The organism is Nevskia soli DSM 19509, from assembly GCF_000711955.1.
Classification (GTDB): Bacteria; Pseudomonadota; Gammaproteobacteria; order Nevskiales; family Nevskiaceae; genus Nevskia; species Nevskia soli.
On record NZ_JONR01000022.1, the window covers coordinates 1 to 104,508 of the forward strand.

Annotated in this window: 101 protein-coding genes, 1 tRNA gene and 2 pseudogenes; 26 read left to right on the forward strand and 78 right to left on the reverse strand. The window is 64.1% G+C overall.

Annotated elements, in window-relative coordinates; genetic code table 11:
- From BP26_RS0112400 to BP26_RS0112410, 3 genes and pseudogenes are all read right to left on the reverse strand, one after another.
- Nucleotides 1-215: pseudogene (locus BP26_RS0112400) on the reverse strand (IS110 family transposase); the annotation flags it as partial.
- Nucleotides 216-335: 120 nt separating this feature from the next.
- Nucleotides 336-866: an REP-associated tyrosine transposase gene (locus BP26_RS0112405; RefSeq protein WP_029920903.1), complete on the reverse strand. Its 531-nt coding sequence runs from the start codon at nt 864-866 to the stop codon at nt 336-338.
- A gap of 47 nt (nt 867-913) precedes the next feature.
- A complete protein-coding gene (locus tag BP26_RS0112410) occupies nt 914-2,527 on the reverse strand; it encodes an APC family permease (protein ID WP_029920904.1) in 1,614 nt (537 codons plus the stop codon).
- 197 nt (nt 2,528-2,724) lie between these two features.
- On the opposite strand from BP26_RS0112410, the gene BP26_RS0112415 reads away from it, so the two are divergent.
- The 7 genes from BP26_RS0112415 to BP26_RS0112450 all read left to right on the forward strand — a co-directional run bounded on the left by BP26_RS0112415 (nt 2,725) and on the right by BP26_RS0112450 (nt 11,096).
- A complete protein-coding gene (locus BP26_RS0112415; protein WP_029920905.1) occupies nt 2,725-3,207 on the forward strand; it encodes a MarR family winged helix-turn-helix transcriptional regulator in 483 nt (160 codons plus the stop codon).
- The gene (locus BP26_RS0112420; protein ID WP_029920906.1) at nt 3,204-4,640 is read left to right on the forward strand and encodes an efflux transporter outer membrane subunit; all 1,437 of its coding nucleotides are present in this window, start codon (nt 3,204-3,206) and stop codon (nt 4,638-4,640) included. Before BP26_RS0112415 ends, BP26_RS0112420 begins: the two co-directional genes overlap by 4 nt.
- Nucleotides 4,641-4,664: 24 nt before the next feature.
- Nucleotides 4,665-5,909 (forward strand): HlyD family secretion protein, encoded by a 1,245-nt coding sequence (locus BP26_RS0112425; protein WP_029920907.1) that lies wholly within the window; start codon nt 4,665-4,667, stop codon nt 5,907-5,909.
- Nucleotides 5,906-7,489, forward strand: coding sequence for a DHA2 family efflux MFS transporter permease subunit (locus tag BP26_RS0112430; protein WP_029920908.1), 1,584 nt, complete (start codon nt 5,906-5,908; stop codon nt 7,487-7,489). The genes BP26_RS0112425 and BP26_RS0112430 overlap by 4 nt, the downstream gene beginning before the upstream one ends.
- A gap of 320 nt (nt 7,490-7,809) precedes the next feature.
- The gene (locus tag BP26_RS0112440; protein ID WP_029920909.1) at nt 7,810-9,600 is read left to right on the forward strand and encodes an N-acyl-D-amino-acid deacylase family protein; all 1,791 of its coding nucleotides are present in this window, start codon (nt 7,810-7,812) and stop codon (nt 9,598-9,600) included.
- Between the two features lie 28 nt (nt 9,601-9,628).
- Nucleotides 9,629-10,261: a TetR/AcrR family transcriptional regulator gene (locus tag BP26_RS0112445; protein ID WP_029920910.1), complete on the forward strand. Its 633-nt coding sequence runs from the start codon at nt 9,629-9,631 to the stop codon at nt 10,259-10,261.
- A 25-nt stretch (nt 10,262-10,286) separates the two neighbouring features.
- A complete protein-coding gene (locus BP26_RS0112450) occupies nt 10,287-11,096 on the forward strand; it encodes an alpha/beta fold hydrolase (RefSeq protein WP_029920911.1) in 810 nt (269 codons plus the stop codon).
- Nucleotides 11,097-11,114: 18 nt separating this feature from the next.
- Here BP26_RS0112450 and BP26_RS0112455 read toward each other — a convergent pair whose 3' ends face one another.
- The 7 genes from BP26_RS0112455 to BP26_RS0112485 form a co-directional block, all read right to left on the reverse strand.
- Entirely contained in the window at nt 11,115-12,305 is a 1,191-nt protein-coding gene (locus BP26_RS0112455) for a cytochrome P450 (RefSeq protein ID WP_029920912.1), read from the reverse strand.
- Between the two features lie 44 nt (nt 12,306-12,349).
- A complete protein-coding gene (locus BP26_RS0112460) occupies nt 12,350-12,679 on the reverse strand; it encodes a 2Fe-2S iron-sulfur cluster-binding protein (protein WP_029920913.1) in 330 nt (109 codons plus the stop codon).
- Nucleotides 12,680-12,715: 36 nt separating this feature from the next.
- Entirely contained in the window at nt 12,716-13,867 is a 1,152-nt protein-coding gene (locus BP26_RS0112465) for a 3-ketosteroid-9-alpha-monooxygenase, oxygenase component (protein ID WP_029920914.1), read from the reverse strand.
- An 83-nt stretch (nt 13,868-13,950) separates the two neighbouring features.
- On the reverse strand, nt 13,951-14,817 hold the full coding sequence (locus tag BP26_RS0112470) for an NAD(P)-dependent oxidoreductase (RefSeq protein WP_029920915.1): 867 nt from the start codon (nt 14,815-14,817) through the stop codon (nt 13,951-13,953).
- On the reverse strand, nt 14,814-15,620 hold the full coding sequence (locus BP26_RS0112475; RefSeq protein WP_051748909.1) for an SDR family oxidoreductase: 807 nt from the start codon (nt 15,618-15,620) through the stop codon (nt 14,814-14,816). The genes BP26_RS0112470 and BP26_RS0112475 overlap by 4 nt, the downstream gene beginning before the upstream one ends.
- Before the next feature lie 278 nt (nt 15,621-15,898).
- Complete coding sequence (locus BP26_RS0112480) at nt 15,899-16,642, reverse strand: SDR family oxidoreductase (protein ID WP_029920917.1); 744 nt, start codon at nt 16,640-16,642, stop codon at nt 15,899-15,901.
- Between the two features lie 38 nt (nt 16,643-16,680).
- Nucleotides 16,681-18,180 (reverse strand): aldehyde dehydrogenase family protein, encoded by a 1,500-nt coding sequence (locus tag BP26_RS0112485; protein ID WP_029920918.1) that lies wholly within the window; start codon nt 18,178-18,180, stop codon nt 16,681-16,683.
- A 166-nt stretch (nt 18,181-18,346) separates the two neighbouring features.
- Here BP26_RS0112485 and BP26_RS0112490 point away from each other — a divergent pair, with 166 nt between their 5' ends.
- Together BP26_RS0112490 and BP26_RS0112495 are read left to right on the forward strand one after the other, a co-directional pair.
- Nucleotides 18,347-20,323 (forward strand): pyrroloquinoline quinone-dependent dehydrogenase, encoded by a 1,977-nt coding sequence (locus BP26_RS0112490; protein ID WP_051748910.1) that lies wholly within the window; start codon nt 18,347-18,349, stop codon nt 20,321-20,323.
- 103 nt (nt 20,324-20,426) lie between these two features.
- Entirely contained in the window at nt 20,427-21,113 is a 687-nt protein-coding gene (locus tag BP26_RS0112495) for a head GIN domain-containing protein (RefSeq protein WP_029920920.1), read from the forward strand.
- Between the two features lie 57 nt (nt 21,114-21,170).
- On the opposite strand, the gene BP26_RS0112500 is transcribed toward BP26_RS0112495, so the two are convergent.
- The gene (locus BP26_RS0112500; RefSeq protein ID WP_029920921.1) at nt 21,171-22,967 is read right to left on the reverse strand and encodes an acyl-CoA dehydrogenase; all 1,797 of its coding nucleotides are present in this window, start codon (nt 22,965-22,967) and stop codon (nt 21,171-21,173) included.
- Between the two features lie 120 nt (nt 22,968-23,087).
- Here BP26_RS0112500 and BP26_RS0112505 point away from each other — a divergent pair, with 120 nt between their 5' ends.
- Together BP26_RS0112505 and BP26_RS0112510 are read left to right on the forward strand one after the other, a co-directional pair.
- Entirely contained in the window at nt 23,088-24,266 is a 1,179-nt protein-coding gene (locus BP26_RS0112505) for an acyl-CoA dehydrogenase family protein (RefSeq protein WP_051748911.1), read from the forward strand.
- A gap of 78 nt (nt 24,267-24,344) precedes the next feature.
- Nucleotides 24,345-25,085, forward strand: a complete 741-nt coding sequence (locus BP26_RS0112510; protein ID WP_157572502.1) for a response regulator transcription factor — start codon at nt 24,345-24,347, stop codon at nt 25,083-25,085.
- Nucleotides 25,086-25,186: 101 nt separating this feature from the next.
- On the opposite strand, the gene BP26_RS30350 is transcribed toward BP26_RS0112510, so the two are convergent.
- The 21 genes from BP26_RS30350 to BP26_RS0112615 form a co-directional block, all read right to left on the reverse strand.
- Complete coding sequence (locus BP26_RS30350; RefSeq protein ID WP_211254906.1) at nt 25,187-25,483, reverse strand: hypothetical protein; 297 nt, start codon at nt 25,481-25,483, stop codon at nt 25,187-25,189.
- Nucleotides 25,484-25,747: 264 nt separating this feature from the next.
- A complete protein-coding gene (locus tag BP26_RS0112520) occupies nt 25,748-26,401 on the reverse strand; it encodes a response regulator transcription factor (RefSeq protein ID WP_029920925.1) in 654 nt (217 codons plus the stop codon).
- Between the two features lie 371 nt (nt 26,402-26,772).
- Nucleotides 26,773-27,507 carry a response regulator gene (locus BP26_RS0112525; protein ID WP_029920926.1) on the reverse strand — a complete coding sequence of 245 codons (735 nt, stop codon included), beginning with the start codon at nt 27,505-27,507 and terminating at the stop codon, nt 26,773-26,775.
- A 155-nt stretch (nt 27,508-27,662) separates the two neighbouring features.
- Nucleotides 27,663-29,045: a ribosome biogenesis GTPase Der gene (gene der / locus BP26_RS0112530; RefSeq protein ID WP_029920927.1), complete on the reverse strand. Its 1,383-nt coding sequence runs from the start codon at nt 29,043-29,045 to the stop codon at nt 27,663-27,665.
- Nucleotides 29,046-29,139: 94 nt separating this feature from the next.
- Nucleotides 29,140-30,306, reverse strand: coding sequence for an outer membrane protein assembly factor BamB (gene bamB / locus BP26_RS0112535; RefSeq protein WP_051748913.1), 1,167 nt, complete (start codon nt 30,304-30,306; stop codon nt 29,140-29,142).
- Nucleotides 30,306-31,007 carry a YfgM family protein gene (locus BP26_RS0112540; protein ID WP_029920929.1) on the reverse strand — a complete coding sequence of 234 codons (702 nt, stop codon included), beginning with the start codon at nt 31,005-31,007 and terminating at the stop codon, nt 30,306-30,308. Before BP26_RS0112540 ends, bamB begins: the two co-directional genes overlap by 1 nt.
- An 89-nt stretch (nt 31,008-31,096) precedes the next feature.
- Nucleotides 31,097-32,371 carry a histidine--tRNA ligase gene (gene hisS, locus BP26_RS0112545; protein ID WP_029920930.1) on the reverse strand — a complete coding sequence of 425 codons (1,275 nt, stop codon included), beginning with the start codon at nt 32,369-32,371 and terminating at the stop codon, nt 31,097-31,099.
- A gap of 31 nt (nt 32,372-32,402) precedes the next feature.
- Nucleotides 32,403-33,428 (reverse strand): RodZ domain-containing protein, encoded by a 1,026-nt coding sequence (locus BP26_RS0112550; protein WP_029920931.1) that lies wholly within the window; start codon nt 33,426-33,428, stop codon nt 32,403-32,405.
- Nucleotides 33,425-34,219 (reverse strand): type IV pilus biogenesis/stability protein PilW, encoded by a 795-nt coding sequence (gene pilW / locus BP26_RS0112555; RefSeq protein ID WP_036516770.1) that lies wholly within the window; start codon nt 34,217-34,219, stop codon nt 33,425-33,427. Before pilW ends, BP26_RS0112550 begins: the two co-directional genes overlap by 4 nt.
- Nucleotides 34,219-35,418, reverse strand: coding sequence for a dual-specificity RNA methyltransferase RlmN (gene rlmN, locus BP26_RS0112560; protein ID WP_084183043.1), 1,200 nt, complete (start codon nt 35,416-35,418; stop codon nt 34,219-34,221). Before rlmN ends, pilW begins: the two co-directional genes overlap by 1 nt.
- Before the next feature lie 13 nt (nt 35,419-35,431).
- Complete coding sequence (ndk, locus tag BP26_RS0112565; protein ID WP_029920934.1) at nt 35,432-35,863, reverse strand: nucleoside-diphosphate kinase; 432 nt, start codon at nt 35,861-35,863, stop codon at nt 35,432-35,434.
- A 143-nt stretch (nt 35,864-36,006) separates the two neighbouring features.
- The gene (locus BP26_RS0112570; protein ID WP_029920935.1) at nt 36,007-36,330 is read right to left on the reverse strand and encodes a HesB/IscA family protein; all 324 of its coding nucleotides are present in this window, start codon (nt 36,328-36,330) and stop codon (nt 36,007-36,009) included.
- Between the two features lie 16 nt (nt 36,331-36,346).
- Entirely contained in the window at nt 36,347-36,763 is a 417-nt protein-coding gene (locus BP26_RS0112575) for an iron-sulfur cluster assembly scaffold protein (protein WP_169740698.1), read from the reverse strand.
- Nucleotides 36,764-36,852: 89 nt separating this feature from the next.
- Nucleotides 36,853-38,031, reverse strand: coding sequence for an aminotransferase class V-fold PLP-dependent enzyme (locus tag BP26_RS0112580; RefSeq protein ID WP_245611788.1), 1,179 nt, complete (start codon nt 38,029-38,031; stop codon nt 36,853-36,855).
- A 6-nt stretch (nt 38,032-38,037) separates the two neighbouring features.
- Nucleotides 38,038-38,469 carry a VOC family protein gene (locus BP26_RS0112585; RefSeq protein ID WP_029920938.1) on the reverse strand — a complete coding sequence of 144 codons (432 nt, stop codon included), beginning with the start codon at nt 38,467-38,469 and terminating at the stop codon, nt 38,038-38,040.
- 3 nt (nt 38,470-38,472) lie between these two features.
- Nucleotides 38,473-39,084, reverse strand: a complete 612-nt coding sequence (locus BP26_RS0112590; RefSeq protein WP_029920939.1) for a hypothetical protein — start codon at nt 39,082-39,084, stop codon at nt 38,473-38,475.
- 35 nt (nt 39,085-39,119) lie between these two features.
- Entirely contained in the window at nt 39,120-40,256 is a 1,137-nt protein-coding gene (locus BP26_RS0112595; RefSeq protein ID WP_029920940.1) for a cysteine desulfurase family protein, read from the reverse strand.
- Nucleotides 40,256-40,534 carry a hypothetical protein gene (locus BP26_RS0112600; RefSeq protein ID WP_029920941.1) on the reverse strand — a complete coding sequence of 93 codons (279 nt, stop codon included), beginning with the start codon at nt 40,532-40,534 and terminating at the stop codon, nt 40,256-40,258. The genes BP26_RS0112595 and BP26_RS0112600 overlap by 1 nt, the downstream gene beginning before the upstream one ends.
- Nucleotides 40,535-40,542: 8 nt before the next feature.
- Nucleotides 40,543-41,355 (reverse strand): serine O-acetyltransferase, encoded by an 813-nt coding sequence (gene cysE / locus BP26_RS0112605; RefSeq protein ID WP_245611789.1) that lies wholly within the window; start codon nt 41,353-41,355, stop codon nt 40,543-40,545.
- Between the two features lie 76 nt (nt 41,356-41,431).
- The gene (locus tag BP26_RS0112610; RefSeq protein WP_029920943.1) at nt 41,432-41,725 is read right to left on the reverse strand and encodes a hypothetical protein; all 294 of its coding nucleotides are present in this window, start codon (nt 41,723-41,725) and stop codon (nt 41,432-41,434) included.
- A gap of 283 nt (nt 41,726-42,008) precedes the next feature.
- Entirely contained in the window at nt 42,009-42,758 is a 750-nt protein-coding gene (locus BP26_RS0112615) for an RNA methyltransferase (protein ID WP_036516779.1), read from the reverse strand.
- A gap of 117 nt (nt 42,759-42,875) precedes the next feature.
- Here BP26_RS0112615 and BP26_RS0112620 point away from each other — a divergent pair, with 117 nt between their 5' ends.
- The 3 genes from BP26_RS0112620 (at nt 42,876) to BP26_RS0112630 (ending at nt 44,307) form a co-directional block, all read left to right on the forward strand.
- Complete coding sequence (locus BP26_RS0112620) at nt 42,876-43,685, forward strand: inositol monophosphatase family protein (protein ID WP_051748915.1); 810 nt, start codon at nt 42,876-42,878, stop codon at nt 43,683-43,685.
- 51 nt (nt 43,686-43,736) lie between these two features.
- A complete protein-coding gene (locus tag BP26_RS0112625) occupies nt 43,737-43,955 on the forward strand; it encodes a hypothetical protein (RefSeq protein WP_029920946.1) in 219 nt (72 codons plus the stop codon).
- Nucleotides 43,956-44,085: 130 nt separating this feature from the next.
- Nucleotides 44,086-44,307 (forward strand): hypothetical protein, encoded by a 222-nt coding sequence (locus BP26_RS0112630; protein WP_029920947.1) that lies wholly within the window; start codon nt 44,086-44,088, stop codon nt 44,305-44,307.
- A 57-nt stretch (nt 44,308-44,364) separates the two neighbouring features.
- On the opposite strand, the gene secF is transcribed toward BP26_RS0112630, so the two are convergent.
- From secF to yajC, 3 genes are all read right to left on the reverse strand, one after another.
- Nucleotides 44,365-45,333 (reverse strand): protein translocase subunit SecF, encoded by a 969-nt coding sequence (secF, locus tag BP26_RS0112635; RefSeq protein ID WP_029920948.1) that lies wholly within the window; start codon nt 45,331-45,333, stop codon nt 44,365-44,367.
- Nucleotides 45,334-45,361: 28 nt separating this feature from the next.
- Nucleotides 45,362-47,221 carry a protein translocase subunit SecD gene (gene secD, locus BP26_RS0112640; RefSeq protein ID WP_029920949.1) on the reverse strand — a complete coding sequence of 620 codons (1,860 nt, stop codon included), beginning with the start codon at nt 47,219-47,221 and terminating at the stop codon, nt 45,362-45,364.
- A gap of 114 nt (nt 47,222-47,335) precedes the next feature.
- Nucleotides 47,336-47,674, reverse strand: coding sequence for a preprotein translocase subunit YajC (yajC, locus tag BP26_RS0112645; RefSeq protein WP_211254907.1), 339 nt, complete (start codon nt 47,672-47,674; stop codon nt 47,336-47,338).
- Nucleotides 47,675-47,834: 160 nt separating this feature from the next.
- Between yajC and BP26_RS0112650 the strand changes: the two genes are divergently transcribed.
- From BP26_RS0112650 to BP26_RS0112660, 3 genes are all read left to right on the forward strand, one after another.
- Nucleotides 47,835-49,580 (forward strand): acyl-CoA dehydrogenase family protein, encoded by a 1,746-nt coding sequence (locus BP26_RS0112650; RefSeq protein ID WP_029920951.1) that lies wholly within the window; start codon nt 47,835-47,837, stop codon nt 49,578-49,580.
- 320 nt (nt 49,581-49,900) lie between these two features.
- A complete protein-coding gene (locus BP26_RS0112655) occupies nt 49,901-50,383 on the forward strand; it encodes a glutathione peroxidase (protein WP_029920952.1) in 483 nt (160 codons plus the stop codon).
- Between the two features lie 58 nt (nt 50,384-50,441).
- The gene (locus tag BP26_RS0112660; protein WP_051748916.1) at nt 50,442-51,104 is read left to right on the forward strand and encodes a DUF6989 domain-containing protein; all 663 of its coding nucleotides are present in this window, start codon (nt 50,442-50,444) and stop codon (nt 51,102-51,104) included.
- Nucleotides 51,105-51,228: 124 nt separating this feature from the next.
- Here BP26_RS0112660 and ypfJ read toward each other — a convergent pair whose 3' ends face one another.
- Both ypfJ and tgt read right to left on the reverse strand, forming a co-directional pair.
- A complete protein-coding gene (ypfJ, locus tag BP26_RS0112665; protein ID WP_029920954.1) occupies nt 51,229-52,077 on the reverse strand; it encodes a KPN_02809 family neutral zinc metallopeptidase in 849 nt (282 codons plus the stop codon).
- Nucleotides 52,078-52,186: 109 nt separating this feature from the next.
- Nucleotides 52,187-53,332 carry a tRNA guanosine(34) transglycosylase Tgt gene (gene tgt / locus BP26_RS0112670; RefSeq protein ID WP_051748917.1) on the reverse strand — a complete coding sequence of 382 codons (1,146 nt, stop codon included), beginning with the start codon at nt 53,330-53,332 and terminating at the stop codon, nt 52,187-52,189.
- A gap of 133 nt (nt 53,333-53,465) precedes the next feature.
- Between tgt and BP26_RS0112675 the strand changes: the two genes are divergently transcribed.
- The 7 genes and pseudogenes from BP26_RS0112675 (at nt 53,466) to BP26_RS0112705 (ending at nt 58,989) form a co-directional block, all read left to right on the forward strand.
- Nucleotides 53,466-53,819: a DMT family transporter gene (locus BP26_RS0112675; protein WP_029920956.1), complete on the forward strand. Its 354-nt coding sequence runs from the start codon at nt 53,466-53,468 to the stop codon at nt 53,817-53,819.
- A gap of 64 nt (nt 53,820-53,883) precedes the next feature.
- Nucleotides 53,884-55,050 (forward strand): annotated as a pseudogene (locus tag BP26_RS0112680) (cation:proton antiporter domain-containing protein); the annotation flags it as partial.
- Between the two features lie 115 nt (nt 55,051-55,165).
- Entirely contained in the window at nt 55,166-55,501 is a 336-nt protein-coding gene (locus BP26_RS0112685) for a hypothetical protein (protein ID WP_029920958.1), read from the forward strand.
- A gap of 117 nt (nt 55,502-55,618) precedes the next feature.
- The gene (locus BP26_RS0112690) at nt 55,619-56,035 is read left to right on the forward strand and encodes a VOC family protein (protein WP_029920959.1); all 417 of its coding nucleotides are present in this window, start codon (nt 55,619-55,621) and stop codon (nt 56,033-56,035) included.
- A 174-nt stretch (nt 56,036-56,209) separates the two neighbouring features.
- Nucleotides 56,210-57,457: a TCR/Tet family MFS transporter gene (locus BP26_RS0112695; RefSeq protein ID WP_036516781.1), complete on the forward strand. Its 1,248-nt coding sequence runs from the start codon at nt 56,210-56,212 to the stop codon at nt 57,455-57,457.
- A gap of 2 nt (nt 57,458-57,459) precedes the next feature.
- The gene (locus BP26_RS0112700) at nt 57,460-57,843 is read left to right on the forward strand and encodes a thiol-disulfide oxidoreductase DCC family protein (protein ID WP_157572503.1); all 384 of its coding nucleotides are present in this window, start codon (nt 57,460-57,462) and stop codon (nt 57,841-57,843) included.
- A gap of 108 nt (nt 57,844-57,951) precedes the next feature.
- Nucleotides 57,952-58,989, forward strand: a complete 1,038-nt coding sequence (locus BP26_RS0112705) for a hydrolase (RefSeq protein WP_051748918.1) — start codon at nt 57,952-57,954, stop codon at nt 58,987-58,989.
- Nucleotides 58,990-59,289: 300 nt separating this feature from the next.
- Here the strand turns inward: BP26_RS0112705 and queA are convergent, their stop codons facing one another.
- Entirely contained in the window at nt 59,290-60,351 is a 1,062-nt protein-coding gene (gene queA, locus BP26_RS0112710; protein WP_029920963.1) for a tRNA preQ1(34) S-adenosylmethionine ribosyltransferase-isomerase QueA, read from the reverse strand.
- Between the two features lie 71 nt (nt 60,352-60,422).
- Here queA and BP26_RS0112715 point away from each other — a divergent pair.
- Nucleotides 60,423-60,510: transfer RNA gene (locus BP26_RS0112715), tRNA-Leu, on the forward strand.
- A 307-nt stretch (nt 60,511-60,817) separates the two neighbouring features.
- Here the strand turns inward: BP26_RS0112715 and BP26_RS31100 are convergent.
- The 3 genes from BP26_RS31100 to BP26_RS27605 form a co-directional block, all read right to left on the reverse strand.
- Nucleotides 60,818-61,165: a DUF4224 domain-containing protein gene (locus BP26_RS31100; protein WP_366518047.1), complete on the reverse strand. Its 348-nt coding sequence runs from the start codon at nt 61,163-61,165 to the stop codon at nt 60,818-60,820.
- A gap of 298 nt (nt 61,166-61,463) precedes the next feature.
- Nucleotides 61,464-61,649: a hypothetical protein gene (locus BP26_RS0112720; protein ID WP_029920964.1), complete on the reverse strand. Its 186-nt coding sequence runs from the start codon at nt 61,647-61,649 to the stop codon at nt 61,464-61,466.
- A 405-nt stretch (nt 61,650-62,054) separates the two neighbouring features.
- Nucleotides 62,055-62,627, reverse strand: coding sequence for a TetR/AcrR family transcriptional regulator (locus tag BP26_RS27605; RefSeq protein ID WP_169740700.1), 573 nt, complete (start codon nt 62,625-62,627; stop codon nt 62,055-62,057).
- 317 nt (nt 62,628-62,944) lie between these two features.
- Between BP26_RS27605 and BP26_RS0112730 the strand changes: the two genes are divergently transcribed.
- Nucleotides 62,945-64,744 (forward strand): sigma-54-dependent Fis family transcriptional regulator, encoded by a 1,800-nt coding sequence (locus tag BP26_RS0112730; RefSeq protein WP_084183048.1) that lies wholly within the window; start codon nt 62,945-62,947, stop codon nt 64,742-64,744.
- Between the two features lie 101 nt (nt 64,745-64,845).
- On the opposite strand, the gene BP26_RS0112735 is transcribed toward BP26_RS0112730, so the two are convergent.
- From BP26_RS0112735 to BP26_RS0112900, 37 genes are all read right to left on the reverse strand, one after another.
- A complete protein-coding gene (locus BP26_RS0112735) occupies nt 64,846-66,984 on the reverse strand; it encodes a hypothetical protein (RefSeq protein ID WP_157572504.1) in 2,139 nt (712 codons plus the stop codon).
- A gap of 97 nt (nt 66,985-67,081) precedes the next feature.
- Nucleotides 67,082-67,327 carry a Sec-independent protein translocase subunit TatA gene (tatA, locus tag BP26_RS0112740; protein ID WP_029920968.1) on the reverse strand — a complete coding sequence of 82 codons (246 nt, stop codon included), beginning with the start codon at nt 67,325-67,327 and terminating at the stop codon, nt 67,082-67,084.
- The gene (locus BP26_RS0112745) at nt 67,321-69,684 is read right to left on the reverse strand and encodes an efflux RND transporter permease subunit (RefSeq protein ID WP_245611791.1); all 2,364 of its coding nucleotides are present in this window, start codon (nt 69,682-69,684) and stop codon (nt 67,321-67,323) included. The genes tatA and BP26_RS0112745 overlap by 7 nt, the downstream gene beginning before the upstream one ends.
- Nucleotides 69,685-69,769: 85 nt before the next feature.
- On the reverse strand, nt 69,770-71,155 hold the full coding sequence (locus BP26_RS0112750) for a DUF1329 domain-containing protein (RefSeq protein WP_029920970.1): 1,386 nt from the start codon (nt 71,153-71,155) through the stop codon (nt 69,770-69,772).
- 186 nt (nt 71,156-71,341) lie between these two features.
- Entirely contained in the window at nt 71,342-73,024 is a 1,683-nt protein-coding gene (locus BP26_RS27610; protein WP_084183049.1) for an OmpA family protein, read from the reverse strand.
- 53 nt (nt 73,025-73,077) lie between these two features.
- Nucleotides 73,078-73,437: a helix-turn-helix domain-containing protein gene (locus BP26_RS31105; protein ID WP_084183050.1), complete on the reverse strand. Its 360-nt coding sequence runs from the start codon at nt 73,435-73,437 to the stop codon at nt 73,078-73,080.
- 27 nt (nt 73,438-73,464) lie between these two features.
- A complete protein-coding gene (locus BP26_RS0112760) occupies nt 73,465-75,603 on the reverse strand; it encodes a DUF1302 family protein (protein ID WP_245611792.1) in 2,139 nt (712 codons plus the stop codon).
- A gap of 41 nt (nt 75,604-75,644) precedes the next feature.
- A complete protein-coding gene (locus BP26_RS0112765; RefSeq protein WP_157572505.1) occupies nt 75,645-76,676 on the reverse strand; it encodes a WD40/YVTN/BNR-like repeat-containing protein in 1,032 nt (343 codons plus the stop codon).
- Between the two features lie 89 nt (nt 76,677-76,765).
- Nucleotides 76,766-78,163, reverse strand: coding sequence for a DUF1329 domain-containing protein (locus BP26_RS0112770; RefSeq protein WP_029920974.1), 1,398 nt, complete (start codon nt 78,161-78,163; stop codon nt 76,766-76,768).
- Between the two features lie 87 nt (nt 78,164-78,250).
- Entirely contained in the window at nt 78,251-80,734 is a 2,484-nt protein-coding gene (locus BP26_RS0112775; protein ID WP_036516783.1) for an efflux RND transporter permease subunit, read from the reverse strand.
- A 305-nt stretch (nt 80,735-81,039) separates the two neighbouring features.
- A complete protein-coding gene (locus BP26_RS31110) occupies nt 81,040-81,204 on the reverse strand; it encodes a phenol hydroxylase subunit (RefSeq protein ID WP_211254908.1) in 165 nt (54 codons plus the stop codon).
- A 392-nt stretch (nt 81,205-81,596) separates the two neighbouring features.
- Complete coding sequence (locus tag BP26_RS0112780; RefSeq protein ID WP_084183052.1) at nt 81,597-83,387, reverse strand: sigma-54-dependent Fis family transcriptional regulator; 1,791 nt, start codon at nt 83,385-83,387, stop codon at nt 81,597-81,599.
- 61 nt (nt 83,388-83,448) lie between these two features.
- On the reverse strand, nt 83,449-84,309 hold the full coding sequence (locus BP26_RS0112785) for an alpha/beta fold hydrolase (RefSeq protein WP_029920977.1): 861 nt from the start codon (nt 84,307-84,309) through the stop codon (nt 83,449-83,451).
- Nucleotides 84,310-84,447: 138 nt separating this feature from the next.
- On the reverse strand, nt 84,448-85,053 hold the full coding sequence (gene gstA / locus BP26_RS0112790) for a glutathione transferase GstA (RefSeq protein WP_029920978.1): 606 nt from the start codon (nt 85,051-85,053) through the stop codon (nt 84,448-84,450).
- A gap of 25 nt (nt 85,054-85,078) precedes the next feature.
- Nucleotides 85,079-86,107, reverse strand: a complete 1,029-nt coding sequence (locus BP26_RS0112795; protein ID WP_029920979.1) for a 2Fe-2S iron-sulfur cluster-binding protein — start codon at nt 86,105-86,107, stop codon at nt 85,079-85,081.
- An 88-nt stretch (nt 86,108-86,195) separates the two neighbouring features.
- Nucleotides 86,196-87,185 carry an aromatic/alkene monooxygenase hydroxylase subunit beta gene (locus BP26_RS0112800; RefSeq protein ID WP_029920980.1) on the reverse strand — a complete coding sequence of 330 codons (990 nt, stop codon included), beginning with the start codon at nt 87,183-87,185 and terminating at the stop codon, nt 86,196-86,198.
- Between the two features lie 29 nt (nt 87,186-87,214).
- On the reverse strand, nt 87,215-87,523 hold the full coding sequence (locus BP26_RS0112805; protein WP_029920981.1) for an MmoB/DmpM family protein: 309 nt from the start codon (nt 87,521-87,523) through the stop codon (nt 87,215-87,217).
- Between the two features lie 66 nt (nt 87,524-87,589).
- Nucleotides 87,590-87,925 carry a monooxygenase system ferredoxin subunit gene (locus BP26_RS0112810; RefSeq protein WP_029920982.1) on the reverse strand — a complete coding sequence of 112 codons (336 nt, stop codon included), beginning with the start codon at nt 87,923-87,925 and terminating at the stop codon, nt 87,590-87,592.
- A 21-nt stretch (nt 87,926-87,946) separates the two neighbouring features.
- The gene (locus tag BP26_RS0112815; protein ID WP_029920983.1) at nt 87,947-88,219 is read right to left on the reverse strand and encodes a toluene-4-monooxygenase system B family protein; all 273 of its coding nucleotides are present in this window, start codon (nt 88,217-88,219) and stop codon (nt 87,947-87,949) included.
- A 78-nt stretch (nt 88,220-88,297) separates the two neighbouring features.
- A complete protein-coding gene (locus BP26_RS0112820) occupies nt 88,298-89,800 on the reverse strand; it encodes an aromatic/alkene/methane monooxygenase hydroxylase/oxygenase subunit alpha (protein WP_029920984.1) in 1,503 nt (500 codons plus the stop codon).
- An 81-nt stretch (nt 89,801-89,881) separates the two neighbouring features.
- Complete coding sequence (gene thmT / locus BP26_RS0112825) at nt 89,882-90,073, reverse strand: 2-hydroxymuconate tautomerase (protein ID WP_029920985.1); 192 nt, start codon at nt 90,071-90,073, stop codon at nt 89,882-89,884.
- A gap of 13 nt (nt 90,074-90,086) precedes the next feature.
- Nucleotides 90,087-90,875, reverse strand: a complete 789-nt coding sequence (gene dmpH / locus BP26_RS0112830; RefSeq protein ID WP_029920986.1) for a 2-oxo-3-hexenedioate decarboxylase — start codon at nt 90,873-90,875, stop codon at nt 90,087-90,089.
- Nucleotides 90,876-90,882: 7 nt separating this feature from the next.
- Nucleotides 90,883-91,926 carry a 4-hydroxy-2-oxovalerate aldolase gene (gene dmpG, locus BP26_RS0112835; RefSeq protein ID WP_029920987.1) on the reverse strand — a complete coding sequence of 348 codons (1,044 nt, stop codon included), beginning with the start codon at nt 91,924-91,926 and terminating at the stop codon, nt 90,883-90,885.
- A gap of 11 nt (nt 91,927-91,937) precedes the next feature.
- Nucleotides 91,938-92,861 (reverse strand): acetaldehyde dehydrogenase (acetylating), encoded by a 924-nt coding sequence (locus BP26_RS0112840; RefSeq protein WP_029920988.1) that lies wholly within the window; start codon nt 92,859-92,861, stop codon nt 91,938-91,940.
- Between the two features lie 63 nt (nt 92,862-92,924).
- The gene (gene dmpE, locus BP26_RS0112845) at nt 92,925-93,707 is read right to left on the reverse strand and encodes a 2-oxopent-4-enoate hydratase (protein WP_029920989.1); all 783 of its coding nucleotides are present in this window, start codon (nt 93,705-93,707) and stop codon (nt 92,925-92,927) included.
- 8 nt (nt 93,708-93,715) lie between these two features.
- Complete coding sequence (locus BP26_RS0112850; RefSeq protein WP_029920990.1) at nt 93,716-95,170, reverse strand: 2-hydroxymuconic semialdehyde dehydrogenase; 1,455 nt, start codon at nt 95,168-95,170, stop codon at nt 93,716-93,718.
- A 37-nt stretch (nt 95,171-95,207) separates the two neighbouring features.
- On the reverse strand, nt 95,208-95,642 hold the full coding sequence (locus BP26_RS0112855; protein WP_029920991.1) for a GlcG/HbpS family heme-binding protein: 435 nt from the start codon (nt 95,640-95,642) through the stop codon (nt 95,208-95,210).
- Between the two features lie 40 nt (nt 95,643-95,682).
- Nucleotides 95,683-96,627 carry a catechol 2,3-dioxygenase gene (locus BP26_RS0112860; protein ID WP_029920992.1) on the reverse strand — a complete coding sequence of 315 codons (945 nt, stop codon included), beginning with the start codon at nt 96,625-96,627 and terminating at the stop codon, nt 95,683-95,685.
- A 45-nt stretch (nt 96,628-96,672) separates the two neighbouring features.
- Nucleotides 96,673-97,026: a 2Fe-2S iron-sulfur cluster-binding protein gene (locus BP26_RS0112865; protein WP_029920993.1), complete on the reverse strand. Its 354-nt coding sequence runs from the start codon at nt 97,024-97,026 to the stop codon at nt 96,673-96,675.
- A gap of 26 nt (nt 97,027-97,052) precedes the next feature.
- A complete protein-coding gene (locus BP26_RS0112870) occupies nt 97,053-98,105 on the reverse strand; it encodes an NADH:ubiquinone reductase (Na(+)-transporting) subunit F (protein WP_029920994.1) in 1,053 nt (350 codons plus the stop codon).
- Between the two features lie 53 nt (nt 98,106-98,158).
- Complete coding sequence (locus tag BP26_RS0112875) at nt 98,159-98,518, reverse strand: phenol hydroxylase subunit P4 (protein WP_029920995.1); 360 nt, start codon at nt 98,516-98,518, stop codon at nt 98,159-98,161.
- A gap of 75 nt (nt 98,519-98,593) precedes the next feature.
- Nucleotides 98,594-100,147 (reverse strand): aromatic/alkene/methane monooxygenase hydroxylase/oxygenase subunit alpha, encoded by a 1,554-nt coding sequence (locus tag BP26_RS0112880; protein ID WP_029920996.1) that lies wholly within the window; start codon nt 100,145-100,147, stop codon nt 98,594-98,596.
- 22 nt (nt 100,148-100,169) lie between these two features.
- Nucleotides 100,170-100,439, reverse strand: coding sequence for an MmoB/DmpM family protein (locus tag BP26_RS0112885; RefSeq protein WP_029920997.1), 270 nt, complete (start codon nt 100,437-100,439; stop codon nt 100,170-100,172).
- Nucleotides 100,440-100,447: 8 nt separating this feature from the next.
- Nucleotides 100,448-101,443, reverse strand: a complete 996-nt coding sequence (locus tag BP26_RS0112890; RefSeq protein WP_029920998.1) for an aromatic/alkene monooxygenase hydroxylase subunit beta — start codon at nt 101,441-101,443, stop codon at nt 100,448-100,450.
- Between the two features lie 480 nt (nt 101,444-101,923).
- Entirely contained in the window at nt 101,924-102,163 is a 240-nt protein-coding gene (locus BP26_RS29500; RefSeq protein ID WP_157572506.1) for a hypothetical protein, read from the reverse strand.
- A 129-nt stretch (nt 102,164-102,292) separates the two neighbouring features.
- Nucleotides 102,293-103,744, reverse strand: coding sequence for a bifunctional 2-methylcitrate dehydratase/aconitate hydratase (locus BP26_RS0112895; protein WP_029920999.1), 1,452 nt, complete (start codon nt 103,742-103,744; stop codon nt 102,293-102,295).
- Nucleotides 103,745-103,770: 26 nt separating this feature from the next.
- A partial coding sequence (locus tag BP26_RS0112900; RefSeq protein WP_029921000.1) for a citrate/2-methylcitrate synthase occupies nt 103,771-104,508 on the reverse strand: 738 nt, incomplete at its 5' end.

Below are 104,508 nucleotides of genomic sequence, written 5' to 3' on the forward strand. Positions count from 1 at the left end.
ACCCGGTAACCCAGTTCGATCAGCTGCCGGCCCCAATGGTGGGCGCCGCCGCAAGCCTCCATCAAGACCTGGGCGCCTCGCGTCTGGCCGCGGAAAAAGACCAGGAACTGGTCCCGTTTGAGCGTCTTGCCGAACCGCTTTTCGCCTCGGGCATCAAAGCCGTGCACTTGGAACTTGTTCTTGGCCAAATCCACCGAGAAAACGGTAATCTCCATGTCGGACTCCTCTCTCTTCGTTAGCCGGAACCTCAGCAATTCCAGCTTGGCACTTAGATGCCGTTACTTAGAAGGGGGAGGAGTCCATACCCATCGGATGAAGCGGAGCGGAATCCGGGACTACTCGCCAAACACCATACCATCAACGCTGGACAAGTCACCGGCCCAGTCCGTTGACAGCTCCCCTCGTTCAACAAATCCGTGAAACGAAGAGTGCGGCCAGTCAGCAGCTTTTGTGACTAAACCATGTTTGACGGGGTTGTAGTGGATATAGTCCACATGCCGCTTCAAGTCGTCATCGTCACGGATGGTGTGTTCCCAAAAACGGCTTTGCCACAAATCGTATCCGGCGGTGCCGGCACGACGCTCAGCTAATCCCGCCTTGGCAACCGATCGCGAAAAGCTGGCTTTTATAAGCCGCCAGCGGCCGGAATAGTCCGAATCCTCAGCAGGCAGAGCCCATATCGCATGCAAGTGATCCGGAAGGATCACGATAGCGACGGTTTCAAATGGCAACCTCTTCTGTGCCTGCGCATAGGCCGTGCGCAATTGCGATATACAATCGACTAATAGCCGCGAACTTCGATCTCGCAGCGTCACGGTGAAGAAATAGGTGCCACCTTCTACGCGATTGCGGCGGTAGAGGACCATACGGTGGCGCAGTCCCGGATTACGCTTCGCTTCATCCGGGCTACTTTCTACGGATGCTCGATTTCCGCCGGATTGCTCTCCGCCGCCTCCACCGCCGGCGTACGCCAGCCGCTGCGCACTCCCCAGAAGTAGAACAGCAGCGCCGCCACGGCAACGCACAACTGGTCCCAACCGTAGGGAATGTAGTCGTGCCCCTCGAATTCCTTGCTGCCGGCCCAGGACAGGGCCGCGACGGCGGCAAGATAGGCGATCAGCCACCAGGCGCCGCGCAGGTGCCGGCTGAAATCGCGCCATTGGCCCTGGGCCTGGTAGTAGAGGTACACCGGCAGCGGCAGGATCAGCAGCAGCATGATTTCGCCGGTGTGCGGCCAGCGCGCCCAGAACAGCATCAGGGTGGCGAGGATGAAGGCCATCGGCGCCAGGATTTCCAGGCCGGGCACGCGCAGCGGGCGATGCAGCTTCGGCGCGGTACGGCGCAGTACGATGACGCTGATCGGCACCACCAGGTAGGTGACGATGGTGGCGACCGAGATCACCGCCGCCAGCTTGCCCCAGCCGCGGAAGAAGAACAGGAAGATGAAGGACACCCCCAGGTTGAACCACATCGCCGGGCGCGGGATGCCGAAGCGCGGATGCACGTTGCCGAAGATCTTCGGCACGGTGCCGCTGCGCTCCATGGCGTAGATCATGCGCGCGGTGGTGGCGGTGTAGGTGGTGCCGGTGCCGCTGGGGCTGACGAAGGCATCGGCGTACAGCATGATGGCCAACCAGTTGAGGTTCAGTGCCAGCGCCAGCTGGGCGAACGGCGAGCTGTATTCCAGCGCGGCCCAACCCTCGTGCAGGTGCTCCGGCGCCACGGTGCCGAGGAAGGCGACCTGCAGCATCAGGTAGACCACGGTGCTCAATGCGATCGAGCCGAAGATGGCGAAGGGCACGCTGCGCCCCGGATTGCGCGCCTCGCCGGCGAGATTCACCGGGCTCTGGAAGCCGTTGTAGCTGAAGACGATGCCGCTGGTGGCCACCGCGGTGAGGATGGCTGCGACGTTGCCGACATGCTGGCCGCCGTGGATGCCGACCTGGAAATTCTCCCAGTGGAAGCCGGTGCAGACCAAGGCGACGGCGGTGACCGCGGGGATAACCAGCTTGAAGAAGGTGATGGCGCTGTTGGTGCTGGCGAAGACCTTCACGCTCCAGAAGTTGAGCAGGAAATAGACCACCACCAGCACCGCGGAGATGGACAGGCCGGCGACGGTCAGCTCGCCCTGGCCGTTGTTGGCGTGCACATATAAAGCCTGCGCCCAGGCCCAGGGCCAGGAGCTCATGTACTGCACCGAGGCTTCGGCCTCCACCGGGATCACCGAAACGATGGCGATCCACGCGGCCCAGCCGGCGACGAAGCCGACCAGGGAGCCGTGCGAATAGTGGCCGTAACGCACCGCGCCGCCGGACTCCGGGAACATGGCGCCGAGCTCGGCATAGGTGAAGGCGACGAACAGGATGACCACCGCGCCGATCAGCCAGGCGTAGACGGCCCCCGGGCCGGCGAGCTGGGCGGCGCGCCAGGCGCCGAACAGCCAGCCCGAGCCGATGATGGAGCCCAGGCCGGTGAACATCAGGGCGATGGCGCCGACGTCGCGGCGGATCGCGCTTTCATTGGACATGCAGGATTCCCCAGAAAATGAAAAAAGATCGCTACCGGGACGCAAATTCGGCGCCGCAAACAGACTGTTCAGGCCGCAACGGCCGGAATTTTTCCTTCCGATTCAGCGATCAACGAATAATCCGACTGTAACCCGCTTGACTCGGCTCGCGCCATCCCGATAATTCGCTGCCTAAGCAGTTAATGCCGGGGCAGAAGATGTCAAAGCAGTATTACCATCCCGATACCTACACCACCCGCAACAGCATCGGCTACCTGGTGAAGCGTGCCCACGGCCTGAGCCTGGACGCCCTGGAACCGGGCTTGGCCGAGCATGGGCTGACCTTCACCCAGTACGCCGTGCTGATGGCGCTGCGCGATGACCTCGCGCTCAATCCCAAGGACATCTGCATCAAGCTGCGCCACGACAGCGGCGCGCTGACGCGGGTGCTCGACCAGCTGGAAGCGCGCGGACTGGTGGAGCGGCATCGCAGCGCCGAGGACCGCCGCGCCATCGAGCTGCACCTGACCGCCCAGGGCCATGCCGCGCTGAAGACTGTCGTGCCGCTGGTGGTGGAGCGGATCAACAGCGCCATCAAGGACTTCAGCCCGGCCGAGACGGATGAACTGCTGCGCCTGCTCAACAAGCTGATTCTCGGCCTGCACGCCGAGATCGCGGACCAATCCGGAGCCTCCGCATGATTCGCACTTCCAGACTGGCGCTGGCGCTGGGCGCCGCGCTGCTCACTTCCTGCGTGCTGCCGCCCAAGGATGCGCCGCGCGAACAGGCCATCGGCGATACCGCGCTGGGCCTGAGCACGGCCGCCATGCCGGCGGTCGGCGACAGCTGGTGGCATGCCTACCAGGATCCGCAGCTCGACCGTCTGGTCGAAGCGACCCTGGCCAACAACCCGACGCTGGCCCAGGCCATGGCGCGGGTGCGCGAGGCGCAGGCCATGGCGGATACCGCGCACGCCGGCCTGCTGCCCTCGGTGTCGTACGACGCCAAGGATACGCGCCAGCGCTTCAGCAACAACGACATCATTCCGCCGCCCTATAACGGCGGCATCTACTGGGAAGGCCAGCAGGGCATCAACCTGTCCTGGGATCTCGACTTCTGGGGCAAGCAGGCGGCGCTGATCCGCCAGGCGCGCTCGCAAACCGCCGCCGCCAACCTGGATATCGCCAGCGCCCGCCTGGCCCTGGCCGGCGCGGTGGCGCAGGCCTATGTGGAGCTGTACCGCAACTTCGCCCTGGCCGAGGTGGCGCGCCGCACCGAGGAACAACGCCTGCACATCCTCGACATCACGCGCAGCCGCGTGAAGGCCGGCCTCGATACCAATGTCGAGCTGCGTGAGGCGGAAGGCGCGGTGCCGCAGGCCCACGTCGAGCTGACGCAGGCACAGGCCGCGGTGGCGTTGTCCATCCACCAGCTCGCCGCCCTCTCCGGCCGCGGCGCCGATGCCTATGCCGAGATCAAGCAGCCGCACCTGAACCTGGACGCGGCGCTGCCGCTGCCGCAGGCCCTGCCCGCCGATCTGCTCGGCCGCCGGCCGGACGTGCTGGCGGCGCGGCTGCGGGTCGAAGCGGCCACCGACGGCCGGGCCGCAGCCAAGGCGGCCTTCTATCCCGACGTCAGCCTCACCGCTTTCGCCGGCACCAGCGCCATCGGCTTCAAGACCCTGTTCGAGGCGGCCTCCGGCGCCTACGGCGTGGGCCCGGCGATCCACCTGCCGCTGTTCGATGCCGGCCGTCTCAAGGCGAACTTCCGCGGCGCCACCGCCGAGATCGACGACGCCGTGGCCGGCTACAACGAAACCGTGCTGCAGGCGGTGCGCCAGGCTTCCGACCAGCTCAGCACCATCGACGCCCTCAACTACGAACTGGGCGAGCAGCAGAAATCGCTCAACGCCGCCGAAGAGGCCTATCGCCTCGCCGGTGAGCGCTACAAGGCCGGGCTGTCCGGATACCTGTCGGTACTCAATGCCGAGACCCAGGTGCTCAGCGCGCGCCGCCAGCGCGTCGACCTTGTTTCGGCCCACGCCGTCTCCCGCGTGACCCTGCTGCTGGCCCTCGGCGGCAGCTTCGATGCGGAGGCGCCGGCGACGGCGCAGACCGCATCCACCACTCAATAACGCATTCCAGGTCAGAGAACTGCCATGAGCAATCCCAACCCTACCGCCCCCGCCCCCGCGGCTCCCGCCAACGGCTCGCGCCGCCGCGGCCTGCTGCTCCTGTCCCTGGTCGTGGTGCTCGGCGCCATCGGCTACGGCGCGTACTGGCTCCTGCTGGCCCGCTACTACCAGAGCACCGACGACGCCTACGTCAGCGGCGACGTGGTGCAGATCACCAGCGAGGTGCCCGGCACCGTGGTGGCCCTGCACGTCGACGACACGCAGAGCGTGCAGCGCGACCAGCCGCTGCTGGAGCTGGATCCGGCCGACGCCGAAGTGGCGACGGGCAATGCGGAGGCCAACCTGGCCCGCGCCGTGCGCCAGGTGCGCACCCTGTTCGCCCAAGGCGGCCAGCTGCGCGCGCAGATCAACGAGCGCCAGACCGAATTGAAGCGCGCGCAGGACGACTACAAGCGCCGCGCCGGACTGGTCAGCGACGGCGCGGTGTCGAGCGAGGAGCTGTCGCACATGAAGGACAGCGTCACGCAGATCCAGGCCAGCTTGGCCGCCGCGCGCGAACAGCTCAACGCCACCACCGCGCAGATCGACGGCACCACCATCGCCAACCATCCGCAGGTGCTGGCCGCCGCCGCCGCGGTGCGCGACGCCGCGCTGGCGCTGCACCGCGCCCACATCACCGCGCCGGTGGCCGGCGTGGTGGCGCGCCGCTCGGTGCAGGTGGGCCAGCGCGTCGCCGCCGGCACGCCGCTGATGGCGGTGGTGCCGCTGGACAACGTCTGGATCGACGCCAATTTCAAGGAAGTGCAGCTGGAAGACATGCGCGTAGGCCAGCCGGTGACGCTGCACGCCGACGTCTACGGCGGCGACACCGTGTACCACGGCAAGCTGGTCGGCCTCGCCGCGGGCAGCGGCAGCGCCTTCGCCCTGCTGCCGGCGCAGAACGCGTCCGGCAACTGGATCAAGATCGTGCAGCGCGTGCCGGTGCGCATCGCGCTCGACCCGCAGGAGCTGAAAAGCCACCCGCTGCGCATCGGCCTGTCGATGACGGTGAAGGTGGACATCCGCGATACCTCCGGCCCGCTGGTGGCGAGCCAGGTACGCACCCAGCCGATCCCGACCCAGGCCAGCCTGGGCAACGACCCGGCGGTGGAAGCGCGCATCGCGCAGATCATCGCCGAGAATGCCGGACAGGCCGGCGCCGCGGCCGATCGCGGCACCCCGGTGGCCAAGGCCGCCAATGACATCGCGGCGGGCGCAGGCCAGCCGTGAGCGCCGCGGCACCCACCGCCGGCGCCGCGCCCGCCAAGGCGCCCGCCGCCCCGCTGGCGCCCCTGGCCGGCGGCGCCAAGACCATCACCGCGCTGGCGCTGGCGCTCGGCACCTTCATGCAGGTGCTGGACACCACCATCGCCAACGTGTCGATCCCGACCATCGCCGGCGACCTCGGCGTGTCGGCCGACCAGGGCACCTGGATCATCACCTCCTTCGCCGTGGCCAACGGCGTGTCGGTGCCGCTGACCGGCTGGCTGATGCAGCGCTACGGCGTGGTGCGCACCTTCGTCTTCTCGGTGCTGATGTTCACCATCGCCTCGTTCCTCTGCGGCGTGGCCTGGAGCCTGCCTTCGCTGATTTTCTTCCGTGTGCTGCAGGGCGCGGTATCGGGCCCGATGATTCCGGGCTCGCAGGCCTTGCTGATTTCATTGTTCCCGCCGGAGAAGAAAGGCACGGCGCTGGCGATCTGGTCGATGACCACGCTGGTGGCGCCCATCGCCGGGCCGATACTCGGCGGCTACATCTCCGACAACTATCCCTGGCCCTGGATCTTCCTGATCAACCTGCCGGTGGGCCTGTTCTGCGCCGCCATCTGCTGGCGCTTCCTGAAAACGCGCGAGACGCCCACACGCAAGCTGGCCATCGACAAGGTTGGCCTGGCGCTGCTGTTCGTCTGGGTCGGCGCGTTGCAGATCATGCTGGACAAGGGCAAGGACCTGGACTGGTTCGAATCCACCCCGATCGTGGTGATGGCCATCGTCACCGCCATCAGCTTCGCCGCCTGGCTGATCTGGGAGCTGGGCGAGAAGCAGCCGATCGTCGACCTGTCGCTGTTCAAGTCGCGCAATTTCGCCATCGGCACGCTGGCCCTCTGCCTGGGCTACGCGGTGTTCTTCGGCAACGTGGTGTTGATGCCGCTGTGGCTGCAGACCCAGGTCAACTACACCGCCACCTGGGCCGGCCTGGTCGCCGCGCCCAGCGGCGTGGTGGCGGTGCTGATCTCGCCGTTGATCGGGCGCTTCATGGGCCGCTACGACGCGCGCTGGTTCGCCAGCGCCTCGTTCTTCTTCTTCGCCGTGTCCTACTTCATGCGCGCCGGCTACACCGCGGACTCCAGCTTCATGGCCTTCGTCATTCCCCTGCTGGTGCAGGGCGTGGCCATGGGCATGTTCTTCGTGGCCATGCTGACCATCTCGCTGGACCGTCTGCCGGCGCACCGGGTGCCGGCGGCATCCGGACTCAACAACTTCCTGCGCATCACCGGCGGCAGCTTCGCCACCTCGCTCACCACCACCTACTGGGACCGGCGCGAAGCCCTGCACCAGTCACGCCTGGTGGAATCGGTCACGCCTTACGATCCGGCCTTCCAGTCGGCGATGACGCAACTGCACAGCCTGGGCCTCAACGACCAGTCGGCGGCGGCGACGCTGATGCGCGGCGTGATCGGACAGGGTTACCTGCTATCCAGCCTGGACATTTTCTACTTCTCCGGCTGGGTGGCGCTGCTGCTGATCCCGCTGTGCTGGATCGTGCGCAAGCCGGCGGGCGGCGGCGGCGCGGTGGCAGCAGCGGACTAGGGCCTGTTAACGCTAATTTGATCGCTGAATCCTTTTACCGGCGGGCGCTGGTAAAGGTGGAGCGGCCGCGACGGTTGACCAGGCCCTGAAGACCCTGGCTGGCCGGCGCGGCCGTTTCCATTTCAGTTATTCCGCAGCAATACAAATCGATGTGGCACCGGGCTGATTCCGTTCGCCCGCAGTCGCACATTTCGGCAATGCCCGCATATGGGCGCCGCTTCGCATCCTCTCGCCGCGCAAATGCGCAACTTAGATTGCGTTCACTCTCTATGTTCCTTAAACTGATCCCACAAGGAATCAAGCTGGAGGAGCGCTGTACCATGACCTATGACCTGATCATCAAGAACGGGCTTCACTTCGACGGCACCGGCGCGCCGGCGGCTTTGCGCCATCTCGGCATCCGCGGCGGGAAGGTCGTGGCGGTGTCGGAGTCGATACTGGACGAAGCCGGCTGCCGTGAGGTGATCGACGCACAGGGCAAGTGGGTCATGCCCGGCTTCCTCGATACGCATACGCATTACGACGCCGAGTTGCTCGCCAGCCCCGGCCTGAAGGAGAGCGTGCGCCACGGCGTCACTACCGTGACCTTCGGCTCCTGCTCCATCGGCATGGTCTGCGCCGAGGCGGAGGACTGCTCGGACATGTTCACACGGGTGGAGTCGATCCCGCGCGAGCACGTACTGCCGCTGCTGCGCAAGACCAAGACCTGGAACACGCCGGCCGGCTACGTGGCGTACCTGGAAAGCATGCCGCTGGGCCCGAACACCACCGCATTCCTCGGCCATTCCGACCTGCGCGTCTCGGTGATGGGCCTGGGCCGCGCGGTCGACCGCGACGCCCGCCCCACCGCCGCCGAGATGCAGAAGATGGAACAGGTGCTGGAGGAAGGCCTCGACGCCGGTCTGCTCGGCCTCTCCACCATGACCACCAAGTGGGACAAGCTGGACGGCGACCGCTACCGTTCCGCCTCCCTGCCCACCACCTATGCGCGCTGGAGCGAATATGCCCAGCTCAACAAGATCCTGCGCCGCCGCGGCAAGATCCACCAAGGCGCGCCGAACATCGTCACCAAGGTCAACACGCTGCTGTTCCTCGGCGCCAGCCTCGGCTTGTTCCGCAAGAAGCTGAAGACCACCCTGATCACACTGATGGACGTGAAGTCCGACGGCATCATGCACCGCGTGGTCGGCAAGGTGGCGCACTTCTGCAACAAGTTCCTCAACGCCGACTTCCGCTGGCAGGCCCTGCCCTGCCCGTTCGAGGTCTACTCCGACGGCATCGACCTGGTGATCTTCGAGGAATTCGGCGCCGGCCAGGCGGCCCTCCACCTGCAGACCGAGATGGAGCGCAACCAGCTGATGCAGGATGCGAGCTACCGCCGCTGGTTCCGCCGGAACTACGAGAACAAGTTCGGCCCGCGCGTCTGGCACCGCGATTTCCACGACGCGCAGATCGTCGGCTGCCCGGATACCACGCTGGTCGGCAAGAGCTTCGGAGCCGTGGCAGACGAACGCGGCATCCACCCGGTCGACGCCTTCCTCGACCTCGTGGTGCTGCACGGCCGCAAGCTGCGCTGGCGCACCCTGATCGGCAACTACCGTCCGCATCGCCTGAAGAAGATCGTGCAGGACAAGGGCTCGGTGCTGAGCTTCTCCGACGCCGGCGCGCATATCCGCAACATGGCTTTCTACAACTTCCCCCTGCGCATGCTCAAGCTGGTGCAAGACGCCGAACTGGAAGGCCGGCCCTTCATGCCGATCGAAAAGGCCGTGTGGCGCCTCACCGGCGAGCTGGCCGACTGGTTCGACATCGACGCCGGCCACCTGCGCCTGGGCGACCGCGCCGACCTGGTGATTGTCGACCCGAAGGGACTGGACGATACGCTCGGCGCCTATGCCGAGGCGCCCATCGCCGAGTTCAACGGGCTGATGCGCATGGTCAACCGCAACGACGCGGCGGTGACGGCGACGGTGATCAATGGACGTGTGGCTTATCGTGCAGGCACCTATGCAGCGGACTTTGGACTGGCTCAGGGGTACGGACGCTTCCTGCGGGCTGGCGAGCATCCGGCGCGCGATGCCCAGGCATCGTCCCTCGCTCAAGCCGCCTAGCCCCCCCCGTTGCCGACCGGCATCCCGGATGAAAGCCGTCACTCCAACTCTTGTCCGCCGCACCCAGCAGGAACGCCGCGAAGCCACCGTGCGCAAACTGCTCGACGCCGCCACCGAGGCGCTGATCGAAGTCGGCTACACCAACACCAGCGTGCAGGAGATCTGCAAGCGGGCCGGCGTCTCGCACGGCGGCCTGTTCCGGCACTTCAGCTCGCGCATCGAACTGCTGATCCGCGTCGCCGATCACGTCGGCGACGGCCTGCTGGCGCTCTACCGTCGCGACTTCGAGCGCCTGCGCAAGTCCACGCCGGACGAACTGGTGCTGGCGCTGAAACTGCTGCGCACCAACACGCAATCGCACCTGCACCAGGCCTGGTTCGAACTGCTGATGGCGGCGCGCACCGACCGCGTGCTGCACGACGCGCTGGTGCCGATCTGGAAACGCCGCGACGAGGCCACCCAGCAATTGGCCGTGGCGCTGCTGCCGGAGACCGCACGCAAGCTGCCGGACTTTCCCATCATGGTGGACACCATGGTCACGCTGTTCCATGGCGAGGCGGTGGACCGCTTCCTGCGCATCGATCCGCAAAGCGAGAAACTGCGCATGGAATGGCTGCTGAAGCTGCTGGAACTGCTGCTGCCGAAAGGGAACCAAGCATGAATGCCGACGCCCGGGGATACGCCTGATGGAAGTCCTGGTCCAGAATCACAAGGTCTACTGCGAGCGCAGCGGCAAGGGGCCTCCGGCGCTGTTCGTGCACGGCGTGCCGGACAGCGCCGACGTCTGGCATGAGGTGATCGCCGGTGTGCAGGAGCGCTACACCTGCTACGCCGCGGATTTCATGGGCATCCACCGCTCGGCGGAGAATCCGGGATTCGACTATTCCTTCGACGGCTACGCCGACTGGATGGAGGCCCTGGTGCAGGCGCTCGGCATCACCGAGCCGGTGACCCTGGTGGTGCACGACTGGGGCCTGATGGGCCTGGCCTGGGCCAGCAAGTATCCGCAGCGCGTTGCCCGCATCGTCATCACCAACACCGTCTTCACCCACCTCTACAAATGGCATTTCTGGGCCCGGGTCTGGCGCACGCCGATCCTCGGCGAGATCTCCATGCTGGCGATGAACCGCTTCGTCATGCGCCGCGAGATGCACCGCGGCTCGCGCAAGCTGACGCTGCAGCAGATCGACCACACCTATGGCGGTTCCTTCTCCAAGCGCAGCTCGCGCTTCGTGGTGCTGAGGATGTACCGCTCCGCCGATCCCGCCAAGCTGATCGGCTGGGAGACACGCTTCGAGGCGGTGGCGCAGCGCGTGCCGGTGAAGGTGCTGTGGGGCGAGCACGACCCTTATCTGCCGCGCTGGGTCTCGACCTGCTTCTACACGCAGGATGTCGAACTCATTCCCGGCGTGGGGCATTGGGTTCCGCTGGAAGCGCCCGAGCGGGTGATTGCCGTGCTGCAGGCCTGGACCACGAACACAGCCGCCGCAGCCTGAGCCGCACTCGCGACCCTGCTAGGCGTCCGGCAAGGGCCTGAATCGCGCCGGCACGTGCGTGAATCCGCGCACATTCGGGTTGTGCGCCCGCGCCAGCCGCTCCTCGAGGATCTCATAATCCGGCATGCGCTTGAGGATCTCCTCGAACACCACGCGCACTTCCATGCGTGCCAGCGCGGCACCCAGGCAGGAATGGATGCCGTAGCCGAAGGCCATGTGGTCGCGTGAACCACGGCGGACATCGAAGACATCCGGGTCCGGGAATTTGTCCGCGTCGCGGTTGGCGGAGATGATGCACAGACCGACGCGGTCGCCCTTCCGCAGTGTCTTGCCGCGCATTTCCACGTCCTGGCCGATGCGGCGCACGATGATCTGCGAAGAGCCATCGAAGCGCAGCACTTCCTCCACGGCTTTCGCGATCAGCGCGGGATCCTCCACCAGCAAGCGGCGCTGCTCCGGGTGCTGCCATAGACGATAGGCCATGTTGCCGATCAGCTTGGTGGTGGTTTCATTGCCGGCAATGGCCAGCAGGATCAGCGTACCGATCACCTGGTCGCGGCGCAGCACGCCGTCCTTTTCGCTGCGCATCAGGATGCCGATGAGATCATCGCCGTAAGGGCCATCCGCGTGCTTGGCGGCATGCTCGCCGAAGTAGGTCGCCATGTTCATGTAGCCTGAGACGTTGCGCTCGGACAGGTCGTGCTGCTTGTCCTCCCGGGCGATCAGGTCGTCGGCCCAGCCGCGCACCTTGTCCTGGTCGGTTTTCGGTACGCTGGTCAAGCTGGAGATCACATCCATCGGCAGGAAACAGCCGAGGTCGGCGACGAAGTCGAACTTGCCGCCGCGCAGATGCGGCTCGATCAGCTCGACGGCCTTCCTGCGCGTGTAATCCTCCAGGCGCCTGATGCGATCCGGCGTCATCAGCGGCGCGAACAGGTTGCGCACCCGCGTGTGGTCCGGCGGATCGCTGAAGATGAACATGGGGAACGGCAGCTTCTCGCCGGAATCCGGTTCGAGCGACACCGCGCCGGTGTTGATGAAGGTCTTGAAATCGCGGAAGGCCCGGTTGACGTCCTCCCACTTGGTCAGCAGCCAGATGCCCAGCTCTTCGTTGTAGTACACCGGGTCCTGCTCCCGGAGCGCCTGGTACTGGGGATAGGGATCCCAGTGGAAGCGGTGATCGTAGGGATCGAGATGGGCCTGCTTCATGGGCTGTCGCCTGTATTTGTTGTTTGAATGGCGGCCGGGGCCGGTTAGGAGCCGACGCCCTGCGACTTGGGCAACCTGACTTCCATGCCGTCCAGGGCCGCGGTCACCACCACCTGGCAGCCCAGGCGGCTGTTGCCACGGCGCCCCTCCACCGCTTCGAGCATGGCGAGTTCACCGGAGCCCGCCTCGGGCAGGCTCCGCAGCCGCTCCTCCGGCAGGTAACAATGGCAGGTGGCACAGGAACAGATGCCGCCGCACATGCCTTCCACGCCGGGCACCATGTTGAGTGTGGCGCCCTCCATCAGGTTCATGCCTTCTTCCACGGTCACGGTGTGACTGGTGCCGTCGTGCTCGATGTACTTGAGTTGAATCATCTGTTCACCCTGATCCGCCGGACGTGGATTCCCGCCTCAGGCGGTTACCGTTTTTGCCGGCTTCGCGGCTTCCTGGGCAGCCAGCACCCTGGCCTGGCGGTCACGCAGGTCGTAAATGGTCCAGTCCTGGTTGTTGTTGCGGTACTGGCTGTTGTCCACTTCGGCGCGGTCGGTATAGAACTGGGCATACCAGCGACGCAGCTTGGCGATGGGGCCGTCGTTGGCGCAGAGCATCGGCGTGGGGCGGTACAGCTTGCGCTCCCAGATGTAGACGTCTTCCATGAAGGCGTCGTAGGACGCCTTGCAATAGCCTTGCGCCGCCGCGTCCAGCATTTCCGGGGTGAACTGCCGGGGATCGGCCTTGACGATGACGCCGAACCAGTATTCCAGCGTGTTCTCGTCCACCGGGCACCAGGCGGTGAGGATGATGCTGTCGAACTGGGCGCTGTCCTGCGTCTGCCAGGTGTATTGGTAGGCGGGGCCATGGCTGATCGAACGGACATAGAGCTTGTCGTCCTGCACGTCGGCCGCCAGGCGCGTATGCGTGCCCCACATCAACTCGCCGCACATATGGCCGTTCCACACCGGAAGCCAGGTCTCGACGTTGTAGCCGTGGATGGGCAGCAGATGGCCCTTGTCCACGGTGTTCTCCATCACTTCGCGAGGATGCGTCTTGATGGTGATCTTGAAACGATGCCAGGCCTTGGTCCAGCCGGCGGTGGCGTATTCCTCCAGCGGCAGGATGTCGAAGTCCGGCGGCCCCTGCTCATGATCGTGCCAGGCCAGGACGGTTTCATTGATCTCCTTGACCACGTAAGCGCGCGTCCGGGCCTTGGGTGGAATTTTCTCGCAATAGGGAATCTTCACGCACTGGCCGCTGCCGTCGTAGGTCCAGTTGTGGAAGGCGCACTGCAGCAGATTGCCCTTGACCGTGCCGGCGGAGAGATCCGCACCCAGGTGCGGACAGAACGCATCCATGCAACGCACCTGCCCATCCTCGCCGCGGTAGATCACCAGGCGCTGGCCGAAGTAATCGCGCGCCACCGGCTTGCCGGTCTCGAATTCATCGCTCCAGCCGAGCATGTGCCAGCCGCGCGCATAGCGCGGCGAGCCGTCCGGCAGCCGCGGAATGGTCAGCAGGTTGCGCTGCACTGTCGCGGCGCTGCTTTGTTTCAGATCGTCGGCCATGCTATCGCTCCGTCACCTCAAGGCTGCCTGAAATTCATGCTATGGATAAAAAACATTTTTGTCAAAATGTTTTTTATCCATTTTCAGCTTGACTGTCCCTCACTGCTGCGCGGGCGTGCATCGAGAAATACCGCCTCGATGATCTCGGCAACGCGCGCCGTCGCGGGCAGCTCCAGGCCAAGCTGTGCCGCACTGGACAAGGCCGCGGCGAGATCCTTGCGGCCGAGCGCCGCGAACGGCCCGAAAGCCTTGCGCACGGCTTCCGCCCCCGCCGCGGACAGCTTGCCGCGGTTGCCGATGAAGGCCTCCATCTGCGGCGTGACCACACCGTTGGCGCGCCCCACCTCGATCAGCAGCGCCGGATCGAGCCCGCCCACGCGGGCCAGCGCATCCGCCTCGTGCATGGCGGCGAAGGCGGCATAGGTCATCAGGTTGTTGCACAGCTTGAGCGCGATGCCGGTGCCGACCGGGCCGGCATGGATGACCTTCCGGCCGGAGGTGGCGAACACCGGGCGGCAACGTTCGACGATCTCCCCCGGGCCACCAACCATATACGCCAGCGTGGCCGCTTCGGCCCCCGAGGCGCCACCGGTAATCGGCGCATCGATGAGATGGATGCCGCTTTCCGCCGCCTGCCGCGACCAGCGCAACAGGGCGGCTTGCGTCACCGTGCTGTGCACGGCGATAACGCTATCGGCCGCCATGTTCCGCAGCAGGCCGTCGGCTCCCTGCAGCAGGGATTCGACATCTGCGTCGTCACGCACGCACAGGCCGATGATGCGGCATTCGCCAGCCATCGTCCGGGGCATCGCGATGCGGGCACCAAGGCCGCTCAGTTCATCCAGCGGCTCCTGCGCCACGTCGTACACATACAGCGGCTCGCCCAGCTTGAACAGGTGCCGGGCCATGGGCTTGCCGATGTTGCCCAGGCCGACGAATCCCAGGCTCATGGCGGAGCCTGATCCTGCTTCCAGTCCGATTCCAGCATCTTCGGCGTCAGCACGTTGGGGCGCACTTCCATGAACTCCACCGCCACGCCGGGCGGCAGCTCGAAGCAGGAGGCAATGGCTGCGCCGATGGTTCCGGCTTCAGCGGCGCCGTCGAACTTCGGCCCCTTGCCGAGCCAGTCCTGCATCGCCTCGCCCAGCGCGGCCGGATCGAAGTTGGCGACGCTGCCGGTGGCCACGGCGCCGGGGCTGAACACGGTGACCATGATGCCGTCCCGCTTCACTTCATGGCGCAACTCCTTCGAGAAATGTTCCAGCGCCGCCTTGGCCGAGGAGTACAGGCCAAGGTGGGAGAACTCGTTGTCGTTGCGCACGCTGGCCGAGGAGATGTTGACGATGCGACCGCCGCCGTTGGCGCGCAGGCGCGGAATCGCGCTCTGGCAGGTGAAGATGGCGGAGATGAAATTCAGCTCCAGCAGCTTGCGCACCTCCGCTTCCGGCATGATCTCGAGACGGCGGGCGAACTGGAAGCCGACGTTGTTGACCAGGCCGTCGAGCTTGCCCCACTTCCCGCCCACCGTGGCAAAGGCTTTCTCGACGGCCGACTTGTCGCAAACATCCACAGCGATGCCGATGACGCGATCGGTCTTGAGCGCCGTTACGGATTCGTCCAGGCGCGCCTTGTCGCGGGCCAGCAACGCCACCCGGGCGCCCCGCTCCAGCAATACCTGCGCGGTGGCCAGGCCGATACCCTTGGAAGCACCGGCGACGACGATGACCTGATCCCTGACCTGCCATGTGTTCATGCATCTCTCCTAAGAGCCTGTAACAGAATGAATCGCGCCTGCGACGGCGGTCATTTTTGCGCAGTGCAAGTCGGACAGAGTGCGGCATGGTGACTCCATGGTGCGCTCTGGCCGGCGCAGCACTGCGCAAAAATGGCCCCGTCCCGAAGGGTTGCGCCCAAAATCGCGCCAGACTGCGTTGTCAGCCCCAGCCATGGAATCACCATGGCTGGGGCCTCCGCCTTGCCTGACGCGGTTTTGGACTGCAACGCAGGTGCGATTCATTCTGTTACAGGCTCTTAGGGCCGCATCCACTGGCCGCCATCCACGTTCATGATCAGCCCGGTGACCCAGCCAGCATCGTCCGAGAGCAGGAACATCAGCGCCTTGAGCAGATCTTCCGGCGTGCCCAGCCGCGCCAGCGGCATCGCGGCGACCATGCCCTTGATGTAGTCCTCGGGCACCTTGTCGCGCAGCGCCTGGGTATCGGTGGGGCCCGGCGCAATGGCATTGACACGGATACCCCTGGGACCCAGCTCCCGCGCCAGCACGCAGGTGATGCCGTTGGTGGCAAGCTTGGTGAAGGAGTAGTAGTCGTAATTCATCCAGGCTGCGGTGGAGGACTGGTTGACGATGGCAGCGCCTGCGCCCATGCACGGTGCGCACGCACGGGTCATCACCACCGAGCCGAGCATGTTCACGCTCACCACCTTGTTGAGGTAGGCGAGGTCCACCGTCATCAATGGATTGAAATCAAGGGTGCCGAACATGGCGGCGTTGTTGACCAGGTAGTGGATGGCGCCGTACTTGTCCTTGACCTGCTTCGCCAGGGCGGCGGCGGAGCTTTCGCTCGACACGTCCACCTTGACGAACAGTACTTCGCCGCCGGCCTTGCGGATTTCGCCGGCCACGCGCTCGCCCTGGGCTTCGTTGATGTCCGCCACCACCACCTTGCAGCCGGCCTTGGCCAGGCCCTTGGCATAGCCTTCGCCGATGCCCTGTCCCGCCCCGGTCACCACCGCCACCTTGCCTGTCAGATTCACGCCTCTCTCCTCCTCATGATTTGTTGTTGTGCGGGCGCTCAGCCCGGCACCGCGACAGTCTTGGTCTGCAGGTACTCTTCGAAACCCTGCACGCCCATCTCGCGGCCGACGCCGCTCTGCTTGTAGCCGCCGAAAGGGGAATCGGGCGCATAGAAATTGGCGCCGTTGATGTTGAGCGTGCCGCTGCGGATGCGCCGCGCCATGCGCAAGGCGCGCTCCGGGCTGCCGAAGATGGAGCCGGACAGACCGTAGATCGAATCGTTGGCGATACGCACCGCGTCGTCGTCGTCGCGGTAGGGAATCGCCACCAGCACCGGCCCGAAGATTTCCTCCTGGGCGATGCGCATCTCGTTGCGCACGTCGGCGAACAACGTCGGTTCGACGTAATAGCCTCTCGACAGGTGCGCCGGCTTGCCGCCGCCGCAGACTAGCCGCGCACCCTCGCGCTTGCCGATCTCGATATAGTCCAGCACCCGCGCCTGCTGCCGTGCACTGATCAGGGGGCCCATGATCTGACCTTCGCCGAGAGGATCGCCATACGGCAGTTGTGCGAAGGCGTACTTGAGGAACTCCACCCCTTCCGCATAGCGCGACTGCGGCAGCAGCAACCGCGTCGGAATGGCGCAGCCCTGCCCGGCGTGGTAGCACACGGCAAAGCCGCTGAGCAGGGCGGTATTGAAATCGGCGTCGTCGAGCAGGATGTTGGCGGACTTGCCGCCGAGTTCCAGGAATACCCGTTTCACCGTGCCTGCCGCCTGCGCCATGATGCGGCGGCCGGTGGCGGTGGAACCGGTGAAGGACACCACGTCCACGCGCGGATCGGCGCTGAGCACTTCGCCCACGGCGGCAGGGTCCGCGGAGGTCAGCACGTTGAGCACGCCGGGCGGCAGGTCGGTCTGCTCCGCCGCGATCCTGCCGATGAGCGTTGCGGTCCACGGCGTCTCCGGCGCCGCCTTGAGCACCACGCTGCATCCTGCGGCCAGCGCCGGACAGATCTTGGCCATGTTGATCTGGAACGGGAAATTCCACGGCGAGATCGCGGCGACCACGCCGGCCGCCTCCTTCCAGATCAGGCGCTTGCTCGGCACGCCCATGGTATTGACCACCGGCAGTTCGCTGTCCCAGGCGTAGCGCTGCATCAGCTCCAGGTAGTAGTCGAGGATGGCGATGGGGCCATCGCCCTGCGGCCCCTGGCGGGTAATGGCCATGGGCGCGCCGGTTTCCGCCGACGCCTGCTCGCACAGGGCCGGCGTCGCGGCGCGCAGGCCGTCGCGCAATTGGGTCAGGCATTTCCGGCGCAGTTCGCGATTGGTGGACCAGTCGCTTTCGTCGAAGGCGCGGCGTGCGGCGGCGATGGCCGCTTCCGCATCCGCGGCGCCGGCATCCGCCACCATGCCGATGGTCTCCTGCGTCGCCGGATTGATGTTGGGATAGCGCTTGCCGGAGCGCGCCTCCACCAGCTTGCCGTCGATGAGCAGGCGCGCCTCGCCCTGCCCGGCGCTGGAATCGGTCTGTGTTGCGGCTGCCGCTGTGCTCATGCGTTCCTCCGGATACGGCGCGCCGCCGCGCCTGCACCGGGCGGGGCTGCCTTTGTAGTGAGCCGATGCTAGTCGCATAAAACATTTGTGTCAAAATGTTTTATGCCATAAAGTCGCGGCGACCATAACGACGACAGCCGTGGAATCGCGCACGGCGGGAGCGAGCATGCACAAATCCGGCGCAGGCGCGATTTATTCGCGGATAAGCTCCAAGGCGCTGCTGTTTGCGGCGCTGCTCGCCCCTGCTTGCCAGGCGGCAGGCGCCGAGGCCGCACAGTGGCCAAGCGTCGGCGGCAGCCTGGAGAGCCAGCACTATTCGCCCCTGGCCGATATCCGCAAGGACAATGTGGCGAAGCTCCAGGTGGCCTGGACCTATCACAGCGGCGATTTTTCCAAGGGCGATGCCAGCCACGGCGGCACGGCGCTGCAGGTCACCCCGTTGATGGTCGACGGCAGCCTGTATTTCTGCACGCCCTACAACCGCATCGTCGCGCTCGACGCCGAGAGCGGCCGCGAGAAGTGGACCTTCGACGCACACGCGAAGCTTGACGGCATCTACACGCCGGTATGCCGGGGCGTGGCTTACTGGCGCGACACACAGGCTGTCGCAGGCGCGCCCTGCCGCGAGCGCATCTTCATGAGCACGCTGAATGCGAAACTGTGGGCGGTGGATCCCGCCAACGGACATGCCTGCAAGGACTTCGGCGAGGCCGGAAATGTGGACCTGCTGCACGGCATCGGCGAAGCGCGGCTGGCCGAGTACTACCCCACCTCCGCACCGCTGGCGGTGAACGATGTGGTGGTGGTCGGCGCCTTCGTCAAGGACGGGCAGCGGCTGCATGCGCCGGGCGGGGCGGTGCGCGCCTTCGACGCGCGCAGCGGTGAATTGAAATGGGTGTTCGATCCGGTACCGCCGGGCACGCACGCGGTGAGCGCAGAAGAGGTCAAACACGGCGCCACCCTGACACGCGGCACGCCCAATGTATGGGCGCCGATGTCGGCCGATCCCGCGCACGGCCTGATCTACCTGCCCACCGGCAATCCTTCGCCCGATCACTACGCCGGCACCGAGCGCGGACAGATGGATTACTACGGCTCTTCGGTGGTCGCGGTGGATGCCACCAGCGGCGCGGTGCGCTGGCACTTCCAGACGGTGCACCACGACCTGTGGGACTACGACGTGGCGGCGCAGCCGGTGCTGTACCAGCAGCACGTCGACGGCAAGGAGGTGCCGGCGCTGATCCAGGCGACCAAGACCGGGCAGGTGTTCCTGCTCGACCGCCTCAGCGGCGTCCCCTTGTTCCCCGTGGAGGAGCGCCCGGTGCCGGCATCCACCGTGCCCGGCGAAACCGCTTCACCGACCCAGCCCTTCGCCACGCGGCCGGCGCCCCTGGCGCCGCTGAACATCACCCGCGAAGACTTGTGGGGTCTGACCAGCTACGACAAGCGCAAATGCCGGGAGCAGTTCGACGCCCTGGACTACAAGGGCATCTTCACCCCGCCTTCGCTCAGGGGCTCGCTGGAATACCCGGGCCTGGGTGGCGGCGTCAACTGGGGTTCGGTATCGGTGGACCCGGTGCACAACCGCATGGTGGTCAACCTGCAGACCGCCCCCTTCACCCTCAAGCTGGTCAAACGCGCCGACTACAAGGGCGGCACCGCGGGCAGCGACCTGGTCGGCCTCGGCCCGCAGGAGGAGACGCCCTACGTGGTCTTGCGTGGCCCTTACCTGTCGCCCTGGCAGACGCCCTGCGTGCGGCCGCCCTGGGGCAAGCTGGTGGCGATCGACCTGAATACCGGCAACAAGCTGTGGGAGCATGAACTCGGCACGCTGCACGGCCTCGCTCCGCTGGTCGGCGACCGCCTGCACTGGGGCACGCCGAACTCCGGCGGCTCGTTGCAGACCGGCGGCGGCCTGGTCTTCATCGCCGCCACCATGGACAAATATTTCCGCGCCTTCGACGCCGACAGCGGGGCGGAACTGTGGCGCACGGAGCTACCCTACGCCGGCAACGCCACCCCGCTCAGCTACCGGGCGCGGCCCGGCGGACGCCAGTTCCTGGTGATCGCCGCGGGGGGCCATGCGCCCCTGGGCACGGAACCGGGCGACGCCATCGTGGCCTTCACCCTGCCGGGGCAGTAGCGCCGCCGGCACGCCGCGGATGCCCTCGGTCGATCTCCAGGTAATCCATTTGGCCCTGTTGCAGCATCAAAGCTGCAACAACCATCTCCAGCCGAGACCGCCCATGTCAGCCCGAATTTCCTTCAGCCTCCTGTTTGCCGCCGCCCTGCTTGCCGCCCAGCCGGCCTCGGCCGGCACCCTGCACGACATCATCGGCGACATCACCGGGCCCGCGGTGCGCGGCTCCGGCACCATCAAGACCGAGACCCGCCAGCTCGGCGCCTTCGACGTGATCCAGTCCAAGGGCAGCGTCGATCTCGACATCAGGATCGGTCCGCAGTCGGTCACGGTGGAAGCGGACGACAACCTCTTCGACGTGATCCGCACCCAGGTTTCCGGCGGCGCGCTGGTGGTGGACAGCAAGGGCAGCTGGAGCAGCAGGCACAACACGGTGGTGCACATCACCGTGCCCAGCCTGGTCGCGCTGGGCATCCAGGGCAGCGGCGACGCGCGGATCAGCGGCCTCTCCGGCGACAAGCTGGGGGTGAAGATCGAGGGTTCCGGCGACGTCGTCGCCGAAGGCCAGGTGAAGAACCTGCACCTGGTGATCCAGGGCTCCGGCGACGCCGACATGGGCAGGCTCGCCGCCGACGAGGTGCAGGTGCGCATCGACGGCAGCGGCGATGCCACGGTCAAGGCCCTCAAGTCGATCGACACCACCATCCACGGCAGCGGCGACGTCACCTGGAGCGGCGACGCCACCCACGTCCTGTCGCAGGTCTACGGCAGCGGCGAGGTGCGGCACAAGTAAGCGCCGCCCTGCCGTCTTCCGCCACCGGCCGCTTTCACGCTCCGGTGGCGGACACGCCTAGAACGCGGTGTGCGGCACGCTCAGGGTCGTATCGTCCAGCTTCTGCAGCAGTTCCGCGCAACGCTTGGCCCGCGGCAGCTCGTAACGGAAAAAGTAACGGCAGGCGTACAGCTTGCCCTCGTAGAACTCGCGGCTCTCGCCCACCGCCGACTTCTCGCCCGCCCGCGCCACCTGCGCCTGCTGCAGCCAGATCCACGCCAGCACGATGTGGCCGAGCATGTCCAGGTAATAGGCCGCATTGGCCAGGAACAGGTCCACCTGCCCCTTGAGCGCCGCGTTGGCCAGCACCTGGGTGGTGGCGGCGACCAGCTCGACCGCCTTGCCCAGGGCCTCGGCGTACTCGCTCAGTTCGGTATCGTGCGCAGCCGCCTTGGCGGTGGCGCCGATCTTTCCCAGCAACAGGCGCAAGGCGGCGCCGTTCTGCATCATCGCCTTGCGGCCGAGCAGGTCCAGCGCCTGGATGCCGTTGGTGCCCTCGTGGATCGGATTGAGGCGGTTGTCGCGGTAATAGCGCTCCACCGGGTAGTCGCGGGTGTAGCCGTAGCCGCCGAGCACCTGGATCGCCAGCTTGTTCGCCTCCAGGCACCATTCGCTGGGCCAGGCCTTGGCGATGGGGGTGAGAATCTCCAGCAGCAGGCGCGTATCCTCCGCCTGCTGCGAGGCAGGCTCCGCCTCCAGCTCGTCCACCAGCCGGGCGCAGTACAGGCCCAGGGCCAGGGCGCCTTCCACATAGGCCTTCTGCGCCAGCAGCATGCGGCGCACGTCGGCGTGCTCGATGATCGCCACCGGCTTGGCTACAGGGTCCTTGTTGGAGGCCGGGCGGCCCTGCTGCCGTGTCCGGGCATAGTCCAGCGAATAGCGGTAGCCGGCGATGCCCAGGGCGGTGGCGCCGAGGCCGACGCCGATGCGCGCCTCGTTCATCATGTGGAACATGCAGGCCAGGCCCTGGTTCTCGTGACCGACCAGTTCGCCCAGCGCCGGCTCGGTTTCGCCGAAGTTGAGGGCGCAGTTGGTGGTGCCGCGATAGCCCATCTTGTGGTTGAGGCCGGCCAGGCGCACGCCGTTGCGCGCCCCCGGCCTGCCGTCCGCGTCGAGCCGGAACTTGGGCACGATGAACAGGGAGATGCCCTTGGTACCGGCCGGCGCGCCCTCGATCCGCGCCAGCACCAGGTGCACGATATTGTCCGACAGCTCGTGCTCGCCGCCGGAAATCCACATCTTGTTGCCGACGATGTGGTAACCGCCGTTGTCCTGCGGGATGGCCCGGGTCTTGATGTCGGCCAGGGACGAGCCGGCCTGCGGCTCCGACAGGCACATGGTGCCGAAGAAGCGCCCTTCCAGCATCGGCTGCATGTAGCGCGCCTTCTGCCGTGGACTGCCGTGGGCGCGCAGCAGGTTGGCCGCGGCGGCGGTGAGGAAGGAATAACCTGCGGTGCCCACATTGGCCGCGCTGAACTGCGAATTGGCCGCGGCGGCGATGGTATAGGGCAGGCCCAGGCCGCCATCCTCCTGCGGGAACGCGGCGGCAAGGAAACCGCCGGCGATATAGGCGTCGATGGCCTCTTTCACCTCCGGAATCATGTGCACCCGCGTACCGTCGAAATGCGGCTCGTTGGCATCCGCCTTGGCCGCGTGCGGCAGGAATTTCTCCCCGGCCAGCTTGGTGGCGGCGTCGAGCACCTGGTCGAAGGTGCCGCGATCATGGCCGGCGAAACGCTCGTGCCGGCACAGCGCCGGCAGGTCCAGCCATTCGTACAGCAGGAAATCGAGATCGCGGCGGGGAATCAGGGACACGGGGCCTCCAGAGATGGTTTTTATACGCTGCGGCGAAACTAAGGTACCCGGCCAATGCGCGCAAGCGGCCGGGCGCGCTATTCTCCGCAGTTCCACCGCTACCCGTAATCCGGAGCACCGATGTCCAACGCCGCCGCCCGCCCCCTCATCCCCGCCGCCGATCCCGCCGAACTGGAACTGTTCCGCGACAACGTGCGCCGCTTCTTCGCCGACGAGGTGGAGCCGAACATCGAGAAGTGGGAGAAGGACGGCCGCGTGCCGCGCGAGTTCTACTACAAGATGGGCGAAGCCGGCCTGCTGGCGGTGGACCTGCCGGAGGAATACGGCGGCATCGGCGCCGGCTTCGAGTTCTCCATGATCGTGCTGGAGGAGGCCGGGCGCATGGGCTTCCTGGCCCTGTCCTCCAACCTGACGGTGCACTCGGACATCGCCGCGCCCTACATCCTGCATCTCGGCACCGAGGAGCAGAAGCAGCACTGGCTGCCGAAGATGGCCAGCGGCGCCGCCATCGGCGCCATCGCCATGACCGAGCCGGGCGCCGGCTCCGACCTGCAGGGCATCAAGACCTCGGCCCTGCCCGACGGCGAGGGCGGTTACCTGATCAACGGCTCCAAGACCTTCATCACCAACGGCCAGAACGCCGACGTGATCGTGCTCGCCACCAAGACCGATCCCAGGGCCGGCGCCAAGGGCACCACCCTGTTCCTGGTCGACGCCACCCTGCCCGGCTTCAAGCGCGGCCGCAACCTGGAAAAGATCGGCCAGCACAGCGCCGATACCTCGGAACTGTTCTTCGACAACGTGCGCGTGCCGGCCAGCGCCGTGCTCGGTCGCGTCGGCAATGGCTTCGGCCACCTCGTGGACGAGCTGCCGCGCGAGCGCCTGGGCCTGGCCGTGACCGCCGTGGGCCATTCCCGCGGCGCGCTGGAAAAGACCATCGACTACGTCACCACGCGCAAGGCCTTCGGCGCCGCCATCGCCAGCTTCCAGAACACCCGCTTCAAGCTGGCCGAGATGAAGACCGAGATCGAGGTGCACCAGGCCTTCGTCGAAAAATGCATCCGCCTCTACGCCGAACACAAACTCGATGTGCCCACCGCGGCGATGGTGAAGCTGTCCACCACCGAACTGGAAGCGCGCGTCACCGACGGCTGCCTGCAGCTGTTCGGCGGTTACGGCTACATGGTGGAGTACCCGATCTCGCGCTACTACGTCGATGCGCGCATCCAGCGCATCTACGGCGGCACCTCGGAAATCATGAAGGAAGTGATCGCCCGCTCGCTCGTGGGACGCAGCTAGGAACTCATACTTTAGTACTAGTGCTTTGGTGCAATTCTTTTGCCCTGGCGCATCCCGCATAGTGTTTGCGAAAGCTGCTTGTCCGAAGCGGATTTCCCCCGGACATGGCGCGCGGCAGGCCTCCGGCCCGACCCACCCGGCCGGAGCCACCGCTGCCGGAGCCGGTGGATCAACAAACACAGACGGGGGACAGCTATGCCCAAAGCCGATCCGACGGTCATCATTGCCGATGATCACCCGTTGTTTCGCGTCACGCTGCGGCTGGTAGTGCGGGGTATCGCCCCGCAGGCGCGCGTCGTCGAAGCCGATTCCTTCGATTCGCTGAAAAACGCCGTGACGGCGAATCCCGATGCGGATCTGGTACTGCTGGACCTGGAGATGCCGGGCGTCGAAGACCTGTCTTCACTGCAGTTCCTGCGCAAGGATTTTCCTGGCCTGCGCGTCGCCGTCATTTCCTCACAGTCCCAACCCGCCGTCGTGAGCGCCGTGCAGGCGCTGGGGGCCGCCGCCTTCATCCACAAATCGGTGATGCCCGAGCAGCTGCAGAACGCCCTGCGCAGCCTCCTTGCCGGTCAGGACTGGCGGCCGCAGCCGGCACCGGCGCCTCCGCGCCTGCCGGAAGGAATTGAAATCGGGGGGCAACAGGAACGCCTGTCGCAGCAGGAGCTGCGGATCCTGCAATATCTCGAAAAGGGCTTTCTCAACGAGCGGATCGCCGAGGGCCTGAGCCTCAGCGAACCCGCCGTCAGAACCCATATCAGCGCAATCCTGCGCAAGCTCGATCCGGGCCATTCGGGCCAGACCGAACTCAATACCTAGCCAGCGTTTCCATTCTCGCGGCTCTCCCTGAATGCCGTAGTAAATTGAAATCTTCCAATCCGGGAGCGGCCCGGCAGCGGCCGCCCTCGCGATGCGAAGCTTCAATGCGTACTGGTGGTGCTGGTGGTCGCAGTGCTGTTCCCGCTCGAGGACGAAGAAGCGGCCACGATGGCGCCGATCACGGCGGCAGTGCCGACCCCGATGACGATCTTGGCAGCCACCGAGCCTTGTGCCGCGGAAGCCGCGCCCGAGGTGGAGCCGGCCGCCACGCCCGTGCCCCCATCATCCGGCACATAGGCCGCGCTCTTGCGCGAATCCTTGTCCTGCTCGTCGGCGAGCAGCACCGGCGCACTGAAAGCAGCTATGGCAAGCAAGGCCGCAGTCACGATTTTCTTCACGAGGTTCTCCCTTTCGGATTGGCTGTCCGGCGCAATCACCGGCGTCTTCCGGTGTCCATGCGCCTGCAAGGGATTTGGCCCGAGAACAGGAGGGCCCTCAATCGGTACTTGGTACTAGTCCTTAAGTACTAGTGCCGCCGGCGCAGGTGCCGGCACCGCTTCACGTTTCCCTACCGGAGAACGCGGCAAAGCGGTGCAAGACCGGCAAGGAACCCGCCGGCGCCTTGCACCGGAGCAGGTGAACCCGGCAACGGCCGCTGATGCTCAGGCGGCGCCCACATCCCCGGCCAGCAGCTGCTGTGCCAGCACCGCAGCCTGCGTGCGGCTGTTGAGCCCCAGCTTGTGCAACACCGAACTGACATGGGTCTTCACGGTGGACTCGCTGATGTGCAGGTCGCCGGCGATCTGCTTGTTGAGCCGGCCGCCCTTGAGATGCAGGAGAATCTGCAATTCCTGCCGCGACAGGCGCTCCAGCTTGTCTTCAAGCCCATCGCCACCGGTCGCCGGGGCACCCAGTACCGACTGCGGCCACCAGTTGTCTCCCGCCAGCAGGCTGCGCAGGGCTTCCTGCAACTGCGCGGGTGTGGCCGATTTGTGCACGAATGCCGCCGCTCCCAGGGCCTGCACCGAGCGCACCCAGCAGCGCTGCGACAGGCTGGAGATGACGGCCACGCGCAGGCCGGGAAAATCAGAGCGCAGGTATTGCAGCAAAGACAAACCCTCGACGCCCGGCATCAGCAGGTCGAGCAGCACCAGGTCCACATCCGGATTGGCCGCCAGCGCGGCCTTCATCGAATCGAGGGAATCCGCCTCGACGATCTCGGCCGCTGCGTCGATGTCGCGCACGATCAAGCGCAGCGCCACGCGGAAAAGCGGATGGTCGTCCGCGATGATCAACCTCGGTTTGTTCCCAGTCATCCCTGTCCTCGTTTGCGGCAGTCCGCGTTTGCTCCAGATGATTGACCTGGACGCGCGCCGCTATCAGTAATATCAGCCGCCCGCAGCCTGCGCGCACCGCCGCCACTGTGCCAGGCCGCCCACAAGTGCTTCATAGCGCGGACCGACCGACGGCAGCAACTCCCGGTGCCGTTCCGCACCGCTCCGGTGCCAAGATCCGGCAATAGGCGTTCGAAGCAAGAACGGTCCGCCGCCAGTCGTGACGCGCCCACCGTGGCGCAATTTGCCTTCATGATATGCGCCTGGCGTCACACCACCTTGCGGGTCTGCACCGCCCAGGCCTCGGGCAGCACCCGGCATGCAAGGGCTGCGCCATAGCCGATCCGGGCCGCTCAGGCGCCACCGGCTTCGCGGCTCAGGCGCGCCACCAGCATCGTATGCCGCTCGATCATGCTCGCCCCCATGGTCATGACGCGCCCGCTGTCGGTGCCGGTCTCGATTTCATTGCAGAGCCCGGCCAGCGCATCGGCGCCGAGCTGCAGGCTGGCGCCGCGCAGGGCATGCGCGATGCGCTTCAGCGCCGCCACATCATCCGCGGCGGCAGCGGCGGCAAAACGGCGCGCCTGTTCGGGCACATCGGCAACCAGGGCCGCCACCACCTCCTGCACGCCGGCGTGTTTGAACACGCGCAGCATTTCATTCCAGGCGACCGGATTGAAATCGTCCACCGCATCCTTTCCGTCACTGTCCGCCGCCTGGGTCCGCAGCAATTCGGCGAGGCGCTGCCGCGCGAGGGGTTTGACCAGGTAGGCGTCCATGCCCGCTTCGAGACAGCGCTCGCGGTCGGCATCGTCCTGGCGGCCGCTCATGGCGACGATGCGCGGCCGGCGCGGGCCCAGCCGCAGGCCGATCTCGCGGGCGGCTTCGATCCCGTCCAGAACCGGCATTTCGACGTCCATCAATACCAGGTCGTATGTGTGCGACAGCACCGCGTCGACCGCCGCGCGCCCATCCTCCGCCACGTCCACGGCGGTGCAGCCGAGCCGCTGCAGCATCAGGCCCGCCAGCTTGCGATTCACCGGATCGTCGTCGACGAGCAGAATCGCCGGTACGCCGTTAGGGCTCATCGATGTTTCTGAATACGTTCGGGAATCCCCGAATGGTGCAATAGAGCGGAAACGCTTGCAATTCCACTCCCGGCATCACCGCTCGAAACTGCCATTCCATTGACGATTCCCCAGCGGCGATCCAGGGCGCGCCGCGCGCCGGCCGGGATTCCGGCCTAGCGGTAGCGCTCGGTCAGCCGCCGGCGCTTCTTGATCTGGCGCCCGGTCAGCACGTTTTTCTTGTCCTTGAACGGATTGTCGCCGGTCTTGAATTCCAGCCGCAGCGGTACGCCCTTGAGCTTGAACGCCTGACGGAACACGTTGGTCAGGTAGCTCTTGTAGGAATCCTTGAGCTTGTCGGTCTGGTTGCCGTGAATCATGATCGACGGCGGATTGCGACCGGACTGGTGCGCATAGCGCAGCTTGATGTGACGGCCCAACACGGCGTGCGGCGCATGCCGCTCCACCGCCTGCTCCAGCACCCGGTTCAGCTCCGGCGTGGGCAGATCGCGGGTGGTCGCCTCGTAGGCCTCCACCACATCCTCCATCAATTCGCGCAGGGACGACCCGTGCAGCGCGGAAATGAAGTTCAACGAGACGAAATCGAGGAACGGCAGGCGGAAATCGACCTGGTCCTTGACGCTGCGCCGCTGGTCACCCGGCAGGCTGTCCCACTTGTTCACCGCCAGCACCAGGGCCCGGCCGTGATGGGCGATCAGGCCCATCAGCCGCGCATCCTGCATGCCGATCTCCTCGCGCGCATCGACCATGGCAATGACCACATGGGCGCGCTCGATCGCCTGCAGCGCCTTGACGATGGAGAATTTTTCGATCACTTCGCTGACGCGCGAACGGCGGCGGATGCCGGCCGTGTCGATCAGCTCGAAGCCACGTCCTTCCCACTCGAAGAACACGCTGATGGCGTCGCGGGTGGTGCCCGGCTGGTCCGAGGACAGCACCCGGTCTTCGCCCAGCAGGCGGTTGACCAGGGTCGACTTGCCGGCATTGGGACGTCCCACCACGGCAACGCGGATGCGGCCGTTGTCCTCCTCTTCCCGCGGGGTCGGCTCGGTATTCGCCAGCAACGAGCGCAGCAGGGGCGGCACGCCGTCGCCATGCTCGGCCGAGATCGGCAGCGGCTCGCCCAGCCCCAGGCCGAAGAAGTCGGCGACGGTGGCGCGGCCCATGCCCTCGGCCTTGTTGGCCAGCAGGCGCACTTTTTTGCCCAGCTTGCGCAGGTATTCGGCGATATCGCGGTCGGAGGGCATCACCCCGGCCTGGGCGTCGACGATGAACAGCACCTCGTCGGCCTCGTCGATGGCCATGCGCGCCTGCTGCTCGGCCAGCGCCGACAGGGCATCGGCCGACTCCGGGCTGAGACCGCCGGTATCGACCACGATGAAACGCTTTTCCTCGAACTCGCCGCGGCCGTACTGACGGTCGCGGGTCAGCCCCGGGAAATCGGCAACCAGCGCGTCACGGGTGCCCGTGAAGCGGTTGAACAGGGTCGATTTGCCGACATTCGGGCGACCGACAAGTGCGAAAACTGGGGTGGACATGGGGGGATTGTAGTCGTTACGGGCCAAAACGTACGTTTGGGCCAAAAAACAAAGCCCCCTTTCCCTACCGGGAAAGGGGGCTTTGGAGTGAAATTCAGCGCGGCGGCTTGACGTCGAAAGCGCGCAGCTTGCCCGCCATATCCATGATGTAGAGCAGGTCGGCACCGGCCACCGGCGGGGTGACGATGGGGCCACTGCCCAGACGGGTGCGGCCGACGATCTTGCCGTCCGCCGGCGACAGCCAGTGCAGGTAGCCCTTGTAGTCGCCCACCACCACATAGCCCTTGAAGTAGGCCGGCGGCGACAGGCGGCGGTATTTCAGGTCCTGCTGCTTCCAGGCGGCGGCGCCGGAAGCGGCGTCCAGCGCCCACACCGTACCGTCGTCGTCGGTGACGAACAGCTTGTCGCCGCCCTGCACCATGCCGGTGTAGCTCTTCACGCCACGGCGCCAGCGGCTGTCGCCGGTGTTGTAGTCGATCAGCGCCAGGTCGCCGCCATAGCTCACGACATACAGACCGTCGGTGCCGGCCAGCAGATCGGAATCGATATCGGTCAGCTGGTCCAGCACCGAGCGGCCGGTGGCGACCGAAATGGTCTGCTCCCAGACCGGGCTGCCATCGATGAGGTTGAGCACCGCCAGCTTGCCGTTGTCGAGGCCGGTGTAGACGCGGTTGCCGATGATCAGCGGCGCGGACACGCCGCGCAGCGTCAGGCTCGGCTCGTACCGGTCGAAGCTCCACTTGCGCTCGCCGGTGACGGCGTCGAGGCCGTATTCACGGCCGTCGGAAGACTTGGCCACGACCACATTGCCCGACCCGACGGGCGGCCCCAGCGCTTCACTGGGAGCCCGCGAACGCCAGACTTCCTTACCGTCGGCGCGCTTCAAGGCGATGATTTCGCCGTCGAGCGTGCCCACCAGCACCAGGTTGTCGCTGATGCCGGGGCCGGAAATGACGCGGGCCTTGGTGCGGACGCGCCAGATGATGTCGCCGGTCTTGGGATTGAGGGCGTAGACCTTGCCGTCGAGGGACGCCGCGAACAAGGCGTCCTCGCCCAGAGCCAGGCGGAAGCCGGAGTAATAGCCCTCGCTGCCGCCGCCGATGCTGCGCGTCCAGACATCGTCCGGGCGCACCTGCGCGTCCTTGATGGAAACCAGCTTGGCCGGCTCCCGCGCCTTGCCCTTGCTGGAGCAGCCGATCAGGGCCACGGCGGACAGCGCCACGGCCAGCGCAAGCCGCATGCCGCGACCGGCGGCGGCCATCAGGATTTCACCGCTGCGGCATCGCCCAGGTCGTCGAGCTTGCGCTGCAGGCCGTCACGGCTCACCGCATCGGCGGCCGAAGCCTGCAAGGCCTGCTCGTAGGCGCCGCGCGCCGCGGCGCGATCGCCCTGCGACAGCTTGATGTCGCCGCGCAGTTCGGCATACAGCGGCGCATAGGTGCCGGCATCGCCGGCGAGCTGCTGCAAAGCCTCGTCGGCCTTGTTCTGCTGCCACAGCACTTGCGCCAGCCGCAGCCGGGCCAACGGCAGCAGGCCGGCGTCGTAAGCCTTGTTGCGCAGATGCAGCAGGGCGCCGACACGCGCCATGAAGCCGGGGTTCTGTTCGAACTGGATCACCCATTGCAGGCGGGCGGCGGCCTCGTCCAGCTTGCCGTCGAGCACGCCCAGCTCCGCCAGCTTCAGGGCACCGGCGGCGGCGTACGGGGTATCGCTGAAATCCTTGACCAGGCGGTCGGCCATGGCCTTGGCGTCGTCGTACTTGTTCTGGCCGGCGGCCTTGCCCAGATCCCCGAACACATGGGAAGCGTCGCTGGCGCGGCCGTCCTGGTGCTGGCCCCAGCCCTGCCAGCCGAAAATGGCGGCCAGGCCCAGCGCCAGGCCCGAAGCCAGGGGGAACCAGTTGTCGCGCAGCCATTGGCGCAGCTGTTCAACCTGTGCTTCTTCGTCGTAATGATCGGTCACAGCGTCTTCTCGGAATATTTCTTGAAGGTTAACAATAAAAAGCGCGCAAGGCCCACAGCTTAACCATGGACCCGCACGCTGGGAGCCTATTAAAGACCCAGCAGCCGCACCAGTTGCGCCGGCAGCTCGGCCCAGGGGCAGAGGAAGGGATCGCCCTCGCCGCGCAGGGATTTTACTTGAACCACGGATTGGGCTGCCTCGTCGTCGCCCAGGATCAGGGCATAGCGGGCGCCGGAGTTGTCGGCGCGCTTGAGCTGCGACTTGAGGCCGCCGCCGCCGGCGTTGAGGGTCAGGCGCAGCCGGGGCTGCTGGTTGCGCAGCTGCTCCGCCAGCTTCGACGCGGCGGCCTCGGCCTGGGCGCCGAAACGGCAGAAATAGACATGGGAGGCGTTGCCCGGAACCGCCGCCTGCTGCAGGGCGATCAGGGCGATCAGGCGCTCGATGCCGAGGCCGAAGCCGATGCCCGGGGTGGCGGGGCCGCCGAGCTGCTCGACCAGGCCGTCATAGCGGCCCCCGGCACAGACGGCGTCCTGCGCGCCAAGCTGATTGGTGGTCCACTCGAACACCGTATGCGTGTAGTAATCCAGGCCGCGCACCAGGCGCTGGTTGATGGTGTAGTCGATGCCCAGATCGCCAAGGCCGCGCTGTACCGCCTCGAAATGCGCGGCGGAGACGGCATCCAGATGATCCAGCAGCCGCGGCGCGCCGACGACGATCTCGCGCGTGGCCGGCACCTTGCTGTCCAGTACGCGTAGCGGATTGGTGCCGAGACGACGTTTGGAATCCTCGTCCAGCGAGGACTCGTAACGGCTGAGGTACTCCACCAGCGCGGCGCGGTACTGCATGCGCGCCTCGGGAGTGCCCAGGGAATTCAGTTGCAGGGTGAAGCCGGACACGCCCAGGCGCCGCCACAAGGCGGCAGCGATGGCGATCACCTCGACGTCGATGTCGGGCGTGGCGATGCCGAAGGCCTCGACATCGAGCTGGTGGAACTGTCGGTAGCGCCCGGCCTGCGGGCGCTCGTAGCGGAACACCGGGCCGGTGCACCAGACCCGCTGCTGCTGGTTGTAGAGCAGACCGTGCTCGATGCCGGCGCGCACCACGCCCGCGGTCAACTCGGGACGCAGGCTCAGGTTCTCGCCGCCGCGGTCCTGGAAGCTGTACATCTCCTTCTCGACCACGTCGGTGACTTCACCGACGGCGCGCTTGAACAGCTCGGTGCGTTCCACCACCGGCAGGCGCAGCTCGCCGTAGCCATAGGCGCCGAACACTTCGGCGGCGACCGCGTACAGGTGCTGCCAGGCCGCGGCATCGGCAGGCAACACATCGTTCATGCCGCGGACGGCCTGCAGCTTCTGGGTCATATGCGTCGGAAAATAATGAGCGGCGGGACGATCAACCGCCGCCGGCAGGCACGCTCAGGCGCGCCGTGTCGTTGCTCTTGATATACGGCTTCAGGTCGACGACCTGGCCCTGGTACTCCACGCTCACCCCCGGCGCATTGCCGAGGAACAGGGAGTACGGCGCCTTGCCGGCAAGCACCTGGCGATCGCCGGACTGCACCACGCCCGACAACAACACCTTGCCGCTGCTGTCTTCCACGCGTACCCAGGAGGTGGCCTTGAAGCCCAGGATCAGGGCACCGGCCGGAGCCGGGCCGGCGGGCGTTGCCGCTGCGGTGGCAGCCGCGGGCGGCGAGGACAATTCGGTGGCCAGGGTCGGCTGCGGTCCCTGTCCGGCGGTCGGAGCCGGGGCCGACGGCGGGGACGGCGCGGCAACCTGCGCCGCGGCGGTCTGGCCGCTTTCCGCCGGCGTGGTCGCCAGCTCGTTGGTCGACAGGGGCTTGGCCGCGCCGCCGTCCACGGCGGCCGGGGCAGCGGCGGACGGCTCGGGCAGCACCGGCACCGGCTTGGCCGCGCCCGGCACGTCGGCCAGCACCGGCCGGTGACCAGTCGGATCCTCGCGCAGGAACCAGGCGGCCACCGCCACCAGCAGGACGATGCCGATCAGCCACATCAGCCAGGGCGCACCGCCGCCGCCACCGCGACGACGATTCTTCTTCAGGCTGCTGCCGGTCTCGCTGCCGCCGAGCAGCAGCTTGGTCGGCGCCTGCGGCGCCCGCGGGGCCACCACCTTCTCGTAGGCGGAGAGCAGTTCCTGCTCCGACAGGGCCAGGGCCTTGGCGCACTTGCGGTAGTAACCCCGCACGTAGACCGGCTCGCTCAACATGGTGAAATCGTCGCGTTCCAGCGCCTCCAGGGTGGCCGGGGCCAGCTTGGTCAGGCCGGCCAGTTCCGAGATGCCGATGCGGGCGCGCTCGCGCGCCAGGCGGATCAGGCGGCCGGGCCCCTGGCGGGGAGAGTCCTGGCCGGCTTCGTTCGGATTGGCTGCCGCCGTCGGGGCGGTCGTATCGGTGGTCATGGAGCGGAGCGTAGTTTGAGCAGCTGGGCTGCTTCTTCGGATTCGGGGAAACTGCGGATCAATTTAAGCGAATACTGATGCGCGGCGTCATCGTTGCCAAGCGCCGTTTCGGTTTTGAAGCCGAGCAGCAACACCTGCGGCGTCTGTGGGCCGGCTTTCTGGTAACGCTCGAGGAAGGCCCGGGCGCTCAGGTAATTCTGCTGCTGGTATTCGGAGACGGCCATTTCCGACAAGGCCGGGAAATAATCCGGGTCGAGCTGCAGGGCACGTCGGAAATTGCTCTCCGAACGCTCCAAGTCACCAGCCTGGCGCGCGCAGGTACCGGCATTGGTCCAGGCCTTGGCCGGCGTCGAGTAATCGCGGTTCTTCACCGCCAGCATGAAATTGCGGTCGCCTTCGTCGTATTTCTTCTGGTCGCAGAGGAACACGCCGTAGTTGTTGCGGATTTCCGGATCGTCGCCGTCGAGGCTGATCGCGCGCCGGTATTCGCTCTGGGCACCGTCGGTTTCCCCGCGCTGCCAGTAGACGTAGCCGAGCCCGGCGTGCGCCTGCGCGATGCCGTCATCCTGCTCGATCGCCTTCTTCAGCTTCGCCTCGGCCACATCCAGGCGTCCCTGGCTGGCGTAAGCCAGGCCCAGCTGGGTGTTGGTGCGGGCCGCCGCCCGGTAGTCGGGCTTGGACGGCTGCCGCGGGCCGCTGGTCTCGGTGACGCAGGCGCCCAGCGCCAAGGTCAGGCCGGCGAGCGCCAGCCGGGCGAGAAAACGGTTGAGGGTCGGACCGGGGAGTTGCATCAGCCGACTTTAACGGGAATGTCGCCCAGCCGCTGCTTCTGGCGCGACTGCACCTTGCCCACAAGCTGGCCGCAGGCCGCATCGATGTCGTCGCCGCGCGTGCGCCGCGTGGTGGTGACGATGCGCTTGGCGCGCAGGATGTCGGCGAATTGCTGGATCCGTTCCGGCGAAGAGCGCTTGTAGCGCGTCTTCGGGAACGGGTTGAACGGAATCAGGTTGACCTTGGCCGAGAGGCCGGCGAGCAGGCGGGCCAGCTCGCGCGCATGCTCGGGATGGTCGTTGACGCCGTCGAGCATCACGTATTCGTAAACGATGTGAGCCTTGCGATCCTTGCCGGTGGTGTAGCGCCGGCAGGCCTCGATCAGCTCCGCCAGCGGGTACTTGCGGTTGATCGGCACCAGCTCGTTGCGCAGCTTGTCGTTGGGCGCGTGCAGGGACACCGCCAGCGCCGTGTCGACGTCGTCGCGCAGCCGGTCCATGAACGGCACCAGGCCGGAGGTGGACACGGTGACGCGGCGCTTGGACAGGCCGAAGCCGAAATCGTCGAGCAGGATCTTCACCGCGGCCAGCACGTTGGCATAGTTGGCCAGCGGCTCACCCATGCCCATGAAGACCACGTTGGAGATGACCCGCTCGTTCTGGAAATCGCCGCCGAGGGTCTTGGCCGCGAACCACACCTGGGCCACGATCTCGGCCGTACTCATATTGCGCGAGAAGCCGCCCTGCGCGGTCGAGCAGAAGCTGCAATCCATGGCGCAGCCGGCCTGCGAGGAAATACACAGGGTGCCGCGATTGGCCTCGGGGATGTAGACCGTTTCGATGAAGGTCTCGGCCTTGCCTTCGGCGCTCTCGAGCCGAAGCACCCACTTGCGCGTGCCGTCGACCGAAACCTGCTCGGTCACCAGCTGCGGCGGCTTGATCACGAAATACTGCTTCATCCGGCCGCGCAGATCCTTGGCGATGTTGCTCATCGCGTCGAAATCGTCCACGCCGCGGCGGTAGATCCACTGCATCACCTGGTCGGCGCGGTAGGCCGCCTCGCCCATGCGCGCGAATTCCTCGCGCAGGCGTTCCCGGTCCAGCCCGAACAGGTTGACCCGGGGGCTTGCCGCCACATCGACCGGACGTGCCGCCTCCCCACCCGCCTGGGCGCCCGCATCATGCGGGAACACGGGGGGCTGGGCGGCGGCTTCGGTCATGGCTTCGAGGGGTTCAGCGGGTGCGCGGGCACAGCTCGGTGACGCGGAAGAAGTAGGAAATCTCCTTCGCCGCGTTCTCCGCGCTGTCCGAACCGTGCACGGCGTTTTCGTCGATGGAGTCGGCGAAGTCCGCACGGATCGTGCCGGGGGCGGCTTTCTTCGGGTCGGTCGCGCCCATCAGGTCGCGGTGCTTGGCGACGGCGTCTTCGCCTTCCAGCACCTGGACCATGACCGGGCCGGTAATCATGAAGTCGACCAGGGCCTTGAAGAACGGGCGCTCGCGGTGGACCGCGTAGAAGCCTTCGGCCTCGGTGCGGGTCAGGTGCTTCATGCGCGCCGCGATGACGCGCAGGCCGCCCTTCTCGAAGCGGCTGTAGATCTCGCCGATGACGTTCTTGGCGACCGCGTCGGGCTTGATGATGGAAAGAGTGCGTTCAACAGCCATGATGGATTCCGTGCTTGTGAGGGATGCGCCCGAGAAAGGCGCCAGATGGACCAAAAGCACGGGATTTTACCGGGATAAGCCCCTCCCCGGCAATGCGTTGCGCTGCAGCAACAACAGGGCCGGAGCGTAGTCCGGCCGGGACTTCAGACGGCGAAACTCTCGCCGCAGCCGCATTCGCCCTTGACGTTGGGGTTGCGGAACTTGAAGGCCTCGTTCAGGCCCTCTTTCTGGAAGTCCACGGTCAGCCCCTGCAGCATCGGCAGATGCTCGCGCTTGACCACCACCGCCGCGCCATTGGACTCGAACACCTCGTCTTCGGGACCCGCGGCGTCGGCATAATCCAGGGTATAGGCGTAACCGGAGCAGCCGGACTTCTTCACGCCCACGCGCAGACCCAGGCCCTTGCCGCGCCGGGCCAACTGGGCCTGGACACGCGTTGCAGCGGATTCGGTCAGCGCGATGCTCATGAAATCACTCGATAATTCAGGATGTTGCAGCAAAACCAGTGAGGGCCGCGCGGAGCGCGTCCTCTCCTAACAAAGCACAATGGGCGCGATCGTCGGCGATTTCAAGCGCCTGACGCAACTCGGCGGCGCGCAAGGCCGCCAGTTCCGCCGGGGTCTTGCCCAGGCTCCATTCCACGATCCAGGCGCCCACCGCGATGCTGCTCGGGCAGCCATAGGCGCGGAAACGCACATCCGCCACCCGCCCGCCCTCGAAGCGCAACTGCAGGCGCAGCACCGAGCGCGCCGCCTTGCTGCCGGCCTCGCCGGTGACAACCCCGGGCGTTCCAGCCGGAAATTCGCCCACATGCCGGGGATGGGTGAATCGCTCCCAGATCGGTTCGGCGTACCCGAAGGGGTTGGTCTCAATTTGGTTCATTTCATCTCCGAGCAGCATCTTTGCCGTCCCTGGCGAAACTGAGCCGCTATTCCCACCCCCGGCCCGGCCATCCTTGGCCGGGCGTTCGCGCTCGCCGGAGATGCCATTCAGGCATCTCCAGAAACGCGATCGCTCACCCATATTGGCGACAACTCCCGTAACCACAATACCTGTTCGATCACCGCGGCGGCGGCCTGTTCGACCTGCTCGGCCGTGGTGCCCCGCCCCAGCGAGAAGCGCAGGCTGGCGTTGGCCAGCTCGTCGTCGCGCCCCAGGGCGCGCAGCACATAGGACGGCTCCTGCGTGGCGGAAGAGCAGGCCGAGCCGCTGGACACCGCCAGGCCCGGCAGCGAGGCGCGCAGCGCCTCGCCTTCGACGCCTTCGAAGCTCACGTTCAGCACATGCGGCGCGGCGCGGCCGGGATCGCCGTTGCGCAGGATGCGCGGCAGCACCTGCAGCCGCTGCCACAGCAGGTCGCGCAGCCCCGCCAGGTGCTCGGCGTCGGCCGCCAACTGCGCCGCGGCGATCTCGAAAGCGGCGCCCATGCCGGCGATCTGGTGGGTGGCCAGGGTGCCGGAGCGCATGCCCCATTCATGGCCGCCGCCATGCATCTGCGGCGCCAGCCGGGCGCGCGGCTTCTTGCGCACGTACAGGGCGCCGACGCCCTTGGGGCCGTAGATCTTGTGGGCGGAGACCGACAGCAGGTCGATCGGCACCGCGCGCAGGTCGATGGCCAGCTTGCCCGCCGCCTGCACCGCGTCGACATGGAACAGCACGCCGCGCTCGCGCAGCAGCGGCGCCAGCCGCGTCACTTCCTGCACCACGCCGATCTCGTTGTTGACCCACATCAGCGACACCAGCACCGTTTCCGGCGTCAACGCCTCCAGCACCTGTTCCGGGCTGACCACGCCCTCCGCTCCGGGCTTCAGGTAGGTGACGCGCACTCCCTGCGTTTCCAGGTGGCGGCAGGTATCGAGCACGCATTTGTGCTCGGTTCGCGAGGTGACGATATGGGCATTGCGTACGCCGCGGAACTCGAGCGCGCCCTTGATCGCCAGATTGTTGGATTCGGTGGCGCCGGAGGTCCAGACGATTTCGCCCGGCTCGGCGCCGATCAGCGCCGCCACCTGGGCGCGCGCCTTCTCCACCGCGGCGCGCGCCTTGTAGCCGGGTCCATGGGTCGAAGCGGGATTGGCGAAGCTGCCGTCCGCCGTCAGCAGCGGCAGCATGATTTGCAGCACACGGGGGTCGAGCGGCGTGGTCGCCGCATAGTCGAGATAGATCATGCGCAATTATGTACCGGCGGCGGTGGGCCAGGGCGGCCCCTTCAGCTCCACCGTGTTGCCTTCGGGATCCCGCAGGTAGATCGAAGGTCCCCGCCCTTCGGCGCCGTAGCGCGACTCCACCTCGCCCGGAGCGGCGCCGGCGGCGGACAGATGCGCCTGGATCGCTGCCGCGTCGAACGGCTCGACGCGCAGGCACAGGTGATCGAGGTTGCGCCCCTCCACGCCCGGGGCCGCGCCGCCCATGCGCCCGAGCTTGCTGTCCACATCGACCAGGTCGATCAGCGAACGCCCGGCACGCAGCTGGGTCAGGCCGATCTCCTCCTGGGTACGCTCCAGCGTGCAGCCCAACACCGCGCAGTAGAACCCGAGCATGCGCGGCAGGTCGCGCACGCGCAGCACCAGGTGATCGATCTCGCGCAGCTGAAAGGGCGGGTTCATGGCCTAGGGTGATGGAGCCGAAGCGCCGAGATAGGCATCCAGATCGGCTTGCACGCGTTGTGCGGAGCGCTCGAGATCGCCCAGGAAGGCATGGCACATGGATGCATCGAAGCCCCGGCCATGGCCGGCAAGATTCTGCCCCATCATCCAGTCCTCGACCTTGTAGGCGAACGTCTCGTAGCGCGCCAGCTCGGCATAGAGCCCGGCGATGCGGCTGGTGTCCTCGAACTTCATCTCGGCGAAGACTCCGCTATTGGCGGCGGTGTCGTAGGCCGCACGCACCAGCAGCGGCGTGATCAGGCCTTTCCACTCCGGCAGATCGTCGCAATGCGCCGGCGGATGCGGCGTCTTCATCGCCGCATCGAGTTGCTGATTGATCTGGTGGTAGTAATCGCTCATGGTAACGAGCCGCTTGCGGTCGGCCAGCAACTCGCCATGAATGCTGGCCTGGGCCTCCGCCACCTTGTGCCCGGTCTGCCGCGCCTGCACCCAGGCATTGATCAGCAGCGCCAGCAGCACGCCCAGCAGGACCGAGAAGGTTTCGACCAGCAGGTCGCTGAGGTCGAGATGGCCGAGACGCAGCCAGCGCTGGCGCGCAGGGGGTGCGGATGTCATCGCGGCATTCCAGGCGCTTCGCCGACTATGGCCCTTTAAGCGGCCAGCTGCGCGGCACGCAGTTCGCCCAGCACCGCCAGGAAGCGGTCCACTTCAGTAGCCGTATTGTCTTTGCCCAGGCTGACCCGGATGGCGCCGTAGGCGACGTCACGCGCCAGGCCCATGCCGAGCAACACATGACTGGGCTCGCCCTTGCCGCTGGAACAGGCGGAACCGCTGGACACCGCGATGCCCTTACGGTCCAGCGCCATCAGCAGGGCCTCGCCTTCCCAGCCTTTCAAGCCGAACTGGACGGTATTCGACAGGCGCGGCGACTGTTCGCCGAAGATGGTGATGCCCGGCACCGCGTGCAGGCCGGTGGCGAGCCGCTCGCGCAAGGCCAGCAGATGCGTGTTGCGCGCCTCGAGTTCCTGCTGCGCCAGTTCCGCCGCCGCGCCGAAGCCGACGATGGCCGCCACGTTTTCCGTGCCGCCGCGCAAGCCGCGCTCCTGGCCGCCGCCGTGCATCAGCGGCGCCAGCTCCACACCCGAGCGGATCACCAGCGCGCCCACGCCCTTGGGCCCGTACAGCTTGTGCGAGGACAGGCTCATCAGGTCGGCGCCGGAAGCGGCGAAATCCAGCGGCAGCTTGCCCGCACCTTGCACCGCGTCGGCCAGCAGGAGGGCCTTCGCGGCGTGCACCAGCGTGGCGGCGCGCGGCACGTCCTGGAGCACGCCGGTTTCATTGTTGGCCACCATCAAGGCGGCGATGCACAGCGGACCACGCCTCAGCAGCGCCTCGAACGCCGGCCAGTCGACCAGGCCCTGGCTGTCGATGGCGATGGTCTCCACCTGCCAGCCCTGCGAGCGCATCGACTCGGCGGTTTCCAGCACCGCCGGGTGCTCGGTGCTGCCGTAGAGGATGCGGCTGGGCTGCTTTGCCACGCCGGCTGCCCCCTTCAAGGCGAGATTGTTCGATTCGGTACCGCCCGAGGTCCATACCACCTCGGCCGGCTGCGCCCCGGCCAGGGCAGCCACCTGCAAGCGCGCCGCCTCCACCGCGTCGCGTGCCGCGCGGCCGTAGCGGTGCACGCTGGAGGGGTTGCCGTAGGGACCGCTGAGGTAGGGCAGCATCGCCTCCAGCACCCGCGGCTCGAGCGGGGTGGTGGCGTTGTGGTCGAAGTAAATGGGCATCAATCGCTCCCATCGTGATGGTGCGACCATTCGATTGGAGGCTCCAACGGGATGTCGTCCTGATCCTTCAACAGCATCCACCAGAAATCGAAAGCCAGGAACAGGGCTGCTGCCGGAGCCAGCAGCAACCACCACCACTGATTCATTGCCGCACACAGCACCATTCCTGCGAACAGGCCGACGACGGCACCCAGGACAGCACGCCAAGGATGAAACGAAAACGGATCCTTCCGCCGCTGATGCTGCGCCGGGGGAACGATATCGTGGTTCGAGTCCATGACGGTCCTCAGCCGGTACGACGCACCTTGCTCTCGGGCAGAGGCTGTTCACCGGTCGCGGGCATGGGCACCTTTCCCTCACCGCAGAAATCCGGCAGCTCCAGCTTGGACATTTCCAGCTCCGGCATGCGCGAATCCATCTGGTGCAACAGGCGGCACACCTGCACCAGGCGCTCGTCCAGCACCTGGATGTGTTCCAGCATCGAGCCGATGGCGTTGGCCACCGGGTCCGGCATGTCGCGGCTGAGGCCGTAGGCGTCGAAGCCCAGGGTCTTGGCGATGGCGACGACCTTCTCCGAAGGCGGCGGCGCTTCCTGCACGACGCGGGCGGGGATGCCGACCACGGTAGCGCCCGGAGGCACTTCCTTCACCACCACCGCATTGGAGCCAATGCGGGCGCCCTCGCCCACCGTGAACGGTCCCAGCACCTTGGCGCCGGCGCCGACCACCACGTGATTGCCGATGGTGGGATGGCGCTTGCCCTTGTTCCAGCTGACGCCGCCCAGCGTCACGCCCTGGTAGAGGGTGACGTCGTCGCCGATTTCCGCGGTCTCGCCGATCACCACGCCCATGCCGTGATCGATGAAGAAACGCCGGCCGATGGTGGCCCCGGGATGGATCTCGATGCCGGTGAGCCAGCGCGACAGGTTGGAATGCAGACGCGCCAGCCATTTGAACCCGTGGGTCCACAGCCAGTGGCTGATCCGCTGTCCCCAGATGGCATGCAGCCCCGGGTAGCAGGTCAGCACTTCCCAGGTGGTGCGCGCAGCCGGATCGCGATCGAATACGGATCGGATGTCTTCGCGGATACGAAAGATCACAGTGGACTTCCTGTCCAGGCTACCAGCCATCCATGGCTGGACTGTTCAAACAAGCAAGGCCCAGAGATATTCATGTTCATGCGGCAACCTTCATGGTGCGGGCGCGACGGAAGCTCAATTCGACCGAGCGCACGCTGGGGACGTTGAGCAGGCGGCGCGACAGCTGGCGGGCGGCATCGGGTTCGGAAGCGAATTCCACTTCCAGGCGCAGCGACTCGTCGTCGAGGTTGCGGGCGAGGAAGCTGGTGGGGAGCCGGCCCAGTTCGGCGAAACGGCCGAGTACACGGGCAGGCAACTGCGGATCGAAGTCCGCCTCGAGTACCAGACGGGCCGACGGGGTGAAACTATGCGGGAACTGCGACGAATCCATGACGGGAGAACTCCTGAACGGGATGGCAAGAAAGGCGCGTACGACGACAACACCGGCCCCCGGCGAGGGCCGGGCCGGTAATTCGCGTCATCTGCGACATTCGCATGCTGTGCATCACGTTCAGTTCTGCTGCGTCACGGTGGAAAACGCCGCCTTCGCAAGGCGGAATATCGATATTCTGCGCCCCCGGGGGCGGTATCTCAAGCCGACCGCATTGGAAAGTCCGGCGCAAGGCACTGAGAAACGGGGATTTTTCTCCCGGCAATCCATCCGCAATCCGGCCCTACGCCTGTCCCTTGGAGGCCTGTACCCGCTCCCGCTCAAGCGCATCCGTCACCGATGTGAGGATCCCGCGCAGGATGTTCATTTCGTTGGAGTCCGGTGCCGCACGGCCATAGAGCTTGCGCAGGCGGCGCATCAGCAGGCGCGGGTTGGTGCGGTCGATGAACTGGGTGCGTGCCAGGATCTGCTCCAGGTGCACATAGAAGCGCTCCATCTCGACCTGGTCCACCGGCTCGTGCACCGGCAGTTCCAGCGGCGAGGCGCCGGCTGCGAGCAGCAGTTCGTAGCACAGGATCTGCACCGCCGAGGCCATGTTGAGCGAGGTGTAATCGGCGCTGGTGGGAATGGCGATGAGCTCCTGGGCGCGGTCGATCTCCTCGTTGGTCAGCCCGGTGCGCTCGCGGCCGAACATCAGGGCGATATCGCCGGCCATGTCGCTGGCGGCCAGGCGCTGCGCCCATTCGCGCGGCTGATAGGGCTGGGCCGCGATATGCCGCGGCCGCGCCGTGGTGGCGGCGACCCGGGTGCAGCCGGCCAGGGCCTCGTCGAGGTCGGCACAGATCCGCGCCTTCTCCAGCAGGTCCACCGCTCCCACCGCCAGGGCGTCGGCGCGCGGATCAGGGAAGATTTCCGGCGCCACCAGCACCAGGTTGTTCAGCCCCATGGTCTTCATCGCCCGCGCCGCCGAACCGATGTTGCCGGGGTGCTGGGTGCCGACGAGAACCACGCGAATGCGGGATAATAGGGACATCTTCGTTTTCGTTAAACGGGATTTGGGAATCGGGAATCGTAACAGCCAGGGCCCCTGTGCGGCGCTTTTGCGATTCCCCATTCCCCATTCCCGACCTCCGTCCGGAACCCGCTGCCCATGCATCCGCTCGTCAACATCGCTGTTTCCGCCGCGCGCTCCGCCGGCAACTTCATCATGCGCAACGCCGACCGCGTCGACCAGTTGCAGATCGAGCGCAAGGGCCGCAACGATTTCGTCACCCAGGTGGACCGCGGCGCGGAAAGCGAAATCATCAAGATCATCCGCAAGGCCTACCCGCAGCACGCCGTGCTGGGCGAGGAAGGCGGACAGGACGGCGACAACGAAGTGCTGTGGATCATCGATCCGCTCGACGGCACCACCAATTTCCTGCACGGCCTGCCCCACTACGCCGTGTCGATCGGCATCCAGGTCAAGGGCAAGCTGGAACACGGCGTGATCTACGCCCCCAACACCCAGGATCTGTACTGCGCCACCCGCGGCAGCGGCGCCACCCTCAACAACCGGCGCATCCGCGTCAGCGGCACCAAGGACATGGACAGCGCCCTGATCGGCACGGGCGTGCCGATCAGGGCCAGCAACCTCGATGCCTACCTGCCGATGCTGCGCGCCGTGGCGGAAAGCACCGCCGGCGTGCGCCGCGCCGGCTCCGCTGCCCTGGACCTGGCCTACGTCGCCGCCGGCCGCCTCGACGGCTTCTGGGAACTGGGCCTGAAGCCCTGGGACATCGCGGCCGGCCTGGTGCTGGTGCAGGAGGCCGGCGGCATGATCAGCGAAATCTACGGTGCCCCGGATGCACTGGAGACCGGCAACGTGCTGGCCGCCACACCCAAGCTGCACCCCATGCTGGTCGACGCCCTGGCCGGCGTCGCCCGGGCCGCCGCGGCACAGGAACAGCGCGAGGGTTAAGCTGGATGGACCGCCGCACCAGGCCACATTAGGCCACCAGGGGGAACACCGATGCGCATAGGACTGATCATCGCCGGGGTGCTGCTCATCGCCCTGAGCGTGGGCTCGCTGATGGGCAAATTCCAGTACACCGAGAACAAGGAAGTGCTGAAGATCGGCGGTTTTTCCGCCAAGGTGCAGGAGCAGCAAAGTGTGCCGCAATGGCTGGGCATCGCCGGGCTGATCATCGGCGGCGTGCTGGTGCTGGGCGGCGCCCTGCGCAAGGGCTGAAGCCGGCGCCGCGGAACTTTCCACTCCTCCGCGCCCTCTTCTTGATGCGGCACCAAGGCCTGCCGGCACGGCAGGAACAAGGCCCGGCACGACGCCGGGCCCAGCGGTTCACCCAGGGAAGGAGCGTTCCATGCGCATCGGATTGATCATTGCCGGCGTACTCGTCGCCGCGCTCGGCATCGCCGCGGTCAGCGGCAACCTGCACTTCAAGCAGGACAAGGAAGTCCTCCGCGTCGGCGACCTGTCCGCCAAGACCGAGGAAACCCGCGGCGTGCCTCAGTGGCTCGGCTTCGCCGGCATCGTCATCGGAGGAATCCTGGTGCTCGGCGGCGCCCTGAACAAGAAAGCCTGAACCGGCGGGATTCGTAGCCCGGGCGGCGCGTCAGCGCCGCCCGGGCTACGGCAAAACTCAGACGACCGCACCGTCCTTGTCGCGGCTGTTCGCCTTGGTGTGATCTTCCGGCGGAATCAGGTCTTCGCGCTTGATGTCGAGCAGCACGGTGACGCCGCTGGAGATGTAGATCGAGGAATACGTCGCTACGATCACGCCGACGATCATCGCCACCGAGAAGCTGTGCACGCTCTTGCCGCCGAAGAAGAACAGGCAGAACAGCACCATCAATACGGTGAAGTGGGTGATGATCGAGCGCAGCAGGGTCTGGTTGATGGACAGGTTGATGATGTCCATCACCGGCTGCTTGCGCAGGTTGATCAGGTTCTCGCGCACGCGATCGAAGATGACGATGGTTTCGTTGTTCGAGTAACCGAGCATGGCCAGCACGCCGGCCAGGGTGGTCAGGTCGAACTCCTCCTGGATCAGCGAGAGGAAGCCCACGGTCATGATCGCGTCATGGCATAGCGCGGCGATGGAGCCGGCGGAGAACTTCCACTCGAAGCGGAACATGACGTAGAGGAAGATGCCGAGGAAGGCGGCGCCGAGCGCGATGAACCCGTCCTCGGACAACTCCTTGCCCACTTCCGGCCCGACGAACTCGATGCGGCGCAGCTGCACGTGATTCTTCTGCGCGTCCAGCGCCTGCAGCACCTTGGTGCTGATCTCGGCCGAGGCGGCCTTGGAGGCCCCGTCGGTGCCGGCCTGCGGCAGCAGGCGGATCAGCACATCACTGGTGTTGCCGAAATACTGCACCACCGCATCGGGGTAGCCGCCCTTGTTGAGTGAGCCGCGCACGTCGTCGAGCTGCACGGTCTGCGGGTATACCACTTCAACCAGCACGCCGCCCTTGAAGTCGATGCCGAAATTGAGGCCGCGGCCGATCAGCAGGCCGATGGCGATCAGGGTCAGCAGGATGGACAGCCCGAGCGCAACCTTGCGCTGGGCCATGAAGTTGATCTTCGGAACTCTGGAAAATATACGCATTGATCTTTCTCCGGACCCTGTTGCCGGCCTAAACCGGCAGGTCCTTCAGCTTGCGGCCCTTGAAGACATAGTGCGCGATGGTGCGCGTGCCGACAGTGGCGGTGAACATGGAGGTGGCGAGGCCGATCATCAGCGTCACCGCGAAACCCTTGACCGAGCCCTGGCCGAGCAGGAATAGCACGAAGGCGGCGATGAAGGTGGTGACGTTGGAGTCGGCAATGGTGAGGAAGGCGCGCTCGTAGCCGGCGTTCATCGCCGCGTGCGGCGACAGGCCCAGGCGCAGCTCCTCGCGGATGCGCTCGTTGATCAGCACGTTGGCGTCCACCGCCATGCCCAGGGTCAGCACCATGCCGGCGATGCCGGGCATGGTCAGCGTGGCCTGGAAGATCGACAGCACCGCGACCAGGATGATCACGTTGAGCAACAGGGCAATGTCGGCGAACAGGCCGAAGACGGTGTAGTACACCGCCATGAACACCACCACCAGGCAGAAGCCGGCGATGGCGGCCTCGGTACCGCGGCGGATGTTGTCGGCGCCCAGGCTGGGGCCGACGGTGCGCTCCTCGACAATGGCGATCGGCGCCGCCAGGGCGCCGGACTTGAGCAGTTCGGACAGATCGTGCGCTTCCTTCTGGCCCAGGCCGGTGGTCTGGAAGCGCTTGCCGAAGGGCTCGCGGATGCTGGCGACGCTGATGATGTCGTTGATGTCGCGGCGCTCGCGGATCTCGTCGCCCTGCGCGTTGTGGTTGGTGTCGTAGACGGTTTCCTTGTACAGCACCGCCATCGGCTTGCCCACGTTCTGGCGCGTGAAGTCGAACATCTTGCTGGCGCCGGTGCTGTCCAGGGTCACGCTGACCGCCGGGGTGCCGCTCTGCTGATCGACCGTCGGCGCGGCATCCACCAGCTGCGGACCGCTGACGATGACGTCCTTCTTCAGCAGGTAGGGACGGTGGCCCTCGCGGGTGTAGAACAGATCGTCGTCCGGCGGAATGAGGCCGGTCTGGGCGGCGCTCTCCGCCGCGCCGAGGGTCTCGTCCACGGCGCGGTATTCAAGAGTGGCGGTCGAACTCAGGATGACCTTGGCGCGGGTCGGGTCCTGCACGCCGGGCAACTGCAGCAGGATGCGGTCGGCGCCCTGGCGCTGCACCACCGGCTCGGTCACACCGAGGCGGTTGACGCGGTTGCGCAGGGTGATCAGGTTCTGCTGCACGGCGTAGTCGACGATGCGCTTGGCCTCGGTGTCGGACATGCGCGCCTGCAGGGTCGGCGTGGCCCCGGCCGGCACCGTCACCGTCAATTCCTTGTATTCCTTGCTGATGGCGGCGCGGGCCTTTTCCAGCTTGTCGGCATCGGCGAATTCCAGCACCACCGTGTCGCCCTGGGCGCGGCGGGCCGTGTAGCGGATGTCCTGCTTGCGCAGGAAGGTCGGCAGGTCGCTGAGGTAGCGCTGCACTGCGGCCTTGCGGGCATCGTCGATATCCACTTCCAGCAGCAGGTGCACGCCGCCGCGCAGATCCAGGCCCAGCGGCATCGGCTTGGCGCCGATCGCTTCCAGCCAGGCCGGCGTGTTCGAGGCCAGGTTGAGCGCGACCACGTAGGTCGGCCCCAGCGCCTGCTTCAGCGCATCCACCGCCTTGAGCTGGGTTTCGGTACTGGCGAAACGCACCACCCACTGGTTCTTTTCGGCGCGCGAGGACTCGTCGCCGAGCTGGTCGGCCGCCAGGGCCTTGGCCACCTCGTCGCCGAAGCCCGCCGGCAGCGCATCGCCGCTGAGCGTGGCGATCTGCACCGCCGGCGATTCACGATAGACGTTGGGCAGCGCATACAGGGCGCCGAGGAGGGTGGCGACAATCAGCGTCACCGTTTTCCAGAGTGGATATTGATGCATCGGAAACCCGCTTTAAATGAACCGCGCTTCGCTTATTTGAATAGTCCGGGCCACGGATGGCCCGGTGCTTGACAGGACGTCATTACCGCCAGGACGTCAGGCTACTCAAGACGCTTACAGCGTCTTGAGTGTGCCTTTCGGCAGAACACTGGTAATGGCGCTCTTCTGCACCTTGATCTCCACCCCCGGCGCGATCTCCACCGTCAGGTAGACCTCGCCGATGCTGGCGATGCGGCCGGCCAGGCCGCCGGTGGTGATGATTTCATCGCCCTTGGCCAGGGTCCCCAGCATCTGGCGGGTTTCCTTGGAACGGCGCATCTGCGGCCGGATCAGCATGAAATAAAACAGCGGAATCATGATGATGAACGGGAACACCGTCACCAGCAGACTCTGGCCCTGCGGCGCGCCCTGCTGGGCATACGCGGGCGAAATCAGCAAATCGAGAAGCTGCACGGAGAAATTCCAGGCTGGGAAAAGAGCGCCGGATTATGCCACGAATGGCCGGCCGGACCGCGCCCCCGGCCGGACTGGGGTAGGTCCAGGGGTAGGTCCGGGGCGGCCCCCGCCTGTGCTAGCCTTTAGGGCTGAGCTTATCCCCCTCCGGAGTGCCTGAATGGCCAGTTATAACGCGCCCCTGCGCGAAATCGAATTCGTCCTCAACGACGTGCTCAACGTCGGCCAGCTGGCCAAGTTGCCGGCTTTTGCCGATGCCACGCCGGAAACGCTGATCGGCCTGATCGAGGAAGCCGCCAAGCTGGTGCAGGAGGAAATCGCCCCCCTCAACGCCAAGGGCGACGAGCAGGGCTGCAAGTGGAACAACGGCGAGGTCAAGGTGCCGGACGGCATGCCGGAAGCCTACAAGCTGTACTGGGAGGCCGGCTGGGTCGGCCTGTGCAATCCCACCGAGTACGGCGGCCAGGGCCTGCCCTACACCCTGTCCAAGGTGGTGGACGAGATCCTCTGCTCCGGCAATGTCGCCTTCGCCCTCTACCCCGGCCTGACCATGGGCTGCTTCGAGGCGATCATGGCCAATGCCTCGGACGAGTTGAAGCAGACCTACCTGCCCAAGCTGGGCACCGGCCAGTGGACCGGCACCATGTGCATGACCGAGCCGCAGGCCGGCTCCGACCTCGCCGCGGTGAAGACCAAGGCCACCCCAAACCGCGACGGCAGCTACTCGCTGGAAGGCGGCAAGATCTTCATCACCTCCGGCGAGCACACCATGGCGGAGAACATCATCCACTTCACCCTGGCGCGCCTCCCGGACGCGCCCGCCGGGGTCAAGGGCCTGTCGACCTTCGTCGTGCCCAAGTTCCTGGTGAATGCCGACGGCTCTCTGGGCGAACGCAACAAGGTCACCTGCTCCTCGATCGAGCACAAGATGGGCATCCACGGCTCCTGCACCTGCTCGATGCAGTTCGAGGGCGCCAGGGGCTGGATGGTGGGCCAGCCGAACACCGGCATCCAGAACATGTTCGTGATGATGAACCTGGCGCGCATCCTGGTCGGCTTCCAGGGTCTGGGCCAGTGCGAGCTGGCGACGCAGAACGCCATTGCCTACGCCAAGGACCGCAAGCAGGGCAAGGCCTTCAACGGCGGCGCCACCATCATCAACCACCCCGACGTGCGCCGCATGCTGCTGACCATGAAGGCGACCACCGAAGGCGCCCGCGTGATGGCCTACGAGACGGCAATGTACGTCGACCTGGCCCACCACCATGAAGACGCGGCGGTACGCGAGGAAGCGCAGGACTGGGTGGAGCTGAACACGCCCCTGGTCAAGGCCTTCTGCACCGACTCGGCCTTCGACCTGGGCAGCCTGGCGGTGCAGGTCTACGGCGGCCACGGCTTCATCCGCGAGCATGGCATCGAGCAGATCGTGCGCGACTCCAAGATCCTGTGCCTGTACGAAGGCACCAACGGCATCCAGGCGATGGACCTGGTGCGGCGCAAGCTGATGCTGCACAACGGCCGCCTGGCGCAGCGCTTCTTCGCCAAGGTGCGCTCCGAGGGCACCGCCGACGCCCCGGTGGGCTTCATCGCCAAGCCGCTGCGCGAGGCCGTGGAGGAACTGGAAAAGACCGTGCACTGGCTGCAGGAATCGTTCAAGACCAACCCGGACGACGCCGGTTTCGGCGCGGTCGATTTCCTGCGCGCCTTCGCCCTCACCTACCTGGGCTTCAACTGGTTGCGCATGGCCAAGGCCGTCTCGACCAGCGGCGACGAAAACTTCAAGCGCGGCAAGCTGGCCACCGCGCAGTTCTTCGCCGCCCGCATGCTGCCGCAGGTGCACGGCCTCTGCGCCAACGTGCGCAGTTCGGCCGGCGAGCTGATGCAGCTCGACGCCGAAGCGATCTGAGGCACAAGCCGGTAGCCGGGGAGCACTATTCGCTCCCCGGCTATCGCAGCGTTTCGACCACCAACGTCACGCCAGCCGGAACACCGGTGAATCAGCCCGTGAGCCGCGCCAGCAGCGGTCTTTCCAGCAGATTCGGCGGTTTGTGGTGGTTTGGCGGGGCAACTGCAACACAGCTGTCACAGCTTTGTCTTGTGCGCGGGCTGCCGCCAGGCGGCAGTACAGCGCCGGCGATCCATTTCGTGTCGCCAAGGCCAATGCCTGGACCGTAGCCATGTTTGGCGTGCTAGCATCGTTGAGTCGCCCTCATCAAGGATGCCCAGATGTCCTCCGTTTACGACTTCACCGCCAACACCATCGACGGCCAGAGCATCAAGCTGGACGCCTACAAGGGCAAAACCCTCCTCATCGTCAACGTCGCCAGCAAGTGCGGCTTCACGCCGCAATACAAGGGACTGGAAGCCCTGTACGAGAAGTACAAGGACCAGGGCCTGGTGATTCTGGGCTTCCCCTGCGACCAGTTCGGCCACCAGGAACCGGGCGACGAGAAAGAGATCATGGAGTTCTGCTCCCTGACCTATGACGTGAAGTTCCCCATGTTCGCCAAGATCAAGGTCAACGGCGACGACGCCCACCCCCTGTACAAGTATCTGAAGAGCGAGGAGAAGGGCATCCTCGGCACCACCAACATCAAATGGAACTTCACCAAGTTCCTGGTCGACAAGACCGGCAAGGTGTTGAAGCGCTACGGCTCGATCGACACGCCGGACAGCATCGGCAAAGACATCGCGCCACTGCTCGCCTGAAAAAACCGCAGTAAAAACCGCTTCACCAGCAGTACCTTCGGGGGAAGGGGGTCTTGTTATGCGCGCATGGCGCGACGCATTGCTGTTCCATCTGTTCATCGCCGCGGCGGCGGTCGGCGTGTTTTTCGCGCTGCGCCCGCCGGAGCTGGGCTTCGGCATCCTCGGGCTGGTCGTGGTCTACAACCTGCTGTTGCCGCTGATCGCCAGCCGCAGCGGGCATCGCGACTGGCTGGAGCTGTGGCTGTTCCTGCTGCCGCTATCGGTGCTGCAGGTGCTGCCGGACTGGGTGTTGACGCAGCAGTTCGGCATCCTCGCCTTCCCGGACCTGGGCGGCCCGCACATCGGCGCGGTGCCAGCCTACATGGCCGGCATGTGGGTGATCCCGCTGTTCTGGATCCTGTGGCTGGCGGGGCGTTCGACCCTCACCGCCGCGGTGCTGGCCCTGCTGGTCTTCGCCGGAGCGGAATGGGTGGCGCGGCCGCTGCAGCTATGGCACTCGCAGCACGTGACGCAGTTCATGGGCATCGCCGACTACGTGCTGGTGCCGGAGATGCTGCTGGGCTGGGCGGCGGCCTTCGCCTTCCAGTACACCCGTGAGAGCAATCCGTTCGCCCGGCTTGGCGCGGCGGTCTGCGTCACCACCTTCTACACCGGCGCGCTGGTGCTGGCGTATTTCCTGAGCGAGCACGTGGGGTTGCGGCTGCCGCTGCATCCGGGCTGAGCCGACACTAAAAATCCCGCCGTCATACCGGCGAAAGCCGGTATCCAGGGTCCTTGAACGCGCACTCCGCCGCTCTGGATTCCGGCTTTCGCCGGAATGACGTCGTTCCGTTTCAGCGCCGTGCCTACAGGTTCTGCGCGCCGAAGGTATCGCAGCGCTTGAGGTCGCCGCTGTCGAAGCCGGCGCGGAACCAGCGCACGCGCTGTTCGCTGCTGCCGTGGGTGAAGCTGTCCGGCGTGACGCTGCCCTGCGCCTGCCGCTGCAAACGGTCGTCGCCGATGGCGGTGGCGGTGTTCAGCGCCTGCTCGATATCGCCCGGCTCCAGCCACTGGTGACGCTGCTGCGCCTGGTTGGCCCAGACCCCGGCAAGGCAGTCCGCCTGCAGTTCCAGCCGCACCGATAAACCGCCGGCACCCCGGACGTCCTGGCGCGCGGCACTGACTTTCTGCGAGATGCCCAGCAGGTTCTGCACATGGTGTCCGACTTCGTGGGCGATGACGTAGGCCTGGGCGAAGTCGCCGCCGCCGCCGAGGCGGTCGCGCATCTCCTGGAAGAAGCTGGTGTCGAGGTAGACGCGCTGGTCGCCCGGGCAATAGAACGGGCCCGAGGCGGAGGTGGCGCCGCCGCAGGCGGACTGTACTGCGCCGCTGAACAGCACCAGGTGCGGCGCGGTGTAGGTGCGGCCGGCCTTCTGGAAGATGGCACCCCAGGTATCCTCGGTGTCGCCGAGGATGGCGCGGACGAAATCCACGCGCGGGTCGTTCGGATTCGCCGGGGCCGATGCGGCGGGGGGCGACATGCCCTGCTCCACCTGGTCGACCAGGCCCAGCATCTCCAGCGGGTTGCGGCCGGTGGCCCAGCTCAGCAGCAGGGCGATGACCACGCCTCCGATGCCGATATGGCGGACGCCGATGCCGCCGCCGCTGCCGCGGTCCTCCACGTTGTCGCTACGTCTTGCGTCGCCCCAGCGCATGGCACCTTCTCCCTGGCCTTTTACGGATTGTAGCCCGGGAAGCGCGCAGCGCTACCCGGGTCGGACCTGGCGCTTTACCATCCCCGGGTAGCGCTGCGCGCTTCCCGGGCTACTCGGCTTCGGGCGCCGGCGAGGCAGCGCCCGCGCTGCGCGAGGCCGCGCCTTCCGGGCCGGCCAGGAAATCCGCGGCGAAGGCGTCGTAGGTTCCGGCTTCGATGGCAGCGCGGATGCGCTTCATCAGGCCCAGGTAGTAGTGCAGGTTATGGGTGGTGTTGAGGCGCGCACCGAGGATTTCGTCGCAGCGATCGAGATGATGCAGGTAGGCGCGCGAGTAGTTGGCGCAGGTGTAGCAGCTGCAGGCCGGATCGAGCGGGCCGGCGTCGTCACGATGGCGCGCATTGCGGATCTTGATCACGCCCTCGGAGGTGAACAGATGCCCGTTGCGCGCGTTGCGCGTGGGCATGACGCAGTCGAACAGGTCGATGCCGCGCCCCACCGCCTGCACCAGGTCGCGCGGCGTGCCCACGCCCATGACGTAGCGCGGCCGGTCCGCCGGCAACTGGTGGGCGATGCCGTCGAGTACATGCAGGCGCTCGACTTCGCTCTCGCCCACGGAGAGACCGCCGAGCGCGTAGCCGTCGAAGCCGATCTCGGTGAGGCGGGCCAGTGACTCGTTGCGCAGCTCAGGGTACATGCCGCCCTGCACGATGCCGAACAGCGCACCTTCCGCGCCGGCGTGCGCGGCCTTGCAGCGGGCGCCCCAGCGCGCCGACAGGCGCAGCGATTCGCCCGCCTGCTCGGCGGTGGCGGGGTACGGTGTGCATTCATCGAACTGCATGATGATGTCGCTGCCCAGCGCCAGCTGCACTTCGATGGAGCGCTCTGGCGAGAGGAAGATGCGGTCGCCGTTGATCGGCGAGGCGAATTCCACGCCTTTCTCGGACAGCTTGCGCAGCTCCGCCAGGCTCCACACCTGGAAGCCACCGGAATCGGTGAGGATCGGCCCGTCCCAGTGCATGAAGCCATGCAGGCCGCCGAGCTTGCGTACGATCTGCTCGCCCGGGCGCAGCATCAGGTGGAAGGTGTTGCCGAGGATGATCTGCGCCCCGGCCAGCTTCAGCTCCTCCGGCGTCATCGCCTTGACCGTGCCGTAGGTGCCGACCGGCATGAACTGCGGCGTGTCGATCACCCCGCGGGCGAAGGTGATGCGGCCGCGGCGGGCGGAGCCGGAGGTGGCGAGCAATTCGTATTTCAAGTGCAAACTTCAAGCGTATGCGGGTGCAAAGTATGACCGATCGGCCCGGATTGCCGTATCCGCCGGCCCGGAACGCTAGAGTAGACATCCCGGGGCGGCCCTGGCGCCGTCCACCTCAACGCGGGAGCACAGGGTGAATACGCAATGGCTGTATCTGGGCATCGCCATCGTCGCCGAGGTGATCGCCACGTCGACAATGAAGGCGACACAGGGCTTCAGCCGCCTGGGACCCTCGCTGGTAGTGGCGGCCGGCTACCTGGTGGCGTTCTATTTCCTGTCGCTGACCTTGCGCACCCTGCCGGTGGGCGTGGCCTATGCGGTGTGGTCCGGCGTCGGCATCGCGCTGGTGTCGCTGATCGCCTGGCTGGTCTATGGCCAGACGCTGGATGGGCCGGCCATCGTCGGCATGGCGCTGATCGTGGCGGGGGTGGTGGTACTGAACGGGTTTTCGAAGTCGGTGGCGCATTGGCCCTGGGCTGGGTCCTGAACTCGTAAGGCGCCCGCCGGCCCGCTAAGCTGGCCGCCATGATTCCGATCAACGATGGTGCGCCGTGCCGCATGAAGAGACACTGATTGCCACCCTCGCCCTCAGCCTGGCACTGGCTTTCGTTTTTGGCTTGCTCGCGGTGCGGCTGCGGCTGCCGGCACTGGTGGGCTACCTGCTGGCCGGCATCGTCATCGGCCCCTATACCCCGGGGCTGGAAGCGGATGTGCACCTGGCGCCGCAGCTGGCCGAGATCGGCGTGATGCTGCTGATGTTCGGGGTGGGCACGCATTTCTCGCTGCGCGACCTGATGGCGGTGAAGGGCATCGCCCTGCCCGGCGCGGTGGCGCAGATTCTGGTGGCGACGGCGCTCGGCGCCGGGGCGGCGCACCTGTGGGGCTGGTCGCCCGGCGCCGGGATCGTGTTCGGCCTGGCATTGTCGGTGGCCAGCACGGTGGTGCTGCTGCGCGCGCTGGAGCAGCAGGGCACGCTGGAATCGGCGGACGGCCGCATCGCGGTGGGCTGGCTGATCGTCGAGGACCTGGTGATGGTGCTGGCCCTGGTGCTGTTGCCGGCACTGGCCGTGCCCCTGGGCGGGCAGGCGCCGGCCGGCCACGCTGCCCCGCCGGGGGAGTTGTGGCAGACGCTGGGCATCACCCTGGGCAAGGTGGCGCTGTTCGTGGTGCTGATGCTGGTGGTGGGCGCACGGGTGTTTCCCTGGGTGCTGCAGCGGGTGGCGCGGACCAATTCGCGCGAGCTGTTCACGCTGGCGGCGCTGGCCCTGGCGCTGGGCGTGGCTTACGGCTCGGCCAAGCTGTTCGAGGTGTCGGTGGCGCTGGGCGCCTTCTTCGCCGGCATGGTGCTGAACGGCTCCGACCTGAGCCACCGCGCTTCCACCTACCTGCAACCGATGCAGGACATCTTCGCCGCGCTGTTCTTCGTCTCGGTGGGCATGCTGTTCGACCCGCTGGTGCTGCTGCAGCATCCACTGGAGGTACTGGCGGTTCTGGCCATCATCGTGGTCGGCAAGTCGGTAGCAGCGCTGGGCATTGTGCTGCTGCTGCGGCGGCCGCTGAGCACGGCGCTGACGGTATCGGCCGCGCTGGCGCAGATCGGCGAATTCTCCTTCATCCTGGCGGTGATGGGTGTAAACCTGAAGCTGCTGCCGCCGCAGGGACAGAGCTACATCCTGGCGGGTGCGCTGCTGTCGATCACCATCAACCCACTGGCGTTCAAGCTGGCGTCGCGCTTCCGGCCGGCGCCGGCGGGCTGAAAGCTCGCGTGGTGGTGGAATCCGTATACTTCGGGCCTGCACGGGCAGCGTGCCGCTGTTCGAATGATGGAGACCCATGCGCCTGATCCTGATTCCGCTGGCTTTTGCCCTGCTGTCCGGCTGCTCGACCAGCAGCGTGCGGAACTGCAGCACGCTCGCCGGCCCGGGCTGGACGCCGCTGAACCAGCCGCCGGCCGCCGCCACGCAATTGCTGGCCCAGGAAAACCTGCCCGCCGACAGCCAGATGGTGTGGCTGAGCAAGGGACCGGAGCAGCTGATCGCCTGCTATTACGCCAGGGGCATGACCAGCCCGGGCTGCGGCGGCTCGGAGGCCTACAAGTTCCTGCAGAAAGATGGCCGCTGGATCTCGCAGGGCCAGCTGCTGGATTACTGCGACCTCGGCCCCAGCTAGGGAACCTCTGATGAATCCCAAGCCCTGCCGGGTGGAGGCAAGGTGCGGGAAAATTTTCACAATCGCCGGCATCCGCCTTGCGATGAAAATGCGGCGTCGCAACCCAAGGAGTGGATCATGCCCAGTGCCGGAAAGCGCAAGCCGCGCCCCGCAGTCGCGCCTTATCTGAGCGTTCATGACGCGCGCAAGGCGCTGGATTACTACCAGGCGGCCTTCGGGGCGGTGGAGATGATGCGCTGGGTCGACCCGGACAACGGCAGGATCGGCCATGCCGAGATCCGCATCGGCGAGCGCTCGATCTATCTGGCCGACGAATACCCGGAAACCACCGAACTCGGCCTGCGCAGTCCGCTGACGCTGGGCGGCAGCAGCTTCCAGTTCTGGCTGACGGTGGACGACGTGGACGGAGTGACCGAGCGTGCTGTGGCCGCCGGCGGCAAGCTGCTGCGGGCGGTGGAGCAGTCCGCGCAGGACGGGCGGCGCAGCCGGGTGGAGGATCCTTGCGGGCATATCTGGACCATTTCCAGCCACTGAGGGACGAAGGGCTGTTTCAGTCCAGGCGTATAAAGGCCCAGGCAAATCCGGAGCCGGGGCTTCGCTGAGCTCCGGGGGACGGCTACCATGGCCGGCAGCGCAGGCCGAGCTGCTGACAGAGGGCTGTCAGCAGCGGTCGTTCAACATGATCGACATCGATCGACGGGAACATTCATGTCCACACAACAATCGGCACCGCAGGGCGGCAGGCCCGCCGCGGTGATCTTCATCTTCATCACGGTGGTGATCGACGTGCTCGGCTTCGGGCTGATCATTCCGGTATTGCCCAAGCTGATCGAACAGTTCATGGGCGGCGACACGGCGCGTGCGGCCCTGGTCTATGGCGTGTTCGGCACCGCGTGGTCCCTGATGCAATTCCTGTTCGCGCCGCTGCTGGGCGCGATCTCGGACCGCTTCGGGCGGCGCAAGGTGATCCTGATTTCCTGCTTCGGGCTGGGGCTGGACTACATCGTGATGGCGCTGGCGCCGGGCGTCGGCTGGCTGCTCCTGGGCCGCATCATCTCGGGCATCTGCGCTTCCAACTTCAGCACCGCCGGCGCCTATATCGCCGATGTCAGCCCGCCGGAGAAAAGGGCGCAGGCCTTCGGCCTGATCGGCGCGGCCTTCGGTGTGGGCTTCGTGCTCGGGCCGGCGCTGGGCGGCTTGCTGGGGGATATCAGTCCGCGACTGCCGTTCTGGGGCGCGGCGACACTGGCCTTGATCAACGCGACGTATGGGCTGTTCGTGCTGCCCGAGTCGCTGCCGCCGGAGAAGCGCGACGGGTTTTCCTGGCGCAAGGCGAACCCGGTGGGCTCATTGACGCTGTTGCGCTCGCATCCCGACTTGATGGGGTTCGCCGGCATCCACTTGCTGTTCCAGATCGCGCATTGCGTGCTGCCCAGCGTGTTCGTGCTGTACACCGGCTACCGCTACGGCTGGAGCAGCAGCACCGTGGGCCTCACCCTCACCGCGGTGGGCGTGTTCAGCATCATCGTGCAGGGCGGCCTGGTGAAGCCGGCGGTGAAACACCTGGGCGAGCGCGGCGCGCTGTATACCGGACTGCTGTTCGGCATGGCCGGCTTCGCCGGCTTTGCGCTGGCGCCGACGGGGTTCTGGCTGTGGGCCTCGTTGCCGGTGTTTGCGCTGATGGGCCTGTTCAGTCCCGGACTGCAAAGCCTGATGTCGCGTCGCGTGGCGCCGTACGAGCAGGGCAAGCTGCAGGGGGCCAATGCCAGCATCATCGGCATCGCCGGAATGATCGGGCCGGGATTGTTCACCGTGTCCTTTGCGCATTTCATCGACAAGGGGCGCGCCTGGATGCTGCCCGGCGCGCCGTTCTTTCTCGCCGCGGGGCTGCTGGTGCTGGCCTTGGCGCTGGCCTTGCAGGCGGCGCGGCCGGTGGCCACGCAACCAGGAGCCTGAGCGTGGAGGAAACGCCCGCTCCGACCAGGGTCTACTACAACAGCGCCTGCCCGGTGTGCAATGCGGGCATCAAGGATCAGCGCGAGCGGATGGAGGCTTGCGGGGCGGCGGATGTGCAGTGGATCGATGTGCACAACAATCCGCAGGCGGTGGCGGAGGTGGGGGCGGACCTGGAGACGGTGCGCGAGACGCTGCATGTGAAGACTGCGGACGGGGAAATCGCCAGGGGCGCGGACGCCTTCGCGGCGCTGTGGTCGCGCACGCAGGGCCAGGGCTGGCTGGCGGCGCTGGTTCGTTTGCCGCTGCTGCATGCGCTGGCGCAACTGGCTTACAAGGGCTTTGCGCGGCTGCTGTATCGCTGGAACCGCAGCAAGGGGCATTGGTAGCCGTTCGCGCGCTGGACCACACCAGTGAGCCCCGGCCGCGTCGGCAGCCATTGACAGACGGGCGCTGCGTCGAAAAGCTAGCGGCGTCATTCCCCTAGACCGCACCCCATGCACGGGCCTTCTCCCAAAGTCAGCGTCAGCCACGGCTGCGTCATCGCCAGCAGCTTCCGGCCGCATCCCTTGCTGCGCAATGCGCATGTGCAGACCATCTATCCGACGCTGATGCGGCCGCTGCCGCCGCTGGAGGTCCGGCGCGAGCGGCTGGAGCTGGCGGACGGGGATTTCGTGGACCTGGGGTGGAGCGGCAATACGCAGGGCACGGGACCTCTGGCGATCCTGCTGCATGGGCTGACCGGGGGCTTCGAGTCGAAGTACCTGCGCGGGACTGCGGGGCAACTGATCGCGCGGGGCTGGCGCACAGTGGCGCTGCAGCTGCGCGGCAGCGGGCCGGATACGAACCGGCTGCCGCGTTGCTACAACCATGGCGATACCGAGGATTTCCACACGCTGTGCCGGGTGCTGCGTGAGCGCGAGCCGGGGACGCCGCTGTTCGCGGTGGGCTGGTCGATGGGAGCGAACATCCTGCTGAAGGCACTGGGGGAAAACGGCGACACCTCGCTGCTGACCGCCGCCGCGGCGGCGTGTGCACCGTTCCAGTTGCAGGCTTGCGCCGAGCGGCTGCGGCGCGGATTTCCGCGCGTCTACCAGAGACACCTGATCAATGGGCTGGGCGCGATCCTGCGGCGCAAGCATGGGCCGGTGCCGTTGCTGCCGAGAGCCGATCTGCAAGCGGCGCTCAGTGCGAAGGATTTCTTCGCATTCGACGACGCCTATACGGCGCCGATGAACGGGTACCCGGATGCCATCGGCTATTACACGCAGGCTTCTTCCGGGCAGTTCCTCAAGGGGGTGCGGCGGCCGACGCTGGTGATCAACGCCGTGGACGACCCTTTCATGGTGCCCTCGATCCTGCCGGCGGCGACGGAGTTGGCGCCGGCAGTGACGCTGGAGCTGCCGCAGCATGGCGGGCACCTGGGGTTCATTGCGGCGGGTGCGGGCGGGCGGCCGAAGTACTGGCTGGAGGAGCGGGTATCGGAGTTTTTGTTTGAGGCGCATGCGGCGGCGCAAGTCGGCAGAGCGGGCTAATTTTTCAAGTTTTCGGGGTGGGCCGGGACTGCCCTCGCCTGCATGCGTGCCATGCGTGCCAAGGCTGTTTGTTGGCACGCATGCGGCGAGTGAACGATATACCTCGGCCTGCCGGACGGCTGGGAACGGCCAGGGAGGCGGAATTCAAGGCAATCTGCATGCGGCGGGTGCTTTCGGGTGTGCACAACTGGATTCGCGCCTGCGCGGGAATGACCTATTTCAAGTTATGCCGCACTTTCCCGGCCTTGTCGGCTCCGCTTTGCTTGAGCCGACCTACCACTACCACGGTCTCCGGAATCTCTACGGCGTGCCCACGGAGCCTGTGGGGTCTGGAGCGGCGCGGGACGGGAGCCACATGGCGTCGCCGTAGCTGAAGAAGCGGTACTTCTCGGCCACGGCGTGGCGGTAGGCCTGCATCACCCGTTCGTAGCCGCCGAAGGCGGAGACCAGCATGAGCAGGGTGCTTTCCGGCAGGTGGAAGTTGGTGAGCAAGGCATCCACCGCGCGGAAGCGGTAACCGGGGGTGATGAAGAGGCGGGTTTCGCCGTCGAAGGCGTGGGTCTGGCCGTCTTCGGTGGTGGCGGACTCCAGGGCGCGGACCACGGTGGTGCCGACGGCGACGACGCGGCTGCCGCGGGCGCGGGCGGCGTTGACGCGCCGGGCGAGGTCCTCGGTGACGCTGAGGCGCTCGGAGTGCATGCGGTGGTCCTCCATCGCATCGACACGCACCGGCTGGAAGGTGCCGGCGCCGACGTGGAGGGTGACGAAGCCGGTCTCGACGCCACGGGCGGCGATGGCGGCGAGCAGGCTGTCGTCGAAATGCAGGCCGGCGGTGGGCGCGGCGACGGCGCCGGGGACGCGGGCGAAAACGGTTTGGTAGCGCTCGCGGTCGTCGCTGTTGGCGGGGTGCTCGATGTAGGGTGGCAGCGGCAGTTCGCCGTGCTGCTCCAGGGCGGCCTGGAGATCGTCGGTTTCGAAATCCAGCTTATAGAACTCGCCTTCACGGCCTTCCACCACGGCGACGAGGGCGTCGCGAGCCAGGAGGAGCTTCGAGCCCGGCTTGGGCGGCTTGCTGGCGCGGACCTGCGCCAGGGCGTGGGTGGCGTCCAGCACGCGCTCGATCAGCACCTCGACCTGCCCGCCGCTGTCCTTGATGCCGCGCAGGCGCGCCGGGATCACCCGGGCGTCGTTGAACAGCAGCAGGTCGCCGGGGAGCAGCATTTCGGCGAAATCCGGCATGTGGCGGTCGGCCAGGGTGCCGTCCGTATTCAGGCACAGCAGACGGCTGGCGCTGCGGCGCTCGGCCGGGCGCTGGGCGATGAGGGCGGGCGGAAGCTCGTAGTCGAAGTCGGAACGGCGCATGGGGCGGAATTGTACCCGCCACCCCTACGCCTGTAATGGCGCGCGCCGGCCGGCTATAATCCGCCTCCCAAGCCTGAGTGGCGGAATCGGTAGACGCAGCGGACTCAAAATCCGCCGAGGCAACCCCTCGTGAGAGTTCGAGTCTCTCCTTAGGCACCAGAAATTCAAGCGCTTACAGAAACAGCAGCGGCTATTTTTTAGCCACTGCCTAATATTTGTCTGATATCTTGTTCCAACCCTACCGTACTGGGTCGACGTGCTCAGGCTTGCGTTCTGCAACCTAGGCGAAGGTATACGCTGCTTCGCAGAGAAGTTCAGCGCGCCGTTGCAGCGCCTGCGGCTTCTCCTTGCCGAGGGCATGCCACTTAGATTCTCAATCGACGAACCAATGTTGCCCGTGCTTGAAGTAGACGTGCGCCGGCAACCCATAGTGCTTCTTTCGCCTTCTCCCCATATCTCTCCCCAATTACTTCCGCCTAAGCGACGAGAAATCAGGTTCGGCGTACTGAGTTCCTTTCGCTAACATGGCTCGCGACACAGCAGACCTAGTCACCCTAGGGCGCCCATCTCGACGAACGACTGGCCATATACCGTGGGGCCTCAGAACTCGTAGCTGCGCCGCTGATTGCTCAACACCAGTCAACTCGACGAGTTCTTGGTCCGAGAGCAATGCATCAATTCGGCTGCCCTCTGGCCACTCTTTGTTTGGCGCCGGCCCCGGGAACTCCTCGGGGTCGGGCCTTCTCGGAGTCTTCTTTACCCCTAGAAACTCTCGCGAACCATTGGCCGTTGTCACGAATCCTCGAGGACACACACCCAAGGTACATGGTCGCCATCAATTCGCCACATCCGATCCGGGCCATTAGCTTGGATAGCGCAGTCACCTCCGAGAGCATGTAGCAATCTTGCCCCTGCTCTGCTCGTCGTTTACGGCAGACCTGGAGGAGACCTGTGTAAACATGGGCGTTCAGCAAGGCTCAGTCCGAGCCAGGATCGGGATCAGGGTCGATGCGCCCCCGCAACTCTGCCTCGATCTCGGAAACTGTCTTTTCAGAGAGGTCGGTGAAGGTCAGGGTCCGGCGCTTGCGGTCGTAGACGATCAGCGCATCCTTCTAGCCGAGCAGCCGATTCTCGAAGCCAAATTTCCGGCCGTTGCCAGTGCTTTTGATTCTGGAGTAGACCTTCAGTGACTTATGGTCGATGCGGATTTCGTGGGGCACCTGCTGGCCGTCGCCGCTCAGGAAGTCCTTGAGGCCGGTGAAATGCTGATCGAACTCCGTGGGTGCGCTGCGACGCACGACGACCTGCTGCCAAAATAGTTGACCACCCGCACCACTGACCTGACCGTGGAACGCTTGGCATGTCCGCAATTTTCTGCTTTGACACCACAGATTGGTGCTGTGGCCAAAAGCGGGCGGGCTTACGGCCTCTTGTCAGAACGTCCGTTGCTTGGGGCGCGTGGGAACATCAGTACGTGTGCAAGCGCCACCCTGCGAATCTTCGATTGGTCCACGGGAATGGCCGGTCTGTATGGATATGCGCTGCTTAATCGGAGTTGGCGAGCAGCAGCCAGTCGAGTCCTGAGCTTCGCCGCCGCGAAGCAGCCATTCAACGAGCATTTTAGCGTCCGCTTTCGGCAGCGCAGGACACAGACTTGGCGGGATAGCCACAAAGCCGACTCACGCAATTGGCGACTCCATTCGTCAGGCAAGATGTGGCTCAACCAGCCTTGCCCAGCCTTGTAGTTGCCTGGTCAATTCCTTCTCGTATCCCCAACAGTGATACTGGAGGGCCATGCCGAGCATGAGAGATCGCGTCAAACGGAAGATAACGGCAGCAGCATCGCCCTCATCGTCTGCCGGCTGCAGAGAAACCAGCCTGTCGAACTCGTCCGCGGAACGTCGCGCCAGATCGCGCAAAGTTGCGGCCAACTCCTTGTCGCCTTGAGCTGCAACATTCAGCTCGAGGAATGCCCGCATTAGCGGCTTCGAGTGTAGAGTCGACCAGACGCGCTCAACGCGCATGCCGAAGCTATTGGCATGCGGAGGAATTTCTTCGAGCGCCTGCAGAAGCATGAGGCGGCTGCGTCCAAACAATTCTTCAGCCGCGGCCACCAAAAGATCAGCCTTAGTCGGGAAGTGATGGCCGGTCGCGCCATTGGATACCCTCGCACGCCGAACGATTCGCCCAATGCTTGTCCTGGCGAAGCCGTCTTGCGCCAGGCTAGCGATCGTTGCATCGATCAGCCGCCCCCGCATCTCCTTACTTCGTTCCACTTGGGTCCGTGGGCGTTGCCGCCGGCCTTGATGCGCTCCAGTGCGTTCCGTGCCTGCCATGGTGGCTCCAAATCCTGTTTCGCTCCAATGAGGAATTCGTCCTACCGATAGACGGCACAACAAAAGGAGCTGAAATATTTGCGCAATATGTATAGATGTTGGATATTCAACCTGTAAATTTGAACAAGCGCAATGCTGCAATGCGACATCCGCATAAAGGCATCGCAAGTTCAGGCGTTATGTTTAGGCCCGCTCGGGGGAGCTGGCATTACATCGATCGATGGGCCCCAACCATTAGAGGCCCCGCCGGAGTGAGCATGAAGCATTCAGTGTCTGCAGATGGAGCGGCGCCGCAAGGAGAAGCGTTTCATAGACTTGAACGAGAGGACCTGCTGTCCAGGCTTCGTTTTGCGCCAGAGGCGGGCCACATCTGGCTCGATACCAAGCGCATGTTCCTGCTGCATACCGGCGCGTTCGGAACGCTGCGTCAGGAGTTGATCGAAACTGTCGGCCTCGCCCATGCCCGCGGCATATTCACCCGCATGGGATACCAGTCCGGCAGCCGCGATGCGGAGCTTGCCAAGAAGATCCGCGCAGACATGAGCTATTTTGAAAGATACTCCGTCGGCCCTCAGCTGCATGCCCTCGAAGGCATCGTGATGGTTGAGCCGGTGCGGGTGGAGATCGACGTGGAGCGCGGCCACCATTACGGCGAGTTTCTGTGGCGGGAATCCATTGAAGCGGAAGCGCACATGGCGGTATACGGCACCGGAGCCGAAGCCGTATGCTGGATGCAAATCGGCTACGCCTGCGGCTATGCCAGTTCCTTTATGGGCCGAGCGATCCTCTACCGCGAGGTCGAGTGCAAGGCGCAGGGACACAAGACGTGTCGCATCGTCGGCAAGACGGTGGAGGAATGGGAAGACGCCGAGGACGATCTTCAGTACCTTCGGGCTCAATCGTTCGTCAACAAGACCATTGTCGACTTTGGCGCTGGCAAGCGGCCGCTCCGCACCACACCGCACGACGACGCGTCGACGACAGAACGGCGCAACCAGTCGCGCGTCCTTGTGGGGGCCTCGGCAGGCTTCAACATCGTCTGCCACACCATCAAGCGGGTGGCTCCCACCGACGCCCCCGTGCTGATCCTGGGCGAAAGCGGCGTCGGCAAGGAGATGTTTGCGCGGGCACTTCACGGTGAAAGCTCGCGTGCCGACAAGCCGTTCATTGCGGTCAACTGCGCCGCCATTCCGGATCAGTTGATCGAAGCGGAGCTGTTCGGTGTCGAAAAGGGCGCGTTTACCGGCGCCGTCAGCAGCCGTCCTGGCCGCTTTGAACGCGCCAACGGCGGCACCTTGTTTCTGGACGAACTTGGCTGCCTCAGTTTGCCGGCGCAGAGCAAGCTTCTGCGAGCCGTCCAGGAAGGAGAGATCGAGCGCGTCGGCGACAGCAAGCAGCGGACCGTCGACGTACGAATCATCGCAGCAACAAACGACGACTTGCGCAAGGCGGTCACCGAGAAGAAATTCCGCGAGGATCTTTACTACCGCCTGAACGTCTATCCGGTGCATATCCCGCCGCTGCGCGAGCGGCAGGAGGACGTGTCATTGCTCATGGCCTATTTCCTGGAGCGTCTGTGCAGGCGTCATCGGCGGAACGTGCCTGGCTTCACCGATCGGGCAATTGACCTGCTCCTGTCCCATACCTGGCCTGGCAACGTGCGCGAACTGGAAAATGTCATCGAGCGGGCGGTCATCCTGGCACAGGATGACGAACCCATCGACGCCTGTCACCTGCCCGATCTGCGGATCCAGAAGAGTCCCACGCGCACCATGAACCCCTGCGCCTCAGGCCGCCTGGTGCCCCGCGATCCTGAGACCGCACCAGCAGCCGGTCCGGTTTGTGCCGAGTCGCCGGAGTCCAGGGTTGAAGACCTCGATGCCGGGGATCTGGACGAATCGGCCACGGGGATTCAGTTGGATACGATCCGGCTGGCCATCCAGCGGCACCGTGGCAATCTCTCCGCAGCAGCCCGTGACCTCGGCATTACGCGCGCGCAGATCGCCTACCGCTCCAGCAAGCTCGGATTAACCGACCTGTTGCGGCGCCGCTCCTAGGAAAACTCCGAATAACCACATGCCCCGCCGTTACCCGGGCGCCACTCCAAATGCCATGCACAGCGTAGCGGCCCAATCTGCGCTTTGCGCACTTGGGCAAGTCAGCGTCCGTCAAAGGCAAGCGTTTGATCGGAAGTCCGCGCAGCTGCAAAGTAAGCAGCCTGCAGATACTGATCGGTCTGCCCCTCTTGCCGATCGATGTCCTGCAGAGCCTGTGCCTGCATATCCTTCAGCTCTTCCTGCCTGGCAACGATGATTTCATCCCGCAGAGCTTGGGCCCTGGAGGCGAGTTCCGGGGCCATGGCCTGCTCCGTGTTGGAGGAGTCCATTGCGTTCAAGGCATCGAGGGTGGCAGCCAGATCCCGGTAACGATCGAGGGCCCCGAAGACCTCGCGGGTTTGCTCGTTCGGCACCAGATATCCATCGCCCATCAGCGCAGCGGTTCCCTTCGAATCCGGGCTGCGATCGGCCAGTGCCGAAAGGCCCTGCGCCTGGATGCTGCCAGCCTCTGCGGCGAGTCCCTTTTTGCGTGCCTCGAGGCTCGCGATGGCCTGCACATAGGCCCGCTGCGCACCGAGCTTGTCGTCGAGGTTGTCGTAGGCGTAGGCGATGGCGAGCATTCCTTCTTGCACCGCGGGATCGTTCGGATCGCGTTTCGCCAATATCCGCCAAAACAGCAGCGCTCGCTTCAGCCCTTCGGTGCGGTCCTGCGGGGGATCGCCGCGCTCGAAGGAAGCTGGGCCACCGTTTCCATCCAGCTCGGGATCAAAAACACCGAGCTCGGTCAGCGAGTGCTTGAGCGGCGCGGGCAGCGGCGCCAGGGTATTCCCGGGTTCATGATCCAGGCGCACGCGCTTTATCTTCTCACCGGCCGGCGCCAGTTGCGCCCAGCCCATACCGAGAAGCGCCGGTTCGGACCACCGCCCCCCCATGCCAACCCTGCCGAGCGCACCCATGGCGGTGATGCCCTGCTTTTTGCGGAGGAAGTACCAGCCTAGAGTAAGGTTGGCCTGATCCCGGACTGCGGCGAGGTCCTTGTCCAGGGTTTTCAGGCGACCGATCAGGTCCAGCAGGCTCAAACCCTTTTTCTCCTCGCCATTGTGAACCATTGCCACGGCCAGGTTGTAGCGCCTGAACGCCGTGGTAAGGAGCGCCTTTTCCGAATGGCTCATGTAGCGGAAGGCTTCTGTACCTTCCTTGTCGCGGTCCTGCAGTACCTTTTCAGCTTCCGGATAGCGATCGTGGAGGAATAGGATTTGCGCGTAGGCCAGCTGCCAGTCCTGCACCCGATCATCCGGAACGCGGCTCCCGATCGCCTGTAGTTCGGCTTCGGCTTGCGCGACTTTCCCAACGTCGTAATCTTTCAGGGCGATGTTGAGGCGTTCCGTAGCGACGGCCTGGCTCTGTTGGTGCTGTGCATCCAGGCGCTCGCAGATCTTGCGAGAATAGTCCGAGAGACCAACCTCGCGCAGCACCGCCGCCGTGCGCAGCCAATAAGCCGGAGGCAGTGCTTCGCCAGCGCCGGTCGAAAGCTTCAGCAACTCCACTGCCGCGCGCTCCGCCTGGCCGGAGTTGCGCAGGTATTCGGCATAGGCAACCGCCGGATCTCCCAGATCTCCGGGAATATAGCGGCCGTCCACGCCGCCGAAGCGTCCCACTTCATGCAGGGTTTTCAGGGCCCAGCCCTCTTTGGACGCCTCCGTGCGGTAACGCTGCAGTGCGATGCGAGCCGGCGTGACGAGTCTGGATGGCTCCAGGCGCAGGGAGATGCTGGTGATCCCCTGGCCTCCTTCCAGCGAACCATCCATCACCACAGTCTGCTCGGTCGCACCTTGGGCGGATGATGCGGTGACCTGGAATTCGGCATGCAGTGCATGCGGGCCCTCGGCTACGGTGGCGCTGCCAACCCGGGCCAGGCGATCGCCGGCAAGGACGGAATGAAATGCAGTGTCGTCGACCTCCCGGCTTGCGACCAGCCGGTCGTCCAGGGAGATGGACACATGTTTCAACTTGAGCGAGCTTGCCACGCTGCCGACATAGATGGTCAGGCTTCCAGGTGCTGCCGGTCGCGCACGGTCGACATCGGCCTGGAGCTGTAGCGCCTGGTATTTGAGCTGCTGGAATTCCGATACCGGGTCGCGCTGCGGGAGTCCATCCGTCACTGTTACAGGCGGAGCTTGATCGGCAATGGCGCCGAGCGCCAACGCGCCCAGCAGAATGGCTAGAGTCTTCGCAATCATGGCGACATCCTCCGCTGCGTTCAGCGGCAAAGACTGGTCACACGCGGCACGTCGCTATGATTTTCCCTGAGCGGAGCCGCGAATGAATTCTTGTGGGTCAGGCAGTGCGGTCTGAATGAACTTCCTGCGCGGCTTGCTCGGGTGCCACCTGGACGGCGGCCAGTTGCTGCTGGCCGAAATTCCGATGTACTTCCGCCTCGCCTTCGCGCATCGCCGACTTGAAGTTCTTAACCGCAGCCCCGAGGTCGCCTCCCGCCGTTCTCAATTTCTTGGTGCCGAAGATCGCGATCACCATGACCAGAACGATCATCCAGTGCCAGATGCTGAAGCTTCCACTCAACATACAAACTCCTCCTTTATTGAATTATTGATCAACGTCGTCGTCTCGCTGTTGTGCTTTTCCGCAAACGCCGGCCTGATCCACCAGACCAGCAGCGGCAGTACGATCAGCGACAGAACCATGTTGATCGCCATGATCGCGATCAACAAAAGCCCCATGTCCGCAACGAACTTCAGACCGGACATGAGATACCAGGGCAAGATGGCCATGATCATGATCGTGGCGGTGAACAGAATCGCCCGGCCTGTCGTCCTTAATGCCCCACCGAGCGCCGCGGACCAGCGCGCATCGGCGGTGCCGTGCCGCTGCTGGAGCTCTTCGCAGATCCTGGAGAGCAGGTAGATGCCGTAGTCGATGCCGACGCCCACGCCGATGGCGGCGACGATGAGGGAGTTCACGTCGAGGCCGACGCCAAGCATGTGCATGGCGGCCAGCAGCCCCTCGTTGGCCAGGTTCACCGGGACCAGCAGCATCGCGCCGGCGGTGAACGAGCGATACGCGCCGGCGCAGAGCAGGAAGATGAACAGGTTGACGCCGCCGATGACGACCCACTGATAGCGCGCGATGACGCGATTCACCGCCTCCTGCAGGGCGATGGTGCCGGTGCCGAGGCGCACGCGGAAGTCGGGGTGGTCGGCTCCGACCTGGTCGACCGCGGCCCTGGCCGCCTGCAAGGCGCCGTCGACCGTCTCCTGCTTGTTGTCCTTGTACCAGAGGGAAACCGTCGAGTTCTGCATGCCCGGGTCGAGAATATGGCTGAAACTCTTCGCGCTTGACCCCATCATCGCGCCGACTGCTGCGGCCTGAACGGAGCGCTCGCGCGGGTCAAGCGGCGCCCAGCGGGGATCGCCGCCGCTGAACAGGCGATTGGCTTCCATCAGGTAGTCGGCGAACGACAAGCTTGCGCGCGGCGGATGGTCGCCTGCCTCCAGCGCGCGCTGGAGGGCCAGTTCGGTAAATACCGTATCCTGGTGCTGCGAGGTGGCGATCGGCGCGTCCTGGTCCTTGGCCTCGAGCACGATCTCGAGGGTATTGACGCCGGGGAAGCTGCCGTTGATGGCCCTGACCGCGGTATTGAACTCCGAGTCGTAGCGAAGCAGGTTCGTCCCTTCGACCGGGTTTCCGATCTGGATCTGCGAGGCGACGTAAACCGCCGCGGCGGAGCCGGCGAGCGCCAGCGCGGTCGTGACCCGCGCCCGCTTGCCGGTGACCAGCGCCGCGATTCCGCCAAGCAACCGCACCAGGATGCCCGGGCGCCCCGCCGACACCTTCCGGTCTTTGAACCGGTGCAGATTGCGCGGCGGCGGCAGACTCGCCAGCAGCAGGGAGATCAGGACGCAGCCCGTAGGAATGAGCCAGACGGCCCACATACCGCAGAAGATGGCGTGCCGCACCATGGCCGGGATCGGCGCCGCAACCACGACCACGATGCCCAGGATGTCGGTCATGATCCCCAGCACCGAGGGGACCATCATCACGCTCATGGTCAGCTCCGCCGCGCGCCGACGGTCCGCCACTTCGGGATAAACCTCGAAGTAGCGCTCGGTGAACTGGACACTGTGCGAGAACGAGCGGGCGGTAAGCAGCAGCGGCACCACCATCAGGAGCGGCTCGATGGAAATACCCAGCCAGCCGACGAAGCCGAAGGCCCAGATCGCGGCTGTTGCGCTGGTCAGAATCGGAGTCAGGACGCCGACAACACTGCGCATGTAGAACACCAAAGCCAGCACGATCACGCCGACGGTGACGGCGGAGATCGCCACCATCTGGTGCTCGTAACGGTAAACGGTGCCAATCAGTATCGGCATGCCGGCGACATAGATCTCGTGCTGCGCGTCTGCAGTCCGGTCCGCCAATTGCTCGACGAAGTCGAACACCTGCCCGTAATCGAGCTTGCGCTCGATGAAGGTGGCCAGCACCAGGGCGGAGCGGTTGTCGCGCGAGATCAGGAACTGGCGGACGTTCGGCGCCTCGTCGATGTGCGCCCGGAAGCCGGCGATTTCGTCCGGCGTGGCGGGCGGGTGATCGCCCATGAGGGGACGCATGTCGATGCCCTCGGGCGTCGCCTCGGCGTAGCGGGCTTTTTCCGTGGTCACCGACAGGATCTGCTCGTGATCGACTGCGGGAGCCCGATCGATCGCCCGGGTGTAGTCCCAGACCTTGCCCAGGGTCTCGTCGTTGAAGATGTCGCCATTCTTGCGGCGGATCATCGTCATGATGGTCAGGGGGCTGCCGAACCCCGGGTGGTCCTTGTAGACCTGAACGAACGGATCGTCCTGCGGCAGCAAGTCCGAAAAGATTGTCTTGAGCTGAACCCGGGGGAGTCCGGCGGCAAAGAACAGAGTGAGCAGGCCGAACACCGCGAGAGCCGCTTTCCGATGCACCAGGGTCCAGCGCGCAACTCTTGCACGGAGCGGGTACATGCTCGGCCTTGCCAGATAAGTCCTACTTCAATCCCAGGCGCATCAGCGCAAGCTGGGTGAGGTACTTGTCGTATATCTGCGGATTGTTGGCACCGCTGAAGTGCGTATTCTCGACCTGCCGCACCTGCTCCAGACGGCTGACGCTGCCGGTTTGAATATCCGAGGCAGTGACGTGGGCCCAGCTCCAGTAAGGGTGCTGACCATCCATGAATTTCTGGCTGCCGTTGTCATACAGACTGTAAGCGCCGTCGAAGGAACGGTATGGTTGGCCGTTGCGGTCGAAAGTGACCATGCCCACCATTGCCTGATTGCGCGCGTCGAACCAGACCCGCTTTTTCGACACTGGCGCACGCGGAAATTTGACGGGCTCTGCCTCGACGATGATGGTTTCGGGAACCAGCTCCACCGTGGCATCCCAGAAGGTCTGGCCTTTGGGGCCGCCGTGGGTGGTGTGCTCCCAGTTCGGATGGGCGGCGTTCCAGCTCTCCGACAGACCGGCGAGAAAGGGTCCGCGGCCGACAATCTTGTAGTTGCCCCAAGTGTACAAGGGATCGCCGGCACCCCAGGCATCCGACAGGAACAGAGTCAGTCCCGGAAGGAGCGGCTCAAAACGTTGCTCCGCTGGGAACTGGCGGATGCGGCGGAATTCGGGCACGTACCCGTAGAGGGCCGGAAACGTACTGGCATCATAGTCCCAGACATTCAGGAACGACGTCCCTCGGTAGTTTTGCGGCGTGAGGAAGAAGATGGACTGGTAACGGAGCTTGTCCTCGTGACCAGGCCAGTAGGGCTTCGGATCCATTGAGACGCGACCGATCGGCGACATCTCCGCCCAGCCGCCACTGTAGGAGAACTTGACGTCACCGGACGCCACCTCCGTGGTGTACATATTGACGGCGTAGAAGGAGGCATCATGCCGCCCCCAGCTCATGGTCTGGGCAGCAAAAAGTTCCAAACCGCTCTTCGGATCGGGAAACGGGTTGCCCCCGATCCATGGCTTGCCGTCCGCCTTGTTGACGACGTTGCCGCGCGCATCGAAGCCAGCCTTGCCGCTGTTGCTCAGGGTGGCTTCGATATACTCCCAGGGGGACAGGCGCATCACGTCGGTCGTGGTCTTCACGACCTTGAGCTTGCGGCCCATGGTGCGGATTTGCTCGAAGCGGACCGGCTCCAGCAGGTCCTTTACGACTTCGACGTTCGAGGCGTCGATGATGTCCCCGGTCTTGATTCTGCCCTTGGTGTAGGCCTCGATTGAAAGCAACTCCTCCGGGTAAGCCTTGGAAACGTCCCCGGTGGCCGCGATCGCTTTGGCCAAGGGCATCAGGACACCGCAGCTGAGGACGCCGCGCGCGGCGTCACCAAGGAACTTCCTGCGGGAGTAGCCGCGGTCATATCGAATCGTCTTCATACTCGGCCATTCCTGCGTGACGCCAAAAGCAAAAGGACCGGCGGCAAGCTGAGCTTGCCGCTGGTTCAACAAACCTGGCTGAGACTGGATGTCGCCAGATTTCCACGGCAAAGGGATGCACGGCGGCGCAGACTGATCCGGAGCCGCGGGCTCTCTGGGAGCAAGGCTGGGAGCCGGGCTCGCATTTCATGGGGCCTTCGGCGGACCGGACTCTGACGGCGGCGCCGGTGCAGGTTCAGTCGGGGCCGATGCATCGGCAGACGGCGCAGAGCCGGGCGCGGACTGATCCGGAGCCGCGGACTCACTGGGAGAGACGCTGGGGATCGGGCCGGAGTCTTGTGGGGCCTGCGCCGTGACGGGCTCTGACGGCGCCGGTGCAGGCTCGGTTGGAGCCGGCGCAACCTCGGACGAAGCAGCGTCGGGCACGGAAGCAGGCGGCGGCGCGGGCTGATCCGTAGACGCGGGCTCATTGGGAGCCGGTCTGGCGGCCGGACCGGCATCTTGCGGTACCTGCGCCGGAGCGGGCTCCGACGGGGTCGGGGCCGGCTCACTCGGAGTTGGCGTTTCGGCGGTCGGCGCGGCTCTCTTGTGGTACCTGCCCGCATGCCTTTTTGTCGGAGCCGATGCCGGAGCGGGAACCGGCTCGCCAACAGGCACTGGCTCGGCTGCCGCGGGGGCGGCTGCCTCCGCGGCTTCGCCGGAGAGCGGTTGTGCACCATCCGACGGAGCCGACGCAGCTTCGCCCATCGGAGCCGAGCTTGCCTCCGGCGTAGAAGGCCTTTCAGAGAGCGGCGCGGCCGAGGATCCGGAGTCGGTCACCTTCAGTTCGACGCGGCGATTCAGCTCGCGCCCCTCGTCGGTCGAATTGTCCGCAATCGGTATCGACTTGCCGAAGCCCTTGCTGGTCATACGCGCCGGATCGATGCCGCGGCTGGCGAGATATTTCATCACGCTGGCCGCACGCGCCTCGGAGAGCTTCTGGTTGTACGGCACAGAACCTTTACCATCGGTGTGTCCGTCAACTTCGACCTTGATGTCCTTCCTCGCCAGGAGCGCGTCCGCCACCTGATCGAGCAAGGTCTTCGCGTTTACGGTCAGCGTCGCCTTGTTGAACTCGAAGTTGACCCCGCGCAGCACGATCGTGTCGCCAACCTTGCAGCCTTCAAGGCCGATCGGCTGACCGGGCGTGGGAGGCTGGCATGTCGCGGGTGCCGACTCCGCGGCCGGCGCCGGTTCCGGAGCGGGCTGCTCCACCGGAACGACCTCAACGGGCGGCGCTGGAGCGGCCTGCGCGGCTTCATGCACGCCTCCGATCGGCAGCCGAACTCCGAGATGAAACAGCGGCCCCGCGCTGTAGCTCTGTTCCTTGTGATAGAGAAGCTCCGCGCGGAGATATACCGCACGGTTGAAGAACGGCTGGTCGAAACCCAGCCCCGCGTTGTAAACGAAGCGATCACCGCCTTCGGCGTTGGCGTGAATGAACAAGCCTGCGTTGTTCGGGGATAAATAGTAATTCACCCCGATGCCACCACCATAAATGTTCTGGCTGGGAGCCTGGCCCACTTGGTCGGGGCACTGCACCAACAGCCCGCAAAGCAAACCGGTGGTCGGCATCGTAACCGTCTTGCCGCTGTAGTGCAGGTAGTCGCCGAGGATCTCCACCCCAAGGTGCGGCATCACGGATTTGCCGATGGCCATCGCTCCCCCAAAGCCATCGCCGGAACTCGGATTTCCGCGATTTCCGGCGAGTGAGGCCATAGGGGCAATGTAGTAACGATCGTCGAACAATTCGTTGTCAGCGGCGGACGCCGTGGACAGACTGAACGCAAGCGATCCGACCGCCAGAGAATGCAACAACGGTGTTTTCATCTCAATCCTGAACCTTCATCTTTTTTGAGCCACGCCCAACGAGTCGGTAGTACCTAGATCAAGCCGCACAACTGAGCCCGGTGTACGGCAGCGCAACGATTCTTCGTGCCCAAAGCCCGGGACAATTCTTTGAGATGCCACTTGACGGTGTTCAGCGATACTCCCAATCGAGCCGCTGCTTCCGTGTTGGTCAAGCCCTCCCTCACACACCGCAGTACCGCGATTTGCCGGGACGTCAATGTGGCTGGGTATCGGTCGCACCGCCGGATATCTGGACGAAGCAAATGTTCATTATCAAATTGAATTGAATTCATGGCCGGCCTCGCCCTCCGGAAGGTCGTGGTAAGAAGCCCAGCGGCAACATGCCATTGCCGCTGGGAGACATACCTAGAAGCAGGGGGTTTGAGTGCCATCCAGGTAAAAATGATGACTACGAATCTTTAGAGCTGATAACTAATACGCAGGTTGATCTCGTTTGAAGAATCAATCGCACGGATCAAATTGTCGGTTGGAGTGCCGTAAAGGTGTCCATTCACGTAGTTGTAGAACAGGTCGACACTGAGGTTGTGGCCTGGATTCCACTTGATGAGCGGCTGAACCAGCACACCGCCCTTAACGTCATACAGGATGGCCCACTCCGCCACATACTTGCGGTTCGGCCACGGCTGGAAGCCGGCAAATGCAAGATAGTTGGCGCTGGAAATACCGCCCGGCGTTTTGATGCCCGAGTAGTCATTGCCCTGGACTCCGACCGGCGCGTTCACGCCGTATGTACCGCTGTTGCCGCCGTAACCCTTTAAGCTCAGACCGACCAGATCGCTGGCACTGCGATGCTGGAACTCGAAAGCGAGATAGGCCGCCGGGAAGGCCTCGGTGTAGCGAAGCCACTTCTCGCCCACCAAGGTCAGGATGTACTCGTCGGTCTTCTCGCCACCATGCGCGAGACCGACGTCGGTGAGACGGCGAGCGGGCGTGTACTGGCCTTCGAAATTGACGATGAATTGGTTCCAGAACGATCCCGGGTCCTCGGTTTCGTTGACGTAGACGCCACCTAGGCCGAATACGTTTTCACGGTAGTAGTCGCGTTGCACGTTGCCGCGGATGCTGCCGTCGGACGCGAGGAAGAAAGTATTCAGCAGATTGCTCGCCTCCTGGACATTGTCGACTGGTGAAGCGTAGAGGTCCCGGACTGCCGGGTACTCATCGATGATCGTGTTCACCATCTTCAAACCATCAAGGCGCAAACTGCCGGCGGCTCCGAACCACTCCTTGTTGCTGTAGACGCCACCCGGCCCGATGGTCAAAGGCGTGTGCGACAGTGCTTCGCCCGCGCTGCCATACATGCGGCAGGTCGTAGGGTTGTAGACCGGACACAAAGCGCTGCCCACCGGCGCTTTCGCCGCATAAGCGGTCTGGACGAGGGCCCCGAGATCGTTTCCCCAGGCCGACCCGTTCGGATTGGTCCCGGTCAAGCCCTTGTTGATCCCGCTCTCCGACCAACTGAATACCCCAAGTGGATTCAGACGGCTGACGAACATCGCCGAGAAGCCCCAATTGCCGTAGTCTGCCTTCAGGCGGATGCCGTAGTTGAGCTTGCTGTCGTAGTTGCCCGTGTAGTAGTTGTCGAGCGGTTTGTAGAACTGTGCAGGAGCGACGTTGTACGGCGTATTCGGGTTCGGAATGACCGATGGCTGGAACTTTTCGACGTAGCCGTCAACGAGTATGGCATCGCTCGCCTGGAGCGTCCCACGTAGTGCCAACGCCGGCACACGCTTGTCGGAGAATTCTTCGATCGCACGGTCGAGGACCAGGTGGCGGCGCAAATCCAGACCATCCGGCATGTCGAACGTCTGGAAGAAGATCGCCTGCCCCCAGGCGATCTGCTGGAGCCCGAAGCGAATGTTGTAGGAGTCGCGCTTGTATTCGAGGAGGGCGGTCGGGAAGTCGATCATGTATTGTCGACCCGCGAATTCGGTCGGATTCAACTTGCCGCCGTTGCGCCCCTTGGATTCGAAATAGTTTGGCGCGCCGATATCGGCGTAGCGGTCGCCTCCGCCGGCAGCGATGCCACCCTGGACATTGGCGACGCTCCGCGCGTCGAAGCTCTTGTAGACGTCCGGATCGAAGACTGCGCGCATCTGGATGTTCAACCGGAGCGCATCCGTGAACGCCATATTCATTTCGCCCGAAAAGCGAAGTTCCTGGTAATCGAAAAGTGTGTTGGAGTTCGGGATATAGCTGTCACGACGCACCGTGTCGTTGGTGTGGATCAGGCCCAGAGAATTCGGGATGGGCACGGTCCACTTCGGCACAAGGCCACCAACAAGCGTCGGCGGCAAGTAGGCCTGGCGCGGCACTGCAACATGCTGGAAGGGCGCATTGCCCTGGTTGTCGTAGTTCTGGATCCCGGTCGTATGGATCGCGGTGTCGTTACGCAACAGGCCGTTGAACGTCGTGCGACCCCAAAGATAGGACAGGAATCCGTCTGAGTCGCCTTGGTCGGCCCTGGCGGCTGCTGATCCGGCCATCATCACAATGCCGGCACAAATCGCGCGGCGCATGGCATGAACTGAGTACATCTTGCTGTTCTCCCCGTGTTTTATTCGTCTGCGAGTTGAAATCAATTGACGCTAGCCGCCAACCTCAGCACGCGGCCGCTGTGACCGACAGCGATCATCGAGTCGTCTGCCGTACTGGTGCCGCGGCCAAGACCGCTGTACCAGTTGAGGCTCAGGTCGAGTGCTTTCAGCGGCTGCCAGGTCTTGCCCGCATCGGCGCTGAAAAGGCCGCTACGCATGCCGACCGCAAACACATGCCCGTCCGGACTCGACTCGATGTCGAACAGGCTGGCCTGCGAATGCGCATCGAGCTGGGTCCAGGTCTTGGCGCTGTCAGTGGTCATGACGATCAGACCATCCTGTCCTGCCGCGTAGCCCGTCCCGTCGTCCCGGAGGTGCATGCCGAAAAGCGTCGGCGGAGTCGAGCCTTTGGCGGCTTGTGCCTGGAACACCGGTGTCCAGGTCGTGCCGCCATCGGTCGAGCGATTGAGCTGGCCGTACTCGCCGCCGATCACAATCGAGCCATCATCGAATGCCTTGGCGACGTAGAGCGTCGGCTCGTCGCGCGCCGCCACGAAGTCGCTCGTTTCATCGGTCTTGTAAAGCGCCGCCCAATCGGGCTTGAGCTCGGCCCAGGTCTGGCCGTAATCGGTGGATTTCAGCAGGGTGCCAAAGGCACCGACGGCAACCGCCAGGCCGCTCTTGTTCAGGCTGACCCTGAGCAGGCGCTGATCGGTGACTGACTCAATCTTGCGCCAGGGCTTGCGATCGTCGCGAACCAGAATCAGACCCTCCTGGCCAACTGCGATCGAACGCGACCCGCTGATCGCGACACCGAACAGCGACAGCCCGGTCGGCGGATTGACTTCGTGCACCCAGGTTTTTCCGCCATCCGTAGTTTGGAGCACGAGGCCGCCCTCGCCGACCGTCTCACCAAAATCGCCATTGAAGGCGACCGAATAGAGACGATCGTGGGGGGTGAACTGGACGATTGCCTGACTTCCACTGGAATCAGCGAACGCCGCGGGATAAATGCCCACTGCAAGGGATAAAATGAGTGGTTTTACGAATTTCAGGCGCGCAAAGGGCTTCATGGTCGACGCCACCGGTCTGAAGGGATTGGAAAGTGGCGGCCGCTTACAAGCCGGCCGCCAAAGAGGGGACTACACAAGCCATCCGCCGATCACGCACGCCCCAGGGCCTGCAGCGCCTGCGCGGTGCAGTAAGTGTTGAACAGCCATTCCGGATCGGCCTGGAAGCGGGCTTCAACACCCGCGGCACCCTTGCTGTGATTGCAAAGCGACATGCGCCGGTTCTGGAAGTCGTAGATGTGTACATAGATCCAGGACCAGGCGGGGTTCACGCCATCTGCGCTGAGTACGACGCGCTTGCCGTCCTTGCCACCGCCCTTGAATTGGCCGTGTGCCATTTCGAAATTCGACCAGAGCTTGCCCTGGCGGTCGTAGCGGATGTTGCTGGCCGCCATGCTGTTGCGGGCATCGACATAGGCCACACGCTTGGACACCGGCGAACGCGGATACCCGGTCGGCTCGCAGCTGGTGACGATGACTTCCGGCGCCATCTCGTACGGGATGTCGAAGAACTTGGGGTTGTCCTTCTGGCGCGGCGGCTCCCAGTTCTCGTCATGCTTGGAGAAGTCGGCGGCCCAGGGCCCGAGCATCGGCTTGCGCTCTTCGATCTTGTGGTTGCCCCAGGTCAGGAAGGGGTCGCCGGCGGCCCAGGGATCGCTGAGGAACCAGACGGCGCCGGGGACGAGCGGCTCGAAGCGCTGGTTCGACGGGAACTGGCGCACGCGGCGGAACTCGGGAAGGTAGCCATACAAGTCCGGGATCTTGCGCTGGTCATAGTCCCAGACACTCAGGAACGAGGTGCCGCGCACGTCGGGCGAAGCAGCAAAAAACACGCTCTGACGGCGCAATTCGTTTTCCAGCCCCTTGAAAACCTTGCGGTCGGTTCGGGCAGTGCTGTTCAGTTCGACCCACTGGAAATTGTAGTGGTACTCGAGCTTGCCGTCAGTGCCGTAGTCCTTCTGTTCTATGACGTAGCAGGCGTTGTCGGCACGGCCGATGTTCATGGCCATGTTGCACCACACTTGCTTGCCGTCCGTAGGGTTGACAAACGGTAGACCGCCCTGCCATTTCTTGCCGCTTTCATCCACGGCATTGCCGTTGGCGTCCCACTTGGCGGCATGACCCGATTTGATGTCCGCGAGGGTCGCATCATAGTAAGCGGCGTTAACAAGATCGCGGGGATTCAAGGTCGGGGCCTTGATATAGATCTTGCGGCCCTCGGGGCCGGTGATCTGCTCATACACGCCCGGATCCAGCAGGTGCTTGACGTATTCGACGTTGTCCTTGGTGATGTAGTCACCGACTTTGACCTTGCCTTTCGACTGGGCCTCGACCGACAGCAACTCATCCGGGTAGGCCTTTTGGATGTTGTCGAGATCCTTTGCGAACAACTTGTCGAGCGGCATCAGCACGCCGGCGCCCATACCGTAGGCTACGGACTGCATCATTTTCCTGCGTCCGTAATTGATGTCGTATTTCTTGATTCTCATCTCAAAACCCTCCAGATTGCGCTCTCGCGCCTCGCAGCGTTAAAACGATCCGATCAATATCGGGGAATGACCAACCGGTACACCTTGTTATTTGCTCATGAGCCCGGCGGAATTCTCCATTCCGCCTGCATCCAGCGAATGCAATGAAGCCCCGCTTTCCTGTGATGCGAATCTTGAGAGGTCGATGCCCTCGCCAACGATCAAGTCGGTGCGGGTCGCGAATTTCGGCTTTGTAAGCCAGACCAACAGCGGCAGCACGATCAGCGCGAGCACCATGTTGATCAGCATGATCGCGACGAGCAGCAGGCCCATGTCGGCCATGAATTTCAGATCGGAGAGGAAATACCAGGGCAGGATGCCGATCAGCATGATCGAGGCGGTGAACATGATCGCCTTGCCGGTGGTGGTCATCGACGTGGTGATCGCCCGGCCCCAATCCTCGCCTTGGGCGTGGTACTCCTCGCAGATGCGCGACAGCAGATAGATGCCGTAATCGATACCGACGCCGACGCCGAGCACCGTGACCAGCACCGAATTGATGTCCAGGCCGATGCCCATCAGGTGCATCGTCGCAAGCAGGTAGAAATTCGCCAGCAGAGTCGGAATCAGCAAAATCACCGCGGCGACCGACGACCGGTAGGCGTAGGTGGCGATCAGGAAGATCGCCGCGCAGCACAGACCGACCAGAATCCAATGATAACGCTCGACCACACTGTTCATCGCCTGCTGCAGCGCGATCGTTCCAGAGGCCAGACGGATGCGGATGTGCTCGTGATCGACCCCCACTGCGGCGACCGCTTTGCGTGCCGTCTCCAGCGCGCCGTCAACGGTAGCCTGTTTGTTATCGCGATAGAACAGCGACACCGTGGAATGCTGATAGCGGGTGTCGGTCATATCGGCGAAGTTCAGCGGATTCTGGCCGAACGCTACCGCCGTCGCAGCGGCACCGACCGCCTTGTCCGTCGGATCGATCGACAGCCAGGCCGGGTGCCCGCCGGAGTAGAGACGGTTGCCCTCGTCGATGACGTCGGAGAAAGAGCGCGTTACGCGAGCCGGCAGTGGGCCACGCTCGGCTGCCCTCTGGATCGCCTTTGAAAGCTGGTAGGCCTCCAAAGTGCGCGCCGCTCGCACCTGCATGTTCCCGGGGTCTTTGGATTCTAGAATGATCTCCAGCGAGTTCACGCCGGGGAAGTGATCGTTGATATCGCGCACCGCGGTGTTGAACTCGGATTTCTGCCACAGCAGGTTGGTACCCTCGACCGGGTTGCCGATCGCGATGCGGCTACTCAGCACAATTGCGGCGATGGTCAGCGCAGTCATGACCACCAGCGTTACCTGTGCCCTGCCGCCAAAGGTCACCAGTGCTATGCCGCGCAGGACGTTCTTTTGCAGCTTGTGGATACCTTTCTCGCGTTCGCCGCCGACGATCGCGTCGATATTGCGGGGCGGCGGAAGGTAAGAGAGCAGGATCGCGATCAGCATGACGCCGGTCGGGATCAGGTAAACCGCCCACATGCCGCAGAACAGGGCGAAGCGACGCATCGCCGGGATCGGCGCCACGCCGATCACGAAGATCGCGATCACATCGGTCATGATGCCGAGGATGCTTGGCGCCATCATCACGCCCAGGGTCGCCTGGGAGGCCTTCACCCGGTCGCGCAGATGGGCGTAGATCTCGTAATAGCGCTCGGTGTACTGGATGCAGTGTGAAAATGAGCGGGCCACCAGCAACAGCGGCACAACCATCAACAGGGGCTCGATCGGCGAATGGATCCAGCCAACCATGCCGAAGCCCCAGATTGCCGCGACGAAGCTGCAGGTGACCGGTACGACGATGCCGGTGACATTGCGCATATAGAACGCCAGCGCCGACACCAGCAGAAGCAGAGTGACGCCAAAGATCGCGTAGGTCTGCTTTTGCAACTTGTAGACCCAACCGGTCAGGATCGGCTGCCCGACGACACGGAAAATGTGCTTGTCATCGCTTGCTGCACGGGTCAGGTCACCGATCGCCGAAAATACCTTGCCATAGTCGAGTTGATCTTCGCGGAAAGAGAGTCGCAGCAGAGTTGCGGTCTGGTCGGCTGAGACCAGATAGGTGCGGGCGATCGGCGAACGCTCGACCTTGCGCTCAAGGTCCGCCAGGTCCTTGGGATCGGTCGGCACCTCGTTGCCCATCAGGGGCTGCATCTGGATGCCGTCGGCGGTCGCCTCGGCATAGGTCGCCTTCTCGGTCGTGATGGACAGGATGCGGTCGTGGTCGACGCCCGGGATCAGATCGACATCACGAGTCAGCTTCCAGATCTTCTGCAGCGTGTCGGCCTTGTAGATCTTCTGACCGTCGGTCCGCTTAAGCATGATGGTAACAGTCAGCGGATCACCAAAATTCGGGTGATCGTGATACGCCTGCACGAACGGGTCGTCGGTCGGCAGCAGATCAGCGAAGATCGTACGAATGTCCAGCCGTGGAATGCCGGCGGCAAAGAAAAGTGTGACAAGGATGAAAAACATGCCGACCGAACGGCGGTGCCCAACGACCCAGGCGGCAACCCGGAAGCGGAACGTATCCATTAGTGCTGAACGCCTTTGGTTAGTGCGGTTTGATCGCGGCTCCCGACTGCCGCGGAATGGGAATCACGCAGGAATCGATTCATGATCGCGAGGCCTTTTCCCGTGCGCCGATTTCCCATACGGAACACTGCCGCGGTCTGCGAGACAGCGCATGTCGACGAAGATAAGAATGCGGTCGCATTAGAATGCGACTGCCCCAGCCCTAAGCGGATCATTGAATACATTTTCTCCTCCACGTTTTATCGCTCTTGGCCGATGTACGGCCTGCGACTGATTTTTTTAACTACCGGACTACTTGCATGCTCCTAGAGTGGCTCCAGAAGCGTTACTCGGTTGCGCATGCAAAACTCTTCAAACGCATCAACTGGCAAAACTAGTTCGACAAAAAGTTCCTTGTGATGGATCGAGAATTGAAACTCGATATAGCCATCCCGGCGCCGGCGCGTGACGCGTACGAATCTGCGTGCCACGTCAACCGGACATTCCGCACCTTTTCCTTGCTCGGCAATGGCTGTTTCCTCAATACGCTTGATGCTTCTGGAACCCTATAAAAGCTATAAGCATGCCAACTATGCGGGATGACTCGAGATACTATTATTTGATTGATTTAATTGCTTTTTATTGTCTTCTTATCGTCAATTGGCCGAATCGAGTTTTGAGAAAAACATCAACATTTGATGAGATTTGAATTAAATATTTATAAGTATTTAAGAAAAACATGCGTCATCAACCCAAGGGGCAGCCGGGCTCAGCACGGCACGTCATATTTTTTATGCTGTGACCTGAAATTCATTTCGATGAATATGTCGCCCCACCCGCCGCACCGCAGCAGCGGTGCGGCATACATCATCAATTGAAGGGTTTAGGAGCGTCGGCGAAATAGATCTGCAAAACCGAGCTTTTCGGCACGATATGCAATCTGGGCTCTGGTTATTCCAAGATCTCGAGCGGCAGCCGATAAATTCCCCCGGTGCCGCTCGAGCGCGATGCGGAGCAGGTCTGGCGTCGGCATGTCTGCCGATAAGAGGTCTCTACCGGACACATTCAAAGGAATGCCCGATCCGGGTGACTGCTCTATCGTCATTTTTTGGTCGCAGCCGACGAGCTGCCCCGACGACGATGGGTTCATTAAACCTCGCCGCTTGCTTCGCGCTACGATTTCCGGCAAGTGACAGACGTCGATCGATCCACCATCGGTCGCCAGAATGACCGCACGCTCAATCACATTCTCCAATTCGCGGACATTGCCAGGCCAATCGTGTCCAAGCAAGGCATCTATGGCGCGGTCCGTGAATCCTGAGACGCTACGACGATGGCGTGCCGTCAGCCGGTCAAGGAAGTACTCCATTAGCAGTGAAATATCTTCGATCCGCTCGCGCAACGGTGGAATCCGTACCGGATAGACATTCAGTCGGTAAAACAGATCTTCGCGAAAGGACTTGCGTTCCACCGCTTCACGCAAGTCCTCATTGGTGGCTGCGACGATCCGGACGTCTACCAAACGCTGCTTGCTGTCCCCCACCCGCTCGATCTCGCCCTCTTGAACTGCACGCAACAACTTACTCTGTGCCGGCAGGCTCAAGCAGCCAAGCTCGTCCAGAAACAGCGTACCGCCGTTCGCCCGCTCGAAACGGCCGGGCCTGCTGCTGACGGCGCCGGTGAATGCGCCCTTTTCCACGCCGAATAGCTCCGCCTCGATCAGTTGCTCCGGAATGGCGGCACAGTTGACCGCGATAAACGGCTTGTCCGAGCGCGAACTCTCGCCGTGAAGCGCACGGGCGAACATTTCCTTGCCGACACCACTTTCACCCAGAATGAGGACCGGAGCGTCGGTAGGCGCCACCCGCTTGATGGCGTGACAAACAATATTGAACCCGGCGGACGCTCCGACCAGCATCCTGGCGTCATGATACCGTCCCGCTGGATCATCCCCTCCGCGCTCCCTGCGTGCCGACGTATCGCGGGCTTTGGCGGCCCCGAAGTCGACGACGGTGCGGTTGACGAACCCCTGCGCCCGAAAATAGGAAACGTCCTCTTCGGCATCATCCCACTGCTCGAGCGGCTTACCGATGATGCGACAGGTGGAGTCGCCGGTGGCACGGCAAGAGACCTCCCGATAGACAATGGAGCGTCCCATGAAAGCACTGGCGTAGCCGCTGGCGTAGCCGATCTGCATCCAGCACGCGGACTCCGAGCCGACGCCATAGGCCATGATGTGAGCCTCGTCCTCGATCGACTCATGCCAGATGAATTCACCGTAGTGATGGCCGCGCTCGACGTCGACCTCCACTTTCACCGCTTCCACCAGCACAATGCCCTCGAGGGCGTGCAGCTGCGGGCCTACACAGAAGCGCTCGAAATAACTCAGCTCCGCGCGAACTTTTTTTGCAAGCTCGGCGTCCCGCGCTCCCGACTGGTAACCCATGCGCGTCAGGATTCCGCGTGCCTCGGCAATCCCGACCGTCTCGATCAGCTCCTGCCGCAGCGTGCCGAAAGCGCCGGTGTGAAGCAGGAACATCCGCTTGCCATCGAGCCATATGTGCCCCGCCTCGGGCGCGAACCGCAGGCGCAGCAACAGATCTTCCCGCTGAAGCCGTTCATAGGCTTCGCCGGTGCCGCGCTGCGCCCCTTTGGGAGGCGTTTCCTGTTTCATGCCACCTCACCACATACTCATCAAGTTACAAGCCACTCGGGCATGGCCGCACTCGCGTCGCCTAAGACGGCTTGCCGTCGTGCTCACCGAAGAAATCCAGCAACAGCCGGTTGAAGCGCGCCGCCTGCTCGATCTGCGTCCAGTGGCCGCATCCGCCGAAGACATGCAGCTGTGACCGGGGGATCAACTCGAGGAGCTTGTAGGCATTGGACAGCGGGATGACCCGGTCCTCGCGCCCATGGACGATGAGCGTCTCGTGCTGCAGGGCCCGAACCGCCTCTTCGGGGCTGGCCATCGCATTGACCCATCGCTGTCTCGGTGCCGGAAACATCGCCTCATAAGACTCCTGGAATCCGGGGCGGATGCTGGCTTCATAACGGACCCTGGCGAGCGCATCGTCGACATGGTTGCGATCCCGTGAAAACATGCTGATCAGGCGGCGCATCGCCTGGAGCGAAGGTTGATAGCCCCAGATTTCATCGAGCTCGGCGGTGATCTGGAAGCGCACACCGACGCTGCCCATCAGGACCAGCCGCTTGACCCGTTGCGGATGACGAATTGCAAGTGCCAACGCCAGGGCGCCTCCGAAGGAGTTGCCCACGATGTGGGCATGCTCCACATCCAGGGCATCCATGACGCCCAACGCGTGCCCAATCCACTGATCCATGTCGTAGCTGAAGCCCGGCGGCCGCTCGCTGAATCCGAAGCCCACCAGATCGGGCGCGATCACACGATGCGCTGCAGCCAATGCTGGCATGACCAGACGCCAATTGGCGTAGGCGCTCACACCCGGTCCAGATCCGTGGATCAGCAACACCGGGGCGCCCTTGCCCACATCGTGCAGGTTGGTTTGGATGCCGGCAGCCCGCACCAATGTTCCCATTTCCGGATTCGGATCAAGCACCCGTGCTCCCCGGACCATGGCCGCGGCCCGGGCGCTCTTCTTTTTCAAAGTCGTGTTCACGGCTGGATTGGCACCTTCATGGCGTTGTCGGATTTGTCGTGGAACATAGCGAATGCCCGCTCGATGTCACCCAGGGGTGCCAAGCCGGCACGGCGATCACGCCAGGCCTTCGGCCTTGAGCGCCGCCTGCACCGCCGGGCGTGCCCCGATGTGCGCGGCATAGCTCTGCAACGTCGGCCACAGGCCGAGGTCTACGCCGACGTGCCCGCACCAGGACAGCACCGTGAACAGGTAGGCGTCGGCGACCGTGAACTCATTGCCCACCAGGTACGGTTTGTCGCCGAGATCACCCGCCAGCTGTGTCAGGCGTGCGATGAGGATTTCCTTGACCACGGCCCGCCACTCGTCCGGACACCTGGGGTTGAACAGGGGAGCAAACCCCTTGTGCAGTTCGGTGGCGATGAACGTGAGCACTTCAATGATGCGATACCGCTCCCGGCTGGCCGGCGGAGGCGCAAGCTTTTTGTCCGGGACCTGGTCTGCCAGGTACAACACGATGGCCACGCCCTCGCTCAGCCGCTCGCCGTTGTCGAGGATCAGGGCCGGAATGTAGCCGTAGGGATTGACGCCACGGAAGTCCGCGCCGTTCTCGGTGCGCTTGGACTGCAAGTCGACTTTTTCGATGTCGAACTTGAAGGCGCCCTCCCGCAGCACGATATGGGGCGACAGCGAGCAGGCCCCCGGCGTGTAATACAGCTTCATCTCTGTTCCCCGGTTGTGGATACCGTCAAAAGAAACGATCGAAATGGATTTGCGCGAACGGAACGCGGTAGCCGACCATCAGCATCTCGTGCAGCGCATTGGTCATCGGCGGCGGCCCGGCGAAATAGAACTCGAACTCGGCCATTCTGTCCGACAGGGTACGGCGCACCAGCTCATGGACGAATCCGGTCTCGCCGCTCCACAACGCAGCCTCGTCAGCCGGCAGAGACACCACGGGATGGAAGTGAATACGGTCGCCGAATTCCGGCAGCTCCCGCAGGAACGACTCCCCACATACGTCCCGGGGTGTGCGCGCGCCGTAGAAGAAATGCAGGTGGCGCTGCCGCAGCATCCCGGCCTGCGAGGCGCCGCGGGCTATCGATACCATCGGCGCCAGCCCCGATCCGCCGGCGACACAGACGATGTCGCGGGAAACGTCCTGACGCAGGTATGCCATCCCATACGGTCCGTCGAGCTCGACCTCATCTCCCGGGTGCAGGTGGTGGAACAACACCTCGGTGGCCTTGCCGTGTGGAACACGCCGGATCTGCAAGTGCCACTCGCCGCCTTCGGCCGCGCGGGCGAGGTTCGACATCGAGTAGGCACGTGGCGACGATACCCCCGGAATGGCGAGCATGGCGTACTGCCCAGGCAGGAACGTCGCCGGCTCGGCCGTGCGGAAGCGAAATTCACGGATGTCGTGAGTGATCTCGCGCACCTCAGCCAATCTGGCCCGCATGCGCTTTGGCGGGATCATCGGCTTTGCTTCCGCCTGCGGCCGCATCCTGATGCGCAAATCGGTCCTGGCCCGGCACTGGCAAGCCAGCAGACGTCCCTTGCGCCGGTCTCGCTCGGTGATTGCGGGAGCTTCAGGCCACAGGTTCTCCACTTCCCCGGAAACGACTTCGCACTTGCAGCTGCCGCAGCCGCCGGAGTTGCACTCGTAGGGGAAGCCGATGCCGGCGCGCAGCGCCGCGCGCAGGACAGTATCACTGTCGCCCTGTGTGAACACGCCGCCTTCCACACCCTCGATCGCTATGTTGTACTGCTTCATATTGCTCATGTCTGATGAAGACCGCGGCAGGTGACGCTGGCCCGGAGTTGCGGCCCGGGCCGCTCAAGCATCCGTCCCCTCACCGGCGCTAAAACCCGGGCAGCGAGTGGCGAAACGCGCGTGTCGCCTGCTTGGCGGCGTCAGCCGCGTCCGAAACATCCGGCAAGGCGGCGCAGAAGGTGTCGATGGCGCGATCGGCCAACGGCTCCCACTTGGCGATCCAAGCCTTGATCACGTCCGCATTGCCCGGCACATCGGTCATCATCTTCACCAGTGCCGAAGCCCAGCGGCGATGACGGACTCCGTCGGTCAGCTCGGCGTCGATCACCAGCCCCAGCAGCGTGTCGCCGTTGTAGCGGGCCGACTCACCTAACTTGCGCAGCACGGCTTCTTCAATGGCTGGCTTGGCCACCAGATCCAGGACGACAAAGCATTCCGCCCAGTCATATGCAATCAGGACCTTCTCCATCAGCTCGCGGAAGCCCTGCCACGCGACGTCTTCCTCCCAGTACCGGCGCTCATCGACGCCGAAGCCCTTTTCCGGGAAGGCCAGCGACAGTTCCTTGGCACGGTAAGCCGTGTGACTGAGCCAGCGCAGAGAATCGGCGCCCTGGAAGGCTGCGCAGATGGAAATCGTGCTGGCTGGCCCCATCTGGGCAAGATAGGCCGAACACATCTGTAGGGTATGGAACAGGTAACGGCCCGGCGTGTAAAGCCTGGCAAGCGTACCGGCCCAGTTCGGGCTCAAACCCTTGTCATGCTCGCGCTCGTTGAACTGGTCAAACAGCCCCATCACGTAGGTTTCCGCACCATCCTGCATGATGTTGTAGGTGCGATAGATCTGCTCGTCCGGATCGCGGAAGGCGTTCCAATCGGGGTGTTTCAGCGGGCTGGCGTCACGCTTCTGCTTGTACCAGCGATTCATGAAGACATCGGGATCCAGCTCGAACGGCTCGGCCCCCGGGCGCGTGCTGATGTGCAGATTGGTGGAAACAACTTCGTATTCACTGGGTTTACGCCGACGTGCGGCGAGATGACTCCAGGTCTTCAGCGGCTTCAGAACTTCATTGTTGCTCATGACTTTTCTCCTCGTGCGCCCCGTATTGCTCAGAGGTGCTTGGCAAAATAGAAACGGATCTGGCCTGCTTTGGTCTCGATGCGGCCGGCGAACGACGCCATGTCCACCTCAAGCTGGTTGAGCTTGAACGGCTTGCCCAGCATCTCCTCGATCGTCTCCTGTCGGAGGACCATTTCATCCTCGGTCTGGATCCGAACATAGGCGACCTTGTCCTCCATCAGGATCTTCTTCCCGGGGTTGTCGACCTCGGCGGCTTCGAACACCGCCTTGGCCAGGGCTCCCTGGCGCATGATCGGCCCCACCATGTTGTTGATATGCGCCTTATCCATTCCACTCATATAGCTCACCTGTTGTTTCCATCGGCGACCGCTCGCCCCGCGGGCATTTCGGACGTTCGTTCAGTACTAGGTATGGGCAAACAGGGATTGGACGCCTTCGGTTTCCACGAGTACGTCATCTCCCTCGATCTTGATCGGGTACTTGGCCAGGCGGCAATCCGACGGATTGACCCCCGCTCCAGTGCGGCAGTCGAACATCCACTGGTGAGCGCGGCAGATGATCGTCTTGCCGTCGAACTTGCCTTCTACCAGCGGGATATCCTGGTGCGGGCACACTGCCTGAAAGGCGACGATCTCGCCGCCGCTAGGCCATACCACCAGGATTTCACGGCCATTGACCTCGAAGGATTCCATTTCGCCCTCCCAGAGATCTTCCACATTGCAAAGCTTTACGAACGCCATTTTGTTCACTTCCGGATGGGTTTATCGGGCAGCCGCCGGCGCTTCCCAAATCACTTCGATGCACTCCATCGGCTTCAGACCGGATTCACTGACCTTCATGGTCCGCGGAATCAAGTCCTTCGAGCCTTGGCGGCGCACCCGAAGGCCGTAGCCGGGGCGGTCGGCAACACGCCGGTTCACCGAGTGATGGGCCGCCGCGGAAGCGACTTCGTCCATCGTGTTCTCAGTGTCCACTGCAACGAGCTGGAGGACGAAATCCCCCTCAAAATTTGACGTCAAAGGAAAAAGTGCCACCGTTGGGCCTCCTCTAAAATTGTTCATTAGGCCCGGGGTCCGTGCCGTTGAACCCCGGGCTCTTCATATCTTCGGACTTCAGCTGGCCTTCTTCAGATGCTCCGCACGGGCCGCATCAGCCCATGCGTATTTGTGTGCGTCGTCGCCGATTTCGCCCGGCGCGAGGCCCATATACGTCAGCGCACCGCCGAGGTCCATCGGCTGAATCATGCCTGCGAGGAAGCGGTCGACGAGCGACAGGTGACCCTGGTAGCGCGACGGCTCCTGCTCGAATACCCATTTGCAGCCTTCCGAGCAGAAGTGATAGACGCGGCCATTGTGCATATGCGGCACATCGCGGACGCGCCACGCCGGGCCCGGTGTGGCGTTCACCGGCAGCTGGCACATGTTGCAGACCACCGGCAGCGTCTCCGGATAGGTCTGCTCCATGCGACCTTCAACGACGTTCTCGGTGATGACGTCCCAGCACTTGCCCCAGGTCGCATTCCAGCCCGGGTACTTCTCTTCCAACCAGGCACGCTCTTCAGGCGACACGCCGGCGGCAGGATCCCACCAGACGGTCGGACGCCAGAACCACACGCCGAGATGCATGCCGTGGTGCTGCCAGTCGATCTCGTCGAGTAGATGATCCCAATACCAAGGCTTCTCCAAGCCGAGGTCGAGCAGCGAACGCTCGAACTGGGTGACGATCCACTCCTGCATGAACTCCTTGAACGACTGCTTGCGGTGCTCAAGCGGCGTGTAGTAATCCATCATCGGGCCAGTAAGCACCGAGAACAGCTTCCAGCTGCGCCACAGGGCGATGTCAATCAGCTTCTGCGCCTCGGCCTTTCGGCCGTTGGCGACCAGGATCGGGATCAGCGGACCGCCGATCTGGGCATGGCGCGATTCGTCGGTCTGAATGCTCGAGATAAGGCTGGAGAATGTCCAGTCACCGGCTTCGGCTGCGTCAGCCGCTAGGCCGAGGAACTGCATGTTGGTGAAGCCGGTCTCGAACGCAAAAGTCAGCATCAGGCCGATTTCTGTCGCGTTACGGGCAGCGAAGATATCGTCGAACATGTGGCGAGCGGCGATCGCGGCCCACTCGTTGGTGTCCATCGCCTTGTGCGCCCAATCGAACTGGCGATCCTTCGACACGTGCTCGTGCGGGAAGAACAGCTGGATCTGGCCGTGGCGAATCTCGTCCATCATGCCCAGCGTCGCCATGTTGCGCTGGCCCGGGGCCTTGCCAAAGCGGGCCATGCGGGCTTCCGCCTGCGACGCCTGGTATTCCTGGCGAGCGATGGCGCCATAGTGAGCTTTCAGCACGCTCCTCCAACCCGGGTCCGCGTTTTCGTAGATCTTTGCGCGCTCCAATGCGGCCTTGACCGAATAGGCCCCGGCGTCCTTTTCGCGCTGCACCTTGACGTACTCGGGGTAGGTCTGCTTGAACGGTTCGTCGTAGGACTCCCACTTCTCAAGCGGAATGCCCATCGTTCCCGACAATTCGGGCGGAAACAGCTCATCCTCCTGGACATATTTCGGGGTCCAGTTCGTGGTGCGCGCGATGTCGTACCAATCCATTCTTTCCAGCGTTGCCATAAAGTTCTCCTCTATTGATCCCTGATGGCCTGATCGAGCCACGCGGATACTGTGAACCCGGATGCCCGGACTGCCTTTATTTCATCGACCCAGATCTTTGGCCGTCTTGCCGGCGATACCCCAGTTGGTCTTGGGGATGTCCTGAATCACCACGCGCACATTTTCCTTCGGCGCACCAACCGCCTCGTGCAGGGCCTGCGTCACCTTGTCGATGACGGCCCGCTTTACTTCTTCGCTGCGGCCTTCCAGCAGATAGACATGTGCCAATGGCATGTGTGCTCCTTGTTTACTGAAAGCGCAGCGATACGCTGCCCAGATCCTGTATGCGTAGGGTGACGTGGTCGCCCGTCGCCACGGCCGCCGCCTCGGTGATGCCACCCGACAGGATGATGCTGCCCGCCGGGATCTCCTCGCCGCGGGCGCCCAAGTGGTTGGCAAGCATGGCCACAGCCGCCGCCGGATGGCCGAGCACCGCGGCGCCGGCGCCGAACGATACCGGCTCGCCGTTGCGCTCGAGCACCACACCCAGCGTGCGTAAGTCCAGGTCAGCGGCGGGCCTGGCCTGGCCGCCGACCACGAAGCGTGCGGCGGAGGTGTTGTCGGCGATGACGCTCTTCAGGTCGAATTTGAAGTCCCGGTAACGCGAATCGATCACTTCGATGCCGGGCATGATGAAGTCGGTCGCCGCCAGCACCGTGCCGACATGGCAGCCGGGACCGCGCAGCGGTGCCTTGGTAACGAACACGATCTCCGGCTCCACCTTCGGATGGATCAGGCTCTTCACCGCGATTTCGCCCCCTTCCGGCACGCAGAAGGCGTCCATCAGAAAGCCGAACACCGGCGTCGTCACCCCCATCTGCTTCATCTTCGCGTGAGACGTCAGGCCGGCCTTGAAACCGACCAAACGGTTCCCGCGGCGCAGCTTGCTGCGCCGGATTTCGTCCTGGATGGCGTAGGCATCGTCCCAATCCATCGCCGGATATTCATCCGTGATCTTCACCGTGTCCCGCGCCTGCAACTCGCAGGTTTCCAGGTGCTCCGCCAAGCGCATCACGCTGATTTGATCGAGCTTCATGGTCGCCTCAGGCCGCCTTGGCCGCATGCGCCTGCCGGGCACGCGCCAGGGTGATGGCGGTATCCTCGATCATGTCTTCCTGGCCGCCGATCATCTTCCGGCGCCCGAGTTCAAGCAGCAGCTCCCTCGCGGGAATGCCGTATTTCTTCTCGGCGCGTTTGGCGAACAGCAGGAATGACGAGTAGACCCCGGCGTACCCCAGCGTCAGTGAATCACGATCGATCCGTATGATGTGATCCATCATCGGCACCACCAGGTCTTCGGCGACATCCTGGATCTTGAAGACGTCGACGCCGGTCTCGATCCCCATGCGGCTGCACACGGCGACGAAGACCTCCATCGGCGTATTACCGGCGCCAGCCCCAAGACCCGCGGCCGCAGCATCGATGCGGGTGGCGCCGCAAGCGACGGCCGCGATCGAATTGGCGACCCCCATGGCCAGGTTGTGATGGCCATGAAAGCCTACCTCGGTCTCCGGCTTGAGTGCGTCGCGCACCGCCGTAATGCGGCTCTCCACGTGTTCCGGGAGCATGTAGCCGGCGGAGTCGGTGATGTAAACACAGTTGGCGCCGTAGCTCTCCATGAGCTTGGCCTGGCTGGCCAGGCCTTCTGGGCTGTTCATGTGCGCCATCATCAGGAAACCCACCGTGTCCATCTCCAGCTCCCGCGCGCACTTGATGTGCTGCTCGGAGACATCGGCCTCGGTGCAGTGGGTCGCCACACGGATGGTGTGCACGCCCAGCTCCAGCGCCATTTTCAAGTGATCGACCGTGCCAATGCCAGGCAGCAGCAGGGCCGACACTTTCGCCTGCTTCATCAGCGGAATCACCGCGGACAAATATTCCTGGTCGGTGTGGGCCGGGAAGCCGTAGTTCACCGACGACCCACCCAGACCGTCACCATGCGTCACTTCGATCAGGGGCACGCCGGCCTGGTCCAGGCCGCTGGCAACGGCCTTCATCTGCTCCAGCGTCATCTGATGACGTTTCGGATGCATACCATCACGCAACGTCATGTCGTGGACGCGGATTTTTCTTCCTTTCAGATTCATGTCTTCTCTCCTTAAGCGGCGACCTGATCGGGCACCGGTTCCAGCGTCATCGCTCCGCTGAGTATTTCTTCGGCGAACATTTCGGCTGTGCGGGCGGCCGCAGCGGTCATCACATCGAGGTTTCCGGCATACTTCGGCAGGTAGTCACCCAAGCCGCCCACCTCCAGAAATATAGACACGCGGTCGCCTTCGATGACGGGGCCGTTGACCAGGTTGTAGCCGGGCACGTACTTCTGCACTTCCTTGATCATTGCATGCACCGAGGCTTCGATCTCCGCAGCCTTCGGCGGCGTTTCGGTCAGGCAGTGCACCGTGTCGCGCATGATCAGCGGGGGATCGGCGGGATTGAGGATGATGATGGCCTTGCCTTCGCGCGCTCCACCGACCTTGGCCACTGCGCCAGCGGTGGTGCGGGTGAACTCGTCGATGTTCTTGCGCGTGCCAGGACCAGCGCTCCTGGAGGCTACGGTTGCCACGATCTCGGCGTAGCGGACCGGCTGCACCCGCGATACCGCATAGACCATCGGAATGGTCGCCTGGCCGCCGCAGGTCACCATGTTGACGTTCATGCGGCGGCTGCCGACGTGCTGCCTTAGATTCACCGGTGGCACGCAGTAAGGGCCGATGGCCGCCGGCGTCAGATCGATCATCATCACGCCGAGGGCGTTGAGTTTGCGGCTGTTGTCGGCGTGGACGTAGGCGCTGGTCGCGTCGAAGGCGATTTGTACGTTGTCCTCGCGGGCGTAGGGCAGCAGGCCGTCAACCCCTTCCGACGTAGTCTTCAAGCCCATGTCGCGTGCGCGCGCAAGGCCCTCCGACTCCGGGTCGATGCCGACCATCCAGACCGGTTCCAGCACCGGGCTGCGCTTGAGCTTGTACAGCAGATCGGTACCGATGTTGCCTGAGCCGATCAGGGCGCAACGAACTTTCTTCATATTCAATCCTTCATGCATCAATGTATGGGTTTGCCTCCGCGGCGCCATGCAAAGCCTGTCGGCCTATACGAAGCGGACGCAGCAGTCACCGATTCCTCCCACCGTGGCACGCAGGTTGTCGCCTGCACCGACCGGCAACAGGGCCGCTAGCGAGCCGGACAGAACCACCTCTCCCGCACGCAGGCCGATGCCGAGCCGCCCCAGCGTGTTCGCCAGCCAGGCGACTGCACTCACCGGCGAACCCATCGTGGCGGCACCGGCACCGGTGGCGATGACCTCGCCGTTTTTCTCGATCACCATGCCGCAGGTGTTCAGATCGACCTTGCGCGGATCGACCAGCCTGTCACCCAGCACCATGACACCGCAGGAGGCGTTGTCGGCGACGGTGTCCTGAATCTTGACTTTCCAGTCGTGGATGCGGGAGTCGACGATCTCGAAGCAGGCCATCACGCCTTCGGTCGCCGCCAGTACCGCGGCGTTCGTCACCCCGGGCCCCATCAGGTCTTTCTTCAGGATGAAGGCGATCTCCCCTTCAGCCCGCGGCTGGATTAGCGAGGCCATCGGAATGGACTGCCCTTCGCCATAGATCATGTCGTCGAGCACGTAACCGAAATCCGGTTGCCCGACGCCGAGCATGTTCATCACCGCCCGGCTGGTCACGCCGATCTTCTTGCCGACCACCCGGGCGCCTCCAGAGAGGCGGCGAGAAATCATCTGCTGCTGAACCCGGTAGGCGTCGTCGATGGTGATATCGGGGTGGCGGTTGGTCAGCGGTTCGACGGTCCTGCGCGCGGTCAGCGCCTCATGGAGTTCGTCGCCGAGCTGCGTTATGAGCTTTTCGTCCATTGCAGGTCCTAGAGCTTGACGCAGACGTTCTTGAGTTCGGTGTAGAACTCGAGCGAATGCACGCCGCCTTCGCGGCCGATACCGGACTGCTTGGCGCCGCCGAACGGCGTGCGTAGGTCGCGCAGGAACCAGCTGTTGACCCACACCAAGCCCACCTCCAGTTGGGCCGACACACGATGTGCACGCGCCAGGTCGCACGTCCACACCGAGGCGGCGAGACCGTAGCTCGTCGCGTTGGCGCGGCGGACGACCTCATCCTCGCCGTCGAACGGCATGACCAGCACACAGGGTCCGAAGATCTCTTCACGGGCCACGGTCGACTCGTCGCCGAGGCCGGTCCAGATGGTGGGCTGCACCCAGGCGCCCCCGGACAACTCGGTGGGTACGGGCGGAATCGAGCCGCCGGTTACGACCGTCGCCCCTTCCTCCACCGCTTTGCGGTAATAGGACAGCACTTTCTCCCGGTGTTCCCGGGAAATCAGCGGCCCCATATTTGTCGTGGGATCAGCAGGCAGACCCAGCTTCAAAGCTTCGGCTCCGCTCTTCAGCGCCGCGACGAAGCGCTCGAACAGGCTTCTCTCGACATAGACGCGCTCCGTGCCCAGGCATACCTGGCCGCAGTTGGCGAAGCACGAACGCAACGTGCCCTCGATCGCCGCGTCGAAGTCGCAATCCGCGAATACGATACCCGGGTTTTTGCCGCCCATTTCCAGCGACACCGGACGCGCCCCGTCCGCCGCCGCCTTCATGATTGCCGCGCCGGTGCGTGTCTCGCCGGTGAAGGTGATGGCATTGATGCCACGGTGGGTAGTGACGAACTCGCCCGCCGATTCAGGGCCGAAGCCGTGGACGACGTTGTAGACGCCCTTCGGCACTCCGACCGTATTCATCACTTCGCCCAGTAAGGTGGCGGTCTGCGGCGTCTCTTCCGAGGGCTTCACCACCACGGTGTTGCCGCACGCCAGCGCCGGCCCCACCTTCCAGGTCATCAGCAGCAACGGCAGGTTCCACGGGCAGATCACGCCGACCACGCCCACCGGCCGGCGCACTGAATAATTGATCGCCCCGCGCCCGTCGGGGGTGGCCATCTCGAAGAACTCGGTCGGCACGTTCTTCACCACGTCGGCGAAGATCTTGAAATTGGCGGCACCGCGTGGGATGTCGATATGCCGCGCCAGGTTGTTGGGCTTTCCGGTGTCGGCGCACTCCGCTTCCAGGAATTCCTCGAAGCGCCGGTTGATCTCGTTGGCAACGCCGTAAAGCAGATCGACGCGCTCGGCCACCGCCAGCTTTCCCCAGGGCCCGCCGAGAGCCGCGCGAGCCGCCGCCACCGCCGCGTCGACCTCGGCCTTGCCGGCCTCATGCACGGCGGCAATGACGTTGTTGTCTAGCGGCGAGCGCTTCTCGAACGTCCTGCCGGTCGGGACGAACGCGCCATCAATAAAGTTGAGAATGTTCTTCATCTGCTTTTCTTGTTGAGGTTCTGAATTCTTTGCCGCTCTATTCCACGGCGCCGATCGCATCGAGTCCGGCCCGGGCGATCATGGCGTCCTGTTCTTCGCTAGCGCCGGACACGCCAATTCCACCGATAACATCGTCACGCAAGCGGATCGGCAGGCCACCGCCGAACGCCACGAAGCGCGGACGCCGCACCAGACCGTCCCGCACCGCGTCCGAATGCCCGCGCAGGACCTCGCTCCAGCACGACGTGGCCATCCCGAAGCTTGCCGCGGTATAGGCCTTGTCGATGGCGATCTCCACCGAGTGCAGCGGCGCACCCGCCATCCGCACGAATCCAGCAAGCACTCCGCCGCGATCCACCACGGCGATGTTGACCAGCAGGCCAGCATCGTCGGCGGCGCGCGCCGCCGCGCCGAGAGCGGCGTGCGCGCCGCTCCAGTTGACGATGCGCTGTTGCGTGCTGATCTTGTCCATAGGCGTTCCAGGCGATGTTCGCAAGGCAGGCAGTGCGCGCTCAGGTGTAGACCGTTGTGAACGATTCGGTCGCTTCCCCGTGATGGTAGAAAATGCCGCGGCCGATGCTGTCCTCGGTCCAGGTAGTTACCGGGCGATCCGGCTGCGCCAGGTATCCGAGGCCGGCGAAGGTCTCATTGCGGTTTCCGCTCGGGTCGAAGAAGTAGATGGTCTCCCCGCGCGTAATGCCATGACGCGTCGGCGCCACGTCGATCTTGACCCGGTTCTTGGCCATGACGTCACCGGCTTTGAGGATATCCGCCCAGCTGTCGAGGAAGAACGAGACATGGTGCAGGCCCATCGTCGGAGCGCCGACGAAGGCGATATCGTGAGGCTTGGTGGTGCAGAACAGGAAAGCGGCGATCTGGATCGATCCACCCGGTCCGACTACCGCCTGCTCGGACAGATGAAAGCCCAGCACTTCCTTCATGAATTTGCAGTTGTCGGCCACGGTGTTGATGCCCTTCTCCGGATCGAGCGGACACATCAGCAGACAGTGATCCAGCCAATGGGCGCCGGCACCCTTGAGGCCATCCGGCCACGGATCGGGATTGGTCGATCCCACATCGGTGCCGACAACTTCCTTCTGCTGGAACAAACGCATCTCGTGGCCGCTCGGCAGATTGAACTTCAGCATGCGTCCGACGAACGGAAGAGTTGCGACGGGCAGCATTTCCGTCTTGCTGCCGTAGGTCTCGATGCGCTGCTGGAGGACGTCGAGGTCGGCATCGTGCTCCACCTTGTAGGCGACGTGGTTCAGGCCGGCGCGGTCGGACGGGCTGAGGATCAGCGAATACTTATCCCATTCGTCCCAGCACTTGAGATAGACGTTTCCATTCGGATCGGTGTGGACCACCTTCATGCCTATGACGTTCTCGTAATGCTTGACCGCAACCGCCATGTCCATCACCTTGATGCTGGCGTGACCAATTCTCATGACACCCATTGCAAACTCCTCCTTCCCACTAGTTGGTTATGCCGGGGAAACCGGTCAGCCCGCGGCAGGGCCGGAACCTACGATCAAATTAACGAAGCCCCGCTGCATCTTGCCGATGACTTCCACCTCAACGTCGGTCTGCGGAGCGGCACGGCAGGCCAGGGTGACGCCGCGCGCCTCTTCCTCCGCAGTCACATGCTGCCGGCTGACTGCACCGACTTTCAGGCAGCGGCCACGCATCACCTTGACCTTGCAGACGCCGCAGCCGCCATTGACGCAGCCCACCGGGATTCCGCGGCGACCGAGCTTCAGCATTCCCTGCAGCAACGTCTCCCCGGCCGCGCAGACATAGGTCTCTCCCGTCTGGCGCAGCGTCACGCTGCACGGGGACACGGTCCGGGCGGACATCGATCGGGGCACGTGCGCGCTCGGGCTCATACGTTCTTGAACAGCGGGCTGCGAGCCTGCTGCGCATCGGCGGACGAGATGAACTTTTCGGTGTAGATGTCCCGCTCAAACAGGCGCCCCTGCATCAGCGTGGTGATGCAGGCGTCAATCATCAGCGGCGGGCCGCACAGATAGGCCTTGTGGCCGCGGAAGTCGCCGTTGAAGTGGGCCTGGGCCGCCTGGTGGACGAAGCCCCTGAAGCCGCTCCAGCCGCTGTCCTGCGGCTCATGGGACAGTGCGGGAACATAGGTGAAGGTGGGGTTCTGCTGCGCCAGCGCCAGAAACTCCTCGTGATAATAGAGCTCGTCTTTTGTGCGCTGCCCATACACCAGGGTGATGGGCTGCGCGCACCGCTCTTTGAGCAACTCGTGGATCATCGAACGTGGGCTGGACAAGCCGGAGCCGCCCGCCATGAAGATAGTCGGGAGCTGGGCTGACTTGCGTACGAAGAAGCGCCCGTAGGGGCCGGATAGCCGGACCGTGTCGCCCACCTGGAGTCTGTTGTGAACATAGCCGGTACCTGCTCCGCCCGGCACGATGCGCACGTTCAGTTCAATGGAGCTGCCGCCCGGTGCATTGGCCAGAGAAAATGGTCGTGCGAAGTGCTCTCCGGGAATTGCCAGGTTGACGTATTGCCCCGCCTGGAAATGCAGTGGCTGTTCCAGCTCGATGAACACGCCCTTGATGGTCGGCGTCAGCGTTTCCAGCCGGCTGACCTTACCGACGAAATCCAGCACCGGAATCGACTGCGCGTCCGGATCGGCTTCCACCTCCGCCGAAATCACGACGTCGCTCTGCAGGGTGGCGCAGCAAGCCAGCGTCTTGCCCTCGTCACGCTCGAAATCCATCAGGGCGAATGACGATGCATCACCGTGATCGACCTCGCCTTCGAGGACGTCGATCTTGCAGGTGGCGCAGAGACCATGACAGCAGGCATGCGGCAGGTAAATGCCCTTGCGCAACGCCGCGTCGAGAATGGTCTGACCGTCATCGACTTCGACAGTCTCGCCTAACGGTTCAATGGTGAGTCGGTAAGCCATGCTATTTTCAAAGATTCATGTAGTGTCACAGCCTCTCGGAGCTGGCGCCCCATTTAGCTGCAGGTGCCATTGATGCCGTTCAGTCCCGGCGTGCGAAAGCGGATGACATCCTTGTGCCCAAGGCCGTTTTCGGCGATCGACTTGTCGTAGTCGGGATGCCAGGACGTACCGGACTTGAACCACTCGACTGTCGACCAGTCGACCCTGGCGAAATCCGGGTGGGCGCCGTAGCAGCCGGGCAGCACTTGCTCCAGGATTGCCTTGAACGGCATCGCCCCGGGAAAGGGAAATGCCAAAGGCGCGCAGTACATCAGGTGATCCTCCCAGCCGATGTACAGCAGCTGCTTCCCGCGAAAGTTTTCGACCTTGTCCTTGGGCTCGAAGACATAGGTACTGATGGCAACGGTGGCCATTGTTGATTCGTCCTCTCAATCAGTAAAAGCGCAGAGCAAATATTTTCAATATGGAAATCGCCAGATCGGTCGCCGTCACGCGCCGCCGGCGTCATCGCCGTGCCATCGCGCAAAGTTCTTCTGGTCCTCCGAGCCTTCGAAATCGAAGTTGTCCCGTCCGAAGTTCGTGTGGTAATAGTCCAGCACCGCGCGGAGGGGATCGAATCCCGGCACGGTGGGGTCTACGCCCGGATTGAAGCAATTGCCCTGGTAGATCTGGTGCACCGGCAGCCACGACTGGACGTACTTCTCCGGCTCATAGTCGAAGATGTCCTTGCAGTGATCGGAACAGAAGTGATACTTGTCGCCCTTGTAGTCCGATTCGCGGTAGCAGATCTTGGTCGGGTCCGTCGGCTCGGTGAAAAACATCGGGATCTGACAGGTCGTGCACAGCATCGGCAAGGTGCCGTTATAGAAGCGTTTACCCTCCTTGGCCTGCTGCTCCCAATGCTCGAACCTCGGACGGTATAACTTGTCGAACGTATCCGGATACTTCGCTGACAACCAGTCCTTTTCACCATCGGTCGGCGTCCAGGTATGGAACAGCGCCGCAGCTCCATAGTTGTAGAACGTCGACCACGCCTGATGGCTGAGGTGATCCTTCTCGATCGACGCCTGCTCCCAGCCCTTGGGCTTGCGGATGCCGTAGCGCGCGAGATCGTTGAACAAGGCGCCGCCGTTCTGCTCGCCGTAGATCTCCCAGGCTTCCTTCCAACTCATCACCTTCTTCGGAAGCATGTAGTCCATCATCATCGACACCAGCGTGAGGACCTTGTAGCCACGCCAGAACCACTTGTCCAACCAACGCTGCACGATCGGTACGTTGCCCGGATCCTGCTCAAGAATGAACTTGATGATTTCCAGCCCAAGCGTCATGTGGCGAGATTCGTCGGATTGTGCCGAGAAGCCGAACGTGACGGTGGCCATGTCGCCGTTGTAGGCCGCACCCGACATGAATGGGACAAACAGCAGGTTGGTCAGAACGTACTCGAAGGCAAAGCTGATCGCCACCACGAACTCGAATGGCCCGGCGGACATCGCGTCGTCGAAGAACGACTTGGGCACCGACAGGTACCACACGCGGTCGTGCCAATGACGCCACGAATGCATGCCGTTGTAGTACTTGTTGTAGTTGGACACCGTGTGCATCTGCGTCTGCGCGTGCCGCAGTTCGTCAACCGACTGCATCTGGCAGGCAATGCGGGCACTGACACCGTCGAACTGGCGACCGACATGCGCGAAGCCTCGGTGAGCCATGTACTCGAGCGGGCTTACCCCCTGGATGAACAGCTTCAGGGTATTGATGTAGCGCGCGTCGGACACGCCGAGGTGGCCGTTGTTTTGGGCGAAGGCGTCAATGATCGCGTAGAGCTTCTTTTCCTTCTCGCCCTGGTATTTCCAGTACGCGTCCATGGTCAGGCGGAACGGGTCTTCCCACTTGTCCCAGTCATGGATCTTGATCCCCTCGTAGCGGGTGTAGGGGAACACCTTCTCCATCGGCTGGTAGGTGGTCTCCCAGCCCAGGCCGCGAGTCAGGTGGTTGTAGCGCTCCTTGAGCCCCAGCTTCTTCTTGCTTGCTTCCATATCCATAATCTATGTCTCCTCCGCCCGTCTACCGTTTCCAGCTCAGCGTCAATTGGTCGTCGTCCTCATCCAGATGGCCCGTGAGCGTGATGAGGTTCAGCTGAATCTCCTGCAGATCGAACGAGCGGCCAATGCGCGATTCGATCGACTCGCGGCGGATCACCAGCCGGTCCTTGCAATCGATCTTCACCATCGCCGGAGACGTGGTGCTGACGGCATCCGGGTTGTCCTCGAGGATTGCCTCGATCACCGGCCGGCTGTCTTCGTTGGCCTGAAACGCAATGAATACCTTGGACATGTCTTCCCCTAGACGCTCAAGCCGAGCTTGGCGGCGCGGCTGTTGAATTGTCCGAGGACCTCGTCGCTCGCCACCTGCGCCTGTTCACCCAGGGCCCCCGTAACGACCGGAACGAGCGACGACACGGCGCGCTCCCTCCAGGTACGGGTCCATTCCGACAGCAGGTCGCGATTTGCGGTCGACTCCGCCGCAGCAGTCTTGATTTGCGCATCAACCCACTTGGCGGTTTCCTCGTACCACTCCGTCATGAAGGCAGTCAGCATGGCTACGGCACTGCCATTGCGCATGGCAAGGTGATCATCGACGATCCGGTCATAGACCAGCGGGTACAACAGCCCATCGAGGACGAAGTTCTGCACGGTAAACAGCATGAACCAATCCTTCAGGACGAAGCTGTCCTCGATGTAACTACGCAGGCCCTGCCACTCCGGCAGTTTGAGCCAAGCCTGCTTCGCGATGTCCAGGGACTCCGGGCCCGCCAGCAGCAGGCCCAGGCGCGTGAGGTACTGCGCGATGCCGAGCTGATCCATGGCGTGAAAGCTGGACGGCGCGGTGATGGCCGTGCCGTAGCCATAGGCACAGATCGAGAAGTTGTTCATGTTCGCGCCCCACGCGACGTGCCGCAGCGGCAGCAGCAGGTGCAAGGCCGTGCTCTTCAGATCCTCAGGCAGGCTTGCGGCGAGGCCGCGCGATTCGACGAAGTCGAAGTTCGACTCCATCGCGTCCTGCTGACGCGCGCGGGTCATGGTCCAGTTGGCGTAATAGAACTGCCGAGGGTCCTTGAAGGCGTACCAGTCCTTCATTCCGATCGCAGTCCGCGCGGGATCGAACAATTCGTGCGCAGGGTCCCAGGTGGGCCGGTAATGAAAGTTGGCGTCGGGTTGCAGCCCCAGGGTAGCCTCCTGGTAGCGCGACGCCGGCTTATCACTACCGATCCGATCCGCGACATTGGCAAAAGTTTGCCGCAGCGGATCTATCTTGACGGTTTTCAAATCAATATGCATTGAAACTTCCGAATCGAATTGGATTTATTTTGTTTATGAGCAAGATGTGTGACGCCTTTTAATTGGCGACCACAAAATAAATAATGTGTTCGATCGTACTCCTCCTGTTTTGAGTACACCTGTTTTGTGGCGATGGCAGGGAGATCAATGTCTCGGCGTTACCATTGCTCGCCTCTTCATTCCCCTATCGCCATATTCGTGCCAGCCTTTCAAGAAAAAATGTTATTTTTTTATTTCTTATTAATCAATATGTTATGAAATCACGTCCAAGCAACATGGCAGTATTGCCAGATCAATCTTTGAGACGTTTCCGCATATTTCTGATTAAAGATTTACTAACTCAGGGCAACGCCGAGTCCTCGTCACGACGTACAAACCTCTTCGTGATGCCTGGTCACATATGATCAATTATTAATGGCTAAAACGGACTATTTAGATCTTTATAATTTTTTTAATAAAGTACAAATTTATATATTTTAATTAAATGCCGCTTATTGCACGTTTTTTCATGGATTTTAACCGTGCGTTGACCACATGTCCCCGCGCGCGCCGATACAACAGCAGTTCAGTGAGGAGAAAATGCAAGGCGGCATCTACCAGATCCTGCGCGTCGTTGTGCCGCAGGTTTACGGCCAGCGCCATATCACCACTTGCTTGCTCCTGGCGTTGACCGCAGCGTTCCGGTGTCGCGCTTCGCCACTCCGCGCCCATGCCGGCCACGAAAAGCCGGCTCCAGTCCGGCACTCGTACGTACGAGCACTGCAACACCAGTCGCGGCGAAATGATCGATTGTCACTCGAGGCAGCACGTCCACGGACGGCGGCCCTGGACGTGCTGCCTACATCGCTCTCAGATCACGAAGAGATCGACGAACTCGTGCACCGGGCAGGCTTCGAGCTTGGCCTGGACCAGGGCAACCTCCAGGATGGCTTTTTGCTGTTTCGCGGGAAAGCGTCGGGCCAGATTGGTCCTGAACTTCGACTCAAGCAGTGGAATGCCCTCCTTGCGGCGCAGCTTGTGGCCGATCGGATAGTCCACCGCGACTTCTTTCAACCGGGCGCCATCCTTGAACTGCACCGTCAAGGCGTTGGCGATCGAACGCTTCTTCGGGTCGTGATAGTCGGCGGTTAGCTGTTCGTCCTCCTCGCAGACAATCCGCTTGCGCAGCGCGTCAATACGTGGATCGGCGGCCACGCCGTCCTCGTAATCGGCGGCGGTGAGGCGCCCGAAGATCAGGGGCACCGCCACCATGTACTGGATGCAGTGATCGCGGTCTGCGGGGTTGTTCAGTGGCCCCTGCTTGTCGATGATGCGGATGCAGGCCTCGTGGGTACGAATCGTGATGCGCTCGATGTCTTCGACCTTCTTGCCTGCCTTCATGATCTGCTCATGCAGCGTCATGGCCGCCTCCACCGCGGTCTGCGAGTGGAACTCCGCGGGGTAGCTGATCTTGAACAGTACGTTCTCCATGACGTAACTGCCGTAGGGGCGCTGGAACTTGAACGCATTGCCCTTGAAGGACACGTCATAGAAACCCCAGGTCTTGGCGGTGAGGACGGATGGATAACCCATCTCTCCGGTTCTGGCCATCAGGGCCAGGCGCACGGCGCGGCTGGTCGCGTCGCCGGCGGCCCAGGATTTTCGTGAGCCGGTATTGGGAGCATGGCGATAGGCGCGCAGGCTCTGCCCGTCCACCCAGGCCAGCGACACCGCGTTGATGATCTCCTCGCGACTGAGGCCGAGCAGTTCCGCAACCACTGCGGTTGAGGCCACCTTGACCAGCAGCACATGGTCGAGGCCGACCTTGTTGAAGGAATTCTCGAGGGCGATGCAGCCCTGGATCTCATGGGCCTTGATCATCCCGGTCAGCACCGTCTTCATGGTCAGCGGCTTCTTGCCGGCGGCCACCGCATTGCGCGAGATCCAGTCCGCCACGGCCAGGATGCCGCCGAGATTATCGGAGGGGTGCCCCCATTCGGCCGCGAGCCAGGTATCGTTGAAGTCCAGCCAGCGGATCATGCAGCCGATGTTGAATGCCGCCTGGACCGGATCGAGTTGGAACTGCGTGCCCGGCACTTTGGCACCGTTCGGGACCACTGTGCCGGGAATGATCGGCCCGAGCAGTTTGGTGCACGCCGGGTATTCGAGGGCTTCCAGGCCGCAGCCCAGGGTGTCGATCAGGCAGTTGCGGGCGGTTTCGTACGCCAGCTTGCTCTCGATCTTGTAGTTCAGAACGTAGTCTGCGATATCGACCAGAACCTGGTCGGGTTTGGGGCGAATGTTGTTGATCAGGGAGGTCATTGTGCTGTGATGTCGAACCATTGGGGTTACCTGCGCTTTTCGATCGGCACGAACTCCAGGTCTTCCGGTCCGACGTAGTTGGCGGACGGGCGGATGATCTTGCCGTCGATGCGCTGCTCGATGATGTGCGCCGACCAGCCCGAGGTGCGGGCGATGACGAACAGCGGCGTGAACATCGCCGTCGGCACCCCCATCATGTGGTAGCTCACCGCGCTGAACCAGTCCAGGTTGGGGAACATCTTCTTCTCGCGCCACATCACCGATTCAAGCCGCTCGGCGATGTCGAACATCTTGGTGTTGTCCTGCTCTTTGGAAAGGCTGCGCGCCACTTCCTTGATCACCTTGTTGCGCGGATCGCTGACCGTGTAAACGGGGTGCCCAAAACCGATGACGACTTCCTTGTTGGCGACGCGCTTGACGATGTCGGCTTCGGCTTCGTCGGGGCTGTCGTAGCGCTTCTGGATTTCGAAGGCGACTTCGTTGGCGCCGCCATGCTTGGGCCCGCGCAGCGCGCCAATGCCGCCGGTGATGGCGGAGTGGATGTCGGAGCCGGTGCCGGCGATGACGCGGCAGGTGAAGGTGCTGGCGTTGAACTCGTGCTCGGCGTAGAGGATCAGGCTGGTGTGCATGGCCTTGACCCAGGATTCCGGCGGCGTGACGCCGTGCAGCAGGTGCAGGAAGTGGCCGCCGATGCTGTCGTCGTTGGTTTCGACGTCGATGATGTTGCCGTTGACGGCGTAGTGGTACCAGTACAGCAGCATCGA

Coding starts and splice junctions, on each gene's coding strand:
- BP26_RS0112780 (WP_084183052.1), bottom strand. CDS start 83,387: ATGAAACAGGAAACGCCTCCCAAAGGGGCGCAGCGCGGCACCGGCGAA.
- BP26_RS0112630 (WP_029920947.1), top strand. CDS start 44,086: ATGCGCATCGGATTGATCATTGCCGGCGTACTCGTCGCCGCGCTCGGC.
- BP26_RS0112660 (WP_051748916.1), top strand. CDS start 50,442: ATGCGCGCATGGCGCGACGCATTGCTGTTCCATCTGTTCATCGCCGCG.
- BP26_RS0112615 (WP_036516779.1), bottom strand. CDS start 42,758: ATGTCCCTATTATCCCGCATTCGCGTGGTTCTCGTCGGCACCCAGCAC.
- BP26_RS0112405 (WP_029920903.1), bottom strand. CDS start 866: ATGGTCCTCTACCGCCGCAATCGCGTAGAAGGTGGCACCTATTTCTTC.
- BP26_RS0112585 (WP_029920938.1), bottom strand. CDS start 38,469: ATGAACCCGCCCTTTCAGCTGCGCGAGATCGATCACCTGGTGCTGCGC.
- BP26_RS0112810 (WP_029920982.1), bottom strand. CDS start 87,925: ATGGCGTTCGTAAAGCTTTGCAATGTGGAAGATCTCTGGGAGGGCGAA.
- dmpG (WP_029920987.1), bottom strand. CDS start 91,926: ATGAATCTGAAAGGAAGAAAAATCCGCGTCCACGACATGACGTTGCGT.
- BP26_RS0112895 (WP_029920999.1), bottom strand. CDS start 103,744: ATGACCTCCCTGATCAACAACATTCGCCCCAAACCCGACCAGGTTCTG.
- BP26_RS0112620 (WP_051748915.1), top strand. CDS start 42,876: ATGCATCCGCTCGTCAACATCGCTGTTTCCGCCGCGCGCTCCGCCGGC.
- ypfJ (WP_029920954.1), bottom strand. CDS start 52,077: ATGCGCTGGGGCGACGCAAGACGTAGCGACAACGTGGAGGACCGCGGC.
- BP26_RS0112505 (WP_051748911.1), top strand. CDS start 23,088: ATGTCCAACGCCGCCGCCCGCCCCCTCATCCCCGCCGCCGATCCCGCC.
- BP26_RS0112800 (WP_029920980.1), bottom strand. CDS start 87,185: ATGAGCAACAATGAAGTTCTGAAGCCGCTGAAGACCTGGAGTCATCTC.
- BP26_RS0112820 (WP_029920984.1), bottom strand. CDS start 89,800: ATGGCAACGCTGGAAAGAATGGATTGGTACGACATCGCGCGCACCACG.
- BP26_RS0112485 (WP_029920918.1), bottom strand. CDS start 18,180: ATGAGCACAGCGGCAGCCGCAACACAGACCGATTCCAGCGCCGGGCAG.
- BP26_RS0112880 (WP_029920996.1), bottom strand. CDS start 100,147: ATGGATATGGAAGCAAGCAAGAAGAAGCTGGGGCTCAAGGAGCGCTAC.
- BP26_RS0112520 (WP_029920925.1), bottom strand. CDS start 26,401: ATGACTGGGAACAAACCGAGGTTGATCATCGCGGACGACCATCCGCTT.
- BP26_RS0112655 (WP_029920952.1), top strand. CDS start 49,901: ATGTCCTCCGTTTACGACTTCACCGCCAACACCATCGACGGCCAGAGC.
- BP26_RS0112420 (WP_029920906.1), top strand. CDS start 3,204: ATGATTCGCACTTCCAGACTGGCGCTGGCGCTGGGCGCCGCGCTGCTC.
- bamB (WP_051748913.1), bottom strand. CDS start 30,306: ATGGCCGCCGCCGGTCGCGGCATGCGGCTTGCGCTGGCCGTGGCGCTG.
- BP26_RS0112775 (WP_036516783.1), bottom strand. CDS start 80,734: ATGGATACGTTCCGCTTCCGGGTTGCCGCCTGGGTCGTTGGGCACCGC.
- BP26_RS31105 (WP_084183050.1), bottom strand. CDS start 73,437: ATGGCACTCAAACCCCCTGCTTCTAGGTATGTCTCCCAGCGGCAATGG.
- BP26_RS0112575 (WP_169740698.1), bottom strand. CDS start 36,763: ATGCTGCTCGGAGATGAAATGAACCAAATTGAGACCAACCCCTTCGGG.
- BP26_RS0112750 (WP_029920970.1), bottom strand. CDS start 71,155: ATGAAGACGATTCGATATGACCGCGGCTACTCCCGCAGGAAGTTCCTT.
- BP26_RS0112610 (WP_029920943.1), bottom strand. CDS start 41,725: ATGGATTCGTCGCAGTTCCCGCATAGTTTCACCCCGTCGGCCCGTCTG.
- BP26_RS0112685 (WP_029920958.1), top strand. CDS start 55,166: ATGCGCCTGATCCTGATTCCGCTGGCTTTTGCCCTGCTGTCCGGCTGC.
- BP26_RS0112705 (WP_051748918.1), top strand. CDS start 57,952: ATGCACGGGCCTTCTCCCAAAGTCAGCGTCAGCCACGGCTGCGTCATC.
- BP26_RS0112465 (WP_029920914.1), bottom strand. CDS start 13,867: ATGGCCGACGATCTGAAACAAAGCAGCGCCGCGACAGTGCAGCGCAAC.
- BP26_RS0112785 (WP_029920977.1), bottom strand. CDS start 84,309: ATGGTCCGGGGAGCACGGGTGCTTGATCCGAATCCGGAAATGGGAACA.
- BP26_RS0112595 (WP_029920940.1), bottom strand. CDS start 40,256: ATGCCCATTTACTTCGACCACAACGCCACCACCCCGCTCGAGCCGCGG.
- dmpH (WP_029920986.1), bottom strand. CDS start 90,875: ATGAAGCTCGATCAAATCAGCGTGATGCGCTTGGCGGAGCACCTGGAA.
- BP26_RS27610 (WP_084183049.1), bottom strand. CDS start 73,024: ATGAAAACACCGTTGTTGCATTCTCTGGCGGTCGGATCGCTTGCGTTC.
- BP26_RS0112460 (WP_029920913.1), bottom strand. CDS start 12,679: ATGATTCAACTCAAGTACATCGAGCACGACGGCACCAGTCACACCGTG.
- thmT (WP_029920985.1), bottom strand. CDS start 90,073: ATGCCATTGGCACATGTCTATCTGCTGGAAGGCCGCAGCGAAGAAGTA.
- BP26_RS0112440 (WP_029920909.1), top strand. CDS start 7,810: ATGACCTATGACCTGATCATCAAGAACGGGCTTCACTTCGACGGCACC.
- BP26_RS0112760 (WP_245611792.1), bottom strand. CDS start 75,603: ATGTACTCAGTTCATGCCATGCGCCGCGCGATTTGTGCCGGCATTGTG.
- hisS (WP_029920930.1), bottom strand. CDS start 32,371: ATGACCCAGAAGCTGCAGGCCGTCCGCGGCATGAACGATGTGTTGCCT.
- BP26_RS0112875 (WP_029920995.1), bottom strand. CDS start 98,518: ATGGCCACCGTTGCCATCAGTACCTATGTCTTCGAGCCCAAGGACAAG.
- BP26_RS0112770 (WP_029920974.1), bottom strand. CDS start 78,163: ATGAGAATCAAGAAATACGACATCAATTACGGACGCAGGAAAATGATG.
- ndk (WP_029920934.1), bottom strand. CDS start 35,863: ATGGCTGTTGAACGCACTCTTTCCATCATCAAGCCCGACGCGGTCGCC.
- BP26_RS0112730 (WP_084183048.1), top strand. CDS start 62,945: ATGAAGCATTCAGTGTCTGCAGATGGAGCGGCGCCGCAAGGAGAAGCG.
- BP26_RS0112445 (WP_029920910.1), top strand. CDS start 9,629: ATGAAAGCCGTCACTCCAACTCTTGTCCGCCGCACCCAGCAGGAACGC.
- BP26_RS0112600 (WP_029920941.1), bottom strand. CDS start 40,534: ATGGACTCGAACCACGATATCGTTCCCCCGGCGCAGCATCAGCGGCGG.
- BP26_RS0112850 (WP_029920990.1), bottom strand. CDS start 95,170: ATGAAGAACATTCTCAACTTTATTGATGGCGCGTTCGTCCCGACCGGC.
- BP26_RS0112470 (WP_029920915.1), bottom strand. CDS start 14,817: ATGAGCCTGGGATTCGTCGGCCTGGGCAACATCGGCAAGCCCATGGCC.
- BP26_RS0112450 (WP_029920911.1), top strand. CDS start 10,287: ATGGAAGTCCTGGTCCAGAATCACAAGGTCTACTGCGAGCGCAGCGGC.
- BP26_RS0112870 (WP_029920994.1), bottom strand. CDS start 98,105: ATGGCTTACCGACTCACCATTGAACCGTTAGGCGAGACTGTCGAAGTC.
- BP26_RS0112580 (WP_245611788.1), bottom strand. CDS start 38,031: ATGATCTATCTCGACTATGCGGCGACCACGCCGCTCGACCCCCGTGTG.
- BP26_RS0112425 (WP_029920907.1), top strand. CDS start 4,665: ATGAGCAATCCCAACCCTACCGCCCCCGCCCCCGCGGCTCCCGCCAAC.
- BP26_RS0112840 (WP_029920988.1), bottom strand. CDS start 92,861: ATGAAGAAAGTTCGTTGCGCCCTGATCGGCTCAGGCAACATCGGTACC.
- BP26_RS0112625 (WP_029920946.1), top strand. CDS start 43,737: ATGCGCATAGGACTGATCATCGCCGGGGTGCTGCTCATCGCCCTGAGC.
- tatA (WP_029920968.1), bottom strand. CDS start 67,327: ATGTTGAGTGGAAGCTTCAGCATCTGGCACTGGATGATCGTTCTGGTC.
- BP26_RS0112890 (WP_029920998.1), bottom strand. CDS start 101,443: ATGCATATTGATTTGAAAACCGTCAAGATAGATCCGCTGCGGCAAACT.
- secF (WP_029920948.1), bottom strand. CDS start 45,333: ATGCGTATATTTTCCAGAGTTCCGAAGATCAACTTCATGGCCCAGCGC.
- BP26_RS0112795 (WP_029920979.1), bottom strand. CDS start 86,107: ATGAAGCAGTACAACATAGCGATCGAGGGTGTGGAAGGCGGCGTGTTC.
- BP26_RS0112410 (WP_029920904.1), bottom strand. CDS start 2,527: ATGTCCAATGAAAGCGCGATCCGCCGCGACGTCGGCGCCATCGCCCTG.
- dmpE (WP_029920989.1), bottom strand. CDS start 93,707: ATGGACGAAAAGCTCATAACGCAGCTCGGCGACGAACTCCATGAGGCG.
- BP26_RS0112590 (WP_029920939.1), bottom strand. CDS start 39,084: ATGACATCCGCACCCCCTGCGCGCCAGCGCTGGCTGCGTCTCGGCCAT.
- BP26_RS0112415 (WP_029920905.1), top strand. CDS start 2,725: ATGTCAAAGCAGTATTACCATCCCGATACCTACACCACCCGCAACAGC.
- BP26_RS0112735 (WP_157572504.1), bottom strand. CDS start 66,984: ATGATTGCGAAGACTCTAGCCATTCTGCTGGGCGCGTTGGCGCTCGGC.
- BP26_RS0112860 (WP_029920992.1), bottom strand. CDS start 96,627: ATGGGTGTCATGAGAATTGGTCACGCCAGCATCAAGGTGATGGACATG.
- rlmN (WP_084183043.1), bottom strand. CDS start 35,418: ATGACCGAAGCCGCCGCCCAGCCCCCCGTGTTCCCGCATGATGCGGGC.
- BP26_RS0112885 (WP_029920997.1), bottom strand. CDS start 100,439: ATGTCCAAGGTATTCATTGCGTTTCAGGCCAACGAAGACAGCCGGCCG.
- BP26_RS0112805 (WP_029920981.1), bottom strand. CDS start 87,523: ATGAGTGGAATGGATAAGGCGCATATCAACAACATGGTGGGGCCGATC.
- BP26_RS0112455 (WP_029920912.1), bottom strand. CDS start 12,305: ATGAAGCAGGCCCATCTCGATCCCTACGATCACCGCTTCCACTGGGAT.
- BP26_RS0112690 (WP_029920959.1), top strand. CDS start 55,619: ATGCCCAGTGCCGGAAAGCGCAAGCCGCGCCCCGCAGTCGCGCCTTAT.
- BP26_RS0112865 (WP_029920993.1), bottom strand. CDS start 97,026: ATGTCCGCCCGGACCGTGTCCCCGTGCAGCGTGACGCTGCGCCAGACG.
- BP26_RS0112475 (WP_051748909.1), bottom strand. CDS start 15,620: ATGAACACATGGCAGGTCAGGGATCAGGTCATCGTCGTCGCCGGTGCT.
- BP26_RS0112650 (WP_029920951.1), top strand. CDS start 47,835: ATGGCCAGTTATAACGCGCCCCTGCGCGAAATCGAATTCGTCCTCAAC.
- BP26_RS0112695 (WP_036516781.1), top strand. CDS start 56,210: ATGTCCACACAACAATCGGCACCGCAGGGCGGCAGGCCCGCCGCGGTG.
- BP26_RS0112855 (WP_029920991.1), bottom strand. CDS start 95,642: ATGGACAAGATCAGCACGCAACAGCGCATCGTCAACTGGAGCGGCGCG.
- BP26_RS0112570 (WP_029920935.1), bottom strand. CDS start 36,330: ATGAGCATCGCGCTGACCGAATCCGCTGCAACGCGTGTCCAGGCCCAG.
- BP26_RS0112765 (WP_157572505.1), bottom strand. CDS start 76,676: ATGAAGCCCTTTGCGCGCCTGAAATTCGTAAAACCACTCATTTTATCC.
- BP26_RS0112525 (WP_029920926.1), bottom strand. CDS start 27,507: ATGAGCCCTAACGGCGTACCGGCGATTCTGCTCGTCGACGACGATCCG.
- gstA (WP_029920978.1), bottom strand. CDS start 85,053: ATGAAGCTGTATTACACGCCGGGGGCCTGCTCGCTGTCGCCCCATATC.
- pilW (WP_036516770.1), bottom strand. CDS start 34,219: ATGCAACTCCCCGGTCCGACCCTCAACCGTTTTCTCGCCCGGCTGGCG.
- BP26_RS0112490 (WP_051748910.1), top strand. CDS start 18,347: ATGCACAAATCCGGCGCAGGCGCGATTTATTCGCGGATAAGCTCCAAG.
- secD (WP_029920949.1), bottom strand. CDS start 47,221: ATGCATCAATATCCACTCTGGAAAACGGTGACGCTGATTGTCGCCACC.
- der (WP_029920927.1), bottom strand. CDS start 29,045: ATGTCCACCCCAGTTTTCGCACTTGTCGGTCGCCCGAATGTCGGCAAA.
- BP26_RS0112550 (WP_029920931.1), bottom strand. CDS start 33,428: ATGACCACCGATACGACCGCCCCGACGGCGGCAGCCAATCCGAACGAA.
- BP26_RS0112495 (WP_029920920.1), top strand. CDS start 20,427: ATGTCAGCCCGAATTTCCTTCAGCCTCCTGTTTGCCGCCGCCCTGCTT.
- queA (WP_029920963.1), bottom strand. CDS start 60,351: ATGCGCCGTTCCGACTTCGACTACGAGCTTCCGCCCGCCCTCATCGCC.